Consider the following 88,591-nt stretch of genomic DNA (forward strand, 5'->3'; position numbering starts at 1 on the left):
CGCCACCACGAACAGGAAGAAGGTGTTGGAGATCCCGATCCCGGAGACCAGGGACGGGAAGACGAGACCGATCACGAAGTTGGTCAGCCACAGCACCACGGCCGCGACACCCATGCCGAAGCCCCGCATCCGCATCGGGAAGATCTCCGACAGCATCAGCCAGGTCACCGGCGAGATCGCGCCCTGCTGGAAGGCGAGGAACGTGACCGTCATCGCGAGCACCGCGAACGCCCGCGGATCACCGGAGGGCAGCACCAGGGAGAACACGCCGATCAGCAACAGGGCCGCGGTCGTGCCGAGCTGGCCGGTCATCAGCATCGGCCGGCGGTTGACCCGGCCGAGCAGCCAGATGCCGACGAAGGTGGCCAGCACCGAGATCACACCGTTGGCGATGTTCGCCGTCAGCGCGCTGTCGGCGGCGAAACCGGCGTCGGTGAGGATCTGCGTGCCGTAGTACATGATCGTGTTGACGCCGGTGATCTGCTGCACGATCGCGATGCCGAACCCTACGAACATCAGCTTGCGCACCCATGGCGTGCTCTTGATGTCCTGCCAGCCGCCGAGCTTCTCCCGCTCGTCCTTGACGGCGAGCGCGGAGACCTCCTTCAGCTCGGCCTCGGCCCTGGCCTGCGACCGCACCTGCTTGAGGACTTCGAGGGCCTCGCCGAAGCGGCTCTGGGAGGCCAGCCAACGCGGGCTCTCCGGCATCACCAGCATGCCGAACCAGAGCACCACCGCCGGCAGTGTGGCGACGACCAGCATCCAGCGCCACACCCCGCCGGACTCGCCGCCGAGCCGCGCGATGATCGCGTTGGACGTGAACGCCAGCAGCTGACCGGAGACGATCATGAGTTCGTTGCGGGTGACGAGAGCGCCGCGCCGCTCGGCGGGCGACACCTCCGCGAGATACACCGGTACGGTCACCGACGCACCGCCGACCGCGAGACCGAGCACGAAGCGCGCCACGATCATCACCTCGGTCGTCGGGGCGAGCGTGCAGCCGAGCGCGCCGACGAAGAACAGCACGGCCAGCAGCAGGATGTTGCGCCGCCTTCCGCGCGCGTCCGACATCCGTCCGCCGGCGACCGCGCCCAGCGCGGCGCCCAGCAGCAGCGAGCTGGTGACCATGCCCTCGGTGACCGGCGTCAGGCCGAGGTCGTCGGTCATATAGGGCAGGGCGCCGTTGATGACGCCCGTGTCGTAGCCGAAGAGCAGACCACCGAACGTGGCGATGATCGTGATCAGCCGAAGCCGCCGCTTGACCGCCGGAGGAGCGTCGTCCACGACGGCGGTGGCAGGGGCTGGGTTGGAGGCCGGTGTCGTGTCGTCCCTGACGTCCATGGCCGCTCCTTACCTGTCGTTGGTCGGGCGGCGGGTACCCGAAAGGCCGCAGCCGGCCAGGTGCTCACGGGTGCTGACCGCGATCGGCAGCGGCACCTCGGGAGCGCACGGGTACAGGTCCTGCTCGACGATCACGAACAACTCGGCGTCGAGACCGGCCAGTTCATCAACCACATCGGCCGGGTTCGGCACTCCGGCCGGCGGTGACACGCACACCCCGCGCTTCACGGCCTCACCGAAGGACAGGTCCTCGGCCGCGACCTGAGCCAGGATCTCCGGATCCATCTGCTTGATGTGCACATAGCCGACCCGCTCACCGAACCGGCGGATCAGATCGAGGTTGTCCCCGCCGCCGTACGCCACATGGCCCGTGTCCAGGCACAGGTTGGTGTAGCGGCTGTCGGACTCGTTGAGCAGCCGCTCGATCTCCGGCTGCGTCTGGATGTGGCTGTCGGCGTGCGGATGGACGACCAGCCGTACGTCGTACTCCTCCAGCAGCAGCCTGCCCAGCCGGTCGGCGGCCCGGCCCAACCCGGCCCACTGCTCGGTGGTCAGCTCGGGCGGCTCGGTGAACGCGCCCGTCTTCTCGTCCCGGTACATGGGCGGGATGAAGACGAGATGATGCGCCCCCGCTGCAGCGGTCAGTGCGGCGACCCGCCGGACATGGGCGAGCATCTCGTCCCATGCCTCGGGCCGGTGCAGCGCGCCGAACGCGGTACCGCCGGAGACCTTCAGGCCCCGGGCGTCCAGCTCGGCCCTCAGCCGCCGCGGATCGGTGGGCAGATAGCCGTACGGGCCGAGCTCCAGCCACTCGTAGCCGGCCTGGACCAGCTCGTCCAGGAAGCGGGTGTACGGCACCTGGTGCTCGTCCTCGGGGAACCACACCCCCCAGGAGTCGGGAGCGGAGCCGAGGCACAGGTTGCCGACGGTGGTACGGAGAGGGACGGGCGCCGTTGCCATGGTCAGTGTCCTTGAGGGGAGAGGGAAGAGGGTGCCTGAGCGATGTGACGCGCGCTACTAGCGCGCTCTAGTCGAGTACGATGACCCCTGTCCAAATGTCATGTCAATAGGTTGTTGCTGGATGATTGCGGGGCCCCATGGCCGGATCCCCGCGCGGGACACCCCGTAAGGTGGGCGCCGTCGGAGGGTGGGTTCACAGGTGGATGCATCGGGCAGGCAGCGGCCCACGATGGCGGACGTCGCCGAGAAGGCGGGCGTCTCCCGCGCGCTCGTCTCGATCATCTTCCGCAACCAGGCGGGAGCCGGCCGGGAGACGCGCGAGCGGGTCCTGCGCGTGGCCGACGAGATCGGTTACCGGCCCGACAGCGCGGCCCGGCTGCTGGCCCGTGGCCGCAGCCGCACGCTCGGCGTGATGTTCGCCGTGCACCAGACCTTCCACACGGATCTCATCACCGGCATCTATCCCGAGGCCGAGCGGCTCGGGTACGACGTCCTGCTCTCCGGGTCCACCCAGGGGCGCAGCGAGGCGAAGGCGGTCGAGGCGTTGCTCAGCCACCGCTGTGAGGCGGTGATCCTGCTCGGCCCGGACGCCCAGCCCGGCTACCTCGGCGAACTCGGGCAGCGCACGGTCACGGTCTCGGTCAGCCGCCGCGTTCCCCAGGCCCATGTCGACTTCGTGCATTCCGCCGAGGGCAAGGGCGTCCGGCAGGCCATGGACCATCTCGTGGAGCTGGGGCACCGCCGCATCGTGCACATCGACGGCGGACGCGGTCCCGGCTCGGCGGAGCGGCGGCGGGCCTACCGCGCCGCGATGCGCCGCCACGGGCTGGAGGCCGAGGCCCGGGTGATTCCCGGCCGTCACACGGAGGAGTCCGGTGTCGAGACCGGCCGCCTGCTCCTGGCCGAGTGCGACGGCGGACGGCCGTTGCCGACAGCGGTGCTCGCCGGCAACGACCGCTGTGCGATGGGTCTGCTGATGTCCCTCACCCGGGCGGGAATCGAGGTCCCGCGCGATCTGTCCGTCGTCGGCTACGACGACAGTCACCTCTCCCATCTGATGCCGATCGGCCTGACCACGGTCCGTCAGGACGCGGTCCTGATGGCCGAGCACGCCGTCCGCTTCGCCGTCGAGCGGCTGGAGAACGGGGAACTGCCGCCGCGTGAAGCGGTGCTGGACCCGAAGCTGGTGGTGCGGGGGACCAGCGGGCCGCCCCCGGCGGAGTAGACACGGCGCCAAGGCCCGCCCAGGGTCGACCGAGGCCGGCTCTAGCGCGTCCCCTTCTTCGCGAACTCCGCGACGGTGTCGGCGTTGTCCTTGGTGATGAACGCGGGACCGGTGAGTACGGGAGCCGTGCCGCCGCCGCTGACGTTGCCGTTCGTCCGGTACAGCCACAGCGCGTCGACGGCGAGGTAGCCCTGGAGGTAGGGCTGCTGGTCGACGGCGAACTCGATGTCGCCGCCCTGGACGGCGGTGACGAGGTCCTTGTTGAGGTCGAAGGTGGCGACCTCGGCCTCACTGCCCGCGTCCCGTACCGACTGCACTGCGGTCAGGGCGATCGGGGCGCCGAGCGTCACCACCTGGTCGATGGTGGAGCCCTTCTGGAGCTTGGCGGTCAGGGTCGACTTCACGGAGGGCATGTCGGCGCCGTTGACGTACAGGTTCTCCGTGGTGCCCTTGAAGCCCTTCTTCAGGCCGGCGCAGCGTGCCTCCAGCGCGACCTGGCCCTGCTCCTGGATCACGCAGACGGCGTGCTTGGCGCCGAGCTGGTTGAGGCGCTCCCCGAAGGCCTGGCCGGCGATGTTCTCGTCCTGGCCGAAGTACTCGAGCATGCCGAGTTCCTTCCAGTCGTCCAGGCCGGAGTTGAAGCCGACGACGGGGATGCCCGCCGCCTTGGCCTTGGCCACCGCGCCCTTCATGGCGTCCGGCTTGGCCGCGGTGAGCGCGATGCCGTCGACCTTCTGGTCGATGGCGTTCTGCACCAGGTTGGCCTGGTTGCCCGCGCTGGGGTCGCTGGAGTAGACGAGCTTGATGTTGTCCTTCGCGGCGGCGGCCTGCGCGCCCTTGCGGATCAGGTCCCAGAAGGTGTCGCCGGGCGCCGCGTGGGTGACCATGGCGACGGTCATCCGCGGGGTGGTGGCCTTGCCCGCCGCGGCGTCGGTGCCCCCGGTCTCGGACTGCTTCCCGCCGGAGCCGCTGGAGCAGCCGGCGGCGAGCAGCGCGCCCACGAGGGCGGCGGCGGTCAGGGCTGCGGGTCTGTGGTGTCTGCGCATGTCGGGTGCACCTCACTGTGCGGGGAGAGGGTGCCGCGCCCGGTCCGGGGAGGTGGCGCATGGATGCCCGGGGCGACGCTGGAGCGCGTTACTAGCGCGCTCTAGTGGCGAGTACTATGCGGCCGCCTTCGGGGGATGTCAACAGCTTTGTCAGGACGTACCAACAAAACGGCCGCCCGTGCGCGCCGGACTGGGGGGCGGCGTGCGCGGGCGGCCCGGGGTGGACGGTCCTGGACCGCCCCGGTCGGTTTCGCTCAGCTCCCGGATGGGCCGATGTTGACCATCCACGGGGTGCCGAAGCGGTCCGTGCACATGCCGAACTCGTCGCCCCACATCTGCTTCTCCAGTGGCACCGCCACCGAGCCGCCCTCGGACAGCTTCTCCCAGTAGCCGCGCAGCTCGGCGTCGTCGTCACCGCTCAGGCTCACGGAGAAGGGGTTGCCCGGCGCGGACTCCATGCCCGGCGGGTTGTCGGCGCCCATCAGGGTGAAGCCGCTGGTGGTCTCCAGCATGCCGTGCATGATCTTGTCGGCGTTCGGGGCGTCCGCCTGGCCGAAGTCGCCGTAGCTGTTGAGGGTGAGGTTGCCGCCGAAGACCTCCTTGTAGAACTCCATCGCCTGCCGGGCTTCGCCGTTGAAGGTGAGGTACGGATTGAGGCGTGTGACCATGTGAACCTCCCGGGGGGGGCAAAAGGGTCATTTGCGCGCAGCGTAGCGCCGGGCACCGACAATGGCTCGCCGAGCGCATCGCGCAGGGGGCGGGGGAGCGGCGTGCGAGGCGGGCCACGGAGGCCGGAGCGGACGCCAACCGGCTTGTTAGCGTGGGCCCTTGAGCAGAGGGGGATGGAGACAGCTCATGACATCGACCACCTTCCGCATCGGCGGGGATCTGGACGTACGCCGGCTCGGCTTCGGAGCCATGCATCTGCCGACCGAGCCCGGGCCCGGCCGGGAGAACGCCCTCGCCGTAGCCCGGCGGGCCGTGGAGCTGGGCGTCACCCTGATCGACACGGCCCACCTGTACGGCGGGGGAGCCAACGAGGAGCTGCTCGCCGAGGCGCTGCACCCCTACCCGGAGGGGCTGCTGATCACCACCAAGGTCGGCGTCGCGCGTACCGGCCCGGGAGGCGAGTGGAAGTTCGACGGGCGGCCCGGGATCCTGCGCGACCAGGTCGAGCAGGCCCTGCGCCGGCTGCGGGTCGAGCGGATCGAACTGCTTCAGCTGCACCGCATCGACCCCGACACACCGCTCGCCGACCAGCTCGGCACGCTGCGGGATCTTCAGACCGAGGGCCTGGTCGGACGGATCGGGCTGTCGGAGGTCACCGTCGCCGAGCTGGCCGAGGCCCGGGAGATCGTCGACGTCGTGAGCGTGCAGAACCGCTACAACCCGCTCGACCGCGAGCATGAGCCCGTTCTCGCGGCGTGTGCGGCGGCCGGTATCGCCTTCCTGCCGTGGCGGCCCGTGGCGTGGGGTAAGGCGGGGGCCGAGGCCGAGATCGCCGCCGTGGCGGCCGAGCTCGGGGCGACGCCCACGCAGGTCGCGCTCGCCTGGCTCCTGGACCGTGCGCCGGTCGTCCTGCCGATCCCCGGTACGGCCCGGATCGAGCACCTGGAGGAGAACCTCGCCGCGGCGGCCCTCGACCTGACGCCGGCCCAGCGCGCCCGCCTCGACGCGCTGGCCGAGGGGGCGCGGCCCGAGTCAGGGACGGACTAGGCAGAGGCCTGTGCGTCACCGGGAGGGGTGCGCGCCCCGTCGGGTGTTCGAGGGGCGGGGCCGTATCCGGGGTGGTTCGGGGCTTGTCAGGCGGGGCGGTGCGCGGAGGGGGCGCGTGCCCAGGCGGACGCTGGAGCGGGAGGGGCCGAAGCGGAGGCGGACGGCGCAGAGTCCGGGGGCCTCGAGGGGAGGGCATGCGCCTCGGCGGGTGCCTGAGAGGCGAGGGCCGAATCCGAAGCGGAGCAGGGCAGGCCCCCGGCGTCGGGCGGAGGCTCATGCCTCGTCGGAGCCGGACTCCCCGTTGTTCCAGTCGTACGGGCCCCCGCCGCGCCACTCGATCAGCTCGGTGTCGTCGACGGCCGTGTCGGCGGTGGGCAGGCCCTCGCGGTGCAGGAGGTCCAGCACGTCGAACAGGCTGTAGGCGACGCCCATGCGCTCGCCGTGGATGGTCACCAGCCGTCCGCCGTCCGACGCGGGCGGCTGCACGACCACGGGGGGTTGACCGTCCATAGCCCCACCATGCGCCCGAAACGGGTGGTTCGCAGCTCGGCCTGGACCATAAGCGGGAACGGGCCGGTACGGCCCGCCGCTCCCTCAGCTCCCGGCACCGGGCGCTCTGCGCGCCGGTGACAAGGCGCGACCGGGAAGCTGAATTCTCGTCAGCACCCCCTGAGGGTCCTCCCGCCCCAGCCCTAGCGTCCGTGGCATGGACATGAAACGCAGGAGCAGAGGGAAGTGGCGCGGTGCCGCGCTCGCGGCACTGCTGACCGCCGGGACACTCACGGCCGCCGCCCCGGGCGCCCGGGCCGACGGGACGCGGACCGAGACGCCGGTCGCGTCGACGTCCCCCGTCACCGGGGTGACCGAGTCGGTCGTACGGGTGAAGGTACCGCTGCCGGAGTCGGCCGGGCCCCGTCCGGCCGCGTGCGACTGGCTGTCGTATCTGCGCTACCGCTCGGCCGGCGGGCCCGCCGAGTCGGCCGGCGCGGACCGGATCCTCATCGCCCAGCCCGGCATCCTGGAAGGAGCCGGAGCGTTCGACAGCGTCGCCCGCAACACCGTCACCAGGGCCGCCGAGCGGGGCTCGCACATCGAGTTCTGGGCGCTGGACCGGCGCTCCAACTGCCTGGAGGACCGCACCGGCATCGCCTCCGGCGACCAGCACAGCGCCGTCGACTACTACTACCGAGGCAAGCAGGTGGACGGCCGGACCTTCGACGGCTACGCAGGCAACGGACAGCTGGGCTGGATGGCGAAGCTCGGGATCGAGCAGACCGTTCGGGACCAGTACGACCTGCTCACCGCCGAGTTGCCCGACCAGGCCCAGCGCAAGCGGAAGGTGCTGTGCGGCGGGCATTCGCTGGGCGGAGTCATCACCGGGTACTTCGCCGCCGCCGACTTCGACGGAAACCGGGCCACCACGGCCGACGCCGGGTACAACCAGTGCGCCGGCTACTTCGCCCTCGACACCACCGTCTCCACCTCGCTCGCCGACCTCAGCGGGGGCCTGCCCGACGACACCAACCTGCCCGACATCGGCTTCGGTTACGGCGTGGTCCAGGCCGGGCTGGACAGCGGACTCCTGTCGCGCACCCTGTCCGCGCCGGTCCTGCTCAACCCCGAGACCATGACCCTGCTCGGCATCGCGGGCCTCGGCGCCCTCAAGGATCTCGACGGTGAGGCGGACCTGCCCCGCTATCTGCCCTCCAACCTCAACATCGAGGCCACCAACCGCTTCCTGTTCGCCAAGGACACCGCCGCGTTCCTCAGCGGTACGCCCTCCGTGAAGGACTTCCGGCTCACCAACGGGGCGGTGCTCGGAGCGCTGCTGGACGACAACTCCGTACCCCTGGCGTTCCTGCAGACCAGCGTCGGCTTCTTCGACGGAGGGCCCATCGCCGACAAGAGCTTCCCCGTCGCCAACGGAGGTGCGCGGCAGCCCGGTCTGTACGGCACCGCGTACAAGGCCATCCCCGACCGGCCCCAGGGCCCGCTCTACACCTGGCGCAACTACGACCGCGTCGGCGACCCCGACGACCCCGGACACCGGTCGTCCGACGGCACCCCGTTCACCGGTGCGGGCGAGGAGGTCACCGATGTGCGGCAACTGGCCCGCAGCCTCGCCGAGCAGCCGCTGGACTTCACCGAGCAGTACTTCCCGACCAAGCTGGTCACGGACATCCAGCTGGGCACCTCGCCGCAGGTGAAGAGGCTCGTCGTCCATCCGGGCGGGCTCACCGCCAACCCGGTGCTCACCGTCCTCGCCGGCGAGGGACTGCTGGCCGGCCGGGTGCCGCCCGAGCTGCATCCCGTGGTCGCCGACGGCTACCAGCACCTCGACGTGCTGACCGCCGCGCCCACACAGAACGACGGCGGGCCCGAGATCGTCTCCACCAGCCTCGCCGGGTTCGCCCGGTCACCCCGCTAGACGCCGGAAGGGGGCCCGGGAGGAGATCCTCCCGGGCCCCCTGGTGTGCTGGCGAAGCTCAGAGCCTGCCGGCGGCGAACGTGGCGGCCGCGTCGGCGTCGTCGCGGTAGCTCAGATGCGCCCCGACGTCACCCCCGCCGTTCTCGCAGACGGGGTCGCCCTGGGCGCAGAGGTCCAGGGTGCGGCTCTGGTAGGTGCCGGTGACGCTCTTGCCGAGCGCCCGGATCGGGTTGCCGAACAGCAGCACCGCGGAGACCTTCGGCTCGACCGCCGCGGGCAGCGTGGCCACGATGGGGCTGCCGACCACCGCGCCCGCGCTGCTGATGCCGATCGAGTTGTCGACGACGTTCGCGCCCTGCGAATAGCCGACGAGAACGAACTTCTGGTTGGGGCAGGCCGCGGCCTGGCTCTTCACATGGTTCACCAGATCCAGATTGCCCTGTGCCGCGGACGTCGGGGAGAGGTCCGCGGGATAGTTCACCTTGTAGCTGGTCAGGCTTTTGCCCGTTACTTTCTTCTGCAGCGCGGAAAGCACCGGGTCGCCGACGATGAAGCCGAGCGTCCCGGGCTCGAAGGTGCCGCGTGCCGAGACGAGTTCCACGTCGGAGCAGGCCGCGGCCGAGGCCGGGGAAGCCGAGAGGGTGGCGAGCCCGGCCCCGCCGACCAGCGAGAGCGCGGCGAGACACAAACGGATACGCATGGGGGATCCTCCGCGTGTGAGGCGCGTGCGGCGCCTGCGAAAAAGGACGGCCCGAACGTATTCGCTATCCCTCGCCGGGAGTTATGGACGGGATTATGGAATCCTCGCTGTTTTTTGTCGCCGATTGAGTGCGCCGCTCAATGCGGGAGTCAGTTCTGCCGTGTGTGCAGGGATTCCGCGCGCAACGCGAGAATGAGATCGAGGCGGGTGCCCGGATCGTGCAGGGCGTCCCCGAAGAGCTTCTCCAGCTGGCGCAGGCGGTAGCGGACCGTCTGCGGGTGGATGTGCAGCCGTGTGGCGACGTCCGGCACGTTGCTGCCGCTGAGCAGCCAGGCCAGCAGTGTCTCGGCGAGGCGGTCGCGCTGCCCCGCCGAGACCGTGTCGAGCGGCGCGAGCACCCGCGCCTGGAGCCGCTCCAGCAGCGGCTCGTCGCCGTACAGCAGCAGGGTCGACAGATGGTCGGAGCAGTGCTCCACGCCCTGCCGGGGCAGGATGCCACGCCCCATCAGCCCGAGCGCCCTGGTGGCCAGGCGCAGCGACCGCGCCGCCTCCGTGACCGCCACCGTCGGGCCGATCGCGGCGGGCCGGCCGCGCAGGGCGAGCGTGAACGCCCGGCCGAAGCGGCCCGAGGCGTCCGGGTCGGGCACCAGCATGCGCGGCGGCCGGGACCCCATGTCCACCAGCGCGCCCGCCGCCGCCAGCGGCCGGTCCTCCTCCCGCCGGTCCGGCGCCGCCGCCAGCGCCACCACGGCGACCGTCCGGGGCACCGGCCAGCGCGCACCATGGGCCACATCCTGCACGGTCTCCAGCGCCACCGGACCGTCCTCCAGCAGCAGGTTCAACAATCGTCTGCGGCGCCGCTCCAGCTCGTCGGTGCTGCGCAGCTGGGCCTCCGCGTAGCCGGCCGCGGCCGCCTGGGCGACCTCGTGCACGGTCCGGAACGCCAGCTCACCGAGTGCGGCCACGACGCCGGAGTCGAGGCCGAGTTGCTCCGCCGTGGAGCCCATCAGCCGCCAGGCGTGCAGCCCGCCCACCCGTAACGCGGACTGCAACGCGTCCAGGCTGCGGCCCTCCAGGGCCTCGCCACGCCCGAGTTCGTAGTACGTCGCCGCGATCGCGCCCCCGTCGTCGCGCGGGTCGGCGATGTAGTCGACGTACAGGGTGAGCGCCTGCACCACCCCGGACCGCAGGTTCTTGCGGTACGTCCCGCCGGCGGGCCGCGCGTACTCGGGAACCTGACGGCAGACCTCTTCCTCCACCAGGTCGGCGACGGAGTCCAGTTGGGCGCGCAGCAGCTCCGCGAGCTCAGGCGGCACCGGCGGCGTGCCGGGACGGTCCGGCACGCCGTGCGGCGTGGGCACAGCCATCACGGACACTCCTTTCGACCGGAAGCGGCTCACCCGCGGGCTGCTGCCAGTGGGACGAGAGGGAAGTCCAGCGTTGGACGGATGTCCCCTCCGCTCCGTTCCGTGCCCCGACGGCACCCCTGTCACTCCGGCACGCCCAGTGCAAGGGCGAGCATCGGCCACGAGGCGCTGAACTCCCGCTTCCAATAGGACCAGTCGTGTCCCCCACCCGAGTAGAAGTGAGTGGTGGCCCGGATACCCAGCAGGGCCAGCGCCCCGGCGAAACCCTGGGCCGAGGGCCACAGGGCGCTCTCCAGCACCCCGGGCAGCGGGTCGCCGCCGCCCGGGCCCACTCCGCTGCCCTGCGAGACGTACAGGGCGGTGTCGCGCAGCCCGGTGGCACGGGTCCGCGGGTTGAAGTCGCGCCAGGTCAGGGCATTGAGCAGCGGATGACCCCACAGGGATCGGGCCGGCAGGTTCTCCCGGGCCACGATGGCGTCCATGATGGCGGGAACACCGGGGGCGGTGGTGTCGAGGATGCCGCTGTAGGAGGCCGCGGCCTTGAACACGCCGGGGTGGCGGGCCGCGTGGGCCATCGCGCCGTAGCCGCCGGTGGAGACTCCCGCGACCGCCTGCACGCCGGAGGCCCGGTACTCCCGGGCGAGCAGCGCCGGCACCTCCTCGACCTGGAAGGTCTCGTAGTCGGGGCCGCCGCGCCAGAGTGTGGGGATGCCGGTGGGGCCCGCGTCCGGCATCGCCACGATCAGGCCGCGGCCCTCGGTGAAGGCCTCGATGTCCGTCTCGCGGGTCCAGGACGTGTAGTCGTCGTGGGCGCCGTGCAGCAGGTACAGCACCGGATACTTCCGCTCCGGCCGCGTGCCGAAGTCCGACGGCAGGATCAGCCGGACGGGCGCGCTGCGGCCGAGCGCGGCGGAGGGCACGGACACGTCGAGGGTGCGCGGCCCGAGCCGGGTGGCCGCCCCGGCACGGGCCGTGCCGCTCGCGGCCCCGAACAGCACGGCGAGGCCGGCGGCGGCCGTCGCTCTGGCGACGGTGCGCCGGGACACTCCGGCGGCGGGCTTGGGCGACAGGTCGGACATGGCGGCTCCTCTGGTTCCGGTTTCAGGGGGCCCGCCCGGCGAGCACCCGGCTCAGATGGGCGGCGATCTCGTCGACGTGCGGCGGGTCGAGCAGCGACAGATGGTGACCGGGCACCGGCACGACCTCCAGGCGCGGGCACACCTCGTCCCAGCCCAGCGCCTCGTCATCCCGCTCGTAGGCCGGGTCGCGCACGGTGTGCGGGGCGCGCTCGGCGGCCCGGTAGAGGACGACCGGCCCGGCGTAACCGCCGGGCCGGTGCGACTCGCCAATGCCCAGGTCCAGGTAGGAGGCCCGCTGGTGCTCCAGCGCGGCGGCCGGCACATCGGCGGCCTCCCGCAGCGCCCGCAGCACGGTGTCGATACGGGAGCTGTCGTCGTCCATGGCCACCAGGTCGTCGTACGGCAACTCCAGCCGCACGCCGTAGGTGTCGGCGACGTGGCGGGCGAAGCCCTCGAAATGTGCCCGGATCCGATCGGCCCGTGTCAGTCCCGGCCGGGGAAGAGGACGTGCGGAGTCGATGAGCACGACCAGCCGCACCTCCCGCCCGGCATCGGTCAGCTGCCGTGCGGTCTCCTGGGCGACGAAGCCGCCGAAGGACCAGCCGCCCAGCACACAGGGCCCGTCGGGGTGAGCGGCGTTGATCGCCTCGGCGTAGCGCCGCGCCTTCTCCGGCACGGTCCGGACCTCCTCGATCCGCTCCAGCCCGTACACCGGCTGGTCGTCGCCGAGCCGTTCGGCGAGCGTGCGGTAGACGGCTACCGGGCCGCCGGCGGCGTGGACGAGGAACAGCGGGGGCAGCGAACCGGTGGCACGCAGCGGGCGCAGCGGGCTGTCCTCACGGGGGAGGGCCTGCCGGATCCGGTCCGCGGCGTCCTCGACGGTGACGGCGGCGAACAGGTCGCGCAGGGGCAGCGCGACGCCGAACTCGCGCTCCACCGTGGTACGGACGCGGACGGCCATCAGCGAGTCCAGGCCCAGGTCGGCCAGGGCGGTGCCCGGGGTGACACGGGCGAGCGGGTGGCCGGTGACGGCGGCGATGTGCCGGGTCAGCCCGGCCAGGACCGAAGAGGGCTCCGTGGGTTCCGCCGCTTCGACGGAAGGGTCCTCCGTGACCGGCTCGGGGTGTGCCCGGCCGTCCGTCCACCAGTGCCGTGCGTGCCGCCAGCGGGGAACGGGCAGGTCGACGACCCGGCCGGGCGGCGCGGGCAGCCGCTGGCCCGCGACGTACAGGGCGCCGAGCTGTCCCGCGAACGCCTCGGAACCGTCGGCGTCCCGGCGCAGGGTGGCCAGGGCGAGGGCGCCGGGCACGGTGTCCGCGACGGCCCCCGTCAGAACCGGATGGGGCGAGATCTCGACGAACGCCGTGTGCCCGTCGGCCGCCGCCGAGGCGAGCGCCCGGTCAAGACGCACGGGCCGCCGCAGGTTGGCCGCCCAGTGCTCCGCGTCGAACACGCGGTCGCCGCGCGGGTCGTCCAGGACGGTGGAGTAGACGGGGACCTCCGGCCGCCGCCCCCGGATGCCGGACAGCGCGTCGACGAGCTCCGGCAGCAGCGGGTCCACCTGGGGCGAGTGCCCGGCACCGACGACCCGCATGGCCCGCGCCGCCCGGCCCTGCCCCTCCAGTCGGCGTACGAGCCCGGCCACCGCGGCCTCCTCTCCCGTGACGACCTTCTGCCGTGGCGAGGAGTGCACGGCGACATGCACACCAGGGAAGTCGCGCTCCAGGGACTCCAGTTCGCTGTCGTCCAGGTCCACCACGGCCATCGCGCCGCCGCTCAGCCCGCTCAGCAGCCGGGCCCGTACGGCGATGACCCGCGCCCCGTCGGCCGCGTCCAGCGCGCCCGCGCACACGGCCGCCGCCACCTCGCCCATGGAGTGGCCGATCACCGCGGCGGGCTCCACCCCGTACGAACGCCACAGCTCCGCGAGCGCCAACTGCAGCCCGAACAAGACGGGTTGGGCGACCTCCAGACGGTCGAGACCGGCCCCGGACGACAGGTGGTCGTACAGGGACAGGCCGCACTCCGGGGCGAGGTGCGGGTCGAGTTTCTCGACGGCGGCGGCGAACGCGGGTTCCTCGGCCAGCAGCCGCCGCCCCATGCCGGGCCACTGGCTGCCGTAGCCGGAGAAGACCCACACCGTGCCGGGCCCGACACGGTCGCGGTCACCGGTCACCAGCCGCGCGTCCGGACGACCTGTCGCCAACGCCCCCAGGACATCGGCGAGTTCGGCGCGGTCGCGGGCGACCACAGCGGCACGTACGGGGCCCCGGCCCGTGCGCCCCGCCAGGGTCCGGGCCACGTCGGCGGGGTGCGCGGCGCTGTCGCGCAGCCAGTCGGCCAGCCTGCCCGCCGTGTCGCCCAGGCGCTCGGCGTCGAGGTCGGAGAGCAGGTGCGGCCGGGCCGCCGGTTCCTCGGCCGGTCGGGCCGGGACGAGGCCGGGCGGCCCTTCCTCCAGCACCACATGCGCGTTGGTGCCGCCGAAGCCGAACCCGGAGACCCCCGCGACAGCGGTGCCGCCGTAGCGCGGCCAGGGCTCCGGCTCGGTCACGACCCGCAGCCGGTCGTCGGCGAGGGAAGTGCCCTCCGCGCAGTGCAGCGAGGGCGGGATCGTGTCGTGATGCAGGGCCAGCACGGTCTTCACCAGGCCCGCGATGCCCGCGGCCGACTCCAGATGCCCGAGGTTTCCCTTCACCGAGCCAAGCAGCAGCGGCTGGTCCGGGTCACGGTCCGCGCCGAGCACCGCGCCGAGCGCGCCCGCCTCGATCGGGTCGCCCAACGGGGTACCGGTGCCATGCGCCTCGACGTAGTCGACGTACGCCGCGGGGAGCCCCGCCCGTGCGTAAGCGCTCCGCAGCAGCGCCTGCTGCGCGGCCGGGTTGGGTGCCATCAGGCCGTTCGAGCGGCCGTCGGAGTTGACGGCGGTGGCCCGGATGACGGCCAGGACCCGGTCGCCGTCCCGCTCGGCGTCGGACAGCCGCTTGAGGATCACCGCCGCGCAGCCCTCGCCGCGCCCGATGCCGTCCGCCGCCGCCGAGAACGGCTTGCACCGCCCGTCCGGTGCGAGGGCCCCCGCTCGCCGGAAGGCGACCGAGACGGCCGGTGACAGCAGCAGGTTGACCCCGGCGGCGATCGCCGTGTCGCTCTCGCCCGTACGCAGGCTGACACAGGCGTGGTGCACGGCGACCAGCGAGGACGAGCAGGCCGTGTCCACGGCCATGCTCGGCCCCCGGGCGTCCAGGACGTAGGAGAGCCGCCCGGCGGCGACGCTCAGGGCGCCCCCGGCAGGCGCCCAGGGATCGACGGCGGCCGGGTCGGCTCCGGTGAGCTGCCCGTACTCGGGGGCGGAGACGCCGACGAACACCCCGGTGGCGGTGCCCGCCAGGGACTCGGCCGGTACGGCGGCGTGGTCGAGCGCCTCGTGCACGACCTCCAGCAGGATCCGCTGCTGCGGGTCCATCACCGCGGCCTCGCGCGGGGTGACGCGGAAGAAGTCCGCGTCGAAGCCCGCGATGTCGTCGAGATAGCCGCCGTACGGGTGTGCGTCCGCGGGCGGGAAGGCGGTGAAGTCGCGCCAGCGGTCCTCCGGGACGCGCCGGATCGCGTCGACGCCCTCGCCGAGCAGCCGCCAGTAGTCGTCCGGGCCGTGCACCCCGCCGGGCAGCCGGCAGCCGATCCCGACGACCGCGACCGGCTCGGCCGAACCGCTCGGCAGTCCGGCTCGCGGCAGCGGCGCGGCGTCGGACCCCGGAGCGTGCGAGGATCCCGGGGCCTGCGACGATCCCGCGCCGCGCAGCCGTGCCACCAGCGCTTCTCCGGTCGGCGTCTCCCACAGCAGGGTCGTCGGCAGTTGCTGCCCCGTGGCCCGGGACAGCTCACCGGCCAGGGCGACCGCGTCCCGTGAGGACATGCCGAGGTCGGCCAGCGGCCGGTCCATCGGGACGGCCTCGGGGGACGTGCCGCACCAGGCCGCCACCCGTTCGGCGATGAGCCGGCGCAGCACGCCCTCGTCGACGGGCCTCATCCCGCGGCACCCGCCGTCGCCGCCCGGGCCCGGCCTCCGTACGCGCCCTCCAGATACCGGGTCCGGGTCAGTGCCCGCGACACCTTCCCGCTGGAGGTGCGCGGCACCGTACCCGGCGGCACCAGGACCACGTCCGCGAGCCGCAGCCCGTGCCGGGCGGAGACGGCACCGCGCACGGCACGCACCACCGCCGGTACGTCGAGCTCGGCGAGGCGCGCGGTACGCGCGTGCTCCGCCACGACCACCACCCCCTCACCGGCGTCGCCCGGCACGGCGAACGCCGCCAGCCGGTCCCGGCGCACCGCCGGGTCCGCGTCCTGGGCCGTCGCCTCGACGTCCTGCGGATAGTGATTGCGGCCGTCCACGATGATCAGGTCCTTCAACCGCCCCGTGACGACCAGCTGCCCCTCCAGCACCGTCCCCAGATCGCCCGTCCGCAGCCAGCCGCCCGGACCGGCCGCGGAATCCGCGAACTCGGCACCGAACACGTCCCCCGGCCCCCGGTTCCAGTAACCGCGCCCCACATTCGGCCCCTGCACCCAGATCTCGCCGACCTCCCCCTCCGACAGCAGGGCCCGCGTCACCGGGTCGGCGACCCGGACCCGCTGGCCCGCCGGGGTGCCACAGCCCGCCAGCAGCACGGCCCGGGGATCGTCCGGCCGCGCGGACAGAGCCTTCCCGGCCGCCAGGGCGTCACGGTCGAGCGCGAACCGGGTGAGCGGCTCACCCGGCCGGGCCGCGCAGACGAACACGGTGGCCTCGGCCAGGCCGTACGACGGGCAGTGCGTCTCCGGTGCCAGGCCCTGGCCGGAGAACGCCGCGTGGAAGCGGTCGGCCGTGCCCGGGCGGACCGGCTCGCTGCCGTTGATCAGCGCGGTGACCCTGTCGAGCCGCAGCCCCTCCTTCTGCTCGTCGGTCACGGTCGCGACGCAGTAGTCGTAGGCGAAGTTGGGCGCGGCGCTCACGACGTTCGGATGCGCGGCGAGCAGCCGCAGCCAGCGCACCGGCTCGTGCAGGAACGCGGCCGGGTCCATCAGGACCGACAGGAGCCCGCGCGTCACCGGGGCAGCGATGCTCAGCACCAGCCCCATGTCGTGGTAGAGCGGCAGCCAGCCCACGCAGGTCAGCGGGCCGGCCCCGGCACCGTAGGCGGTCAGTGCCTGGCGGGCGTTGGCGACGACGTTGCCGTGGCTGATCTCCACGCCCGCCGGAGCGCGGGTCGAACCCGAGGTGTACTGGAGATAGGCCGTCGCCTCGGCGTCCGGCGGGACGGGCCGCCAGTCGCGGGCGGCGTCGTCGGGCACCTGGTCCGCCAGGACGATCCGCGGCCCGTCGGAACCGAGGAAGTCCCGCACCTCGTCCTGGGCCCGGCTCGTGGTCACGACCACCGAGGGACGGGCATCCGCCAGCACGCCCGCCAGCCGGTCCGCGTGCCCGGGCAGGTCCGGCGGATACAGCGGCACCGCGACCAGCCCCGCGGCCAGGGCAGCGAGGAAGGCGGTCACGTACTCCGTGCCCTGCGGGCACAGCAGGGCGACCCGGTCGCCGGGCCCGGCCCGCTCGGCGAGGCGCGCGGCCAGCGCCCGCACCCGCACGTCCAGGCGGCGCCAGGTCAGGGTGCGGTGGACGCCGCGCGAGTGCTGCGCCGGATGCTCGACGAAGGTGAACGCCCGGCATTCCGGGGTGGTTTCGGCCCAGTGCCACACGTACTCCGGCAGCGTCGGGCACGCGGGCGCGAGCGGGGGGCGGCGGCTGTCCATCAGGCGGGGCTCCTCACGGCGTGCGTCGGCCTACGAGTAGAGAAGGGCGAGGTCAGAGCGGGATGTTGCCGTGCCGGCGTTCCGGCATCGGCGCGCGTTTGCCGCGCAGGGCGCGCAGCGCGCGGCAGACCTGCTCCCGGGTCTCGCGCGGCGCGATGACGGCGTCGACATAGCCGCGCTCGGCGGCGAGATACGGGGTGCCGTGGGTGCGTTCGTACGCGGCGAGAAGGCGGGCGCGCAGCGCCTCCGGGTCGTCGGCCGCGGCGAGTTCGCGCCGGTGCAGCACGCCCACGGCCCCCTCGGCGCCCATGACGGCGATACGGGCGGTGGGCCAGGCGAGGTTGACGTCGGCACCCAGATGCTTGGAGCCCATCACCGCGTATCCGCCGCCGTAGGCCTTGCGCACCACCACCGTGACCTTGGGCACCGTCGCCTCGGCGTAGGCGTACAGCAGCTTCGCGCCGCGCCGGATGATCCCGGCCTGCTCCTGCCGTACCCCGGACAGATACCCGGGCACATCGGCGAAGGTCAGCAGCGGGATGCCGAACGCGTCGCAGAACCGTACGAACCGCGCCGCCTTCTCCGACGCGTCGATGTCGAGGACTCCGGCGGCGCGCAGCGGCTGGTTGGCGACGACGCCCACCGAGCCGCCCTCGACCCGGGCCAAGGCGCAGATGATGTTCGGCGCGAACAGTTCCTGCACCTGGAGCAGTTCACCGTCGTCGACGACCGCGTGCAGGATGTCCCGCATGTCGTAGGCCTCGCCGAGCCGGTCCGGGACGACCTCGTCGAGCCCGGCCCCGGGCGGAGCGTGCCCGGGCGCGTACTCCGGGGGCCGTTCCAGGTTGTTGGCCGGGAGGTACGACAGCAGGTCGCGCACGGTGTCGAGGGCGTCCTCCTCGTCGGCGGCCAGGAAGTGGGCGTTGCCGTTGACGGTGTTGCTGGTGCGGGCGCCGCCCAGCTCCTCGGCGGTGGTGCGCTCGCCGGTGACCGTCCGGATGACGTCGGGGCCGGTGACGAACATGTGCGAGGCGCCGTCCACCATCACCGTGAAGTCGGTGATCGCGGGGGAGTAGGCGGCACCGCCCGCGCACGGCCCCAGGACGACCGAGATCTGCGGGATCACCCCGGACGCCTTGACGTTGCGGCGCACCAGCTCGGCGTAGAGGGCGAGGGCGGCGACACCCTCCTGGATGCGGGCGCCGCCGGAGTCGTTCAGGCCGATCACCGGGCAGCCGGTCTTCAGGGCGAGGTCCATCAGGGCGACGGTCTTCTCCCCGAAGGCCTCGCCCATGCTGCCGCCGAACACCGTGGAGTCCTGGGCGAATACGCACACCGGGCGGCCGTCGACCGTGCCGTACCCCGTGACCACCCCGTCGCCGTGGGGGCGGCGGGCGTCCTGCCCGGTGGGCCTGGCCCGCACGAACAGGCCCGTCTCGGTGAAGGAGTCCTTGTCCACGAGCCGTTCGATCCGCTCCCGGGCCGAGAACTCCCCCCGTCTGCGCGGCCCGCCCGGGGCCACCGCACGGTCCCGGCGTGAGGCCAGCCCGGCGACGCGTCCCGCGGTGCTCCCACTCACCTCTGTGCTCACAGCCACCTCCGAAAGGGCTCTCGACTATGGCAGTGAGGCAGGGAGATACCGGTCGGGTCACCGTTCTGTGTGGGGGAGTTGAGTCCTTGGACGTGGGGTTTCATCCCCCGGTGACAACAGACCGATCAATTCCAGTCATTTCCACCCCGCGTGAGTAAAACATGTGAATGATTCCGCGTGGTTCGGGCATACGGAGCGAAAAACAGAGAGAGGGGCGCTACGTGCTCGTACCGGACCGGAAGGTCGTCAGGGAGTTGCTGACGCGGTACGCGTCGCTGAGGATCGCTCAGGCGGAGAGGCACGTGCCGACGGCGGCACGCCAGCTTGAGGACGTCAGCTACACGCTGTGCGTGATGATGGGGACGTCCGTCATCCACGACGCCATCGCCAAGGCCGACGCCCTGCTGCTCACCAAGGGGCGGTCCGATGCCGCGGAGGCGGACGGGGAGAACGGTTTGACGCTGGTCGGCTGACATCGTGTGAGACCCGGCGCACGGCCGGGTATCGCCCCGGTGGCCTAGGGACGGGCCGCCGGGGCGTTCGTCTTCCCGTGGAACGCCGTGCGATAGGCGTATGGCGTGGTGCCCACCACCTTGCGGAACCGCTCCCGGAACGCCGTCGGCGAGCCGAACCCCGCCTGGCGCGCGATCCGTTCGACCGAGTGGTCCGTGTTCTCCAGCAGGTACTGGGCGCGCCGCACCCGTGCCCGTAGCAGCCATTGCAACGGTGTGGTGCCGGTCTGCTCGCGGAAGCGGCGGCTGAAGGTCCGCTCGCTCATCCCCGCGCGCGCCGCCAGTGTGCCCAGCGTCACCTCGTGCGCGAGATGGTCCTCGATCCACTCCAGCAGCGGCTCGAACGCCGACCCCCGGGGCACCGGCGGGTGCTCGTGCACGATGAACTGGGCCTGTCCGCCCTCCCGTTCCAGTGGCATCACCGACATCCGGGCGATGTTCGCCGCCACGGCCGACCCCAGATCACGCCGGATCATGTGCAGGCACAGATCCAGCGCCGCCGCCGCACCGGCCGAGGTGAGGATCTGCCCGTTGTCCACGTACAGCACGTCCGGCTCCACCTCGACCTTGGGGAACCGCCTGGCCAGTTCGCCGGCGGCCACCCAGTGCGTGGTGGCGCGCAGCCCGTCCAGCAGCCCGGCCTCCGCGAGCACGAAGGCACCCACGCAGACGGAGGCGATCCGGGTACCGGACTCGGCCGCCCGCCGCAGCGCCGCCAGCACCCGGGCGGAGGGCGGCGCGGCGTCGGGGGAGCAGCCCGGCACGATGACGGTGTCGGCCTCCGCCAGCGCCTCGAGCCCCTGGTCGATGCGCAGGGTGAAACCGCCGTCCGCGCGCACCTCCGGCGTCTCGGCGCACAATCGGACCCGGTAGGCGGGACGCCCGTCCGGCATATGGGTCCAGGCGAACGTCTGCTGGGGCGCCGCCATGTCGAACGGCACCACTCGGTCGAGAACCAGGATCGCCACGGAGTGCATGACCGTCACCCTAGGCGGGTTCCCGCCAGCGGTGTGACCCGGGGACGGGGTGGCCCGTGAGGGGAGACCGCAGGTCGGACGAGTTGGCGAGAATCCGTTGGAAGCTGTCGTTCCAGCCCCTGGGGGATCACGTCCCGGCTCCCTAACGTGAGCCCGGCATCGTCGATCGCGTCGTGGAAAGAGTCCCGGTGACCAAGATCCTGCTGTCCCTCCATGTGCTGGCCGCCATCGTCGCCATCGGTCCCGTGACCGTGGCGGCCAGCATGTTCCCGCCGGCGGCGCGTCGAGCGGCCGGCGCGCGCGGGGAGGCCCCCGGCCCCTCGGCGGTCGGCACGGTCGCGCTGCTGCACCGCATCTGCCGCGTCTACTCCGGGGTCGGACTGACCGTCCCGGTCCTCGGGTTGGCCACCGGGGCTGCGATGGGTGTCCTGGGCAGCGGATGGCTCGTCACTTCCATCGCGCTGACCGCGGCTGCCGCCGGGATCCTGGCCGCCTTCGTGCTGCCCCGCCAGGAAGAGCTCCTCGAGCGGCTGAACGGCGAACAGGCCGTCGACCACCGGAACACCGTGCAACTGGCCATGTTCACCGGCATCTTCAATCTCCTGTGGGCGACGGTCACTGTCCTCATGATCGTCCGGCCGGGCTCCACCACGGGAGCGTGAGAGCCCCGCCACTTCGCGTGGCACAGATGTCCGTTCTGCGTCAAGTCATCCCAGGGAATTCACACTCCGGGATGCCCGGCCGCCTAGACTTCTCAGTCTTGCCCCCGCACGGGGACGACGAGCAGAAAGGCACGTTGCCGGGTGTTCCAGGATTCCCCCATCTACGACCGACTCATCGCGGAGTGCGGCGATGTGCCCACACAGGTTCGCCGCGAGGCCGAACGCGTGAGCAGGGAACTGGAGCTGGTCATGCGGCCCACACAGTCCCCCGGCTACGACCGCCCGCAGGCCCCCGGCACGGGCTGGCAGCGCACGGCCATGCTCCCCGCCCCGCGGCAGCCGTGAGCCGGGAGGCCATGGTCGTGGGACGGCCCGGGACCGGCGCGCGGCCGGACCCGGTGCTCAACGGACCGTCGTGCTCGAGCCGTTGACATGCGGCGACTCCCCGGGGACCGGGCGGGCCAGCCACTCCGCGATGGTGCGGGCGATCGGCTGACCCGTCTCCACCTCGACGAACCCGAACTGCCCCGACTGGTTGCACTCCAGGAACCACCAGGTCCCGTCCGCGTCCTCGACGAAGTCGAAGGCACCGTAGGCCAGTTCGGCCTCACGCAGGTACGCCTGGACACCCGCCGCGATGCACGACGGCACATCGGTGGGGCGCCACGGCGAGCCGGGCGCGGCGAAGCGCACGTCGACGTCGTCCGGGTCCGCGTCCGCGGCGGTCGCCTTGCGGGCGGCCAACGGCTGCTCGCCGACGACGGTGAGACGGATGTCGGCCCGCTTGGCGACCCGCCGCTGCAACAGCGTCGGCCCGAACGCGACGGCGGAGAAGTCGGTGTCGGGCGCCACCCGGCTGGTCGGCACCGCCCGGGGCGGGTCCTGCGGATGCGCGCCCGACACCGGCTTGACCACCAGGTCCGGGTAGCGCTCGGCGAACTCGCGGGCGGCCCGCGGGAAGGTCGTGATCAGCGTCGCCGGCACGGGCAGGCCGCACCGCTGGGCGAGGCGCAGCTGCCACGGCTTGTGCCGGGCCCGGCGGGCCGCGTCCGGGTGGTTCATCCAGCGCGCGTCCGAGCCCCGCAGCATGCCGTAGAGCGCCTGAGCGGCCTCCTCGGTCAGCCACGCGGACGGCTGGGCCGCCCGCCCGGCCGGAGGGCCGGGCCGGCGCACCCAGACCGAGCGCAGTCCCCCGATGCTCACCAGCCGCCCCCCGGCGGACAGATGGCCACGGAAACGGCCGTGTACGAACTCACCGGAGAGCGCGACACCGCCGGTCAGGTCGGCGGGATCGACCCGGACCACCGGAACCCCCGTCGCGTTCAGGTGCACGACCACCATGTCCGCGGTCACGTCCTCCTCACAGGTGAGGATCAGTACGGTCATCTTCGGCGGCCCGTGATCAGTCGTCGAAGTGTGTCTTGGAGCCTGCGGTGGACGTCGTGGTGCCCACCTCTCTCAACAGGCCGAAGTCGCTGGCCGCGATTCGGCCGTCGAGGAGCACGTTCAACTGCAGTCCGGTGTCGTACACATACGGAATAGCAGCTTCCAACTCCACTGCCGGGCGCGCGTAGTTGAGCGCGAACGGTTGCATCGTCTCTCCCTCGTCGGTACTGCGCCGATCAAGCGTTGGTCTGAGCGCGGCCCCCCGGCCGCTCGCTTGTTTCGGCTTCCAGAGACTTATACGAATCGAACGGGTGGTTGGTTTCCTTACTCTCCGTAGTTATTGGGCGGGTTCGTGGTCGGGTCGGCGTGTCGTCCTGCGATTCCGCTCGCCGAGGGAGCCGCGGACGGTACGCAGAGCGAGCAGCAGGACACCGATGTCGTCGAGGTACACCGGGTCCGGCAGCACGTCGGCAGGCAGGACGAAATAGAGAACCGCGCCCCAGAAGACCCAGCGCGGCCCGGTGGGCAGGCCCGCGTTCCGCAGGTCGCGCCGGGTCCGGACCAGTCTCAGGAAGATACGGACGGCGAGGACGAGGACGACGGCCGCGAGAATCGCGGCCAGGATGATCACCGTTGTGGTCGTATCCACGGGTTGCCCTCCTCCTGGCGTGCCGCGACACGGGGTGTCCTTACCTGGATTCCCGTTTCCGGCGGCTGTATTGCGGCCGGGGCCCGACATGTCGGCGAGTCGGCGGATTTTCCCGTGCGGGTGGTCATCCCGGTGGCTCACACGAGTGGCACGGGGTGAAGGGGGCGCCTAGTAATGGTCAGCGTAACGTCGCTCGTCACACGACGGGGGGCGCAGGAGCGGCCGCACTCTTCCCATGGAGGCGAGTATGACCACCTGCTCTTCATCACCCCGCTCGAACGGGTCCGCCATAACCGGCGAGTCGAACGGGTCCGCCCAGCCGTCCGCCGAGACCACCGCCGCCACCGGCGGGTACCAGGTGGAGCAGACGAGCACGCAGCCCGCCGCGCCCTCGCACGAGACGTACCATGCGGGCACCGAGCCTCCCGCCGAGTCCCACCCGGCGGGCCCGCCGGGCACGGAGCCGACTGTGTTGTCCGCCCTTACCGATGCTCCTTCCGTGAACGGGGCGGAGCAGGTGTCGGCACCGCCGCCCGCTTCTGGCGTGGACGAGGTGGCCCTGTCGTCTGCCGGGCCTGTCGCCCCTGTCGTAAACGGGGCGGTTCCGGCGCGGTCGGCTGTCTCCGGCGTGGACGAGGCCGCCCGGCCCGCCGCCCCCGTTGTGGCCCCGGCGGACCAGGAGCCCGCGCGGGGGGTGACCTCGGCCTCGATCGAGGCGGAGGTGGCCTTCGACCGCCCCGCCGCCCCTGGTTCGGGCACCACGACCGAGCGGTCTGCCGTCCGCGGCCCCGACCGCGCGGCCCCGGAGCCCGCGCGCCCGGTCGCGCTCGCCCCGGACGAGGCGAACCGGCCGTCGGCCGAACCCGCGAGCCCTCGCCCGAACCCGGTGAGCCCGTCGTCCGCCGAGTCGGCCGGCTCAGGGGCGTATCAGGCGGTTCGGCCTTCGGCCGCGCCCGCGGGCCCTCGCCCGAACCCGGTGAGCACGTCGTCTGCCCAACCGGCTGACTTGGGGCCGCAGCAGGCGGACCGGCCGTCGGCGGAGCCCGCGGCGTCCCGTTCGAACGCGGTGAGCCCGCCGTCCGCCGAGTCGGCCGGCTCAGGGGCGTATCAGGCGGATCGGCCCTCGGCCGCGCCCGCGGGCCCTCGCCCGAACCCGGTGAGCCCGCCGTCCGCCCAACCCGCCCGGCCGTCCGCGGCTCTTGGCAAGGACCAGCCGGACCCGTCGCCCGCCCGGCTCCCCGGGCCCGGCCCGGACCGGGCCGACGCGGCGGGTGAGGCGGAGCAGTCGGGTGCGCGGCCGTTCGTGGTCCGTTCGCTGGACGACAACCAGGTGGAACTGCGGCCCGGAACGGGGCCGGCCCCCGCGCCGTACGGTGACGCGGTCAGCGACCTGGTGCACGCCGCCGTGGTCGACCGGCCTCTGGAGGAGGTCGTCGCCCTCATCACCTCGCTCGGGAAGTCGCCTGACCATGCCGAGGCGATGGTCGACGCACTTCGCACGGCCGGCGTGGAGCGGCGCGTGGAGGACGTGAGCCGGATGATCGCCCTGCTGACGAAGCCCCCGCGGGACGCCGACAGCGCGGACGAGGCGATCCGGGCCGCGGCCGCCCACCGGCCGGTGGAGGAAGTGACCCGGCTGGTGACCCTGCTGCACAAAGAGCCGCACATGCCCCACGTCCGCGAGGAGGCACTCCGCGCGGCCGCCACCGGCCGGTCCGTCGGGGAGCTGGTCGAGCTGATCGACCGTCTCGGCCTGGAGCGGCTGGACCGCAACGGCCGTGTGCCGACCGGCGCCACGCCTCCCGAGGCCGAGACCACGCAGCCCCTGACGCCCGTCCGCCCGGCCAGGCGCCGCGAGACCCGCCGGACCCTCGACTCCTCACCGTCGGACCGCGACCGCGCGACGGAGCGGCTCACCAGGTCCATGGCGTGGTCGAGTTGGCTCACGGCCCTGGCCCTGGCCGTGTGCGCCGTGGCCCACTTCCCGCTGCAGCGCGGCGGAGCGTCCCTGGACCTGCACGCCATAGCTCTCGGCCTGTCCGTGCTCTGCACGGTGCTGGCGCTGCTGCTGGCCCTGCGCCCCGTCGTGCCGGTACTGGTCGGGGCGGTGGTGGTACCCACGGTGCTGGCCGGGGCCCAGGCGTACGGGAGTTCCTTCCCGTCGGCGTCCCTCACCCGGGCCGTGGACCTCGCGCTCGCCCCGCCGTGGTTCGCCGCCGGTGCCGCCGTGTGCACGGCGCTGCTGGCCCTCGTCGCGCTGGTCTTCCGCGCGGTGGCGCCCCTCGTGAGCGGACAGTGGTCACCACTGCCGGCGACCGAGGCACGCAGTATGGCGGAGTGACGTCTACGCGTCCCGCACCGGACCGGATCCGCTCGCAGCGGGTCCGGTCCGGACGTCGTTCGTCCCTCGGCGATCGAGCAGCCCGGCCAGCACCCGGTCCGGCGTCAGCGGGAGTTCCCTGAAGCGGACGCCCGTGGCGTGGTGCACGGCGTTGCCGATCGCCGCGGCCGTCCCGACGATGCCGATCTCCCCGATACCCTTGCTGCCCATCGGGTTGAGACGGGAATCGTCCTCGTCGAGCCAGTGCGCCTCGATCTCGCCGACATCGGCGTGCACGGGCACGTGGTACGACGCCAGATCCGACTCGGTGAAGTCCCCGAACGCGGCGTCCATCGTGCTGCCCTCGGTCAGCGCCATGCCCAACCCCATCGTCATGCCGCCGACGAACTGGGAGCGCGCCGTGCGGGCGTTGAGGACGCGCCCGGCGGCGTACACACCGAGCAGCCGGCCGACCCGGACCTCGCCGGTGACCGTGTCCACCGCGACCTCGGCGAAGTGCGCCCCGAAGGCGTGCCGGGCCCAGGCGCTCTCGGCGTCCGCCGCGCCCCTGGTGTCCGCACGGACGTCGAGGCCCTCCACGGGCAGCGGGCCCGAATGCTCGGCCAGCCGCCGCGCCAGCAGGGCGCACGCCTCATGGACCGCCCAGCCCCAGGAGGCGGTACCGGACGAGCCGCCGGCCAGCGGCGCGGACGGGAGCTCACTGCTGCCGACCTCCGTCCGCACCCGCTCCAGCGGCACCCCGAGGGCGTCGGCGCCGACCTGTGCGAGCACGGTCCTGGCCCCGGTACCGATGTCGGTGGCGTTGATCCGCACCAGGAACGTCCCGTCGGGCAGCGCGCGGGCCGACGCAGTGGCGGGCCACACCATGACGGGATACGTCGCCGCCGCCACCCCCGTCCCCAGCAGCAGCGGCCCTTCCCGGCGGGAGCCCGGGAGGGGATCGCGCCCGGCCCACCCGAAGCGCCGGGCACCCTCGCGCAGACACTCGACCAGGTGCCTGCTGCTGAACGGCTTGCCGCTGTCGGGTTCGACGTCCGGCTCGTTGCGGACCCGCAGCTCGACCGGGTCCAAGCCCAGCTCGCCGGCGAGTTCGTCCATGGCGGACTCCAGCGCGTACATCCCCGGAGCCTCGCCCGGCGCCCGCATCCACGACGGCGAGGGCACGTCCAGCGCCGCGACCCGGTGCACCGTACGGCTGTGGGGCGCGGCGTACATCACGCGCGCGGGCACCGCCGCCTGCTCCACGAACTCCTTGATGCGCGAGGTGTGGGTGGTGACCTCGTGCACGACGCAGGCGAGACGCCCGTCCGTGTCGGCACCGAGCCGCAGCCGGTGCAGGGTGGGAGCGCGGTGCCCGACGACGGCCGGCAGATACCGTCGGGGGAGCGCCACGGTGACCGCCCGCCCGGTCTGCCGGGCCGCCATCGCGGCGAGCACCACGTCGGGCCGTGGCGTGCCCTTGGACCCGAAGCCGCCGCCGACGTGCTCGGCGGTGACGACGATCCGCTCCTTCGGCATCTCGAACAGCCCGGCGAGCACGGCCTGTACGGCACCGGCGCCCTGGCTGGAGGTATGCACGGTCAGCCGGCCGTCGTCCCAGCGGGCGGTGCTGGCGTGCGGTTCCATGGGGTGGTTGTGCAGCGGCGGCACCCGGTACCCGACGTCGACCCGGGCGGCCGAGGACCCGAAGGCCCTGTCGGGGTCGCCCTGTTCACGGACGGCCGGATGACCGCCGTTGGCCTCCTCGGGTACGTACACGCCCGGGTGCGAGGCGGTGAGCTCCACGTCGTGTTCCTCGGCGTCGTAGGCGACGCGGACCGCCGCGGCACCGGCCCTGGCCGCCTCCAGGGTCTCGGCCACCACCAGGGCCACGAACCAGCCCCGGTGCGGAACCCGGGGGTTCTGGAGCACGGCGAGCGTCGGATCGTCCGGCTCGGCGAGCCGCGGCGCGTTCTCGTGGGTGAGGACATCGAGGACACCGGGCACGGCCAGGGCCGCCGCCGTGTCGACGCCGGTCACCCGCCCCCGGGCGACGGTCGCCGGCACGGGCCAGGTCTGGGCCCGGCCGGGGGAGTGGTACTCGGCGGCGTAGCGGGCGGTCCCGCTGACCTTCTCCCGTCCCTCCCGGCGCTCGGCGGGAGCGCCCACGCTGCCGGTCATGGAGTCCTCCTCGTGAGGGCCGGGTCCGCGAGCCGGGACAGCACGTCCACGGCGAGATTGCGGGCCAGCGGCACCTTGTAGGCGTTGTCCCGCAGCGGCTGCGCGGCGGACAGTTCGAGGTCGACGGCGTGCTCGAACGCGGCGGCGGTCGGAGCCGCGCCCAGCAGCGCTTCCTCCGCCTGCCGGGCCCGCCAGGGCCGGTGCGCCAGCGCCCCGAAGGCCAGCCCGGCATGACCGACCACACCGTCCGACACCCGAAGCACCACCGCGACGGACGCGAGAGCGAAGGCGTACGAGGCCCGGTCGCGGGCCTTGCGGTACGCCGACGGCAGCCCGGCCGTGGCGGCCGGCAGCACCACACCGGTGACCAGCTCACCGGGGCGGATCTCGGTGTCCAGCTCGGGCCGGTCTCCGGGCAGCCGGTGGAAGTCCGCCGCCGCGACACTCCGGGCGCCCTCCGGCCCGTACAGCTCGACACGCCCGTCCAGAGCGGCCAGCGCCACCGCCATGTCCGACGGATGGGTGGCGATGCAGTACGCGGAGTGACCGAGCACCGCGTGATCGCGGTGGACACCGTCCCGCGCGCCGCAGCCGCTGCCCGGCTCGCGCTTGTTGCACGGCTTCGACAGGTCCTGGAAGTACGGGCACCGGGTGCGCTGGAGCAGATTTCCGCCGGTCGTCGCCGCGTTGCGCAACTGTCCCGAGGCACCCGCGAGCACCGCCTGCGACAGCGCCGGGTACCGGTCCCGTACGAGGGGGTGGGCGGCGAGGTCGCTGTTGCGGACCATCGCCCCGATCCGCAGCGCACCGTCCGGCAGCTCCTCCACGGAGTCCAGCGGCAGCCGGGTGACGTCGATGAGGGCGGCGGGCCGCTCGACGCCGAGCTTCATCAGATCGACGAGGTTGGTGCCGCCGCCCAGATAGCGGGCACCGGCGTGGGAGGCGTACGCGGAGGTCGCCTCCTCCACGCTCCCGGCACGGACGTACGCGAACTCCTTCACCGGATCACGTCCTCGACCGCCTCGGCGATCCGTGGATACGCGCCGCACCGGCACAGATTGCCGCTCAGCCGCTCCCGGATCTCCTCCCGGCCCAGCGGCACCGGCTCACCGGAGGGCGTCGCCGGGTCGGTGACGTGCGAGGGGTGACCGGCCGCCGCCTCGGCGAGCACACCGGCCGCGGAGCAGATCTGGCCCGGGGTGCAGTAGCCGCACTGGAAGGCGTCGCGCTCCAGAAAGGCCTGTTGCAGCGGGTGCGGCTGCTCACCGTCGCCGGACAGGCCCTCGATCGTGGTGACCTCGCTGCCGTCCAGGGCGACCGCGAACAGCAGACAGCTGTTGACGCGCCGCCCGTCCACCAGGACCGTACAGGCGCCGCACTGGCCGTGGTCGCAGCCCTTCTTGGCGCCGGTGAGGCCGAGATCCTCCCGCAGGAGGTCGAGCAGGACCCGCCGGTGGTCGACGGTGACTGTGTGGGGCTTGCCGTTGACGCGGAGAGTCGTCTCCGATTGGTACTGGTCGTTGCCCATGTCGTGGAGGCCTTCCCGGGCGGGCCGTACTGCCGTACGGACCGCGTATCCACCTGGCCACGACTGACACGTGCGCCCCGCGAGGAAGGGCTTCTAGTGCTCGTCCCGGGACGGGGTCACGGGCCGCTGGGATTTGGGCTTGAAGCGTTCGAACGTCCGTGTGAGCTGCTGCAGCGGCGACCCGGCGGGAGCGCCGGAGGGCTGCTGCCGCGCCGGAGCAGCGCCGTCGGACTCCTGGTAGGCGGTCAGCGCCTCGTGGGCGCGCTCGGCCGCCTCCCGGTACAGATCACGCGACTTCGTCATGGCCTCCAGTGCGTCGGCGTACATGGCCACCAGACCGCGCTGGCGGTCCAGCTCCTCCTGGAGATTCAGCAGGTGCCAGTCCTCCCGCAGCGCGGTCAGGGCCTTCTCGGCGCCGTCGGGCAGGGGCCTCGGCAGCGCGGCGAACCGCTTCACCGCCTCGACGAGGGCGGCCGGCTCCGAGCCGTCGAGGAAGACCGCTCGGACGGAGAAGTCCCCGGCGTCGTAACCCTCCGGCGCCGGGGTCCCGGGCAGCACCACGGCGCCGCCGCGCGGCACCTGGACGCCGGAGTCCCGCAGGGCCCAGTTGAGACCCCGCGACTGCTGCGGGAGGGCGCGGTGCTCCACCACCCGGTGCCGCAGGCCCGGCGGCAGCCACCGGGCCACCGGCATGCGGCCCTTCTCGTCCGCGGTCATTGCCTCGTGGACGACCACGTGGATGTGCCATCCGCCGCGCACCGCGTTCCGGAGCAGGCGCTTGGTCTCCTTGTCGTCCTGGGGGAGCGGATTGATCTCCCGCAGGGACAGCTCCGTGGCGGCGTCCTGGTCCCAGGCGGTCTCCGGCTCCTGTGGCCAGAACAAGCCGGTCGGCGACGGCCAGTCGTCGCTCCACGGCTGCTCGGCCTCCGCGACCAGGATCCACTCCTGTCCCGCGCCGTCCGGACCGGGCGTCACACTCAGCCGGGCCCGCACGGTCACCCCGTCACCGACCTGCCAGCGGGCCTCGAAGACCCGCTCCGACGGGCCGGTCTCGGCCTCGGGCAACTCCAGAAAGTCGTCGATGTCCTGACTGTCCTTGCGCTGCTGGAGCGAGCGCCGGAGCACGTCTTCCGCGGCGCCGGAGGCATGACGGCCGCGCGCCAGCCACACCGTGGCGGGCGTCTGGGGGCGGACGGTGGAGGAGATCGGCATGGGTCCATCTGTGAGGTGGGGGCAGGTGCGCCTGCCAGTATCGTCACCGCAGGCCGACCGGGATAACCCGGGGTCACACACACGGCCTACCCCGGATGGGCCCTGCCATGTGAGGTGGCGCCGCGCGCACGGGGTGTGCGCGCCGCGCGCACACCGACGCATCACACTCATGGCCCAGCCGGTCCACGATCCCGACAATGGTCCGCACGAGCAGGGCCCGCCCACCATCCGCATCGGGGCGGGTCCTGCTCGCTTCACACTGCTGCGCCGGTACCCACTTCCCGCGCGGAGCGCGCCCCCGCTCAGTAGAACTCGACGGTGTTCACGCGGTTGACCAGATCCTGTCCGTCGAGGAGCCGGGTGGCGTTGGCGGCGAAGAGTTCGGCGATGAGGCGGTCCTCGGAGGCGTCGAGCGCGGCGGTGTGCGGGCTCACCAGCACCCGGTCGTGGTGCCAGAGCGGACTGCCGGCCGGCAGCGGCTCCGTCTCGAAGACGTCCAGCGCGGCGAAGCCGACCCGCCCGGAGTCGAGCGCGTCGGAGAGGGCTGCCTCGTCCACGACGGTGCCGCGGCCCACGTTGACCAGCGTGGCCCCGGGCCGCAGGGCGTCGAAGAACCGCTTGCCGAGAAGGTGTTCGGTCGCTTCGGTTCCGGGGAGCGTGTTGACCACGGCGTCCACGGTGGGAGCCACCTCGGTGATGCGGTCGGGACGCACCACGGCGGAGACACCCGGGACGGTGACGTCCCTTCTGCTCGTCCCGATGACCGTCGCGCCCAGCGCGTGCAGTGCGGTGGCCACGGCCCGGCCGATTCCGCCCAGGCCGAGAACGAGAACGGTCTGCCGGCTCACCTGCCCCATCGTCCAGCGTCCGCTCCATTCGCGGTCGCGCTGCTGGCGGTTGAGGCGGGGCAGGTCCTTGGCTCCCGCGAGCACACCGAAGACGGCGAACTCGGCGAGCGGCCGCCCGTGCACCCCGGCCGAGGTGGTGAAGAGGACCCGGCCGAGCTCTTCGGTGTTCAGTCCGGCGGCCTTGACCTGGCCGCCTCCGCCCGCGGCCATGGTGTGCACCCAGCGAAGGCGCGGGTTGGCCCGGACGGCGCGGGCCAGGGCGGCCGGGTCCACGTCGGGGATCCCGTACAGGGCGTCGGCCGAGTCGATCGCCGCCTCGTACGCGCGCTGCTGCTCGGCGGTGCGCCGCCAGTCCGGATCGCCCGAGAAGTCCGCGGGCCAGCGCATCGGGGGCAGCAGGGAGTGGTCGACCACGAGGTCGATCCGCGGTTCCAGCCGCCGGACGAGCGCGCCGTTCTCCTCGGACAGCGGGGCGGCGACGGCGACGCGGAGGCGGCCCGGCACCTGGTCCCGGCCGGTCACCGGGCGGCGGCCTGTGCGCGCAGCGCCTCGACCTCGGCGTCGAGTGCCGCCTCGCGGGCGACGATCTCCTCCACGGCCCGGAGCGCCTCCTCGGCGCGGTGCGGCGGGATGACGATGACGCCGTCCCCGTCGGCGGCGACGATGTCGCCCGGGTTCACCACGACACCGCCGATGGCCACGGCCTCGCCGATCGTGCCCGGGCCGTTCTTGAAGGGCCCGGCGGGAGTCAGTCCCCGCGCGAAGACCGGGACTCCGAGTCGTTCGATGATCGCGGCGTCGCGCACATAGCCGTCGACGACCGCTCCGGCGGCACCGTGCACGGCGAACCGCTGGGCGAGGTTGTCGCCGATGATCGCGCGGCCGTCGTAGCCGAAGGCGTTGATGACGAGGACATCGCCGGGGCGGATGTGCTCGAGCGCCTCGATCACGGCTTTGTTGTCGCCCGCGACGGTGAGGACCGGGAGCGCCGTGCCGACGGCCGCGGCGCCGTTCCAGATGGGGGCGATGCCTCCGTCGACGATGTTCAGCCGGTCGAGGGCGTCGCCGAGGTTGGCCACGGAGTGGGCGCGGAACCGCTTGAGCACCTGCTCGTCGACGCGTTCCCACGCCGTGTTGACGCGCACGTTGTCCTGGGTCATCGCAGAGTCCTTCCAGAAAATGCGAAACCTTTCGCGTTTCGCGTCAGTCAGTGTGCATCCATCGACCGTGCGGCACAAGGGGTGGCCGAAGCGGGGCGCATCGGGAAGGGCGAGAGTTCGACGAGAGGGTGAACACATCCTTGACCCGCCGAGAATGCGAACCTATTCTCATTCGCGATTCCAGTCGCAACTCGGTTCCGGCGCTGTTCCGCGGTCTTCCACCGTGACGCTTCCGCCCGCCCTGCTCAGGCGCGGGCCGCCTTCGAACAGTGCCGCAGTCTCCCGCCCCCTGAGGCACTGTCACCGCTTTCCCCTCCTGGCCCCCACCTCCGTGGGCGCACCTCGGCGCACGATCCTCAGGACACCGTCCCCGGAGTCCGCGACACCGAAAGTGAACGCGTATGACAACGTCAGATCGGCTCGACATCCCCTCAGACCGTGACGAGGCATCGTCACAGACGCCCGGCGCGGCAGCGGTCGACGTCGTCTCCGCCAACCGCAAGGTCGTCCGCAAGGCCACCGTCGCGGGCTCGATCGGCTCCTTCGTCGAGTGGTACGACTACGGCATCTACGGCCTGCTCGTCACCTATCTCGCGATCAACATCATGGGAGAGGCCGAGGCCGGAGGTCTCTTCCTCACCAACGTCGGCTTCCTGGTCAGCTTCGTCGCCCGCCCGTTCGGCAGCGTGATCTGCGGCTATCTCGGCGACAAGATCGGGCGCAAGGGGCTTCTCGCGGCCCTCCTGGTGCTGATCTCCGCCGCCACCGCGGCCATCGGCCTCATCCCCTCCCACGCCGTCATAGGCGTAGCCGCACCCGTCCTCCTGGTACTCCTCCGGGTGCTGCAGGGCTTCTCCGCCGGCGGCGAGGTGGCCGGTGCCATGTCCTTCGTCGGCGAGTACGCGCCGGACGCCCGCCGCAACTACATGATGAGCTTCATCGCCGTCGGCTCCTTCGTCGCCCTGATGTTCGGCAGCGCCTTCTCCGCCGTCCTCATCACGACCCTCGGCGACGACTCCATGACCTCCTGGGCGTGGCGGGTGCCGTTCCTGCTCGCCGTCCCGCTCGGCTACGTCGGCTTCTACATCCGCCGCCGACTGGAGGAGACCCCGCACTTCAAGGCGCTGCGCGAGCAGAACACCGTCGTGCGCAACCCGCTCCGTGAGGCCTTCACCAACCGGCGCCATCTGCGGGCGATCGTCCTCACGATCTTCCTCCCGGCCCTCAACGGACCCGGCTACTACCTGCTCTTCGTCTACATGCCGACCTACTTGAAGACCTCGCTCGGCGAGCACAACTTCTCGATGCTGCGGGCGCTCACCGTCACCGCGGTCAGCCTGGTCGCCATCGTCGTCTGTATCCCGCTCATGGCCCGTCTGTCGGACCGGATCGGCCGCAAGCCGGTCCTCGCCGGCTCGGCCGTCGCCATGGCCGCCGTCTCGTACCCGATGTTCCGGCTCATCACCACCGGCGAGTTCGGACTGGCCTGCATCGGCACCGTCGTCCTCGCGATCGCCTTCTCCGGGCACGCCGCCGTCGTGCACACCATGCTCGCCGAGATGTTCCCGACCACCGTGCGCTACTCCGCCTACAGCATCGGCTTCAGCCTCTCGACGATCATCTTCGGCGGCAGCGCCCCGCTGGTGATGACCGAGCTGATCGAGTCGACCGGCTCCAACCTCGTCCCGGCGTTCGCCTCCATCATCACCGCCCTGATCACCCTGGTCACGATCGCCTTCCTGCGCGAGACCAAGGGCCAGCCCCTCGCGGCCCGCTGAATCATCCCCCCACGAGGAGAGACACCATGGGAATCAACTCCGTAGCCGTCGTCGCCGACCTCGGCGAGAGCTTCGGCAACTACACGATCGGAGACGACGGCGCCCTGCTCGGCCTGGTCACCTCGTCGAACATCGCCTGCGGCTTCCACGCCGGTGACCCGCGCATCATGGACCGGACCGTCTCCGACTGCGTCGCGCGCGGCATCGAACTGGGCGCCCACCCCGGCTACCCCGACCTGGTCGGCTTCGGCCGCCGGCTCATCGAGGCGACCGAAGAGGAGATCCGCACCGACGTCCTCTACCAGCTCGGCGCCCTGGACGCCTTCGCCCGGGTGCACGGCGGCACCATCAGCCATGTCGCCCCGCACGGCCGGATGGGCTCGATCGCGCAGACCGACGCCAAGCACGCCCGTGCCATCACCGACGCGATCGCCGCGTACAACACCGACTACATCGTCATCTGCCAGCGCGGACTGCTCGCGGAGGAGTCCCGCAAGCGCGGCCTGGAGGTCGGCTACGTGTTCCTCGCCGACCGCGGCTACGGCGACGACGGCATGCCCGTGCCGCGCTCGCACGAAGGCGGTCTCATCCACGACCCGGAGCTGATCGGTGAGCGCTCGGCCCAGGTCGTACAGGAGGGGACGGTGCGTTCGGTCGACGGCAACGTGGTCCCGCTGGGCCACGACGCCGACGTCCTGTTGCTGCACGGCGACCACCCGTCCGTCCTCGCCAACGGCACCGCGCTGCGCGCCGCGCTCGACAAGGCGGGCATCCGGGTGGGCGGCCTGCGCGAGGTCCTGGCGCAGAAGGCGGAGGTCGCGCTCGCCGGCTGAGGGCGGGGCGCACCAGGTGATGACCACAGCACAGTACGGCGCCCTCACCGTCGAGCCCTACGGCGACTCGGCGGTGATGGTGACCATCCCGCATGCCGACCAGGCCATCCGTAGGGCCGGGATCGTGGCGTTCCGCGACCGCTTCCTGGCGCACCGCCCGCACGGTGTGCTGGACGTCGTCTCCGGTCTCGAATCCCTGCTCATCGAGTTCGACCCGCTGCTGACCGCGCTCGAGCACGTGGAGTACGCGGCGCGGCTCGTGGCGCGGTGGGCGCCGTCACCCACGGACGGCCCTGCCCGCTCACGGCAGGTGCGGACGTTCGACATCCCCGTGGTCTTCGACGACGACACCGGCCCCGACCTGGTGTCCGTCGCCGAGGAACTCGGCCTGGCCACCACCGATGTGGTCGAGGCGATCGCCCGGTCCACCTTCACCATCTGCCTCCTCGGCGCGGCGATGGCTCCGATGATGGACGGGCTCAAGGTGCCCCGGCCGGTGCGCCGGCGGGCCGAGCCGCGCACGGACGTCGCCCCCGGCGCTGTCATGATCGCCGGGACCAACGCGATCATCCAGCCGTTCCCCGGCCCGACCGGCTGGCGGGTGGTCGGGCGTACGCCGCACACCATTGTCGACATCTCCCGCCCGGACCCCGTGTCGTTCGGCACCGGCGACGTCGTGCGCTTCGTCCCCGTCACGCGGGACGAGGCCGAGGCGCTGGGCGAGGGCTTTCTGCTGCCGACGGAGGTGGCCGTATGACGACCGTGACGCTCGACTTCACCGGCACCGGATGGATCACCACGTTCCAGGACCTCGGGCGGAGCGGCACGGAACAGCGGGGCGTTCCGACCGGGGGAGCGGCCGACCAGCACTCGGCGGCCGTGGCCAACCTCCTCGTGGGCAACCCCCGTGGCGCGACCCTGCTGGAGAACCTGGGCGGCGAGCTGGCCCTGGTGCCCGACGCCGATGTGCTGCTCGCGGTGACCGGTGTGCCCGCCCGGGTCACCGTCGCGGGCTCGCCCGCCGACACCTGGTCGCCGCTGGTCGTGCCCGCGGGCCACGAGGTGCGGATCCGGGGGGACATGAGCCTGGGGACCCGCACCTATCTGGCGGTGAACGGCACGCTGAGCACGGAGAAGCTGCTGGGCAGTGCCGCCCCGGACGCCCGGATGGGATTCGGGCAGGCCGTGGTGCCAGGAGCGCCTGTCCTGCTGGAGACGGCGTTCCGGGGGTTCAGGCACCGGCCGTTCGAGGCGCAGCTGTTCCGGCTCCCCGTGCCCGTCCCGCGCTTCGACGACGGACCGTGGATCGTCGACGTCGTCCCCACCCCCGGCATGCGGACCATCGCGGGGGTCCGCGAGGTGATCGAGGAGGCGACCTACGTCGTCACACCGCGCTCCAACCATGTCGGGCTCAGGCTCGACGGACCGGTGCTCCACCCGGACACCGACACCGAGATCGTGTCGCACGGCGTGCCCATCGGGGCGCTGCAGATCCCGCACGCGGACGAGCTGATCGTCCTCGGCCGCTACCGGAGCCTGACCGCCGGCTATCCCATCGTCGGCGTCGCCGCGCGGGCGTCCCTGCCCCTGCTCGGGCAGGCCGGGCCGGGGCGGGAACTCCGGTTCCGCTGGATCGACCGCGAGACCTCACTGCGCCGGTTCACGGACCGCGAGTCCGAGATCCGCGCGCTCGGACGGGCGGCTGCCGAGGCATTCGGCGCACTCGGATTCCCCGCGCCCTTGCCCCAGACAATCTGAGAATCTATTCTCATATGTAAGGTGACTCTCATGTCACCGATGGAGGAGAAACGGTGACCACATCGACCGGCACGACCGCGCTCATCACGGGAGCCGGCAGCGGAATGGGCCTCGAGACCGCGCGACTGCTCGCCCGGGACGGTGCCGCCGTGGTGCTGATCGGCCGCAGACAGGAGGCCCTCGACCAGGTCGCCGCCACCATCCGCGCCGACGGCGGGACCGCTCTCGCCCTCGCCGCGGACATCACCCGCGCGGACGACGTGACCCGCGTCCTCGACCGGGTGCGCAGCGAACTCGGCCCGGTCGACATCCTCGTCAACAACGCGGGGAGTTCCTCGTCGGTGCTCAACCCGCAGTGGCTCCCGCACGAGGAGTGGCGCCAGGTCCTCGACGTGAACCTCACCGCCGTCTTCCAGCTCACCCAGGCCGTCCTGCCCGACATGCTCGACCGCGGCGCCGGGACCATCGTCACCGTCTCCTCGCTCGCAGCGGTCAACCCCAACCTGCTCGGCGGCGCCGCCTACGGCGCGGCCAAGGCGGGCGTACGCAACTTCATGACCTTCCTGCACAACACGTTCCGCAACCAGGGCCTGCGCGCGATCACCGTGCTGCCGGGCGAAGCGGACACGCCCATCCTCGACAACCGCGCCCGGCCCCCGGCGCCGGAGGAGCGCGCCGGCATGGTGCAGCCCGAGGACGTGGCCGAGGCCATCCGCCTGGCCGTCGCCCTGCCCCAACGCGTCGTCCTCCAGGAGATCGTCGTCGCCCCGACCCGCCAGCGCGACGTCTCCGCCGACCTCGAGATCAGCCGCCGGGCGGGCGCCCCCGCCGACGCCGCACCGCAGGCCTGACCACCCCGTTTCCAGGAGGAGCGCATGCCGCCCACCATCACCACACAGCCGCCCCTGTCCGGCACCGCCGCCGCCGTCGCCCGGATCGCGGCCGCCTCCCGCCGGACGCAGCAGCCGCAGTCCCGGTCCGACCTCGTCTCCCTCGCGATGGGCGAACCCGACTTCGACACACCCGAGCGCGTGACCGAGGCAGCTCACGCCGCGCTGCGCGCCGGCCGCACCCACTACTCACCGCTGCTCGGCGAGCCAGCCCTGCGCGAGGCCCTCGCCGCGAAGCTGACCGCCACCGCCGGGACCCCGGCCTCCGCCGGCGACATCCTGATCACCCAGGGCGGCACCGCCGGGCTGGCCGCGTCGATCCTGTCCCTGGTCGACCCCGGGGACAAGGTGGTCGTCCCCGACCCCACCTACTCCCTCTACGGCGACCTGGTCGCGATGGCCGGCGGCACCGTCGTCCCCGTCCCGCTCGCACCCGACCTGCACTGGGACCTCGACCGGCTCGCCGACGCCCTCACCGGCGCCAAGCTCTTCGTCTTCTGCAACCCCGTCAACCCGACCGGCATCGTCCACGGCCGGGAGGAACTCGAGGCGCTCGCCGCCCTGCTCGACGGCACCCCCACCATCGTCATCTCCGACGAGGCGTACTCCGACCTCGACTACACCGGCCGCCCCTTCACCTCGGCGCTCTCCGTCGACGGCCTGCGCGAGCGGACCGTCTACTGCCAGACCTTCTCCAAGAGCTACGCGATGACCGGCTGGCGCGTCGGCTACCTCTGGGGTCCGTCGCCGCTCATCCAGGCGGCCGCGCGCATCCACAACACCTTCAACGGCTCCGTCAACACCGTCATCCAGGACGCCGCGCTGGTCGCGGTGGAGAGCTGCGACGACGACGTCACCCGCATGCGCGCCGCGTACCAGGAGCGCGGCGAGCTCATGCGCAGGGAACTGTCCGCGATCCCCGGCCTCACCCTCAGCGCACCGGAAGGCGCCTTCTACCAATTCCCGCGCTACGACATCGATCTGCCGTCCGTGGAGGTCGTGGCGGCGCTGCGCACACAGCACGGCGTCGCCGTCCGGCCCGGGAGCGAGTTCGGAGCGCGGGGTGAGGGGCACCTGAGGCTGTCGTACGCTGCCAGCCCGCAGTCCATCACCGAGGGTGTCCGCCGCCTGGCCGCCGGTCTTTCGGCCCTGCGATGAGCACCGTCCCGTACACGACGAGGAATCGACCCATGCGCAGTGACACCGAGCGCAACCGCAGGCACCTCATCAAGGCGGCCGCGCGACTGTTCGAGAACTCGCCCACGCCCGTCAGCCTCGCCGAGATCGCCAAGCACGCCGAGGTGTCCACCGCGACGGCCTACCGCCACTTCTCCTCCGTCGAGGAGGTGCTGCACGCCTTCCGCGCCCAAGTGGGCTCCGAACTGCGGGACTTCAGCGCCCGGCAGACCACCCGCGGCATGGCGAAACTCGAAGCGGTCTCCCGGCACTGGGTCTCCCTCGTCCTCGAACACGGCGGCGCGATGGCCCAGATGCGTTCGCACCGCGGCTATCTCGAGCGCCTGCGCGAAGGAACCGGCTACCTCACCCCGCAGGCCGAAGCGCTCGCCGAACCGCTGCGGCAGACCACCGAGGAACTCGGCATCGAGGACCTCGGCGACGAAGCCCTCTATCTGTGGAACGCGCTGTTCGACCCGCGCGACATCCTCGACCTCATCAAGAGCGGCCGCACCGAGGACGAGGCCGCCGGCCGCCTGGTGGCCGCACTGCGCGGCGCCCTGATCGGCTGGGCGGCGGCGGAAGAGCCACAGTCCGACTGACCGGCCGCACCGGAACGGAGACACCGCACGCATGGACGTCAGCGCCCACATCGAGGCCGTCTACGACACCCTCCGCCGACGGGACCCCGGGGAAACGGAGTTCCACCAGGCGGCACACGAAGTCCTGCACGCCATGGGCCCCGTGCTCCGGGCCCACCCGGAGTACGCCGAGGCCCGGATCGTGGAGCGGCTCTGCGAGCCCGAGCGGCAGCTGATGTTCCGGGTCCCGTGGGTGGACGACCAGGGCACGGTACGGGTCAACCGCGGTTTCAGGGTGGAGTTCAACAGCGCGCTGGGGCCGTACAAGGGAGGCCTGCGCTTCCATCCCAGCGTCAACCTGGGCATCGTCAAGTTCCTCGGCTTCGAGCAGGTCTTCAAGAACGCGCTGACCGGCATGGCGATCGGCGGCGGCAAGGGCGGGTCGGACTTCGACCCCAAGGGCCGCTCGGACGGCGAGGTCATGCGCTTCTGCCAGGCGTTCATGACGGAGCTGTACCGCCACCTCGGCGAGCACACGGACGTGCCCGCCGGGGACATCGGGGTGGGCGGCCGCGAGATCGGCTACCTCTTCGGCCAGTACAAGCGGATCACCAACCGCTACGAGGCCGGTGTCCTGACCGGCAAGCCGGTCGGCTGGGGCGGTTCGCACGCCCGCACCGAGGCCACCGGCTACGGAGCGGTGTACTTCGCCCAGGCGATGCTCGCCACCCGAGGCCAGGACTTCGACGGACGCCGGGTCGTGGTCTCCGGTTCGGGAAACGTCGCCGTCTACGCCGCCGAGAAGGTCCACGCCCTGGGCGGCCGCGTGGTGGCCTGCTCCGACTCCTCCGGGTACCTGGTCGACGAGGACGGCCTCGACCTGGACCTGCTCAAGGAGATCAAGGAGGTGCGCCGGGCCCGGGTCTCCGCCTACGCCGAGGCGAAGCCGGCCGCCCGGTTCTCCGCCCGCGGGTCGGTGTACGACGTGCCGTGCGACATCGCCCTGCCGTGCGCGACCCAGAACGAGCTGGGCCCTCAGGACGCCGTGGCGCTGGTGAAGAACGGCGTGCTCGCCGTGGCCGAGGGCGCGAACATGCCCTGCACGCCCGAGGCGATCGAGGTGTTCCGCGAGGCACGGATCCTCTTCGCCCCCGGCAAGGCGGCCAACGCGGGCGGGGTCGCGACCTCCGCGCTGGAAATGCAGCAGAACGCCGCACGCGACAGCTGGACCTTCGAGCGGACGGAGGACCGGCTCGCGACCATCATGGGACAGGTGCACGCCCAGTGCCGTGTCTCCGCCGAGACCTACGGGGGCGACGGCGACGACTACGTCCTCGGCGCCAACACCGCGGGCTTCCTCCGCGTCGCCGAGGCGATGATCGCCCAGGGCGTCGTGTAAGCGGACCGTCACCGGCTGCCGACGGACCCCACGGCGAGGACGCGATCACGCAGGACGGGGAGCTCGGCGCGTATCCGGGCGACCTCGCCCATGTCGGCCTCCACCGTCACCGTCTCCGCCGCGGTGCCGGCCTCGCCCAGGACCGTCCCCCAGGGGTCGACGGCCACGCTGTGCCCGCCCTGCCGCATACCGCCATGCGTGCCCGTGGCGCAGCAGGCCAGCAGGAAGACCTGCTCCTCCAGGGCTCTGGTGCGGGTCAGGAGCTGCCAGTGGGAGAGCCGGGCCGCCGGCCAGGCGGCCGGGACGATGATCAGCTCCGCCCCTTCGTCGATCAGGCTCCGGAACAGCTCGGGGAAGCGCAGGTCGTAGCAGATGGCGAGGCCGATCACCCCGAATTCGGTGGGCACGGTGATGATGTCGCCGCCCCCGCCCATCATGGTCGCCTCACCCGTGTCGAAGCCGTACCGGTGGATCTTGCGGTAGTGACCGCGCAGGTCACCGGCCCGGTCGAAGAGGAGGGCGGTGTTGTAGAGGGTCCCGTCCGCGTCCCGTTCGACGATCGATCCGGCGTGCAGCCAGACCCCGGCCGCGCGCGCCGCGGCGGACATGGCCTCGGCGGTGGGACCATCGATCCTTTCGGCGTCGCGCCCCCAACCGTCGTACGCCCACGCCCCGGCCGTCCACAGCTCCGGAAGGACCACCAGATCGTCGCCGGTCCGGCCGCGGACCAGCGAGGACGCCCTGCGACGGCGCTCCTCGGCCGCGTCCGACGCGTCCACCGACAGCTGTATCAGCGAGGCTCGCATGACTGTCACCTCCGGGAGAACCCGTCCCCTTCGAGCCTAAGGAGCCCGACGCGCATCCCGCCTGTTCAGGGCTCGCACACCAGGCCGGCGATGTGCGCGGTGACCGTGTCGAGGATGCCCGACCAGGCCTCGTCGTCGCCGAGCACGAGGTAGTTGAGGGTCAGGCCGTCGGTCATGGCGGCCAGGTAGCGCGCCAGGACGGGGGCGGGTACGCGCAGGCGCAGGCCCATGGTCTCCCGCAGCTGGCCGATGAGCTCGAGGTACGTCTCGGCGTAGAGCTCGTACTGCCGCCGCGCCAGATGTTCGAAGCCGGGCTGGCGCAGCGCGTACTGCGTGAGCTCATAGGTGAGCATGTGCTCGTCCGGGTGGGCGCGGACGTGCTCCCAGTACGCCTGGAAGCCCGCCCGTACGGTCTCCTCGAGGCCGGCCCTGGGCCGCAGGGCCTCCTTCACCACCGTCACGTAGTGCCCGGTGATGGTGGTGATGACGGACTCGATCAGCTCCTGCTTGGAGTCGAAGCAGTAATGGAAGACGCTCAGCGAGACGCCCGCTTCGGCGGCGATGGACCGGGTCGTCGTCCTGGGGACGCCGTCCCGGGCCATCGCCCTGATCGCCGCTTCGGTGAGCTGTCGCCGCCGCTCGGCGGACGGCAACCGTGCCATGGAACCCCTCTCGTGGGTGTCAGCCGCCGTGGACTTCGACCTCGGAGAGGGAGTAGCCCCAGCCGGTGCCGCGCTCCAGCCCCTGGACGCGTACGTACCGGGCCGGTGTGCCGGTGAACCTCGCGGTGTCCAGGCCACCGTCACCCGCCGTCGTGGACCAGGGGGTCCGCCAGTTCACTCCGTCCGTGGAGAGCTCCACGCGGTACGACTTCGCGTAGGCGCGCTCCCAGTCGAGAGTGACCCGCTCGACGTTGCGTGTGGACCCGAGGTCGAGCTGATACCACTGGTCGTCACTCCAGTCGCTCGCCCAGCGGGTGCCGCCGTCGCCGTCCACGGCCCGGTGCGGTTTGTAGCTCGTGAACAGGCTCCACTCCGAGGAACTGGCCGACGCGGTGGAGCCGGCCGCGAGATTGGCCCCGGCCTCGTGGCTCTCGGAGGCACCCCAGGTGTCGAGGTAGGACTCGGCGCCGCGGAAGAGGTCGTCCACCACGTCCTGGCCGCCGACCCGGCGGATGTCCTCGATCCAGTCCGGGACGAGGCCGTAGTGGGCCGCTCCGTCGGTGTTCAGGTCCCAGGTGCGCTGACCGGTGGTCTGCCGGTCGATCACGGAGCCGCCGTCGACGCTCTTGAAGGGGTAGGTGACCTTGTTCGGGGCGTCCGCGCCGCGCGGGCCCGGCCAGCCGCCGACGCCGTTCATGTCGGTGCCGTACCCGTAGCCCACGCCGTACTTGTCGCGCAGGCCCTCCGTGCGCTTGGCCTCGGAGATGAAACCCTCGGAGCCGTGCATGTACTGGGCGATGAAGCCGCCGAGACCGTAGACCCGCTCGGTCCAGTCCATGTCCATCCAGCTGTGCGAGGAGAGCACGCCGGGGTAGGACTCGGCCTCGAAGATGTCGAGCACCCGGCCGGTGGCCTTGACGCTCATATGGTCGATCTCCAGCATCATCCCGCGTTGCATCATGCCGCGGACGGCGTACTCGCCGAGCCCGGTGAGTCCTCTGACGTTGCACTGGGCGTCAGCGCTGTACGAGGGGACCTCCTCGCCCGCCGGGAGCTTCTTCTCGGCCGCGGCCGCCGAGGCGTTGCCGATCGGGTTGTCGTGCTGGGGGCCGGTGCACTTCTCCGTCTTCCAGTACGTGCCCGTCGACAGGAACTGCCCGACGTTGATGGCCGTTCCGAGCGAGCCCGAGTCGAAGCGGACACCGCACAGCGCGTTGTCGAACTTGTGGCACAGGAACATGCTCCGCACACCCAGCGCGTGCAGTTCGTCCAGGCCCTTGTCGATGTCGGCCTTGCTGCACTGCGCGATGTCGAGGACCTGCTTGCAGCCGAACGGCTCGGACGTCTCCACACCGAGGACGACCGCCAGCTTGCCCTGCTCGACGACCTGACGGGCCTGCGCGCTGTCGGTGACGATCCGGAAGAAGCCCTTGCCCGGCCCGCCGTAGATCTTGTCGATGTAGGCCTGCATGTCGTACGACAGCTTGGCCTGCAACCGGATGGACGTCATCTCGTCGCAGCCGCGGTCCTTGAAGAAGTAGACCGAGCAGATCACGCCGTTGGTGACGAGGTCGTTCACCAGCACCCGCTGGCCGCCGCGCCAGGCCCGCTCCACCCAGGCGTAGTAGTTCTGCTGGTGGGTCAGCGAGTCGTGGGCCGGCCAGTCCTTGAAAGTGGGCCAGCCGTTCGGGTCGTGCTTGCCGTCACCGCCGTTGGTGATGAAGTCGAAGATCGCGAGCGAGCCGTCCGGGTAGTGCTCGGGACAGTCCTTGAGCGCGTCCGCGACGCCCTGCTCGGAGAACGGCTTTCCGCAGATCAGACGGCCGCCGAAGGCCTCGTTGGAGAAGATGTGGTCGTGCGCGTCGACGAAGCCGCGCACCTCGCCCCGGTCGTTGGTGCCGGTGAAGGGCGCCCCCGTGACGTTGACCCCGGAGTCCGGCGCGGGCCGCGCGGTCGGGTTCCACCAGTCGGTCCCGGCCGCCGAACTCGGTGTGGGTCCGAGCGCGACGGAGAGGACGAGCAGGAGGAGCGACACAACGGTGATGTTCTTGCGTCTGCGGTACGGGCGTCCGGAACTGGTCACAGCCCACGTCCCTCGGTCGGCGGGATGGCGGGGTCGAGGTATCGGGCCGTCCTGGGCCTTGTGGGCCGGGGAGAGACAGCCCGATTGTCATGACCTCGCCCATGGTGCGACGAGGATGACCACTGCCGCCGTACGAGTCAAGAGTCCGGGACAGATGACCTACTGACGGGTCATCAGCACGGCATCACCGGCGAGACCCGGATCCGTGCCGGCCGAGCCGCCGGCGCAGGGCCGCCACCAGTCCGACCGGCGCCACGCGCAGCACCACGGCCCCCTTCGAGCCGCGAGGGAGTGGCTTGGCGTAATAGGGGCGGCCGAGCCGGGCGGCGCGGAACCAGCGGGTGCCGGTCAGTCCCTTCGGAGGCGGGACGGGAATCCGGCTGTCGGGCTCGTCCGTACGGAGGGTCAGCGTCCACCGCCCCGGAGGCAGTTTCCTGACCGGCAGACGGGCGGTGAAGCCGGTGCCGTCGCCGTCCGGCGCGTATCGCAGGGACGCCTCTCGCACCGAGCCCGAGTCGTCTTCGGCGCGCAGGGCCTGGGGCCCGGGGCGGCCCGCGGCTTCGTCGGTCAGGCGTCCGCTGACGACGAGCGTGCCGGGCGCGTCCCAGGCGATTGCTGTCACGCGGCAGACCGGCTTGTCCTCGGCCCGCCGGATGTCCAGTGAGAAGTTCCCGTACGGAGTGAAGAAGGGACGAGCGGTGGTGGCCACGACTTCGCGCCGTGGCGGGGCGGTCCTCTCGCCGTTCGCGTCCGTCCGCTCCTGCCGGAGTCTGACGGTCCGGCTGACACCCTCGGCGCGCACATCCAGGTAGAGGTCCCACACCCCGGTGCCCAGCGGTGCCCCCGAGTCGACGGTGCTCAGATCCACCTCGACGAGGAAGCCGGTGGCCTGGTCGTCGGGCTGGTGGGAGGCGGTGGAGATGGTCACGGGTACGCGGATGTCCGGGTGTGAGAAGCCACGCGGGCGCAGGATCAGCCGGGTGGAGGATTCGAGCGCGCCGAGGGACTCGATACGGGCGTGGCCGGCGAGCCGGAGCACACCGCCGTGGCCCGTCCATGCCGCTTCGGCCAGTTCATGGCGGACCGGGAGCCGGTCCGTGGCGTCGAAGCAGGTGTCCGGGACCGCCTTCGCCGGGTCCCGGAAGAAGGGGTGGCACCAGTAGACGCGGCCCTTGTCGACGAGGTTGCCGCGCGCCGCGTCCTCCTTGGCGTGCCGGGCCACGGTGATGAGGTCCTCGTACCGGTCCGCGCGCAGCAGGTGGACGATGAGCCGGTCCGGCGGGGCGAGCTGCTGGAAGACACCGTCGGTCACATAACTCAGCGCCCAGTGCCGGAACTGCGGATAGAAGCGCTCCCGTGCCTGCTCTTCGTTCTCCTTGTGCAGCAGGCCGCGCAAGGGCCCGCACAGCTCCCACTCCACGTGGCGGCGCATGATCTGGTCCCGGCGCGGGCCGGGTTCCAGATAGCGGGCGACCGTCTCGAAGCACAGCCGGGTGCCGTCCATACGGTGGACCAGGTCGGCGGCGGTGAGGGTGAGATTGTTGCCGTTCTGGCGGTTGCGTGAGTAGTAGCAGTCGTAGTCGGCCACCACGGAGATGCCGTCGGCGTTCAGGAAGGCCGCGGCGGTGAACGGCTTGTCCTCGCAGTTGCGGTACGGCGGGAACCTCAGGTCCAGCCGCTCGATCAGCGAGCGCCGGAACAGCTTCCAGCACCCCAGAGTGCGGTAGGCGGCGGAGGAGAAGACGTCGGTCCGGGGCTGGTTGTGCGAGAAGACGGCCGTCGGCACGGCACGTCCGCCCACGGACACCATCTTGCCGAGGACGACGTCGGTGCGGTTCTCGTCCGCCATGGCGACCATGCGGCGCAGGGCGTCGGGGCCCAGGTAGTCGTCGGAGTCGAGGAAGAAGACGTAATCCCCGCCCGCCATGTCCAGACCGGTGTTGCGCGGGCCTCCGGCTCCGCCGCTGTTGGGCTGGTGCACGACGCGCAGGCTGGGGCAGGAGCGCGCGAGCCGGTCCAGCTCGTCCGCGGTGCCGTCGGTCGAGCCGTCGTCGACCGCGATGATCTCGATCCTGTCCAGGCCGAGCGTCTGCTCCATGACGGAGGTGACGCACTTCGTCAGTTCCGGCATGGAGTTGTACGCCGGGATGATCACGCTGACGCGGGGCGGATTCGTACGGAGCATGAGGACTCCCATCTCCTTGGAGCTTCCGGCGCGCCCCCGCCCGGCCGCCCCGCGAGAGGCGTCCTCCTACGCCGACGGAGTGGGGGAACCACCCGTTCGGGCCAGGGCCGCCCTCACGACTCCCGGTGCGCGTCCGCGTTGCGTACGAACAGCGCGTGCAGATCACGCACGGCCCGGGGGACCGAGACGGCATGGCGGCGCTGCAGCACCAGCAGCACGTCGGTCTCGCCCCCCGCCAGCGGCCGTACGGTGAGGCTGCCCCGCCGCTCCAGGGGATCGCCGAGAACGCTGAAGTCGGGCAGCACCGTCGCCCCGAGCCCCTCGGCGACCATCAGCTTGCCCATCTCGGCACCGTCGGTGGAGTACGAGAAGGACGGTGTCCGGCCGCGCAGCAGCCGGTGGACGTAGCGGTGCATGACATAGCCGGACCGCATCACGATGAGCGGTTCGGCGAGGAGGCTGTCCACATCCACCGTCTCCAGGGCCGCCAGCGGACTGTCCGGGCGTACGCACACCACCGGCCGCCCGCGCAGCAGCTCGGTCGTCTCGAAGCCGGGCGGCATGTCGTCGCCTTGGAGATAGTTCACCAGCCCCAGGTCGAAGGCGCCCTCCAGCAGCCCCCGGTGGATGTCGGCCTGCTGCGCGCCGACCACCTCGACCTGGGTGGCCGGGTGCGCGGAGCGGAACTCCCGCACGGTCGGGATGAGCAGCGGAACGGTGGCCGTGTTGACCGTGCCGAGCCGCACCATGCGGCTGACGCGGTGCTGGTCGCCGGCCGCGCCGCGCAGCCGGTCCACCGCGTCCAGCACCGTCATGATGTGCGGCAGCAGCTCCCGGCCCTCGTCGCTGACCTTCGCCCCCGAACGCTTGCGCTCCAGCAGGTCCACACCGAGCTCCCGCTCCAGATTACGCACGGTCTCGCTCAACGCGGGCTGGGACAGATGGAGTTCCTCGGCGGCCCGCCGCAGCGAACCGAACCGGGTGACGGCGGCGATGTATTCCAGCTGTTCTATACGCACGACAGGAGACTGCGTCCCCCACGAGCCCGGTTCAAGGGAATCCCTGTCACAACCTCGTGAATACCGACTCTCACCATGTGGAATCACCACCGGGTCTTCTTGACCGGCCGGACCCACGCTTGGTTGGATCGTGGACATGAAGCGACCGGAACTCACGCAGCGACGCCACGTCGATCTCGCGCGTGTCTCCAGCTCCTGCTGTCGCAGCCGCGTCTGAGCGCAGCGCGCCCGAGGGAAACCCTCCCACTCGCTTTCCGCGCTCTCTCCCTTCATGAATTCCGGTCCCGGACGTTCTCCGTCGCGCTGACGGCTTTCCCGGGACCGTCGCTCCAGCGCGCCTGAATTCCCCTCGCGAGCACGTCCCGTGCCGACGCCTGTGTCTTTCGCGCGCCATTCCGCTCTTCCCGGGAGTTCCCCATGCCCGTACCGCCCGCATCCGACCCCGTCCGTTTCGCCTACTGGGTGCCGAACGTCAGCGGCGGCCTGGTCACCAGCACCGTCGAGCAGCGCACCGACTGGGGCTACGACTACAACCGCGAACTGGCCGTCCTCGCCGAGAACAACGGCTTCGACTACGCCCTCAGCCAGGTCCGCTACATGGCCAGCTACGGTGCCGAGAACCAGCACGAGTCGACCAGCTTCAGCCTCGCCCTGCTGCTCGCCACCGAGCGCCTGAAGGTCATCGCCGCCGTCCACCCCGGCCTGTGGCACCCGGGCGTCCTCGCCAAGCTCGGCGCGACCGCCGACCACCTGTCGAACGGCCGCTTCGCGGTCAACGTCGTCAGCGGCTGGTTCAAGGGCGAGTTCACGGCGCTCGGCGAGCCGTGGCTGGAGCACGACGAGCGCTACCGGCGCGCGGAGGAGTTCATCACCGCCCTGCGCACCATCTGGACCGAGGACCACGCCGAACTCGCCGGCGACTTCTACCGGGTGCGCGACTTCTCCCTCAAGCCCAAGCCGCTGAACACCCCCGAGCGCCCGCACCCCGAGATCTTCCAGGGCGGCAACTCCACCGCCGCCCGCGCCATGGCCGGCCGGGTCTCCGACTGGTACTTCAGCAACGGCAAGGACTTCGACGGCGTCACCGAGCAGATCGCCGACGTACGCGCCTCCGCCGCCGAGGCAGGCCGCACGCCCCCGAAGTTCGGACTCAACGGCTTCCTCATCGCCCGCGACACCGAGGCCGAGGCCCGCGAGCAGCTCCGCGAGATCGTCGCCCACGCCGACACCGAGGCCGTGCACGGCTTCCGCGACGCCGTCCGGCAGGCCGGGCAGTCCACCGCCGACGGCAAGGGCATGTGGCAGGACTCAAGCTTCGAGGACCTCGTCCAGTACAACGACGGCTTCCGCACGGGCCTCATCGGCACGCCCGAGCAGATCGCGGAACGGATCGTCGCCTACAAGCGGCTCGGCGTCGACCTCTTCCTCCTCGGCTTCCTGCACTACCACGAGGAGGTCGAGTACTTCGGCAAGCGGGTGCTGCCTCTCGTGCGCGAACTCGAGGCGCAGGAACCCGACTTCGAGCCCGCCGCGGCCCACGCCTGATCACCGTCCGTCCGAGTACAGCCACGAAGGGAAGACCCCCGCATGGCCACCATCGTCTCCGTGTCCGGCAGCCCCTCCGCCACCTCCCGCACCCAGCGACTGCTGCGCCACCTCGACGCCCGGCTCACCGCCCAGGGGCACGAGGTGATCCCGCTGGACGTCCGGAACGTCCCCGCCGAGGCGCTCCTCGGGGCGGACTTCCGGCACCCCGAGATCGTCCGGGCCACCGCCCTCGTCGAGCAGGCGGACGGGGTGGTGGTCGGCACGCCCGTCTACAAGGCCGCCTACTCCGGACTGCTGAAGTCCCTGCTTGACCTGCTCCCGCAGTACGCACTGGCCGGCAAGACCGTCCTGCCGCTCGCCACCGGCGGGTCCGTCGCCCACGTCCTGGCCATCGACTACGCCCTGCGCCCGGTGCTGAGCTCCATGGGCGCCGCGCACATCGTCCCGGGCTGGTTCACCCTCGACAAGGACATCACCGTGAGCGACGACGGCTCCCTGGCCGTCGCGCCCGGCTCGGCCGAGGCCCTGGCCCAGGTCACGGACCAGTTCTCCGCCGCGCTGGGCGGCCGTACGACCGTGCTGGCAGCCACCGGATGAGCACGGCCCATGTGATCGCCGACGACGCCGAGGCCCTGGCCGTCGCCGCCGAACTCGCAGCGGACTTCCGGAAGGAGGCCGCCGAGCGGGACGTACGGCGCAGGCTCCCGCACGCCGAGCTGGAACGGCTCTCCGCCTCGGGCCTGCCGGCCGTGAGCGTGCCGGCCGAGTTCGGCGGCGCGGACGTCCGTGCCGAGACGCTCGCCGAGATCTTCCGGCTGCTGGCATCGGCCGACGCCAGCCTCGCCCAGATCCCGCAGAGCCACTTCGTCTACGTCAACGTGCTGCGCCGCCAGGGCACGCGCGCCCAGCAGGAGTTCTTCTTCGGCGAGGTGCTGCGGGGCAGGCGGTTCGGCAACGCCCAGTCCGAGGCGGGCACCAAGCACGTCCAGGACATCCGCACCAGGCTCGCGCTGCGGCCGGACGGCTCGTACGTCCTCGACGGCGTCAAGCACTACTCCACGGGCGCGCTGTTCGCCCACTGGATCCCCGTCCTGGCCCGGGCCGACGACGACACGCTGCACGTGGCGTACGTACCGCGCGACGCCCCCGGCCTGACGGTCGTCGACGATTGGGACGGCATGGGGCAGCGCACCACGGCCAGCGGAACGGTCCGCCTGGAGCGGGTGCCCGTCCCGGCCGACCGCGTCCTGCCCCACCACCTCACCTTCCAGGGGCCCCAACTCCACGGCGCCGTAGCCCAGTTGCTGCACGCCGCCATCGACGCGGGGATCGCCTCCGGCGCGCTGGCGGAGGCCGTGGAGTTCGTCCGTACGAAGAGCCGGCCCTGGTTCGAGAGCGGGCTGGAGACGGCCGCGGAGGACCCGCTGCTGATCCAGCGGTTCGGTGAACTCTCGATCCGCCTCCGGGCGGCGGAGGCCCTGCTGCGGGAGGCCGCCCGGGCCGTCGACGCCGCCCGGGACGACCTGACCGACGACTCGGCCGCCGAGGCCTCGATCGCGGTGGCCACCGCCAAGGTGACCGCCGCGGAAACCGCCGTCGAGATCGGCAGCGCCCTCTTCGAGGTCGCCGGCACCCGCTCGGCGCTCGACTCCCTGGGCCTGCACCGCCACTGGCGCGACGCCCGCACCCACACCCTGCACGACCCGGCCCGCTGGAAGGTCCAGCACATCGGCCGCTACGTCCTCAACGGCACCAGGCCGCCCCGGCACGGCCTCCTCTGACCCGCCCCCCACCTCACGATCGGAGACCTCTCGTGTCCCTCACCTTCCACTGGTTCCTGCCCACCAACGGCGACAGCCGCCATGTCGTCGGCGGCGGCCACGGCACCCCGGCCACCGCCTCCGGCCGGGACCGGCCGCCGACGGTCGCCTACCTGAGCCAGATCGCCCGCGCCGCCGAGGACCTCGGCTTCGTCGGCGCGCTCACCCCCACCGGCGCCTGGTGCGAGGACGCGTGGCTGACGACGGCGATGGTCAGCCAGAACACCGAGCGGCTGAAGTTCCTGGTCGCCTTCCGGCCCGGCTTCGTCTCGCCCACCCTCGCCGCGCAGATGGCCTCCACCTTCCAGCGGCAGAGCGGCGGACGGCTGCTGCTCAACGTCGTCACCGGCGGCGAGAGCCACGAGCAGCGCGCCTACGGCGACTTCCTCGACAAGGACGCGCGCTACCGCCGCACCGGCGAGTTCCTGCAGATCGTGCGGGAGCTGTGGGAGGGCAAGACCGTCGATCTGCACGGCGAGCACCTCCAGGTGGCGGACGCGACGCTGGCCCGGGTGCCCGACCCGGTCCCCGAGGTCTACTTCGGCGGCTCCTCGCCGATCGCCGGAGAGATCGCCGCGCGGCACGTGGACGTGTACCTCACCTGGGGCGAACCGCCCGCGCAGGTCGCCGAGAAGATCGCCTGGATCAGGAAGCTGGCGGCCGAGCAGGGCCGCACCGTCCGGTTCGGCATCCGGCTGCACGTCATCACCCGCGACACCTCCGAGCAGGCGTGGGCGGAGGCCAACCGGCTGCTCGACGGCTTCGACCCGGAGACCGTGGCGTCCGTGCAGGCCGGGCTCGCCCGCAGCGAGTCCACGGGACAGCAGCGCATGCTCGCGCTGCACGAAGGCGGCAGCCGGGACGCCCTGGAGATCCACCCCAACCTGTGGGCCGGCATCGGCCTGGTACGCGGCGGTGCGGGCACGGCCCTGGTCGGCAGCCACGACGAGGTCGCCGAGCGCATCAAGGAGTACGCGGCCCTCGGCATCGAGGAGTTCGTCCTCTCCGGCTACCCCCATCTGGAGGAGGCCTACTGGTTCGGCGAGGGTGTCCTGCCGAGGCTGGAGGCACAGGGTCTGTGGCAGCACCCCTTCCCCCGGGTCGCGGCCTCCGCCCAGGTCCCGTTCGCGGGTGCGGGAAACCCACGATGACGCACGTGATCGCCGACGACGCCGAGGCGGTCGCCGTCGCGGGCGAACTGGCCGGCGAGTTCGCCCGCGAGGCCGCCCGGCGCGACGCCGAGCGCATCCTGCCGCGCGCCGAACTCGACCGGCTGTCGGCCTCCGGGCTGCTGGGCATCACCGTGCCCCGCTCCCACGGCGGTGCCGAGGTCGGCGCCCGCACCCTCGGCGAGGTCGTCCGGCTGCTGTCGGCCGCCGACGGCAGCATCGGCCAGATTCCGCAGAACCACTTCTTCTTCGTGGAGGTGCTGAAGGAGAACGGCACGGCCGGGCAGCGGGACCTCTTCTACGCCGAACTCCTGGCGGGACGCAGGTTCGGCAACGCCCTCGCCGAGAAGGGCACCCGGCACGCGCTGGAGTTCTCCACCCGCCTCAAGCCCCGCCCCGACGGCTCGTACAGCCTGACCGGAACCAAGAACTACTCCACGGGCGCCCTGTTCGCCCACTGGATCCCGGTCTTCGCACTCGCCCCGGACGACAGCCTCACCGCGGCCTTCGTCCCGCACGACGCCCCCGGGGTCACGGTGGTGGACGACTGGGACGGCATCGGGCAGCGCGGCACCGCCAGCGGCACCGTGCGGTTCGAGGACGTGCACTTGCCCGCCGACCGGGTGGTGCCCCATCACCTCACCTTCGAACGGCCCGAGGTCTTCGGTGCCTTCGGCCAGTTCATCCACGCGGCCGTCGACACCGGAATCGCCCGCGGCGCCCTGGAGGAGGGCGGCGAGCTGATCCGGGACATCGCCCGGCCGTGGGGCGAGTCGGGCGCCGACCGGGCGAACGAGGAACCGCTGGTGATCCAGCGGTTCGGCGAGCTGGCCCTGCTCGTACGCGCCGCCGAGGCCCTCCTCGACCGGGCCGGAGCCGCCCTCGACGCCGCCCGTGATGCCCCTGAGGACGCCGGCCTCGCGGCAGAGGCCTCCGTCGCCGTGGCCGCCGCCCGTGCGCAGGCCGACACCGCCGCGCTGACCGTGGCCAACGACGTCTTCGCCCTCATCGGCACCCGGTCCGTGACCGGCGGCCGCGGCCTGGACCGCCACTGGCGCAACGCCCGCACCCACACCCTGCACGACCCGCGCCGCTGGAAGATCCAGCACCTCGGCAACCACGCCCTGAACGGGGTCGCCCCGCCCGCCAACGGAATCGTCTGAGGACCCCATGACCACGACCGACTGGATCGCCACCGCCCGTGCCGTGGCCGCCGACCTCGCCCAGGACGCCGCCCAGCGCGACAAGGCCAACAAGCCGCCCTTCGAGGAGGTGGAACGGCTGCGCGCGGCCGGGCTGCTCACGCTGCTCGTCCCCGCCCAGTACGGCGGCGGGGGAGCGGACTGGCGCACCGCCTACGCCGTCATCCGGGAGATCGCCGCCGGGGACGGCTCGATCGGCCAGCTCCTCGGCTACCACTACCTGTTGTCCTGGAACCCGCGCTTCTTCGGCGAGCCCGCCACCGTCGAGCGGCTGGAGCGCGCGGCGGCCGAGGGGCAGTGGCTGTGGGGCGGGGCGTTCAACCCCCGCGACCCCGACGTCACCCTGACCCCTGACGGCGACGGCTTCCGGCTCGACGGGCGTAAGAGCTTCGCCACCGGCGCCCGTGTCGCCGACCGCCTCGTCGCCGGTGCCACGCGCACGGACACCGGCGAACCCGTCGTCGTCTTCGTCGACCCGGTCCACCCCGGGGTCGTACGCCACGACGACTGGGACAACTTCGGGCAGCGGCTGTCGGCCAGCGGCAGCGTGGAATTCCACGCCGTACCGGTGGCGGCGGACGACATCATCGGGTCCCTCTCCGAGGAGGCGGGCACCCTCTCCCCGTTCGCCACCCTCGTCACCCCCGCGATCCAGCTGGTCTTCGTCCACTTCTACCTGGGCATCGCCGAGGGAGCGCTCGCCGCGGCCGCCGACTACACCCGCGACACCACCCGCCCCTGGCTGCTGTCGGGCGTCGACTCAGCCACCCAGGACCCCTACACGCTGGCCACCTACGGCGAACTCGCCGTGTCCGCACGCTCGGTACGGCTCCTCGCCGACCACGCGGCCGAAGCGGTCCAGCACAGCATCGACCGAGGACCGGACCTCACCGCCGAGGAGCGCGGCGAGACCGCCGTGACCGTCGCCGCCGCCAAGGTCGCCGCCACCAAGGCCGCCCTCGACATCACCGCCCGGATCCTCGAGGTGACCGGCGCGAGGGCGACGGCGTCCGCGCACGGCTTCGACCGGTTCTGGCGCAACGTGCGCACCCACACCCTGCACGACCCCGTCGCCTACAAGCTCCGCGAGGTCGGCGACCACTTCCTGAACGGCGCCCACGCGCCCTTCACCCTCTACACCTAAGAAATCTCCCTACGTGAGAACTCTCGCGTAAGCAGAAGCCAGGAGAACCACCCCATGACCCCGACCCCGCGCCTCCCGCGCTCCCCGCTCTCCCGCAGACACCTGCTGCGCGCCGCCGGCGGTGCCGCCGCCCTCGCCGCCGCCGGCCCGCTCCTGACCGCCTGCGGCTCCTCCGAGGCCGCCGCGCTCGACCCGACCGCCAAGCCCGACCTCGACGGGGTCACCCTCAAGATCCTGGCCAATCAGCCGAACGCCCTGTCGTTCAAGTACCTGAGCAAGCCCTTCGAGGAGGCCACCGGCGCCAAGCTGTCTGTGACACCCGTGCCGTACGACAAGCTCACGGCGAAGGCCGTGCTCGACGTGCAGTCCGGGGCGGGCCAGTTCGACGTCTTCATGTACTGGTACGCGGCCGTCGGCACTCTCGCCGAGGGCGGTGTCATCGAGGACCTCACCGCGTACATCAAGGCGCACAAGGACATCGAGGAGAGCGACTTCCTGCCGTCCCTGTACGACACGTACACCCGCTACGACGGCAAGCGCTGGGGCCTGCCCTACGACGGCGACACCCACATCCTCTTCTACAACACCGAGCTCTTCGAACGGCACAAGGTCGAGGCGCCCCGCACCTGGGACGAGTACAACGACATCGCCGCGAAGATCACCAAGGACGCCAAGGGCAAGTACTACGGCACCATCATCGAGGCCCAGCAGGTCCCCGTGATCCTCGGCTGCGCCTTCGCCAACCGCCTCGCCGGATACGGCGGTTCGTTCCTCGACGCGTCGGGTGCCCCCACACTCGACACCCCGGAGGCGATCGAGGCCGCGCAGGTGCTGTTCGACGCCGCGCCCAGCGCACTGCCCACCCCGCTGCAGATCGGCTTCGACCAGGCGCTGCCCGCCTTCCTCGATGGCAAGGGCGCCATGCTCGACTTCTGGACCGACTTCGCCAAGCGCGCCCAGGACCCGGGCCAGTCCAAGGTCGTCGACAAGTGGGCCGTCACCACGCTCCCGGTCGGCGGCGACAACACCAAGCCCCGCACCTCGCTCGACGCGGGCTTCGGACTGGCGGTGTCCACGGCGTCGAAGCAGAAGGAGGCCGCGGCCGCCTTCATCAAGTGGGCCACCGCCGCCCAGCAGAACCTCCTCGTGCTCGCCCGGCCCGACGCGGGTGCCGACCCGATCCGCACCAGCACCCTCAGCTCCTCGGCGTTCCGCAAGAACTCGCCCGACTCCTACGAGGTCGTCCGCACCGGCCTCGCCGGCGACCCGCTGCCCTGGCCGACCGTGCCCAAGGCCCCCGACCTGCTCCAGACCCTCGTGGACGAACTCGCGCTCGGCCTGCAGGGCAAGCAGAGCGCGAAGACCGCTCTGGGCAACGCGCAGCGCGCCTGGGCCAAGGAACTCAAGGGAGCGTCCGGATGACAGCCAGGCCGGCCGCCCGGGTCCCCGGCGCGCTCGCCGCGCCGTCCGTGGTCTTCCTCGCGGTCTTCGCCGCCTACCCGCTCGTCTACGTCATCGGCCTGGCCTTCACCGACTCCACCCTCGCCAGGCCGCTGCAACGCTGGACCGGGTTCGACAACTTCCGTACAGCGCTGGAGAGCCAGTCGTTCACGGGCTCGCTGTGGCGGTCGGCGCTCTTCGCGGTGCTCGCCGCGGCGGTGCAGCTGGTGCTGGGCACCGCGCTCGCGCTCCTGCTGCGTGCCAGGGCAGCCCGCCCCGGCCTGCTGGGCACGCTCCTGCTGCTGCCCCTGGTCACACCGCCCGTCATGGTCGGCGTGGCGTGGAAGCTGCTGCTGGCCCCGGTGGGCGGAGCCCTCAACGGCGTCCTGCAGACCGTGGGACTGCCCGGCGTGAACCCGCTCGGCAGCGGCACGGGGGCGTTCACCACCCTCGTCGTCATCGACAGCTGGCAGTGGACACCGTTCGTGATGCTGCTCGTCTACGCCGCCCTCCTCGGCGTACCGGACGAGTTGCGCGAGGCCGCCGCCCTCGACGGCGCCGGCCGCTCGCGCACCCTCCGCTCGATCGTCCTGCCGTACATCGAACCGACCCTGCTGTCCGTCCTGCTGCTCAAGCTCGTGATCGGCTTCAAGGTCTTCGACATCGTCTACGTGGTGACGTCCGGCGGCCCCGGCTTCTCCACCACCACGAGCACGTACGACATCCAGCGCACCGCGCTGCAGGAGTTCGACGTCGGCGGCGCCGCGGCCGCGACCGTGCTGTTCTCCCTGCTGATCGGCCTGGTCACGAGCCTGGTGGCGATGCGCCGCAAGCGGTACGAGGAGGTTTCCGTATGACCACGCTCGAAGCCGTACGGGAAGAGGCGCCGGCCGAGCCCGTGCCCCAGAAGCCTCCGCGCCGCCCCGCCGGGCGCCGCGGCACCACCGGACTCACCGCGCTGCTCACGGTCCTCGCGCTGCTCATGGCCGTACCGCTGCTGTACGTCGCCTCACTGTCCGTCCGCTCCCGCGACGACGTCCTCAACGGCGGGCTGCTGCCCTCGCACCTGTTCTGGCAGAACTGGCCCGACACCTTCCGGGCCGTGGAGGTCGGCCACTACATCGTCAACTCCTGGACGGTCGCGGCCGGTTCGGTCGTGCTCACGCTGCTGATCGCCGTACCCGGCGCGTACTTCACCGCACGGGCCGGACGCCGAGGTGGCAGGCTCGCCACCCTGGTGCTGTCGAGCTACTGCGCCCCGCCCGTCGTCGCCGTCCTCCCTCTCTTCTACCTGCTGCGGAACCTGGAGCTGAACAACACGGTCACCGGGCTCGCCCTCGTCGACGGTCTCGCGAACGTGCCCGTGGCGATCTGGCTGCTGGACGGCTTCGTACGGAAGGTGCCGAAGGAGATCGAGGAGGCCGCCTGGCTCGACGGGCTCGGACCCTGGGCGAGCCTCAGGCGCGTCGTCCTGCCGCTCATCGCGCCGGGCGTCGCGGCCGCCGCGCTGATCTGCTTCTTCCTCAGCTACAACGAGTTCCTCTTCGCCCTCAGCTTCGCCCAGGACAGCAGTGCGCAGACCCTGCCCGTGCTGCTCTCCCTCTTCCAGGGCGACAAGAACGTCGAGTTCGGCCAGCAGGCCGTCGTCTCCCTCATCGGCATCGCGCCTGTCTACGTCCTGGCCGTGGCCGCCCAGCGCCGGCTCGTCGCCGGCCTCTCCTCCGGAGCCCTGAAATGACCCGCCGCATCCATCTGAACGCCTTCGACATGGCCTGCGTCGGCCACCAGTCGCCCGGCCTGTGGCGGCACCCCGACGACCAGGCGCACCGCTACACCGACCTCGACTACTGGACCGGCCTGGCGCGGCTGCTGGAGCGCGGCGGCTTCGACTCGCTCTTCATCGCCGACGTGCTCGGCGCGTACGACGTCTACCAGGGCTCGCGCGACGCCGCCGTCCGCCAGGGCGCGCAGATCCCGTTGTCCGACCCGCTGCCCGCCGTCTCCGCCATGGCCGCGGTGACCGAGCGCCTCGGCTTCGGTGTCACCGTGTCCCTCACCTACGAGCAGCCGTACAAGCTCGCCCGCACCCTCACCACCCTCGACCATCTGACCAAGGGCCGGATCGCCTGGAACGTCGTCACCTCCTACCTGGAGAGCGCCGCCCGCAACCTGGGCCTCGGCGAACAGGTCGGACACGACGACCGCTACGAGGTCGCCGAGGAGTTCCTGGAGGTCTGCTACAAACTGTGGGAGTACTCCTGGGACGACGACGCGGTCGTCCGCGACCGGGAACGGGGCGTCTTCACCGACCCCGGCCGCATCCGGGACATCGCTCACAAGGGCCGCCACTTCACCGTCCCCGGCGTGTTCCTCTCCGAGCCGTCGCCGCAGCGCACCCCGGTCGTCTTCCAGGCCGGCGCCTCCCCGCGCGGCCGGGCCTTCGCCGCCCGGCACGGTGAGGGCGTCTTCATCAACGCCGTCACCCCGCAGGCGACCCGCCGCGTCGTCGACGACATCCGGGCCAAGGCCGCCGCCGAGGGCCGCGACCCCTACAGCGTCAAGATCTTCATCCTGCTCACCGCGATCACTGCCCCCACCGACGAGGAGGCCCGGGCGAAGCACGCCGACCTGATCTCCTACGCCTCCCACGAGGGCGCCCTCGCCCTCTACGGCGGCTGGAGCGGCCTCGACCTGTCCGAACTCGCGCCGGACCAGCCCCTGGAGTACGTCGACACCGACGCCGTCCGCTCCGCGCTCGCGATCTTCTCCACCGCCGATCCGACCCGCCGCTGGACCCCCGACGACGTGGCCCGCTACCTCGGCATCGGCGGCATCGGCCCGGTGGTGGTGGGCTCCCCGGCCACGGTCGCCGACGAGCTGGAACGCTGGGTGGAGGAGGCGGACATCGACGGGTTCAACCTCGCCTACGCCGTGACGCCCGGCACCTTCGCCGACTTCGTCGACCTGGTCGTCCCGGAGCTGCGTTCCCGAGGAAGGCTCCCGGAGGAGCCGTCCGCCACCACTCTGCGCGAACGCCTGCACGGCCCGGGCAGCGGACCTCGCGTCCGGGCCGACCACCCGGCCGCCGAGTACCGCGAACTGGCCGTTCAGCAACGGCGGTCGGCCGACTCCCATCGGGATTGAGAACGTGGTGCGTGGGTCGAAGGCCGCCTTGACCTGTCGCTGCAGGCGGTTGATGCGCCGCTCGGACGGTGCTGCCGCTTGCAGAGTGCACCGTGTCTCTCGCGGAACGAGGCCCTCCGTCCCTACCCGGCGCTCCCGCGGCTGAGCAAGACGGACTTGGCAGCCGTGGCTCCGCCTCTTCCGGTCGGCTGTCGAGGGCGGCCGGGGACTCACTGCTGGACGGGGCTCTGGTATCGCGGGGCGAGTGTGCTCGTGGACGAGGAGCGGAGCCCGAATTCCGCCGCGGCTATGCGCTCCACCGCCTCGCCGTCGACCAGGCCGGGCACGCACACGACCTCGCCGGTTTCCAGGGCCCTCAGCGAAGCGGTCACCACGTCCTCGACGGGCATGCCTCCGTCGTCGTGTACTCGGGCTACCTCACCGGCTACCGGGTCCTGGCCCTGGGTGAGATGGAACTCGGTTGCCGTCAGCCCGGGGCACAGCACCTGGACACGAACCGGCGCACCGTCCAACTCCGCGGCGAGGGTTCGGCTGAAGGTGACCACGTAGCCCTTGGTCCCTCCGTAGACCGCCCGCACCGGCAGCGGGCCCGGCGGAAGCGAACCGGCGAAGGCGAGGGTGGAGGCCACGTTCACCACGGCGCCGCGGCCGCGTGCCAGCATGCCCGGCACGGCCGCACGAGCGAGCCGGGTGAGCGCCACGACGTTCACGGCCATCACCTTCTCCAGCAGTTCCGTGTCGGTCTCGGCGAAGGGGCCGTAGCCGTTGATGCCCGCGTTGTTCACCAGCAGCTCGACGTCGTCCTCGGCGGTTCGCCGGGCAACCCGGTCCAGGTCACCGGTATCGCCCAGATCCGCGACGACGGTTTCCACTCGTACGTCGTGCTGCCCGGTCAGCTCCGCGGCAAGTGCGCGGAGACGCTCTGCGCGACGCGCCACCAGCACCAGATCGTGACCATCCGCGGCGAGGCGACGTGCGTAGGCCGCACCGATGCCCGAGGAGGCACCGGTCACGATGGCTGTTCCCCTGGCGGGGAGGGGTTCGGGATGGATCGTCATGAAGTCCTCCTTGCATTCGTGATGCGACGTGTTCGTGATTCGACGGAGGCGTCCCTCAGGTGGGCACCACCGGGTCCAGGCCGTCGTCGGCTACGCGGCGGGGATGTTCCCGGCTTCGGCAGTGATGATCTTCAGGGCCTCGGTGATGCGGTCGTGGTGGGTGCGGTGGGAGACCACGCAGACGCGCAGGGTGTAGCGGCCGTCGACCACCGTGCTGGAGAGCACGATGCGCCGGTGGCCGTTGATCCGCTCCAACAGACGGCGGCTCGCCTCGTCCGCCCGCTCGGCGGCGGCCGGTCCGGCGTCGGCGGGGCGGACTCGGAAGATCACGGTGGACAGGTCCGGGCGCTGCGGGACCTCCAGCCGCGCGACGCCGGACAGCGTGTCGTGGACGTGTTCGGCCAGGTCGAGCTTCTCGTCCAGAGCCTCGCGGAAGGCGTCCACCCCGTGCAGGTGCAGGGGGAGCCAGGCCCGCAGACCGCGGATCTCGTGGGTCAGCTCGGGCCCGAGGTGACCGGAGTCCGGCACGCTCCCCGCCGCCCCCATGTCCTGCAGGTAGCTCCCGGTGCCGTCGTGCGCGGCGTGCAGGGCGGCGAGGTCGCGGACGACCAGGGCGCCGGTGCCGAACGGCATGAACAGGGTCTTGTGCGGGTCCAGGGTGACCGAGTCGGCCTCCTCGATCCCGGCGAGGCGTTCCGCGCCGCGTGCGGTGAGCCGGAAGAAACCTCCGTAGGCCGCGTCGATGTGGAACCACACGTCTTCGCGGTGGGCCAGGTCGGCCAGCTGAGGCAACGGGTCGATCGTGCCGGTGTCGGTGGTGCCGGCGGTGGCCACCAACAGGAAGGGCCGCAGGCCGGCGTCCCGGTCGGCGCGGATCATCGCGGCGGCGGCCTCCGCGTCCATCCGCAGGTCCGGAGTGTGCGGCACGGTACGTATGTGAGCCGCGCGGATGCCGGCGAGGCGGGCGGCCTTGGCGACGGAGTGGTGGGCGAAGGCGGTGGTGTAGACGGTGCCGTCTGCGAGTTCCTCGCCGAGCCTGTCGTGGCGGGCGGCGATCGTCGCGGAGAACGTGGCCATCGAGCCACCGCTCGTCAGCAGGCCGCCGCTGCCCTCCGGGAGGCCGCACACGTCGCGGGCCATCCAGCGGATCACGCTCTCCTCGAGCGCGGCGAGGGCCGGAGCCACCGACGCCAGGCCGCCGTAGCGGTTGGCGGCGCGGTTGTAGAACTCGGCGAGCGCGGCCGAATACAGGCCGCTGCCCGGGATGTAGGCCAGATGGCCGGGCCCGGCCGTCTCCAGAGCGCAGTCGGCGGCCTCGTCCAGGCGCGCGAGCAGGGCCTTCAGATCGCCGCCCCGGTCGGGCGGCGGTGCCAGGAAGGACTCCACGAGTTCGGCCTCGGCCTGTGGGGACAGGGGGCTGGTCGCGGGGCGGGCCCCGAGATTTTGAGTGCGGTCGACGACACGGTCCAGGACGAGACGACCCATTTCGGTCATCGCGGCGCGGTCGGGTTCCAGGGGGAAGTGGCGCATGAGGCAATCCGAACGATGTGAGAGGGCAGGCAATGCGTGGGTCCGGTGGCCGGCCGGAGCATGCGCTCAGGATGCGCCACCAAGCGCGGCATAGGATGGCGTACTCAGCACCCAACCGGATCTGGAGCGCAGGATTGTTCGTCGATCCGCGCGTTACGCTGCATTTCATGCCACGCCCTTTGTACGACCGCATCGACCGGTCGATCCTCGACCACCTGCAGCGCCACGGACGCACCCCCAACGTCGACCTCGCCGACGCCGTACGACTGTCGCCCTCGTCCTGTCTGCGGCGCACCAAGGCTCTGGAGGAAGACGGAGTCCTGGCCGGCTACCGGGCAGATCTGGACCGCGAGCGCCTCGGCCTCGGGCTGACGGTGTTCCTCTCCCTCAAGGTCGAGCACTCTCGCACCACCTCCCAGGTGGTCGAAGAGGCCCTCAAGGCGATCGAGCACGTGGTCGCCTGCCACGTGGTCTCCGGCGATGCCGACTTCCTCGTCGAACTCGCCGTGCCGGACCTGCGCACCTTCGAGAGAGTGCTCACCGACCAGATCCTGGCCATCGGTCCTGTCCGCGACGCCCGTAGCACCTTCTGCATCCGCACCGTCATCGACCGCGGTCCGCTACCCCTCACCTCCTGGCCTGCCCCACGCCCATGAGGACCCGGGCCGGCGTCACCGCCTGACGCAGCATGGTAGCCGCGGTTCGCGGGCCCTGAGGTCGAGACGGCTGTAACGCCACCGTGCCGCGAGATCGCCCGCCGGCATGAACAACACGGCCTTCGGCCCGGGGATGCGGAAGAACAGCCGCAAAGACGTCGCGCGCCAGGGCTTGCTGGCGATGATGGACGGCCGCGCCCAGGTCGTCGGAGGCGACCTCGCGACCCGGCGCACGGCCATCGAGTACCGCTTCCTGCCCGAGACCCTCAAGGCCGCGCGCCACGCCCGCATGGCCGCTCCGCGCACCTGAGCGCGCGACAGCCCTCCGCGCGGCGGGAGTCCGGCCCCGCGCGGGGAGTTCCGGTGGCCGGACCACGGCTAATCTGCACGGGTGACCACCGACCTGACCCTGCTGCCGCGTGTCGCCTACCGCGGACAGGAGGTCACCGCGCCCCGGCTCCGGGGCCTCCTCGCGCTGCTCGCGGGCGACTTGCGCACCGGCTGCAGCACCGACCGGCTCGTGGCGGGGCTGTGGCCGGACGAGCTGCCGGAACGGCCCGGCAAGGCCCTGCAGGTCCTCGTGTCCAGGGCGCGGGCGCAGCTGGGCGCCGACGTCATCGCCGGCACTCCGACGGGATACCGGCTCACCCTCGCCGAGGACCAGGTCGACAGCGCCGCCCTGCTGCGGCACGCCGCCACCGGCGCGGACCGGGCCAGGGCCGGGGACCACGCCGGATCGCTGGCGGCCGCCGAGGCGGGACTCGCGCTGTGGGAAGGCACCCCTGACGGGGGCGACGACACCGCCGACCCCATAGCCGCGCTGCGCACCGAGCGCGCCCCCGTCCGCGGCGCGCTCGTCCGGGCGAGAGCCCTCGCGCTCGCCCGCCTCGGACGCCACGCGGAGGCGGCCGGACCGCTGGCCGTGGCCGCCGCGGAGCATCCCCGCGACGAGGAAGTGCTCGCCGAACTCCTGCGCGCCGAGGCCGCGACGGCCGGCCCGTCCGCCGCGCTCACGCGCTACGAGGCCTACCGCCGCGAGCTGCGCGACGAGCTCGGCACGGATCCCGGCGCCGGGCTCAAGGCCGTACAGCGGGAGCTGCTGCGCGGCGAGCCACCCGCGGTCAGACACGGCGTGCCGCACGAGCCGAACCCGCTCCTCGGCAGGGACGAGGACATCGCGGCGGTGGAACGGCTGCTGCGCGCCTCCCGGGCCGTCACCGTCGCCGGCCCCGGCGGCCTCGGCAAGACCCGGCTCGCGCACGCCGTCAGCCGCCGGGCCGAGCAGCGCGTGGTGTACTTCGTGCCGCTCGCCGGCGTCACCGCGGACGCGGACGTGACCGCGGAGGTGACCTCCGCGCTCGGTGCGGGCGAAGGGCGGCCCGGCGCCGCCATGAGCGGTCACGACCCCGTGTCCGGCATCCTCGGCGTGCTCGGCCCCGGGCCCGCGCTGCTGGTGCTGGACAACTGCGAGCAGATCATCCGTGGCGCCGCCGGCCTGGTACAGGCACTGGTCTCGGCCTCGAAGGACCTGCGGGTGCTCGCCACCAGCCGGGCCCCGCTCGGCCTCACGTCGGAGGCGGTGTACGCGCTGCCGGAACTCGGCCTCGACACCGCCGTCGAGCTGTTCACCCAGCGGGCCCGGGCCGCCCGGCCCGGCGTGCGGCTGCCACCGGACGCCGTGGCCGAACTCTGCCGCCACCTCGACGGGTTGCCGCTCGCCGTGGAACTGGCGGCGGCGCGGGTACGGGTGCTGTCGGTGCCGGAGATCGCCCGCCGCCTCGGCGACCGGTTCGCGCTGCTGCGCGGCGGGGCGCGGGACGCGCCGGAACGTCACCGCACCCTGCACGCGGTCGTGGACTGGAGCTGGAACCTCCTCGACGAGCAGGCCAGGGCGGCGCTGCGCCTGCTGTCCGTCTTCCCCGGTGGCTTCACCGGTGAGACGGCCGAGCATGTGCTGGGCGACGACGCGCTGTTCCTGCTGGAGCAGCTGGCCGACCAGTCGCTGCTCACCGTCGCCGACACCCCGGCCGGTCTGCGGTTCCGGATGCTGGAGACCGTACGGGAGTTCAGCGCGGCCCGGCGCACGGAGGCGGGCGAGGACGAGGAGGCCGTCAGCCGGTTCCTCGCCTGGGCGCGGGACTTCGGGGTCGCGCACCACGACTGGTTCTTCGGCTCGGGGCCACTGTCCGCCTGGGAGCCGATCAGGGCCGAGCAGGACAACCTCGTGCCGGCCCTGCGGCACGCCCTGGCCCGTACGGACGGCCCCGCCATCGCCGCCCTCACCGCGGTCCTCACCGCCCTGTGGTCCACCGGGTCCAACTTCACCCGCCTCACCACCCTCGCCGCGGACACCGGTCCGCCCCTGTCGCACTACCACCCCGAGCCCGAGTACGTCGAAGTCGCCCGCTCCGCCGCGGTGTTGTCCACGGCGACCCTGTTCATGGGCTACGGCCCGCACGTCGTACGCCAGCTCGTCACCCTCCGGCGGCTGCCCCCGGCCCCGCCGGACACCCTGGTGCGCGCCATCGCGATCGTGCTGGGCGCGGTCCCCGAGATGCGGCCTCCCGACTACGAGGTGCTGCAGAAGCTCTGTGACAGCGAGCAGCCGCTGCTCGCCGGCATCGCCGAGTGCGTCGCCACCTACGTCTGGGAGTACGAGCACGACATCGACCGCGCGCACGCCTCGGCTCGGCGGATCATCGCCGCACTCGCGCCGGTCGACAATCCGTTCCTGCAGGTCATGGGTCACGCCCGGCTGGGCGAGCTGTGCCTGAGGACGGAGCAGGGCGAGGCCGCCTACGAACATCTCAAGGCGGCGCTGGAGGCGCTGCCGCGGCTCGGTGACGAGCGCGACTCCATCGGCATACGCAGTGGCCTCGTCCTGGCCTGCCTGCACCGCGGCGACCCCGACGAGGCCGAGTACTGGCTGCGGCAGGCGGAGGGCCACAACACCCCGCAGCAGGACGACTTCCACAGCCCCGGCCTCGGCGGGCGCGCCGAGATCGCCCTCGCACGCGGGCTGACGGAGGTCGGACTCGGCCTGTGGCGCAGCGCCGTGGAGGGGATGACCGAGGCCGGTCCGGTGGACGGCGGTGACCCCTTCTACGACCGGTGGGTGCTGCAGATCCAATCGGCGGCGGTGACGGCGCACGCGCACCACGGCCGTATCGAGCTGGTCGCGGACGTGGTCGACCGGCTGCGGCAGGAGCTGCGGACCATGCTCGACGGTCCGGCAGGCTCGCCCGTGGAGTTTCAGTACGGGACGGCGCTGCACGCCCTCGGCATGGCCGGGCTCGCGACCGGCGACTCCTCGGCCGTAGGGATGATCGCGCTGGCCGAACGGCTGCGGGTGCTGCGCGACTATCAGCCGACGATGTCGGCGGCCCGGGCCCGGACGGCGGCCGAGAAAGCCGACAGGGCGGCCTACGCCGACGCGGTGTCGGAGTACGCCGCCCTGGAGCGGAGCGAGTTGCGGGATGCCGCCCGCGCCGTCATGGCGGTTGCCGCTACTTCGGGTCGCGGTTGAACTGTGCCGTGGACCAGCGGTAGCCGAGCGCGCTCAGGCCGACGCACCAGGCGACCGCGATCCAGCCGTTGTTGCCGATCTCGGTACCGAGGAGCAGACCGCGCAGGGTTTCGATGGCGGGGGTGAAGGGCTGGTACTCGGCGATCGGCTGGAACCAGCCCGGCATGGTGTCGGCCGGGATGAAGGCGCTGGAGATGAGCGGGAGCAGGATCAGCGGCATGGCCATGTTGCTGGCCGCCTCGGGGTTCGGACTGGCCATCCCCATGCCGACCGCGATCCAGGTGAGGGCGAGGGAGAACAGGGCGAGCAGGCCCACCGCCGCGATCCATTCCAGGAGCGTGGCGTCCGTGGAGCGGAACCCGATGGCCACGGCGACGGCACCGACGAGGACCAGGCTGGCCATCACCTGCAGCACGCTGCCGAGGACATGCCCGATGAGCAGGGATCCCCGGTAGATCGCCATCGTCCGGAAGCGGGCGATGAGGCCCTCGGTCATGTCCATGGAGACGGCGATGGCGGCCCCGATCACGGTGCTGCCGATGGTCATCATCAGCAGGCCCGGGACGATGTAGGCGATGTAGTCGGAGCGGTCGGCGCCGCTTCCGCCGATGCCCGCGCTCATCACGTCGCCGAAGATGTAGACGAAGAGCAGCAGCAGCATGATCGGCGTGAGCAGCAGGTTCAGCGTCATCGACGGATAGCGGCGGGCGTGCAGCAGGTTGCGGCGCAGCATCGTGGACGAGTCGCGGACGGCGAGGGAGAGGGCGCTCATCGGACGTTCTCCTTGGACTGGCTGGGCTGACTGGGGACGGTGGCGGGGCCGGTCAGGGCGAAGAACACGTCGTCGAGGTCGGGGGTGTGCACGGTCAGCTCGTCCGCCTCGACGCCGGCGGTGTCGAGCCAGTCGAGGATGGAGCGCAGCTCGCGCTGGCTGCCGTCGCTCGGAATCTGCAGCGCCAGTGCCTCGTCGTCGCGGGTGACCTCGCGCAGCGCGGAGGCGGCCGACCGGTAGACGTCCGGGTCGGTGAAACGCAGCCGCACATGCCCGCCGGGGATGAGCCGCTTCAGCTCCTCGGCGCTCCCCTCGGCGGCGATCCTGCCGTCGTGCAACACCGCGATGCGGTCGGCGAGTTCGTCGGCCTCCTCCAGGTACTGGGTGGTGAGAAAGACGGTCGCTCCGTCGGACACCAGCTCGCGGATGATGCCCCACATGTTGTGACGGGAGCGGGGGTCGAGGCCGGTGGTGGGCTCGTCGAGGAAGATGATGCGCGGGTTCCCGACCAGGGTCATGGCGAGGTCGAGGCGCCGCTTCATACCGCCGGAGTAGGTGGAGGCGGGCTTCTTCGCGGCGTCGGTGAGGTCGAAGCGTCCCAGCAGTTCGGCGGCCACCCGCCGCCCCTCCTGCCTGGGCAGGTGGTGCAGGTCCGCCATGAGGAGCATGTTCTCCTCGCCGGTGATCAGCCCGTCGACGGCGGAGAACTGCCCGGTGACACCGATCGAGGCCCGCACGGCCTGCGGGTCGGCGGCCAGTTCGTGTCCGCCCACCCGCAGTTCACCGGCGTCGGCGGTGACGAGGGTGGAGAGGATCTTGACGGCGGTGGTCTTGCCGGCGCCGTTCGGACCGAGCAGGGAGAAGACCGTGCCGGCCGGCACCGCCAGGTCGATGCCGTCGAGGACCGTCTTGTCCCCGTAGGCCTTGCGCAGCCCCTTGGCCGCGATGGCGAGAGAGTGCGATGTCGTTGTCGTCATGCGGCGGAGCTTGCGGCAGGGCGCATTCAGCGCGGTTTCACGATGGTTTCAAGGCCCTGGAACCGGGCGGCGGAGAGGCCGCGATCTAGGCTGTCGCCGGTAAGGCGAGCGGGTACAGACAGCGCGGGGGCAGTGGGTGGAGTGGGAACTGGGGGCGGCCGGCCTCGCGGTCGGGATGCTCATAGCCGTGGTGACCGCGCCAGTCGGGGTCTCCGGCGCGGTGTTCCTGCTCCCGGTGCAGCTCAGCGTCTTCGCCGTGCCCAACCCGGCTGTCACGCCCACGAACCTGCTCTACAACGTGGTGGCGGGACCCGGCGCCCTGCTGCGCTATCGGCGCGACGGCGCCCTGGCGGGACCGCTCGTCCGCCGCCTGGTGCTGGGCACCCTGCCCGGTGTCGTCCTGGGAGCGGTCATCCGCGTGTTCGCCCTTCCGGGGCCGGGTGTCTTCCGCCTCCTGGTCGCCGCGCTGATGCTGCCGCTCGGCGGCTGGCTCATCGCCCGGACCCTGCGCCCCGCACCCCCGGAGATCCGGCGCCCCGAGTCCGCGCCCCGGACGGTTACCCGCCTGGCACTGGCGGTCGGCGTGGTGGGCGGTGTCTACGGCATCGGCGGCGGCTCGATCCTCGGCCCCGTCCTGGTCGGGCGCGGCGTCCCCGTCTCCAAGGTCGCCCCGGCCGCGCTCGCCTCCACCTTCGCCACCTCCGTGGTCGGCGCCGCCACCTACGCCCTGCTGGCCCTGGCCCACAGCGGCAGCATCGCCCCCGACTGGTTCCTCGGCCTGTCCTGCGGCCTCGGGGGTCTCATCGGCGGTTACCTCGGAGCCCGCCTCCAGCCGCACTTGCCCGAGCCCCTCCTCCGCCTCGTCCTCGGCATCCTGGCGACGGCGCTCGGCGCCCTGTACGCGGTCAGCGCGCTTCGCTGATCCGCGCACGGGAGCCCGGAGACACGCGGCGGGAGTCCTTCAACCTCATCCGTCACTCACGTTTCGGACATCGGTGTTTCGGACAACTCCTGCCGCCCGACGGCGGCTTCAACGCGGCGTTCCCGCGTCCGAGCCCTTGCCGTGTCCGGGGCCGCACGCGTCCGGAATCGCTCGTGTTCGATTCCCGCGCCGGGTCGTTAGGCCGTGCACCGCCGAGCCACCCAGGCGCGGCATCGACCCTGAGGAGGGATGCAGGTGACTGTGACTGACACCTCGACCGACAACGCGAAGACGCCGCCCCCTCCACCGCCGGCCACCATCAGCTTCGAGGGGAAGTTCGGCAAGAACCCGCTGGCGGACGCCGGTTTCGGCGCGATGTGCCGCCGGCTGCCCTCCGTGCTCGTGCACACCGCCCGGATGGCCTGGGCCGTCGACAGGCCCGGCGTCGTGCTGCTCCTCGCCTGCCAGTTGCTCACCGGTACCGCGGCCGCCGTCGTCCTGGCCTTCACCGCACAGGCGATGACCCACATCCTCGGCGTCGGCACCGTGTCCGAACGCCTGCACGCGGCGCTGCCCGCCCTGATCGTCGTGACGGCGGCCGCCGCCGTCGGCCGCGTCAGCAGCGCCCTGTCCGCGTACGCCGACGGAAGGATCACCCCGCTGCTGATGACCGAGGCGGACATCGCGCTCGTGACCGCCGTGTGCCGCGTGGAGTCGAGCGCCTACGGCGAGGACGGGTTCGCCGACCGGCAGGAGGCCGCCGAGATCGGCGTCACCCGCACCCGGCTGATGGTCCAGGACGCACAGCGCTTCATGTCCGCCCTGATCCGGATGATCGCCGCGAGCGGCGTGGTCACGACCCTGCACCCGCTGCTGCTTCCCCTGCTCCTGCTGGCCGTCCTCCCGGCCGGCGCGGGTGCAGTCCTGTCCGCACGCGTCGACTACGAGACCCACTACCTCAACCTCGGCGACCGCAACGTGCGCTCCATGATGCGCTGGTGGGCCACCTACTCCCGCTTCGGCGACGAGGTCCGCGCCAACGGCATGACCGGCTATCTCACCTACTGGTACCGCGCCCTGTCCGACCGGATCGACCGGCGCACCCTGACCGCCGCGCCGCGCATGCTGCACATCTCCCTGGGCGCCGGCGCCCTGGGCGGGACCTTCCTGCTGTGCACCTGGTCCGCCCTCGCCTGGCTGGCAGCCTCCGACCGTATCGCCCTGCCCGTCGCGGCCACCGCCGTGATCGCCGTCCAGACCACACTGGCCGCCCTCTCCCAGTTCGTCATCCACGGCGCCGCTCTCTTCCACACCTCGCTCTACCTCGCCGACATGCGCTCCTTCCTCGACATGGCACAGGAACGCGCCCCCAGGCGCGGGGAGTCGGCCATCCCGGAACGCGTGGACCGGATCCGCCTCGACGAGGTCGTGTTCAAGTACCCGGGCAAGGAGGAACCCGCCGTCGCGGGAGTGTCGCTCACGCTGCGCCGCGGCGAGATCCTGGCCGTCGTCGGTGAGAACGGCTCGGGCAAGTCGACCCTGACGAAACTCATCACCGGCATGCTGCTCGCCGACAAGGGCCGCGTGCTGTGGGACGACGTCGACCTCGCCGAGGCCGATCCCGACGCCGTGTGGAACCGCACCGCGCTCGTCCCCCAGAACTTCGCCTGCTGGCCCCTGCGCGCCCGCGAGAACATCACCCTGGGCCAGCCGCGGACGCACGACGACGGACCGGTGTGGGATGTCGTCGACGCCGTCGGTATGCGCGAGGCGATCGAGAAACTGCCCGGGCGACTCGACACCCTTCTCGCCAAAGAGCTGTGGGGCGGTGCCGAGTTGTCCGGCGGGCAGTGGCAGCGCCTCGCGTGCGGCCGTGTGCTCTACCGGCAGACCCCGCTGCTGATCCTGGACGAACCGACCTCGCAGATGGACGCCCGCGGCGAGCACGCCATCTTCCTGGAGATCAAGCGCGTCGCCGCCGAGCGCATGACGATCGTCGTCACCCACCAACTCGAGAACACCAGGCTCGCCGACCGCATCCTCGTCATGGACCAGGGCCGGGTCATCGAACAGGGCACGTACGAGGAACTGGCGAGCGCCGGAGGACTCTTCGCGGAACTCGTCGCCCTGTCCCAGGACCGGTGAGGCCCTCCGCCTTCACGCCTCACGGCCGGACGGCAGGCTCGGTGGCCGATGAGGCCGTGGCGGGGCGCCTGCCGACGGCGGGAGCGAGGACGATCGCCACGGCGGTGAAGGCGAGGACGATGATCATGGCGACGCGCAGCCCGTAGTGCTCGCCGAGGAAACCGAGGCACGGGGGCCCGACGAGGAACGCGACGTAGCCGATCATCGCCACAAGGCTGACGCGCGCGGCCGAGTCGGGTCCCGAGTCCCCGGCCGCCGAGAGGGTGACCGGGAAACCGAGTGAGGCCCCCAGGCCCCAGAGGAGCACGGCGGCCCCCGCCAGGACGGCCGAGTCGGCGAAGACGACGACGGCGATACCCAGAGTCGCGCAGACGGCGCTGGCCCGGACGACGGGGGCGCGGCCGAGCCGGTCGATGAGGAGTCCGCCGGCGAAACGGCCGACGGTCATGGCGGCGGCGAAGCCCGTGTAGACGGCTGACCCCAGGGCGGGATCCATGCCGTGGCCGTCGACCATGAGCAGGGGCAGCCAGTCGTTGGCGGAACCCTCGGCCAGCGCCATGGCCAGGATGACACCGCCGATCAGCAGCAGCCGAGGGTCCTTCCAGACCCGAGCCTCGGCCGGCGCGGTGCCGGCGTCAGGCCGCGAGCCGCCGTCGTCCCGGGTCTTGCCGACCGCGTGGGGAATGGCACGGAAGGCATGGGCGAACATGACCGCCGTGACGGCGGCCATGCCGGTCAGGTGCCACTGCACCGGCCAGGAGACAGCGGTGCACAGAATGCCGAACGCGGCCCCCACGACCGTGCCCAGGCTGAAGAACCCGTGGAGCGTGGGCAGTACCGTCCGCCCCGTGATCCGCTCGACGTCGGCGCCGTCGATGTTGATCGCCACCTCCCCACCGCCCATTCCGGCCCCGAAGAGGAACAGCCCGGTGGTGGTCGCGGGCGCGGAGGACAGCATCGTCCCGCCGCCTATGACCGCCATGCTCAGAATGACCAGCAGCGTCGCGACACCCATGACGGGCCGGGTGCCGAACCTGGCCACGAGGGCTCCGGAACTGAGAATGCCGATCATCGAGCCGACCGACAGCCCGAACAGCACGATGCCCATCTGCGCCGTCGAGACGTCGAGTTGGTCCCGGATGTCGGGCGTCCGGGTCACCCACGAGGAGATGGAGAGCCCGGGTATGAGGAAGAAGAGGAACAGCGCCGCTCGGCGGCGGCGGGTGGCCAGGTCCATCAGGAAAGGTGCTCTTTCACGCGTGCCGGAGGACTGCTCACAGGATCGCCGCGAGCGCATCCAGTGACACCAGGTAGTCGTCGCCCACCGGGGTGAGGACGGCGCTGGTGACGCCCGCGTCGAACAACTCCCTCACCCTGGACCGGGCCTGCGCCGGCGTACCGGCCACGGCGAGTTGCGACACCCAGTCGTCCGGCAGGGCGCGGGCGAAGTCCTGGGGGCTGTCGCAGCGGGAGCGCAGGGCGACGAGTTCGTCGTGGAAGGGGAGCGGGGCGATGTGGGGCCGCCAGTCCGCTTCTCCCACCACTTCGAGGGCGGGGCGAACCGCTGTCAGGGCGACGGCCGGGTCCTCGTCGACCGCCGCGATGTTGTAGGCGACCAGGCGGTGCGGGCGGGTCGGGGCGATGTGCTCGAGGGCCTCGCGAACGTAGGCGGGGGTGACCGGCTCCGCGAGGAGGGTGCCGTCGGCCACGTCACCGGAGACGGCCAGGGACTTGGGGCCGCGCACGCCGGCCAGGACGGCGGGGGCGGTGACCGGTGTCGCGGTCTCGTGCAGCTGCGCCCCGTCGACGCGGACGTACTGCCCGTCGTGATGCACGGCCCCGCCGCTCAGTACCGACTTCAGGACGGTGATGTACTCGCTCAGGAGCGTGAGGGGGCTCTTGGGCCACGCCCCGACGCTGCGCATCCACGAGGGCATGCCGTGGCCGACGGCGATGTCCACGCGATCGGGATGCAGTTGGACGAGACTCGCGATCTCCATCGCGGCGAAGGCGACATTGCGGGCGGCGGCCGGCAGCAGCCCGACGCCGACGCGGATCCGCGTCGTGGCGGCGAGGACGGTGGCCGCCTGCACCAGCCCGCCCCGGTAGCCGAGGTCCTCCACCACCCACAGCTCGTCGAAGCCGTGCTCCTCCGCCCGCCGGGCGAAGGTGATGATGTCCCGCGCCGGTATGTCACGGGGCAAGAGGGCGCCGATCGCGCCGTCCCGATTCGTCATGGTGATCTCATCCTCCGCGGGTTCACGTCGTCATCGTCCAGCGGCCGACCAGGGACATGCCGGGAGTCCGATCGTAGTCATTGGTGGATACACCGGGTGCGCGGACGGATCGCTTTCCACGCCCGAAGTCGCGCCGGGCCGTCGTCGGCCGTACCGGCGCGTCAGGGAGCGGCGTCGAGGTCCACCTCGATGTCCTGGGCGTCGGTCCAGAATCCGTCGTCCGCGTCCTGGAGGCGGGCGGCGGCGTGATTCATGTGGAGGCGGGCGGCACCGCGTGCCGCCTCGGCGTCGCGCGCCTCGATGGCGGCGAGGATGGCGTGGTGCTCCGCCCGGACCGCTTCGATGAAGTCGTTCCGGCGTGCCTCGTTCGCACGTGTGACGCGGATACCGCTGCGCGACACATCGCCCAGGTACCGCAGGGTCGAGACCAGCACCGTGTTCCCGGTCGACTCGGCGATGGACCGGTGGAAGGCGAGGTCCTCGTCCACGCCGTCGCCGCCGGCCGCGACCGCGGAGTCGATCGCGTCCAGGGCCTGACGCATCCGGGCGAGGTCGAGGGGCGTGGCCCTGGTCGCCGCGAGATGGGCCGCCTCACCCTCCATGGCGCGGCGCACCTCCACGATCTGGAGCACCTTCGCCTTGGTGTCGGCGGCCTCCAGATCGAGCGGGCGGGTGCGCCGCGGCAGGACGAACACGCCGATGCCCTGGCGCGGTTCGATCAGGCCCGCGTTGCGGAGCCGCGACAGAGCCTCGCGCACCACCGTGCGGCTGACGCCCAACTGCCTGACCAGCTCGACCTCCGTCGGCAGTCGGTCGCCCTCGGCCAGCCGCCCCGACTCGATCTCCTCCGAGAGGGTCGCGGCGACCTGATCCGCGAGTCGGACGGGACCGCTCACCTTAGAAAACATGGTTTTCAGTCTATAGGTCCGGGTCTCGTCGTTCCGCTTCCCGCTATGCCTTGACCAGGACCGCGTCGGGGTGGTCGGCGAGGTAGTCCCGCACCACCGATTCGAAGCTCGGGTCGGGCTCAAGACCGAGCGCGGCGGCACGCGTGTTGTCGAAGACGGAGGGCCACGATCCCACGACGGCCTCCACGTCACGGTCGGGCGCGATGGTCACCAGATCGGCCGCCGCGTCGCCTGCCACGCGCCGCAGCGTGGCCAGCATCTCGGCGACCGAGACCGTGAGTGCGGGGAGGTTGACGGGCAGTGCGCCGTCGAGCCGGCCCCGTCCGCTGCCGCGCTCGGCTTCCGCGATACGGAGGATCCCCTCGACCGTGCGCCGTGGTGACGCCAGGGCCACCCGCAGGTCGGGGCGTACGGGGCAGATCGCCGGGAGGCCCGCGAGCGGTTCGCGGACGATGCCCGACAGGAAGCCGGAGGCGGCGGCGTTCGGCTTGCCGGGACGTACGGACACGGTCATCAGCCGGGCGACGCGCCCGTCGATGAAGCCCCGGCGTGTGCAGTCCGCGACCAGCTGCTCGCAGACGAGCTTCTGGATCCCGTAGCTCGACCGGGGAGTGGGCAGCGTCGACTCGCTGACCACCGGCGGGAGGGGCAGCGCCGGGTCGGAACCGTAGACCGCGACGCTGCTGGAGAACACCAGACGCGGCGTCGGCCCGCCGGAGGCCGACTGGGCCCGGGCGGCTTCGAGGAGGGCGCGGGTGGTGTCCAGGTTGGCGCTCATCCCGAGGTCGAAGTCGGCCTCGCACTCGGCCGAGACGGCGGCGGCGAGGTGGATCAGCACATCCACCGGCTCCGCGAACACCTCGTCGAGACATTCGACCAGGTCACCCCGCACGATCTCCACCAGGGGATCGGCCGACTGCGGTGCCCCGGGCGGGACGAAGCGGTCGGTGAGCACCAGTTGATCGATCGGCGAACCACCGAATGTCCGGGTCCTCAGCAGGGTGTCGGCGATCTCGCGTCCCAGAAAGCCGAAGCCGCCCGTGATGACGATCCTCATGCGCTGTCTCCTCGGTAGTCGTGTCGCCAGCCGAGGCCCTCGCTCGTGCCGGCCCGGGGGATGTACTCGCAGCCGATCCACCCGTCGAAGCCCAGGTCGTCGATGACGCCGAACAGATGCCGGACGTCGAGCTCGCCGCTGTCCGGCTCGTGGCGGTCCGGCACGCCGGCGATCTGCAGATGACCGACCCGGCCGGTCGGCAGGTCGCGCCGCAGTGTCGTCGTGAGGTCGCCCTCGACGATCTGGCAGTGGTACAGGTCGAGTTGCACCTTGAGATTCGGGGCGCCCACCTCCTGTACCACCGCGTGGGCGTCCGCCTGCCTCGACAGGAAGTAGCCCGGCATGTCGCGGCCGTTGATCGGCTCGACCAGGATGTCGACACCCACGGCGGCGGCTCGCTCCGCCGCCCACTCCAGGTTGGCCAGGTAGGTGTCGCGGTGCTCGGCCAGCTCCTTCGGAGTCACGTCCGGCGGCACGAGACCGGCCATCAGGTGCAGCCGCGGGCAGTCCAGCGCGGCCGCGTACTCCAAAGCCCGCAAGACCCCGGAGCGGACCTCCGCCTCGCGGCCGGGCAGCGCCGCGATCCCGCGTTCTCCGGACTCCCATGCCCCGGGAGGCGCGTTGAAGAGCACCTGCACGAGGCCGTGGTCGTCGAGCCGGCGTCGCAACTCCGTGCTGTCGTAGGCGTAGGGGAAGAGGTACTCGACGGCGGTGAAGCCGTCCGCCGAGGCCGCGGCGAAGCGGTCGAGGAAGTCGTGCTCGGGATACATCATGGACAGGTTCGCTGCGAACCTCGGCATGCTGGCTCCTGTGAGGGGACCGGAGGGGCCGGTCAGCGGTTGACGGTCTTCTTGTCGGTGGTGAGCACCGCGGCGGCGCCCACGACGAGGCTGAGTGCCAGGACGTACATCGGGAGCGATGTCGAGCCGGTGGCGTCCTTCAGCGCGCCGATCATGTAGGGGCTGACGAAGCCGGCGAGGTTGCCCACCGAGTTGATCGCGGCGAGGCCGACCGCGGCTGCGGTGCCTCCGAGGAAGGCGGTGGGGAGCGACCAGAACAGCGGCGCGCAGGTCAGTACGCCCGCCGCGGCGAAGGACAGCGCGGCCAGGGACAGCGCGGTGGACCCGGCCCAGCCGGCCGCCAGCGAGAAGCCGACGGCGCCCATGAGACTCGGGACGACCAGGTGCCAGCGGCGCTCGCGGTGCTTGTCCGCCGAACGTCCCAGCACGTTCATGGTGACGAGTGCGGCCAGGAACGGCACGGCGCTGAGCACCCCGATCGCGAGGTTCCCCTCGATGCCGGTCGACTCGATGAACGTGGGCATCCAGAAGGTCAGGGCGTACTGACCCATCACGAAGCAGAAGTAGATGAGGCACATCAGCCACACCTTCGGCTCGCGGAAGGCGTCCCAGACCCGGCCGTGGACGGTCTGGTGCGCGGCGTCCTCGGCGATCGCCCGCTCGACGACGTCCTTCTCCTCGTCGGTGAGCCACTTCGCCGCGCGCACGCTGTTGTCGAGGTAGAACAGCGTGGCCACGCCGATCAGGACGGCGGGAATCGCCTCCAGCAGGAACATCCACTGCCAGCCCTCCCAGCCCTTCACCCCCTGGAACCGGTCCATGATCCAGCCGGAGAGCGGGTTGCCGAAGATGCCGGCCACCGGGATCGCGGACATGAACATCGCGATCACCCGGGCACGACGCTGCGACGGGAACCAGTACGTGCAGTACAGGATCACCCCCGGGTAGAACCCGGCCTCCGCGGCGCCGAGGAGGAACCTGAGGACGTAGAACATCGCCTCGTTGCTGACGAACACGAAGGACGCCGAGACCAGACCCCAGCTGATCATGATCCGGGCGATCCAGGTACGGGCGCCGACGCGCTGCAGCATCAGGTTCGACGGCACCTCGAAGAGGAAGTAGCCGATGAAGAACAGACCGGCGCCGAGGCCGTACGCCGCCTCGCTGAACCCGAGGTCGTCGGACATCTGGAGCTTGGCGAAGCCGACGTTGACCCGGTCCAGGTAGGAGACGACGTAACAGAGGACGAGGAAGGGGACGATACGCCGTACGACCTTGCGGAAGACGGCGTTCTCACGGGCGGCGTCGGGGACTGTGGACGCCGATATGGGCATGGACATGGCGATCCTTTGAGCGGCTCAGGGGGATTCTCCGGCAAGGGAGAGGCGGGTCACCACACGGCGTTGAACGTGGACCTCAGTTCATCGAGCGCGTGGTCGGGGAGCGGCTCGGGGCGACGGTCGGTCAGGAGCCAGAGACGTGCCGTCTCCTCGAGTTCTTCGAGGACGGCGAGAGCGGTGGCCGCGTCGGGGCCCCAGACCACGGGGCCCAGCCGGTCCAGCAGCACCGCCCTGATGGGCGTTCGGCTCGCTGCGCGATCGGCGATGAGGGCGGTCACCAGGTCGGCCACGCGGGGGTCGCCGGGCCGGTGGTAGGGGATGAGCGGGACATGCCCGACCTTCATCACGTAGTACGGCGTGATGGGCGGAAGCACGTCCTCGGCGCTCCACACACCGGCCAGCGTGAGCGCGACCAGGTGCGTGGAGTGGGTGTGGACGACGAACCGGGCGGTGGGGTCGGCGGCACAGATGCGCCGGTGGAGCGTCAGGGTCTTGCTGGCACGGTCGCCCGCGGTCTGCTCGCCCCGGGCGTCGACCAGTGCCAGGCGGCCGGGTTCGAGGAACCCCAGGGCGGCATCGGTGGGCGTGATCAGATGGTGGTCGCCGACCTTGGCGCTGATGTTGCCCGCGCTGGCGTGGACGTAGCCCCGGGCGAACAGGCTGGTGCCCACGCGGACGATCTCGCCGCGGGCCTGGTCGACCGCCTCGTCATGCGCGGTCCCGGCAGTGGTGCTCGGCTGCGGGTTCATGCGGCCTCCTCGTCCAGGAGCGCGAAGGAGCGGGTGAAGAAGTCGGGGCCGCCGAAGTTGCCGGACTTGAGCGTGATGTGGAGCGTGTCTCCGCCCGGCAGAGCCGCCGCGCACCAGGGCACACCAGGGTCGATCTGCGGCCCGATCCGGAGTCCGGTGACTCCGAGCGCCTGGACCACCGCCCCCGAGGTCTCACCACCCGCGACGACCAGCCGGCGCACGCCCCGCTCCACGAGCCCCTGTGCGATGCGGGCGAGCGTCCGCTCCACGAGCTCACCGGCCTCGGCGGCACCGAGCCGGCCCTGGACGGTACGGACCGTGTCGGCGGACTCGGTGGAGTAGACGAGCACGGGGCCGTCGTCCAGGTGCGACTCGGCGAAGGCCAGGGCCTGCCCGGCCACGTCCTCGCCGACGGCCACGCGCAGCGGGTCCACGCTGAAGGCGGGACGGCCGGTGCGCAGGTACTCGAGGACCTGACCGTTGGTGGCCGTGGAGACCGAGCCCGAGACGACGGCCCGGTGACCGGCAGGAGGCGGCAGTTCCGCGGCGGCGCGGGACGGCTTGAACCCCCAGTTCGCGGGCAGGCCGATCGCCAGCCCCGACCCTGCGGTCACCAGCGGGAACCCCTGGACCGCAGCACCCAGGCGCACCAGGTCGTCATTGGAGACGGCGTCGACCACGGCGATCCCGACACCGTCCGTGCGCAGGGCGTCGACGCGGGCCCGGATCGCCTCGGCGCCGTCGGCGACGACCGTGTGGTCGATGAGGCCGACCTCCCGCGTGGTCTGCGCGCCGAGGACGGAGACCAGATTGGAGTCGGTCATCGGGGTGAGCGGGTGGTGGCGCATACCGCTGTCGCTGAGCAGCACGTCGCCGACGAAGAGATGCCCCTTGAAGATCGTGCGCCCGTTGTCGGGGAACGCCGGCGTCGCGACCGTGAAGCCGGTGCCCAGAGCATCCATCAGGGCCTCGGTCACCGGCCCGATGTTGCCGGCGGGAGTCGAGTCGAAGGTGGAGCAGTACTTGAAGTAGATCTGCTCGGCGCCCATCGACCGCAGCCAGGCCAGTGCCCGCAGCGACGCCTCGACGGCGTCGGAAGCCGGGACGGTCCGCGACTTGAGGGCGATGACCACGGCGTCCGCGTCCACCGCCTCCTCGACGCCGGCCGGTGGTGTGTCGATCAGCTGGACCACGCGCATGCCCGCGCGCACCAGGTTGTTGGCGAGGTCCGTGGCGCCGGTGAAGTCGTCGGCGATGCATCCGAGACGGATTCCCATGTCAGGCCTCCACCGGCTTCGGCAGGTCGACGCCCGGGAAGATCTTGATGACCGCGCTGTCGTCCTCGGCGCCCAGTCCGGACGCCGACGCCTGGAGGAACATCTGGTGGGCGGTGGCGGCGAGGGGGAGCGGGAACCGCTCCGGCCGGGCGGCGTCCAGCACGAGTCCGAGGTCCTTGACGAAGATGTCGACGGCCGAGAGGGGCGTGTAGTCACCGTCGAGGACATGGGCCATGCGGTTCTCGAACATCCAGGAGTTGCCGGCGCTGTGCGTGATGACCTCGTAGAGCGCCTCGGCGGGAACGCCCGCCTTGATGCCGAGGGCCATCGCCTCGGCCGCGGCGGCGATGTGCACGCCCGCGAGCAGCTGGTTGACGATCTTGACCTTCGAGCCGAGCCCGGCGTGCTCTCCCAGGCGGTAGACAGTGCCGCTCATGGCCTCGAGCACCGGGTCGGCGAGGGCGTACGCCTCGGTGGAGCCCGACGTCATCATGGTGAGTTCACCGGCCGCCGCGCGAGCGGCGCCGCCGGAGATGGGGGCGTCCAGGTACAGCACGCCCTGCTCGGCCAGGCGGCCCTCGAGCGCGGCCGACCAGCCCGGATCGACCGTGGAGCACATGACGAAGACGGAACCGGGGCGGAGCCGGCCGGCCGCGCCCCCGGCACCGAACAGCACGGTCTCTACCTGCGCGGCGTTCACCACCACGCCGACCAGGACGTCCACCGCTGCCGCCAGCTCGCCACAGGTCCCGAACGCCGTCCCGCCGTCGCGGGCGAAGTCCGCGGCCGTCTCCGGACGCAGATCGTGAACGCCGACGTCGTACCCCGCCGCCCGCAGGCTCCGGGCCATCCCGAGGCCCATGGCTCCTAGACCCACCACGCCCACGCGCGGTCGTTCGGGCTTGTTCTGGTCGCTCATGCCCACCCTCGCCTTGCTGTGCCGTCCGGAGGCCGGTCGCATCAAGGGCCTCCGTGAGATCAGGTCATATGATGACCTGAGGACGACGAAATGCGCGGTGTGATGTCCGTCACGCACCTTCTTCGCAGGGGGCGCCTTACCTCCACGCGTAGGGCATCGAGAAGATCGACCTGCGAGTCCACCGGATCCTGGAAGGAACCAACGAGATCATGCGCGTCATCGCGGCCCGAGGCCTGACGGAGGTACTCGGATGACCGACGTCCAGTTCCGTACGAAGGGCCGTGCCGCCCACATCGTCCTCAACCGGCCCAAGGCCCTCAACGCCCTCACCCACGCCATGGTGCGCGGCATCGACGAGGCCCTGACCGACTGGGAGCGGGACCCGGCCGTCGAGGCCGTCGTCATCACGGGAGCGGGGGAGCGCGGCCTGTGCGCGGGCGGCGACATCCGCGGCATCCACGACGACGCCCGCCACGGGGACGGCACCGCCTCGGCCGCGTTCTGGCGCGACGAGTACCACCTCAACGCCCGCATCGCCCGCTACCCCAAGCCCTACGTCGCCGTCATGGACGGCATCGTCATGGGCGGCGGCGTCGGCGTCTCCGCGCACGGCAGCGTCCGGATCGTCACCGAGCGGTCGAGGATCGCCATGCCCGAGACCGGCATCGGCTTCGTCCCGGACGTCGGCGGCACCTACCTGCTCGGCCTCGCCCCGGGCGAACTCGGCACCCACCTCGCGCTGACGGGCGCCCAGATCGGCGCCGGCGACGCACTGCTGTGCGGCCTCGCCGACCACTGCGTACCGTCCGAGGCGCTGGGCCGGTTCGTCGACGACCTCGCCGACATGCCCGTAAGGGAAGCCCTGGCCCGGCATGTGGAGCCCGCACCGGCTGGGGAACTGGCGGGACAGCGGGAGTGGATCGACTCCTGCTTCGCCGCCGGCACGGTCGAGGAGATCGTCGAGCGGCTGCTCGCACACGGCGACCCGGCGGCCAAGGAGACCGCCGAGACCCTGCTGGCCAAGTCGCCCACTTCGCTCAAGGTCACCCTCACGGCCCTGCGCCGGGCCCGCCGGCTCGGCCCGCTGGAGCGGGTGCTGGAACAGGAGTACCGGGTCTCCTGCGCGGCCCTGAGCACCCCCGACCTGGTCGAGGGCATCCGCGCCCAGGTCATCGACAAGGACCGCGACCCCCGCTGGTCACCGGCGACTCTCGGCGAGGTCGGTGACAACGACGTGGAGCGCTTCTTCGCACCCCTCGGCGAGCGCGAACTCGGCCTCGCCGGATCCGGGTGAAGGCCGGACACCGGCCGCGGGCTGTCGCAGGTGAGGTGCGATAAGCGGCCGGGAAAGTGCGCACCCGAGCAAAGGCGTGCTGGTGGGCGCCCAGTAGAGTGCCCCTCTGTCGCTCCACGACAGCTGCCCCCGAATCCCGAGGTACCGCGCAGTGAACCCCGCACGTCCAGCACCGACCGCCGCCGTGACCGTCGTCGGGATCGGGGCCGACGGCTGGGAGGGTCTGACCGACGCCTCTCGTGCCGCGCTGAGCGAGGCCGAGGTCCTGATCGGCGGCCCGCGACAGCTGGACCTGCTGCCCCCGTGCTGCGCCGGGGAGCGGATCCCCTGGCCCTCGCCCCTGCGCCCCGCGGTCCCCGGCCTGCTCGCGGCACACGCCCGCCGCCGCATCGCCGTACTGGCCAGCGGGGACCCCATGTTCTACGGCATCGGACGCGCCCTCGCGGAGGAAGCAGGGGAGGCGGGCGCCCTGCGCGTCCTGCCCCACCCCTCCTCCGTCTCCTACGCCGCGGCCCGCCTGGGCTGGCCGCTGGAGGACGTCGAGGTCGTCACGCTCGTCGGCCGGCCCGCCGCCCGTCTCGCCGCCGCCCTGCACGACGGCCGGCGGATCCTCGTCCTCAGCGCGGGCGCCGGCACGCCCGGCGAGGTCGCCGCCCTGCTGCGGGACCGGGGATTCGGGGCGAGCCGGATGCGGGTCCTGGAGCAACTCGGCGGCGCGCGGGAGCGGACGACCGCCGAAGCCACCGCGGACGACTGGCCGGACGCGCGGCCACCCGGGGACCCCCTCAACATCGTCGCCGTCACCTGCCGCCGCGCCCCGGACACCCTGCGCCTCGGAGCGGTGCCCGGCCTCTCGGACGACGCGTACGAGCACGACGGGCAGCTCACCAAGCGGCACGTCCGCGCCGTCACGCTCAGCACCCTCGCCCCCGCCCCCGGCGAGTTGCTCTGGGACATCGGAGGCGGCTCGGGCTCGATCGCCGTCGAGTGGATGCGCACCCACCCTTCGTGCCGCGCGATCACCGTCGAGCGGGACCCGGTGCGCGCCGCGCGCATCATCCGCAACGCCGACCGCCTGGGCGTGCCCGGCCTGCGGGTCGTCACGGGCGCCGCGCCTGCCGCCCTGGCCGAACTGCCCCCGCCCGACGCCGTGTTCGTCGGCGGCGGCCTCACCGCGCCCGGCCTCCTCGACGCCTGCTGGGAGGCCCTGCCGGCCGGTGGGCGGCTGGTCGCCAACACCGTGACCCTGGAGTCAGAGGCGCTCCTCGCCGGCGCCCACCGCCGTCACGGCGGCGAGCTGGTGCGGCTCGCGGTGGCACACGCGGTGCCCGTGGGCGGCTTCACCGGGTGGCGGCAGGCGATGCCGGTGACCCAGTGGGCCGCGCAGAAGACCCTCGACACCCCTTCGGGAGCCAACAGATGACCGTGTACTTCATCGGCGCGGGACCCGGTGCCGCCGATCTGATCACCGTGCGCGGCGCCCGCACCCTCGGGGCCTGCCGGGTCTGCCTCTACGCGGGCAGCCTGGTCCCGCGCGAGCTGCTGGCCGAATGCCCGCCGGACGCGCGGCTGGTGGACACCGCGCAGCTCACCCTGGACGAGATCACCGCCGAAGTGGTCCGCGCCCACGAGGAGGGGCACGACGTGGCGCGACTGCACTCCGGGGACCCGTCGGTGTTCAGCGCGGTCGCCGAGCAGATGCGACGGCTGGACGCGGCCGGAGTGCCCTACGAGGTGGTCCCGGGCGTCCCGGCCTTCGCCGCCGCGGCGGCGGCCCTGAAGCGGGAGCTGACCGTGCCGACCGTCGGCCAGACCGTGATCCTCACCCGTGTCGCCCAGCGTGCCACCGCCATGCCCGAGGGGGAGGACCTGGCCACCCTCGGCCGCAGCGGCGCGCTGATCGTGCTGCACCTGGCCGCCGGCTACGTGGACCGCGTGGTCGACGAACTCCTCCCGCACTACGGCGCCGACTGCCCGGCAGCCGTCGTCGCCTACGCCTCCCGCCCGGACGAGGTGATCATTCGCGGCACCCTCGACGAGATCGCGGGCAAGACGAAGGAGGCCGGGGTGCTGCGCACGGCCGTGATCATGGTCGGGCGGACGCTGGGGGCCGAGGAGTTCCGGGACAGCCACCTCTACTCGGCGGAGCGGGAGCGTCACGTGTGCTGAGCGGCGCTGAGAGGCACCGCCGGAGCCCGGGCCCTCAGGCCACCGAGCTGCGCCCCACCACCGTGCCCGCCCGGTCGACGCAGATCACGTCGACCGCCACCGGCGCACCGCGCAGCACGGCCAGCGCCTCGTCACGAGCGGTCCTGGCGACCAGATCACCGAGCGGCACACCGGCGGCCATGCACGACTGCAGGGCGGCAAGACCGGTGTTGGCCTCGGCCACCTCGGCCCGCAGCGCCTCGTCCGCACCGCCCTGCCCGGCCAGTTCGGCGAGGAAGCCCTTGTCGACCTGGGAACGGCCGGAGTGCAGGTCGAGATGGCCGGCGGCGAGCTTGGACAGCTTGGCGAAGCCACCACAGATCGTCAGACGGTCCACGGGGTGGCGGCGGATGTACTTCAGCACGGCACCCGCGAAGTCGCCCATGTCGAGCAGCGCGTCCTCGGGCAGCCCGTACTCGGCGACGACCGTCTTCTCCGACGTCGAACCGGTGCACCCGGCGACATGCGTACGGCCCGCGGCCCGCGCCACGTCCACACCCCGGCGGATGGAGTCGATCCACGCCGAGCAGGAGTACGGCACCACGATCCCGGTGGTGCCGAGGATGGACAGGCCGCCCAGGATGCCCAGCCGCGGGTTCCACGTGGAGCGGGCGATCTCCTCGCCGTGGTCGACGGAGACGGTGATCTCGACGTCGCCGGTGCCACCGTGCCGAGCGGCGACCTCGGCCACGTGCTCGCGCATCATCCGGCGCGGGACGGGGTTCACGGCGGGCTCGCCGACGGGCAGCGGCAGGCCCGGGCGGGTGATCGTCCCGACCCCGAGCCCCGCCCTGAAGACCACCCCGGATCCGGCGGGCAGCCGCCGTACCGTGGCCCGGACCAGCGCGCCGTGCGTGACATCCGGGTCGTCGCCCGCGTCCTTCACCACACCCGCCATCGCGTATCCGTCGCCCAGTTCCTCGGCCGCCAGCGCGAACGACGGTGTCTGCCCCTTGGGCAGGGTGATCGTCACCGGGTCGGGGTACTCCCCGGTCAGCAGCGCCGTGTACGCGGCCGTCGTGGCCGCCGTCGCACAGGCGCCGGTGGTCCACCCGTGCCGCAGGCCGGTGTGCTCCAGCTGGGCCCTGCGGCCACCCTTCACTTCGCTGCTCATGAACGGACCTGGACTCCCATGCGCGTACTGATACTCGGCGGGACCACGGAAGCCCGCCGCCTTGCCGAACTGCTCCACGACACACCCGGCCTGACCGTGACCAGCTCCCTCGCCGGGCGGGTGGCCGGCCCCCGGCTGCCCCCGGGCGAGGTCAGGATCGGCGGCTTCGGCGGCACGGAGGGGCTGACCGCGTGGCTCGCCGAGCACCGGGTGGACGCACTCATCGACGCCACCCACCCTTTCGCCGGGACGATCAGTTTCCACGCGGCACGTGCCGCCGCCACCGCCCATGTTCCCCTGCTCGCGGTGCGGCGCCCCGGCTGGGTCCCGGTAGCCGGTGACGACTGGCGCGAGGTCGGCTCCCTGGAAGAGGCCGCGACAGTGCTGCCCGCGCTCGGCCGCCGCGTGTTCCTCACCACCGGACGCATGGGCCTGGCCGCCTTCGCCGCCCTGGACGACCTGTGGTTCCTCGTCCGTTCCGTCGACGCGCCCGAGGCCCCCCACCCGCCCCGCATGGAGGTGCTGCTCGACCGTGGCCCCTTCACCCTCGACGGCGAGCGCGAACTGCTGCGCCGCCATCGCGTCGACGTCGTCGTGACGAAGGACAGCGGGGGAGCCGCCACGGCACCGAAGCTCACGGCCGCGCGCGAGGCCGGGCTGCCGGTCGTCGTGGTCCGCCGGCCGCCGGTTCCCGAAGACGTGGAGGTGGTGGGGGAACCGGAAGAAGCGGTCCGGTGGATCAGGAGCCGGCGCGCTTTCCCGGCTGCTGGCTGAAACCTGACGGGAGCTTTGCCGCGCGGGGCTTGTAGCTGCGACAAGTTCGCAGAAGTCTGGAGGTCGCGGCTGAGAACAGCCGATCGCCGACACGTAAGGCCCACGCCTCCATGACCACCGCTCACGCGTCCGCCCGCCCCGCGATGACCCGCAAGGAGTGGACGAGCCTCGGCGGAATGGCCGCGTTCATCCTCGCACTGCACGTCATCGGCTGGTTCACGCTCGTGGTGATCGTCGCCCCGGAGCACTACAGCCTGGGCGAACGGACCTTCGGCATCGGGATCGGCGTCACGGCCTACACCCTGGGTATGCGGCACGCCTTCGACGCCGATCACATCGCCGCCATCGACAACACGACCCGCAAGCTGATGAGCGAGGGCCGACGCCCGCTGTCGGTCGGCTTCTGGTTCTCGCTCGGGCACTCCTCGATCGTCTTCGTGCTCGCCTTCCTGCTCTCCCTCGGCGTGAAGGCACTGGCAGGACCGGTCGCGAACGACGACTCCACCCTGCACGGCCTCGCGGGCTGGATCGGCACCACCGTTTCCGGGACGTTCCTGTACGTCATCGCGATCATCAACCTGGTGATCATGACGGGGATCTGGAAGGTCTTCCGGCAGATGCGCTCGGGCCACTTCGACGAGGCGGCACTCGAGGAGCAGCTCGACAACCGGGGCTTCATGAACCGCATCCTCGGCCGGCTGATGAAGTCGATCACCAAGCCGTGGCAGATGTACCCCCTGGGCCTGCTCTTCGGCCTGGGCTTCGACACGGCCACCGAGATCGCCCTGCTGGTGCTCGCCGGTTCGGGCGCGGCCTCCGGGCTGCCCTGGTACGCGATCCTGTGCCTGCCCGTCCTCTTCGCCGCCGGCATGTCGCTGCTCGACACCATCGACGGCTCGTTCATGAATTTCGCCTACGGCTGGGCGTTCTCCAAGCCGGTCCGCAAGGTCTACTACAACCTCACCGTCACCGGCCTGTCGGTCGCCGTGGCCCTTCTCATCGGCACGATCGAACTGCTCGGCCTGATCGCGGAGAAGGCGGATCTGCACGGCCCGTTCTGGGACTGGGTGTCCGGCCTGGACCTGAACGTCATCGGCTACGTCATCGTCGGGCTGTTCTTCGCCACCTGGGCCGTGGCCCTGGTGGTCTGGAAGGTCGCCCGCATCGAGGAGAAGTGGACGGCGGGCCTGGCGCGGACCGCCTCGGCCCCCGCCTCGGGCCCGATCCCGGCACCCTCCTCGGCCGCTGCCCCGGCCGTTGTTCCGGCCGAGGAGGGCTGACCCGTCGCGCGGCCGCCGCGCTCACGTCTCCGGATACCGCCGAGGGGTCCAGACGATCTCCTCGCCGTTCCCGCGCCGTACCGCCCGCGTCTGCGAGGAGCCGACCAGCAGGATCGTGCGCATGTCGACCTCGGCCGGGTCCAGGTCGGCCAGCCGCACGATCCGGACCCGCTCACCCGAGCCGCCCACGTCCCGTGCCACCACCACTGGGGTGTCCGGTGCCCGGTGCTCCAGCAGCAGTTCACGGGCCTTGCCCACCTGCCAGGTACGGCTGCGGGAACCGGGGTTGTACAGCGCCAGCACCAGGTCCGCCGAGGCGGCCGCGCCCAGCCGCTCGGCGATGACCTCCCACGGCTTGAGCCGGTCGGAGAGCGAGAGGACGGCGTAATCGTGCCCCAGCGGGGCGCCCGCGCGGGCCGCCGCCGCGTTGGCGGCCGTCACACCCGGCAGCACCCGGACCGCGACGTCCGCGTACTCCTTCTGCGAGGCGACCTCCAGAACGGCCGTCGCCATGGCGAAGACGCCCGGGTCGCCGCCCGAGACGACCGCGACCCGCCGCCCGCGCCGGGCCAGATCGAGGGCGAACTCGGCGCGCTCCGACTCGACCCGGTTGTCCGAACCGTGCCGGACCTGCCCGGGACGCCGCGGCACCCGGTCGAGATAGGTCGTGTAGCCGACCAGGTCGTCGGCGGCGGCCAGCGCGCCCCGCGTCTCGGGCGTCAGCCACAGCGGACCGGCCGGCCCGGTCCCGACCACCACGACCTCGCCCCGCTCCCGGGCCTCCGGCCGCTCGGCGTCGACCTGGCTGGGCAGCACGGCCACCGAGAAGTACGGCACCGACTCCGGGTCCACGTCCGCCAGTTCGGCGAGCCGCTCCCCGGCCATGGTGGCCCGCTCGACATAGCGGGCCTCGCCGAGCCGCCCCGAACTCTCCAGCGCGCTCCGCACCTTGGTGAAGGTCCGCCCCAGCTTCATCACCACGGCCACATCCGTCGCGGCGAGCCGTGCGGTCAGCTCCTCCTCCGGCAGCGTGCCCGGCAGGATGGTCAGCACCTCCTCGCCCTCGGCGAGCGGGGTGCCCAGCCGGGCGGCGGCGGCGGACACGGACGTGACGCCGGGGATGACCTCGGTGTCGTAGCGGTCGACCAGCCGCTTGTGCATGTGCATGTAGGAGCCGTAGAAGAGCGGATCGCCCTCGGCGAGGACCGCGACGGTCCGTCCCGCGTCCAGGTGCGCGGCGAGCCGGGCCGACGCCTCGGCGTAGAACTCCTCCATCGCGCCCTTGTAGCCGCCGGGGTGGTCGGTGGTCTCGGTCGTGACCGGGTAGACCAGCCGTTCCTCGATGTGGTCGGCGCGGATGTGCTTCGCCGCGATCGAGCGGGCGATGGAACGACCGTGCCGCGCACTGTGGTACGCGATCACGTCCGCCTCGGCGATGGCCTCCACGGCCCGTACGGTCATCAGGGACGGGTCACCGGGGCCGAGCCCCACCCCGTACAGCTTGCCGCTCACTCTTCCTCACTCGCGATCGCGTTGAGCGCGGCGGCCGCGATGGCACTGCCCCCGCGACGGCCGCGCACCACCAGGTGCTCCAGCCCCGACGGATGCGCGGCCAGGGCGTCCTTGGACTCGGCGGCCCCGACGAAACCGACCGGGACACCGATGACCGCGGCCGGCCGGGGTGCCCCCTCGTCGATCATCTCCAGCAGCCGGAACAGGGCGGTGTGCGCGTTGCCCAC

General features: G+C 72.0%; 78 protein-coding genes. 36 read left to right on the top strand and 42 right to left on the bottom strand.

Annotated elements, in window-relative coordinates:
• Nucleotides 1–1,341 (bottom strand): sugar porter family MFS transporter (locus tag ACWIF2_RS10140; protein WP_454359686.1); only part of this gene is annotated, 1,341 nt, incomplete at its 3' end.
• Nucleotides 1,342–1,350: 9 nt separating this feature from the next.
• Entirely contained in the window at nt 1,351–2,301 is a 951-nt protein-coding gene (locus ACWIF2_RS10145) for a TIM barrel protein (protein WP_454359687.1), read from the bottom strand.
• Nucleotides 2,302–2,530: 229 nt separating this feature from the next.
• Here ACWIF2_RS10145 and ACWIF2_RS10150 point away from each other — a divergent pair, with 229 nt between their 5' ends.
• A complete protein-coding gene (locus ACWIF2_RS10150; RefSeq protein WP_454359756.1) occupies nt 2,531–3,526 on the top strand; it encodes a LacI family DNA-binding transcriptional regulator in 996 nt (331 codons plus the stop codon).
• A 41-nt stretch (nt 3,527–3,567) separates the two neighbouring features.
• Here the strand turns inward: ACWIF2_RS10150 and ACWIF2_RS10155 are convergent, their stop codons facing one another.
• Together ACWIF2_RS10155 and ACWIF2_RS10160 are read right to left on the bottom strand one after the other, a co-directional pair.
• The gene (locus ACWIF2_RS10155) at nt 3,568–4,572 is read right to left on the bottom strand and encodes a substrate-binding domain-containing protein (RefSeq protein WP_454359688.1); all 1,005 of its coding nucleotides are present in this window, start codon (nt 4,570–4,572) and stop codon (nt 3,568–3,570) included.
• Nucleotides 4,573–4,826: 254 nt separating this feature from the next.
• The gene (locus tag ACWIF2_RS10160) at nt 4,827–5,240 is read right to left on the bottom strand and encodes a VOC family protein (RefSeq protein WP_454359689.1); all 414 of its coding nucleotides are present in this window, start codon (nt 5,238–5,240) and stop codon (nt 4,827–4,829) included.
• Nucleotides 5,241–5,427: 187 nt separating this feature from the next.
• Between ACWIF2_RS10160 and ACWIF2_RS10165 the strand changes: the two genes are divergently transcribed.
• Complete coding sequence (locus ACWIF2_RS10165; RefSeq protein WP_454359690.1) at nt 5,428–6,288, top strand: aldo/keto reductase; 861 nt, start codon at nt 5,428–5,430, stop codon at nt 6,286–6,288.
• Nucleotides 6,289–6,561: 273 nt separating this feature from the next.
• Here the strand turns inward: ACWIF2_RS10165 and ACWIF2_RS10170 are convergent, their stop codons facing one another.
• On the bottom strand, nt 6,562–6,798 hold the full coding sequence (locus ACWIF2_RS10170) for a hypothetical protein (protein ID WP_184586858.1): 237 nt from the start codon (nt 6,796–6,798) through the stop codon (nt 6,562–6,564).
• A gap of 196 nt (nt 6,799–6,994) precedes the next feature.
• Between ACWIF2_RS10170 and ACWIF2_RS10175 the strand changes: the two genes are divergently transcribed.
• Nucleotides 6,995–8,716 (top strand): hypothetical protein, encoded by a 1,722-nt coding sequence (locus ACWIF2_RS10175; RefSeq protein WP_454359691.1) that lies wholly within the window; start codon nt 6,995–6,997, stop codon nt 8,714–8,716.
• Between the two features lie 58 nt (nt 8,717–8,774).
• On the opposite strand, the gene ACWIF2_RS10180 is transcribed toward ACWIF2_RS10175, so the two are convergent.
• The 6 genes from ACWIF2_RS10180 to ACWIF2_RS10205 form a co-directional block, all read right to left on the bottom strand.
• Nucleotides 8,775–9,416, bottom strand: coding sequence for a cutinase family protein (locus ACWIF2_RS10180; RefSeq protein ID WP_454359692.1), 642 nt, complete (start codon nt 9,414–9,416; stop codon nt 8,775–8,777).
• A gap of 149 nt (nt 9,417–9,565) precedes the next feature.
• Entirely contained in the window at nt 9,566–10,783 is a 1,218-nt protein-coding gene (locus ACWIF2_RS10185; RefSeq protein WP_454359693.1) for a PucR family transcriptional regulator, read from the bottom strand.
• A gap of 122 nt (nt 10,784–10,905) precedes the next feature.
• Nucleotides 10,906–11,862, bottom strand: a complete 957-nt coding sequence (locus tag ACWIF2_RS10190; protein WP_454359694.1) for an alpha/beta hydrolase — start codon at nt 11,860–11,862, stop codon at nt 10,906–10,908.
• 22 nt (nt 11,863–11,884) lie between these two features.
• Nucleotides 11,885–15,886: an acyltransferase domain-containing protein gene (locus tag ACWIF2_RS10195; protein ID WP_454359695.1), complete on the bottom strand. Its 4,002-nt coding sequence runs from the start codon at nt 15,884–15,886 to the stop codon at nt 11,885–11,887.
• Entirely contained in the window at nt 15,883–17,646 is a 1,764-nt protein-coding gene (locus ACWIF2_RS10200; RefSeq protein WP_454359696.1) for a fatty acyl-AMP ligase, read from the bottom strand. Before ACWIF2_RS10200 ends, ACWIF2_RS10195 begins: the two co-directional genes overlap by 4 nt.
• Nucleotides 17,647–17,698: 52 nt before the next feature.
• The gene (locus ACWIF2_RS10205) at nt 17,699–19,237 is read right to left on the bottom strand and encodes an acyl-CoA carboxylase subunit beta (protein WP_454359697.1); all 1,539 of its coding nucleotides are present in this window, start codon (nt 19,235–19,237) and stop codon (nt 17,699–17,701) included.
• Between the two features lie 221 nt (nt 19,238–19,458).
• Here ACWIF2_RS10205 and ACWIF2_RS10210 point away from each other — a divergent pair, with 221 nt between their 5' ends.
• Nucleotides 19,459–19,710 (top strand): DUF5133 domain-containing protein, encoded by a 252-nt coding sequence (locus tag ACWIF2_RS10210; protein WP_454359698.1) that lies wholly within the window; start codon nt 19,459–19,461, stop codon nt 19,708–19,710.
• 44 nt (nt 19,711–19,754) lie between these two features.
• Here ACWIF2_RS10210 and ACWIF2_RS10215 read toward each other — a convergent pair whose 3' ends face one another.
• The gene (locus tag ACWIF2_RS10215) at nt 19,755–20,726 is read right to left on the bottom strand and encodes a GlxA family transcriptional regulator (protein WP_382484514.1); all 972 of its coding nucleotides are present in this window, start codon (nt 20,724–20,726) and stop codon (nt 19,755–19,757) included.
• Nucleotides 20,727–20,914: 188 nt separating this feature from the next.
• On the opposite strand from ACWIF2_RS10215, the gene ACWIF2_RS10220 reads away from it, so the two are divergent.
• Together ACWIF2_RS10220 and ACWIF2_RS10225 are read left to right on the top strand one after the other, a co-directional pair.
• Nucleotides 20,915–21,388: a hypothetical protein gene (locus tag ACWIF2_RS10220; protein ID WP_454359699.1), complete on the top strand. Its 474-nt coding sequence runs from the start codon at nt 20,915–20,917 to the stop codon at nt 21,386–21,388.
• Nucleotides 21,389–21,529: 141 nt separating this feature from the next.
• Nucleotides 21,530–21,733, top strand: a complete 204-nt coding sequence (locus ACWIF2_RS10225) for a hypothetical protein (protein ID WP_454359700.1) — start codon at nt 21,530–21,532, stop codon at nt 21,731–21,733.
• A gap of 57 nt (nt 21,734–21,790) precedes the next feature.
• Here ACWIF2_RS10225 and tgmB read toward each other — a convergent pair whose 3' ends face one another.
• The 3 genes from tgmB to ACWIF2_RS10240 form a co-directional block, all read right to left on the bottom strand.
• On the bottom strand, nt 21,791–22,774 hold the full coding sequence (gene tgmB / locus ACWIF2_RS10230) for an ATP-grasp ribosomal peptide maturase (RefSeq protein WP_454359701.1): 984 nt from the start codon (nt 22,772–22,774) through the stop codon (nt 21,791–21,793).
• 16 nt (nt 22,775–22,790) lie between these two features.
• Nucleotides 22,791–22,982 carry a putative ATP-grasp-modified RiPP gene (gene tgmA / locus ACWIF2_RS10235; protein WP_184586832.1) on the bottom strand — a complete coding sequence of 64 codons (192 nt, stop codon included), beginning with the start codon at nt 22,980–22,982 and terminating at the stop codon, nt 22,791–22,793.
• Between the two features lie 129 nt (nt 22,983–23,111).
• Complete coding sequence (locus ACWIF2_RS10240; protein WP_454359702.1) at nt 23,112–23,423, bottom strand: YkvA family protein; 312 nt, start codon at nt 23,421–23,423, stop codon at nt 23,112–23,114.
• A gap of 1,156 nt (nt 23,424–24,579) precedes the next feature.
• On the opposite strand from ACWIF2_RS10240, the gene ACWIF2_RS10245 reads away from it, so the two are divergent.
• Nucleotides 24,580–25,764: a hypothetical protein gene (locus ACWIF2_RS10245; RefSeq protein ID WP_454359703.1), complete on the top strand. Its 1,185-nt coding sequence runs from the start codon at nt 24,580–24,582 to the stop codon at nt 25,762–25,764.
• A gap of 3 nt (nt 25,765–25,767) precedes the next feature.
• Here the strand turns inward: ACWIF2_RS10245 and ACWIF2_RS10250 are convergent, their stop codons facing one another.
• The 6 genes from ACWIF2_RS10250 to ACWIF2_RS10275 form a co-directional block, all read right to left on the bottom strand.
• A complete protein-coding gene (locus ACWIF2_RS10250; protein ID WP_454359704.1) occupies nt 25,768–27,924 on the bottom strand; it encodes a xanthine dehydrogenase family protein molybdopterin-binding subunit in 2,157 nt (718 codons plus the stop codon).
• Complete coding sequence (locus ACWIF2_RS10255; RefSeq protein WP_454359705.1) at nt 27,921–28,925, bottom strand: FAD binding domain-containing protein; 1,005 nt, start codon at nt 28,923–28,925, stop codon at nt 27,921–27,923. Before ACWIF2_RS10255 ends, ACWIF2_RS10250 begins: the two co-directional genes overlap by 4 nt.
• Complete coding sequence (locus tag ACWIF2_RS10260; protein ID WP_454359706.1) at nt 28,922–29,452, bottom strand: (2Fe-2S)-binding protein; 531 nt, start codon at nt 29,450–29,452, stop codon at nt 28,922–28,924. Before ACWIF2_RS10260 ends, ACWIF2_RS10255 begins: the two co-directional genes overlap by 4 nt.
• A gap of 93 nt (nt 29,453–29,545) precedes the next feature.
• Entirely contained in the window at nt 29,546–30,664 is a 1,119-nt protein-coding gene (locus ACWIF2_RS10265; protein WP_454359707.1) for a hypothetical protein, read from the bottom strand.
• Nucleotides 30,665–30,966: 302 nt separating this feature from the next.
• A complete protein-coding gene (locus tag ACWIF2_RS10270) occupies nt 30,967–32,034 on the bottom strand; it encodes a D-2-hydroxyacid dehydrogenase (protein WP_454359708.1) in 1,068 nt (355 codons plus the stop codon).
• Nucleotides 32,031–32,672, bottom strand: a complete 642-nt coding sequence (locus tag ACWIF2_RS10275) for an RraA family protein (protein ID WP_382484491.1) — start codon at nt 32,670–32,672, stop codon at nt 32,031–32,033. The genes ACWIF2_RS10270 and ACWIF2_RS10275 overlap by 4 nt, the downstream gene beginning before the upstream one ends.
• 401 nt (nt 32,673–33,073) lie before the next feature.
• Between ACWIF2_RS10275 and ACWIF2_RS10280 the strand changes: the two genes are divergently transcribed.
• From ACWIF2_RS10280 to gdhA, 8 genes are read left to right on the top strand one after another with little or no spacing between them, the layout of a single operon-like run.
• A complete protein-coding gene (locus tag ACWIF2_RS10280; RefSeq protein WP_454359709.1) occupies nt 33,074–34,450 on the top strand; it encodes an MFS transporter in 1,377 nt (458 codons plus the stop codon).
• A 26-nt stretch (nt 34,451–34,476) separates the two neighbouring features.
• Nucleotides 34,477–35,283, top strand: a complete 807-nt coding sequence (locus tag ACWIF2_RS10285) for a LamB/YcsF family protein (protein WP_454359710.1) — start codon at nt 34,477–34,479, stop codon at nt 35,281–35,283.
• A 19-nt stretch (nt 35,284–35,302) separates the two neighbouring features.
• Nucleotides 35,303–36,040 carry a 5-oxoprolinase subunit B family protein gene (locus tag ACWIF2_RS10290; protein ID WP_454359711.1) on the top strand — a complete coding sequence of 246 codons (738 nt, stop codon included), beginning with the start codon at nt 35,303–35,305 and terminating at the stop codon, nt 36,038–36,040.
• Entirely contained in the window at nt 36,037–37,041 is a 1,005-nt protein-coding gene (locus ACWIF2_RS10295; RefSeq protein WP_454359712.1) for a 5-oxoprolinase subunit C family protein, read from the top strand. Before ACWIF2_RS10290 ends, ACWIF2_RS10295 begins: the two co-directional genes overlap by 4 nt.
• A 53-nt stretch (nt 37,042–37,094) precedes the next feature.
• The gene (locus ACWIF2_RS10300; RefSeq protein ID WP_454359713.1) at nt 37,095–37,892 is read left to right on the top strand and encodes an SDR family oxidoreductase; all 798 of its coding nucleotides are present in this window, start codon (nt 37,095–37,097) and stop codon (nt 37,890–37,892) included.
• Between the two features lie 24 nt (nt 37,893–37,916).
• Nucleotides 37,917–39,089, top strand: a complete 1,173-nt coding sequence (locus ACWIF2_RS10305) for a pyridoxal phosphate-dependent aminotransferase (RefSeq protein ID WP_454359714.1) — start codon at nt 37,917–37,919, stop codon at nt 39,087–39,089.
• 32 nt (nt 39,090–39,121) lie between these two features.
• Complete coding sequence (locus ACWIF2_RS10310; RefSeq protein WP_454359715.1) at nt 39,122–39,709, top strand: TetR/AcrR family transcriptional regulator; 588 nt, start codon at nt 39,122–39,124, stop codon at nt 39,707–39,709.
• A gap of 31 nt (nt 39,710–39,740) precedes the next feature.
• On the top strand, nt 39,741–41,087 hold the full coding sequence (gdhA, locus tag ACWIF2_RS10315) for an NADP-specific glutamate dehydrogenase (RefSeq protein WP_454359716.1): 1,347 nt from the start codon (nt 39,741–39,743) through the stop codon (nt 41,085–41,087).
• An 8-nt stretch (nt 41,088–41,095) separates the two neighbouring features.
• On the opposite strand, the gene ACWIF2_RS10320 is transcribed toward gdhA, so the two are convergent.
• The 5 genes from ACWIF2_RS10320 to ACWIF2_RS10340 form a co-directional block, all read right to left on the bottom strand.
• Nucleotides 41,096–41,893 (bottom strand): nitrilase-related carbon-nitrogen hydrolase, encoded by a 798-nt coding sequence (locus ACWIF2_RS10320; RefSeq protein ID WP_454359717.1) that lies wholly within the window; start codon nt 41,891–41,893, stop codon nt 41,096–41,098.
• 65 nt (nt 41,894–41,958) lie between these two features.
• On the bottom strand, nt 41,959–42,555 hold the full coding sequence (locus ACWIF2_RS10325; protein ID WP_454359718.1) for a TetR/AcrR family transcriptional regulator: 597 nt from the start codon (nt 42,553–42,555) through the stop codon (nt 41,959–41,961).
• 19 nt (nt 42,556–42,574) lie between these two features.
• Nucleotides 42,575–44,638, bottom strand: coding sequence for a discoidin domain-containing protein (locus ACWIF2_RS10330; RefSeq protein ID WP_454359719.1), 2,064 nt, complete (start codon nt 44,636–44,638; stop codon nt 42,575–42,577).
• Between the two features lie 184 nt (nt 44,639–44,822).
• Nucleotides 44,823–46,823 carry a glycosyltransferase family 2 protein gene (locus ACWIF2_RS10335; RefSeq protein WP_454359720.1) on the bottom strand — a complete coding sequence of 667 codons (2,001 nt, stop codon included), beginning with the start codon at nt 46,821–46,823 and terminating at the stop codon, nt 44,823–44,825.
• Nucleotides 46,824–46,936: 113 nt separating this feature from the next.
• Nucleotides 46,937–47,842 (bottom strand): LysR family transcriptional regulator, encoded by a 906-nt coding sequence (locus tag ACWIF2_RS10340; RefSeq protein WP_454359721.1) that lies wholly within the window; start codon nt 47,840–47,842, stop codon nt 46,937–46,939.
• A gap of 136 nt (nt 47,843–47,978) precedes the next feature.
• Between ACWIF2_RS10340 and ACWIF2_RS10345 the strand changes: the two genes are divergently transcribed.
• The 11 genes from ACWIF2_RS10345 (at nt 47,979) to ACWIF2_RS10395 (ending at nt 59,309) form a co-directional block, all read left to right on the top strand.
• Nucleotides 47,979–48,059 (top strand): putative leader peptide, encoded by an 81-nt coding sequence (locus ACWIF2_RS10345; protein WP_454359757.1) that lies wholly within the window; start codon nt 47,979–47,981, stop codon nt 48,057–48,059.
• 200 nt (nt 48,060–48,259) lie between these two features.
• Nucleotides 48,260–49,387, top strand: coding sequence for a dimethylsulfone monooxygenase SfnG (gene sfnG, locus ACWIF2_RS10350; protein ID WP_382839053.1), 1,128 nt, complete (start codon nt 48,260–48,262; stop codon nt 49,385–49,387).
• Between the two features lie 42 nt (nt 49,388–49,429).
• Nucleotides 49,430–49,987, top strand: coding sequence for an NADPH-dependent FMN reductase (gene ssuE / locus ACWIF2_RS10355; RefSeq protein WP_454359722.1), 558 nt, complete (start codon nt 49,430–49,432; stop codon nt 49,985–49,987).
• Nucleotides 49,984–51,171 (top strand): SfnB family sulfur acquisition oxidoreductase, encoded by a 1,188-nt coding sequence (locus ACWIF2_RS10360; RefSeq protein WP_454359723.1) that lies wholly within the window; start codon nt 49,984–49,986, stop codon nt 51,169–51,171. Before ssuE ends, ACWIF2_RS10360 begins: the two co-directional genes overlap by 4 nt.
• Before the next feature lie 32 nt (nt 51,172–51,203).
• Complete coding sequence (locus ACWIF2_RS10365) at nt 51,204–52,361, top strand: LLM class flavin-dependent oxidoreductase (protein WP_454359724.1); 1,158 nt, start codon at nt 51,204–51,206, stop codon at nt 52,359–52,361.
• Nucleotides 52,358–53,542: an SfnB family sulfur acquisition oxidoreductase gene (locus tag ACWIF2_RS10370; protein WP_454359725.1), complete on the top strand. Its 1,185-nt coding sequence runs from the start codon at nt 52,358–52,360 to the stop codon at nt 53,540–53,542. The genes ACWIF2_RS10365 and ACWIF2_RS10370 overlap by 4 nt, the downstream gene beginning before the upstream one ends.
• A 7-nt stretch (nt 53,543–53,549) precedes the next feature.
• Complete coding sequence (locus ACWIF2_RS10375) at nt 53,550–54,725, top strand: acyl-CoA dehydrogenase family protein (RefSeq protein ID WP_454359726.1); 1,176 nt, start codon at nt 53,550–53,552, stop codon at nt 54,723–54,725.
• Between the two features lie 54 nt (nt 54,726–54,779).
• Nucleotides 54,780–56,147, top strand: coding sequence for an ABC transporter substrate-binding protein (locus ACWIF2_RS10380; protein ID WP_454359727.1), 1,368 nt, complete (start codon nt 54,780–54,782; stop codon nt 56,145–56,147).
• On the top strand, nt 56,144–57,022 hold the full coding sequence (locus ACWIF2_RS10385; protein ID WP_454359728.1) for a carbohydrate ABC transporter permease: 879 nt from the start codon (nt 56,144–56,146) through the stop codon (nt 57,020–57,022). The genes ACWIF2_RS10380 and ACWIF2_RS10385 overlap by 4 nt, the downstream gene beginning before the upstream one ends.
• A complete protein-coding gene (locus tag ACWIF2_RS10390; RefSeq protein ID WP_454359729.1) occupies nt 57,019–57,903 on the top strand; it encodes a carbohydrate ABC transporter permease in 885 nt (294 codons plus the stop codon). Before ACWIF2_RS10385 ends, ACWIF2_RS10390 begins: the two co-directional genes overlap by 4 nt.
• Complete coding sequence (locus ACWIF2_RS10395) at nt 57,900–59,309, top strand: LLM class flavin-dependent oxidoreductase (RefSeq protein WP_454359730.1); 1,410 nt, start codon at nt 57,900–57,902, stop codon at nt 59,307–59,309. Before ACWIF2_RS10390 ends, ACWIF2_RS10395 begins: the two co-directional genes overlap by 4 nt.
• Before the next feature lie 209 nt (nt 59,310–59,518).
• Here ACWIF2_RS10395 and ACWIF2_RS10400 read toward each other — a convergent pair whose 3' ends face one another.
• Together ACWIF2_RS10400 and ACWIF2_RS10405 are read right to left on the bottom strand one after the other, a co-directional pair.
• Nucleotides 59,519–60,367 (bottom strand): SDR family NAD(P)-dependent oxidoreductase, encoded by an 849-nt coding sequence (locus ACWIF2_RS10400; protein ID WP_454359731.1) that lies wholly within the window; start codon nt 60,365–60,367, stop codon nt 59,519–59,521.
• 90 nt (nt 60,368–60,457) lie between these two features.
• Complete coding sequence (locus ACWIF2_RS10405; protein ID WP_454359732.1) at nt 60,458–61,897, bottom strand: pyridoxal phosphate-dependent decarboxylase family protein; 1,440 nt, start codon at nt 61,895–61,897, stop codon at nt 60,458–60,460.
• 167 nt (nt 61,898–62,064) lie between these two features.
• On the opposite strand from ACWIF2_RS10405, the gene ACWIF2_RS10410 reads away from it, so the two are divergent.
• The 3 genes from ACWIF2_RS10410 to ACWIF2_RS10420 all read left to right on the top strand — a co-directional run bounded on the left by ACWIF2_RS10410 (nt 62,065) and on the right by ACWIF2_RS10420 (nt 66,079).
• Nucleotides 62,065–62,553: an Lrp/AsnC family transcriptional regulator gene (locus ACWIF2_RS10410; protein ID WP_454359733.1), complete on the top strand. Its 489-nt coding sequence runs from the start codon at nt 62,065–62,067 to the stop codon at nt 62,551–62,553.
• Between the two features lie 106 nt (nt 62,554–62,659).
• Nucleotides 62,660–62,863, top strand: a complete 204-nt coding sequence (locus ACWIF2_RS10415) for a hypothetical protein (RefSeq protein ID WP_454359734.1) — start codon at nt 62,660–62,662, stop codon at nt 62,861–62,863.
• Nucleotides 62,864–62,944: 81 nt separating this feature from the next.
• Nucleotides 62,945–66,079: an ATP-binding protein gene (locus ACWIF2_RS10420; RefSeq protein ID WP_454359735.1), complete on the top strand. Its 3,135-nt coding sequence runs from the start codon at nt 62,945–62,947 to the stop codon at nt 66,077–66,079.
• Here ACWIF2_RS10420 and ACWIF2_RS10425 read toward each other — a convergent pair.
• Both ACWIF2_RS10425 and ACWIF2_RS10430 read right to left on the bottom strand, forming a co-directional pair.
• On the bottom strand, nt 66,060–66,851 hold the full coding sequence (locus tag ACWIF2_RS10425; RefSeq protein WP_454359736.1) for an ABC transporter permease: 792 nt from the start codon (nt 66,849–66,851) through the stop codon (nt 66,060–66,062). The two genes, ACWIF2_RS10420 and ACWIF2_RS10425, sit on opposite strands and share 20 nt — an antisense overlap.
• Nucleotides 66,848–67,828, bottom strand: coding sequence for an ATP-binding cassette domain-containing protein (locus ACWIF2_RS10430; RefSeq protein WP_454359737.1), 981 nt, complete (start codon nt 67,826–67,828; stop codon nt 66,848–66,850). The genes ACWIF2_RS10425 and ACWIF2_RS10430 overlap by 4 nt, the downstream gene beginning before the upstream one ends.
• A gap of 175 nt (nt 67,829–68,003) precedes the next feature.
• Here ACWIF2_RS10430 and ACWIF2_RS10435 point away from each other — a divergent pair, with 175 nt between their 5' ends.
• Together ACWIF2_RS10435 and ACWIF2_RS10440 are read left to right on the top strand one after the other, a co-directional pair.
• Nucleotides 68,004–68,750: a TSUP family transporter gene (locus tag ACWIF2_RS10435; RefSeq protein WP_454359758.1), complete on the top strand. Its 747-nt coding sequence runs from the start codon at nt 68,004–68,006 to the stop codon at nt 68,748–68,750.
• Nucleotides 68,751–69,005: 255 nt separating this feature from the next.
• Nucleotides 69,006–70,895, top strand: a complete 1,890-nt coding sequence (locus ACWIF2_RS10440) for an ATP-binding cassette domain-containing protein (RefSeq protein WP_454359738.1) — start codon at nt 69,006–69,008, stop codon at nt 70,893–70,895.
• A 19-nt stretch (nt 70,896–70,914) separates the two neighbouring features.
• On the opposite strand, the gene ACWIF2_RS10445 is transcribed toward ACWIF2_RS10440, so the two are convergent.
• The 9 genes from ACWIF2_RS10445 to ltnD form a co-directional block, all read right to left on the bottom strand.
• Nucleotides 70,915–72,132 (bottom strand): MFS transporter, encoded by a 1,218-nt coding sequence (locus ACWIF2_RS10445; protein ID WP_454359739.1) that lies wholly within the window; start codon nt 72,130–72,132, stop codon nt 70,915–70,917.
• Nucleotides 72,133–72,169: 37 nt separating this feature from the next.
• Nucleotides 72,170–73,132, bottom strand: coding sequence for an LLM class flavin-dependent oxidoreductase (locus tag ACWIF2_RS10450; RefSeq protein WP_454359740.1), 963 nt, complete (start codon nt 73,130–73,132; stop codon nt 72,170–72,172).
• Between the two features lie 161 nt (nt 73,133–73,293).
• Nucleotides 73,294–74,028 (bottom strand): FadR/GntR family transcriptional regulator, encoded by a 735-nt coding sequence (locus ACWIF2_RS10455; protein ID WP_454359741.1) that lies wholly within the window; start codon nt 74,026–74,028, stop codon nt 73,294–73,296.
• A 55-nt stretch (nt 74,029–74,083) separates the two neighbouring features.
• The gene (denD, locus tag ACWIF2_RS10460; protein ID WP_454359742.1) at nt 74,084–75,097 is read right to left on the bottom strand and encodes a D-erythronate dehydrogenase; all 1,014 of its coding nucleotides are present in this window, start codon (nt 75,095–75,097) and stop codon (nt 74,084–74,086) included.
• Nucleotides 75,094–75,897 (bottom strand): 2-oxo-tetronate isomerase, encoded by an 804-nt coding sequence (gene otnI / locus ACWIF2_RS10465; protein ID WP_454359743.1) that lies wholly within the window; start codon nt 75,895–75,897, stop codon nt 75,094–75,096. Before otnI ends, denD begins: the two co-directional genes overlap by 4 nt.
• Before the next feature lie 32 nt (nt 75,898–75,929).
• Nucleotides 75,930–77,237, bottom strand: coding sequence for an MFS transporter (locus ACWIF2_RS10470; RefSeq protein ID WP_454359744.1), 1,308 nt, complete (start codon nt 77,235–77,237; stop codon nt 75,930–75,932).
• A gap of 50 nt (nt 77,238–77,287) precedes the next feature.
• The gene (locus tag ACWIF2_RS10475; RefSeq protein WP_454359745.1) at nt 77,288–77,986 is read right to left on the bottom strand and encodes a class II aldolase/adducin family protein; all 699 of its coding nucleotides are present in this window, start codon (nt 77,984–77,986) and stop codon (nt 77,288–77,290) included.
• A complete protein-coding gene (otnK, locus tag ACWIF2_RS10480; RefSeq protein WP_454359746.1) occupies nt 77,983–79,263 on the bottom strand; it encodes a 3-oxo-tetronate kinase in 1,281 nt (426 codons plus the stop codon). The genes ACWIF2_RS10475 and otnK overlap by 4 nt, the downstream gene beginning before the upstream one ends.
• 1 nt (nt 79,264) lies before the next feature.
• Entirely contained in the window at nt 79,265–80,182 is a 918-nt protein-coding gene (gene ltnD / locus ACWIF2_RS10485; RefSeq protein ID WP_454359747.1) for an L-threonate dehydrogenase, read from the bottom strand.
• A 250-nt stretch (nt 80,183–80,432) separates the two neighbouring features.
• Here ltnD and ACWIF2_RS10490 point away from each other — a divergent pair, with 250 nt between their 5' ends.
• The 3 genes from ACWIF2_RS10490 to cobM all read left to right on the top strand — a co-directional run bounded on the left by ACWIF2_RS10490 (nt 80,433) and on the right by cobM (nt 83,645).
• A complete protein-coding gene (locus ACWIF2_RS10490) occupies nt 80,433–81,476 on the top strand; it encodes an enoyl-CoA hydratase/isomerase family protein (protein ID WP_454359748.1) in 1,044 nt (347 codons plus the stop codon).
• A 151-nt stretch (nt 81,477–81,627) separates the two neighbouring features.
• On the top strand, nt 81,628–82,899 hold the full coding sequence (gene cbiE, locus ACWIF2_RS10495; protein WP_454359749.1) for a precorrin-6y C5,15-methyltransferase (decarboxylating) subunit CbiE: 1,272 nt from the start codon (nt 81,628–81,630) through the stop codon (nt 82,897–82,899).
• Nucleotides 82,896–83,645 carry a precorrin-4 C(11)-methyltransferase gene (cobM, locus tag ACWIF2_RS10500; protein WP_454359750.1) on the top strand — a complete coding sequence of 250 codons (750 nt, stop codon included), beginning with the start codon at nt 82,896–82,898 and terminating at the stop codon, nt 83,643–83,645. The genes cbiE and cobM overlap by 4 nt, the downstream gene beginning before the upstream one ends.
• Before the next feature lie 34 nt (nt 83,646–83,679).
• Here cobM and ACWIF2_RS10505 read toward each other — a convergent pair whose 3' ends face one another.
• Nucleotides 83,680–84,798, bottom strand: a complete 1,119-nt coding sequence (locus ACWIF2_RS10505; protein ID WP_454359751.1) for a cobalt-precorrin-5B (C(1))-methyltransferase — start codon at nt 84,796–84,798, stop codon at nt 83,680–83,682.
• Between the two features lie 18 nt (nt 84,799–84,816).
• On the opposite strand from ACWIF2_RS10505, the gene ACWIF2_RS10510 reads away from it, so the two are divergent.
• Together ACWIF2_RS10510 and ACWIF2_RS10515 are read left to right on the top strand one after the other, a co-directional pair.
• Entirely contained in the window at nt 84,817–85,572 is a 756-nt protein-coding gene (locus ACWIF2_RS10510; RefSeq protein WP_454359752.1) for a cobalt-precorrin-6A reductase, read from the top strand.
• A 110-nt stretch (nt 85,573–85,682) separates the two neighbouring features.
• A complete protein-coding gene (locus ACWIF2_RS10515; protein ID WP_454359753.1) occupies nt 85,683–86,852 on the top strand; it encodes a HoxN/HupN/NixA family nickel/cobalt transporter in 1,170 nt (389 codons plus the stop codon).
• Nucleotides 86,853–86,873: 21 nt separating this feature from the next.
• Here ACWIF2_RS10515 and ACWIF2_RS10520 read toward each other — a convergent pair whose 3' ends face one another.
• Both ACWIF2_RS10520 and ACWIF2_RS10525 read right to left on the bottom strand, forming a co-directional pair.
• Nucleotides 86,874–88,364 (bottom strand): precorrin-2 C(20)-methyltransferase, encoded by a 1,491-nt coding sequence (locus tag ACWIF2_RS10520; protein ID WP_454359754.1) that lies wholly within the window; start codon nt 88,362–88,364, stop codon nt 86,874–86,876.
• On the bottom strand, nt 88,361–88,591 hold a 231-nt coding region (locus tag ACWIF2_RS10525; RefSeq protein ID WP_454359755.1), incomplete at its 5' end, for a precorrin-8X methylmutase. The genes ACWIF2_RS10525 and ACWIF2_RS10520, both read right to left, overlap by 4 nt.

It is taken from the genome of Streptomyces sp. NPDC055506 (assembly GCF_053643595.1).

Bases quoted from the DNA above. Each gene is read 5' to 3' on its own strand.
- ACWIF2_RS10175 (WP_454359691.1), top strand. From the start codon at position 6,995: ATGGACATGAAACGCAGGAGCAGAGGGAAGTGGCGCGGTGCCGCGCTC.
- ACWIF2_RS10475 (WP_454359745.1), bottom strand. From the start codon at position 77,986: ATGAACCCGCAGCCGAGCACCACTGCCGGGACCGCGCATGACGAGGCG.
- ACWIF2_RS10450 (WP_454359740.1), bottom strand. From the start codon at position 73,132: ATGACGAATCGGGACGGCGCGATCGGCGCCCTCTTGCCCCGTGACATA.
- ltnD (WP_454359747.1), bottom strand. From the start codon at position 80,182: ATGAGCGACCAGAACAAGCCCGAACGACCGCGCGTGGGCGTGGTGGGT.
- ACWIF2_RS10405 (WP_454359732.1), bottom strand. From the start codon at position 61,897: ATGCGCCACTTCCCCCTGGAACCCGACCGCGCCGCGATGACCGAAATG.
- ACWIF2_RS10320 (WP_454359717.1), bottom strand. From the start codon at position 41,893: ATGCGAGCCTCGCTGATACAGCTGTCGGTGGACGCGTCGGACGCGGCC.
- ACWIF2_RS10375 (WP_454359726.1), top strand. From the start codon at position 53,550: ATGACCACGACCGACTGGATCGCCACCGCCCGTGCCGTGGCCGCCGAC.
- gdhA (WP_454359716.1), top strand. From the start codon at position 39,741: ATGGACGTCAGCGCCCACATCGAGGCCGTCTACGACACCCTCCGCCGA.
- ACWIF2_RS10425 (WP_454359736.1), bottom strand. From the start codon at position 66,851: ATGAGCGCCCTCTCCCTCGCCGTCCGCGACTCGTCCACGATGCTGCGC.
- ACWIF2_RS10260 (WP_454359706.1), bottom strand. From the start codon at position 29,452: ATGGGCAACGACCAGTACCAATCGGAGACGACTCTCCGCGTCAACGGC.
- denD (WP_454359742.1), bottom strand. From the start codon at position 75,097: ATGAGGATCGTCATCACGGGCGGCTTCGGCTTTCTGGGACGCGAGATC.
- ACWIF2_RS10155 (WP_454359688.1), bottom strand. From the start codon at position 4,572: ATGCGCAGACACCACAGACCCGCAGCCCTGACCGCCGCCGCCCTCGTG.
- ACWIF2_RS10400 (WP_454359731.1), bottom strand. From the start codon at position 60,367: ATGACGATCCATCCCGAACCCCTCCCCGCCAGGGGAACAGCCATCGTG.
- ACWIF2_RS10380 (WP_454359727.1), top strand. From the start codon at position 54,780: ATGACCCCGACCCCGCGCCTCCCGCGCTCCCCGCTCTCCCGCAGACAC.
- ACWIF2_RS10295 (WP_454359712.1), top strand. From the start codon at position 36,037: ATGACGACCGTGACGCTCGACTTCACCGGCACCGGATGGATCACCACG.
- ACWIF2_RS10345 (WP_454359757.1), top strand. From the start codon at position 47,979: ATGAAGCGACCGGAACTCACGCAGCGACGCCACGTCGATCTCGCGCGT.
- ssuE (WP_454359722.1), top strand. From the start codon at position 49,430: ATGGCCACCATCGTCTCCGTGTCCGGCAGCCCCTCCGCCACCTCCCGC.
- ACWIF2_RS10305 (WP_454359714.1), top strand. From the start codon at position 37,917: ATGCCGCCCACCATCACCACACAGCCGCCCCTGTCCGGCACCGCCGCC.
- ACWIF2_RS10280 (WP_454359709.1), top strand. From the start codon at position 33,074: ATGACAACGTCAGATCGGCTCGACATCCCCTCAGACCGTGACGAGGCA.
- ACWIF2_RS10470 (WP_454359744.1), bottom strand. From the start codon at position 77,237: ATGTCCATGCCCATATCGGCGTCCACAGTCCCCGACGCCGCCCGTGAG.
- ACWIF2_RS10445 (WP_454359739.1), bottom strand. From the start codon at position 72,132: ATGGACCTGGCCACCCGCCGCCGCCGAGCGGCGCTGTTCCTCTTCTTC.
- ACWIF2_RS10395 (WP_454359730.1), top strand. From the start codon at position 57,900: ATGACCCGCCGCATCCATCTGAACGCCTTCGACATGGCCTGCGTCGGC.
- ACWIF2_RS10510 (WP_454359752.1), top strand. From the start codon at position 84,817: ATGCGCGTACTGATACTCGGCGGGACCACGGAAGCCCGCCGCCTTGCC.
- ACWIF2_RS10505 (WP_454359751.1), bottom strand. From the start codon at position 84,798: ATGAGCAGCGAAGTGAAGGGTGGCCGCAGGGCCCAGCTGGAGCACACC.
- ACWIF2_RS10415 (WP_454359734.1), top strand. From the start codon at position 62,660: ATGAACAACACGGCCTTCGGCCCGGGGATGCGGAAGAACAGCCGCAAA.
- ACWIF2_RS10390 (WP_454359729.1), top strand. From the start codon at position 57,019: ATGACCACGCTCGAAGCCGTACGGGAAGAGGCGCCGGCCGAGCCCGTG.
- ACWIF2_RS10490 (WP_454359748.1), top strand. From the start codon at position 80,433: ATGACCGACGTCCAGTTCCGTACGAAGGGCCGTGCCGCCCACATCGTC.
- ACWIF2_RS10200 (WP_454359696.1), bottom strand. From the start codon at position 17,646: ATGGACAGCCGCCGCCCCCCGCTCGCGCCCGCGTGCCCGACGCTGCCG.
- ACWIF2_RS10265 (WP_454359707.1), bottom strand. From the start codon at position 30,664: ATGCCGATCTCCTCCACCGTCCGCCCCCAGACGCCCGCCACGGTGTGG.
- otnI (WP_454359743.1), bottom strand. From the start codon at position 75,897: ATGCCGAGGTTCGCAGCGAACCTGTCCATGATGTATCCCGAGCACGAC.
- ACWIF2_RS10385 (WP_454359728.1), top strand. From the start codon at position 56,144: ATGACAGCCAGGCCGGCCGCCCGGGTCCCCGGCGCGCTCGCCGCGCCG.
- tgmB (WP_454359701.1), bottom strand. From the start codon at position 22,774: ATGACCGTACTGATCCTCACCTGTGAGGAGGACGTGACCGCGGACATG.
- ACWIF2_RS10435 (WP_454359758.1), top strand. From the start codon at position 68,004: ATGCTCATAGCCGTGGTGACCGCGCCAGTCGGGGTCTCCGGCGCGGTG.
- ACWIF2_RS10190 (WP_454359694.1), bottom strand. From the start codon at position 11,862: ATGTCCGACCTGTCGCCCAAGCCCGCCGCCGGAGTGTCCCGGCGCACC.
- cobM (WP_454359750.1), top strand. From the start codon at position 82,896: ATGACCGTGTACTTCATCGGCGCGGGACCCGGTGCCGCCGATCTGATC.
- ACWIF2_RS10150 (WP_454359756.1), top strand. From the start codon at position 2,531: ATGGCGGACGTCGCCGAGAAGGCGGGCGTCTCCCGCGCGCTCGTCTCG.
- ACWIF2_RS10410 (WP_454359733.1), top strand. From the start codon at position 62,065: ATGCCACGCCCTTTGTACGACCGCATCGACCGGTCGATCCTCGACCAC.
- ACWIF2_RS10290 (WP_454359711.1), top strand. From the start codon at position 35,303: ATGACCACAGCACAGTACGGCGCCCTCACCGTCGAGCCCTACGGCGAC.
- ACWIF2_RS10185 (WP_454359693.1), bottom strand. From the start codon at position 10,783: ATGGCTGTGCCCACGCCGCACGGCGTGCCGGACCGTCCCGGCACGCCG.
- otnK (WP_454359746.1), bottom strand. From the start codon at position 79,263: ATGGGAATCCGTCTCGGATGCATCGCCGACGACTTCACCGGCGCCACG.
- ACWIF2_RS10430 (WP_454359737.1), bottom strand. From the start codon at position 67,828: ATGACGACAACGACATCGCACTCTCTCGCCATCGCGGCCAAGGGGCTG.
- ACWIF2_RS10310 (WP_454359715.1), top strand. From the start codon at position 39,122: ATGCGCAGTGACACCGAGCGCAACCGCAGGCACCTCATCAAGGCGGCC.
- ACWIF2_RS10360 (WP_454359723.1), top strand. From the start codon at position 49,984: ATGAGCACGGCCCATGTGATCGCCGACGACGCCGAGGCCCTGGCCGTC.
- ACWIF2_RS10325 (WP_454359718.1), bottom strand. From the start codon at position 42,555: ATGGCACGGTTGCCGTCCGCCGAGCGGCGGCGACAGCTCACCGAAGCG.
- ACWIF2_RS10250 (WP_454359704.1), bottom strand. From the start codon at position 27,924: ATGACCGGCAGCGTGGGCGCTCCCGCCGAGCGCCGGGAGGGACGGGAG.
- ACWIF2_RS10165 (WP_454359690.1), top strand. From the start codon at position 5,428: ATGACATCGACCACCTTCCGCATCGGCGGGGATCTGGACGTACGCCGG.
- ACWIF2_RS10285 (WP_454359710.1), top strand. From the start codon at position 34,477: ATGGGAATCAACTCCGTAGCCGTCGTCGCCGACCTCGGCGAGAGCTTC.
- ACWIF2_RS10370 (WP_454359725.1), top strand. From the start codon at position 52,358: ATGACGCACGTGATCGCCGACGACGCCGAGGCGGTCGCCGTCGCGGGC.
- ACWIF2_RS10335 (WP_454359720.1), bottom strand. From the start codon at position 46,823: ATGCTCCGTACGAATCCGCCCCGCGTCAGCGTGATCATCCCGGCGTAC.
- ACWIF2_RS10275 (WP_382484491.1), bottom strand. From the start codon at position 32,672: ATGACCCAGGACAACGTGCGCGTCAACACGGCGTGGGAACGCGTCGAC.
- ACWIF2_RS10180 (WP_454359692.1), bottom strand. From the start codon at position 9,416: ATGCGTATCCGTTTGTGTCTCGCCGCGCTCTCGCTGGTCGGCGGGGCC.
- ACWIF2_RS10195 (WP_454359695.1), bottom strand. From the start codon at position 15,886: ATGAGGCCCGTCGACGAGGGCGTGCTGCGCCGGCTCATCGCCGAACGG.
- ACWIF2_RS10515 (WP_454359753.1), top strand. From the start codon at position 85,683: ATGACCACCGCTCACGCGTCCGCCCGCCCCGCGATGACCCGCAAGGAG.
- ACWIF2_RS10170 (WP_184586858.1), bottom strand. From the start codon at position 6,798: ATGGACGGTCAACCCCCCGTGGTCGTGCAGCCGCCCGCGTCGGACGGC.
- ACWIF2_RS10215 (WP_382484514.1), bottom strand. From the start codon at position 20,726: ATGCACTCCGTGGCGATCCTGGTTCTCGACCGAGTGGTGCCGTTCGAC.
- tgmA (WP_184586832.1), bottom strand. From the start codon at position 22,982: ATGCAACCGTTCGCGCTCAACTACGCGCGCCCGGCAGTGGAGTTGGAA.
- ACWIF2_RS10160 (WP_454359689.1), bottom strand. From the start codon at position 5,240: ATGGTCACACGCCTCAATCCGTACCTCACCTTCAACGGCGAAGCCCGG.
- ACWIF2_RS10145 (WP_454359687.1), bottom strand. From the start codon at position 2,301: ATGGCAACGGCGCCCGTCCCTCTCCGTACCACCGTCGGCAACCTGTGC.
- sfnG (WP_382839053.1), top strand. From the start codon at position 48,260: ATGCCCGTACCGCCCGCATCCGACCCCGTCCGTTTCGCCTACTGGGTG.